Below are 113,006 nucleotides of genomic sequence, written 5' to 3'. Positions count from 1 at the left end.
CTGATGTGGTACGCCTTGCGCAGGGTCTCGTGAACGGTCCAGGTGGTCCGGTCGCCCTCGCGCAGCACACAGGCGTCGCCGGGGCCGATCTCCAGAGTGTCCCCGCCCTCGACGGCGACGGTCGCCCGGCCGGAGACCACCACGAACAGCTCGTTGGCCTCGGTGTCGGTGACGACGCCGGGCGTGATCTGCCAGATGCCGCGCACCTGCTTGCCGTCGGCGGACTCCCACAGCACCTTGCCCGTCACCTCGGGCGTGCCGGAGACGATCTGGGCGGGGTCGAGCGGCTCCGCTTCGAGCTCCGCGTCGGGGATGTGGACGGCGAAGGAGGGCTGGTCGTGTGTCGTCATGGGCGGTGACTGTAGCGGGGATCCGGAGGCCGTCCGAGACCGGGACCACATGGAGGACACGGCTCCCACCAGGGACGATGCCGGGAGCCGGCGGTGTCGACGGAATCCGTACCACCGCCCCGGGGCGGCGCCGCAAGGGCGTCGCGGCGGTCCGGGAGGGTCGCCGGGGGCGGTCCGTGACGGATTCCGCAGGGGAATCCGGAGGGGGTCCGGAGGGGGTCCGGAGGGGGTCCGGAGGGGGATCCGAAGAGAGGTCCGGAGGAATTGGCGGGAGGTCGCCAACGAGGTTTGCGGGGTTCGCGGGTGCGCCAGGAATGGGGCATGTCCACACACGTGTCCGAAGAGGTACGGGAGGCGCTCCACGAGGGCCGCCCCGTCGTCGCGCTGGAATCGACGCTGATCGCCCACGGCCTGCCGCGCCCGCGCAACCTCGGGGTGGCCCGCGAGCTGGAGGAGCTGGTGCGGGCGGGGGGCGCCGTCCCCGCCACGATCGCCGTGGTCGACGGCACGGCCAGGGTGGGTCTGGACGAGGCGGCGCTGATACGGATCGCCGAGGACCCGACGGTGCGGAAACTGGGCCACCGCGACCTGGCCCCCGCCCTGGCGACGGGCGCGACCGGCGCGACGACGGTCTCGGCGACGGCCTGGCTCGCGGACGCGGCGGGCGTCCGGGTGTTCGCGACGGGCGGCCTCGGCGGGGTGCACCGCGGATGGAGCGAGACGCAGGACGAGTCCGCCGACCTGCGGCTGCTCGCCCGGGTCGGGACCACCGTCGTCTGCGCCGGGGTCAAGTCGATCCTCGACGTGCCCGCGACGCTCCAGCGCCTGGAGACGCTGGGGGTGACGGTCGTCGGGTACGGCACGGAGCACTTCCCCGGCTTCTACCTCTCCTCCTCGGGCGAGCCCGTCGACTGGACCCTGCGGACGCCGGAGGAGGCGGCGGCGGTGATGCGCGCGCAGGACCGGCTCGGCGGCCCCCGGGCGGCGCTCGTCGTGGCCAACCCGGTGCCGGAGGCGGAGCAGTTGGACCCCGCGCTGCACGACCGGGTGCTCGCGGACGGCCTGGCGGCGGCGAAGGAGAAGGGGATCACGGGCCAGGCGGTGACGCCGTTCCTGCTCGAATACCTGACGGTGCACACGGAGGGGGCGTCCCTGGAGGCCAACCTGGCGGCGGTACGGGGGAACGTGCGGCTGGCGACGAGGATCGCGGGGGCGTACGGGGCGGGCACACCCGGTGCGGGCATACGCGGTACGGGCACACCCGGTACGGGCATACGCGGCGCGGGAGGGGCGGTCGGCGGCACGGGGATACGCGGGGGAACACACGACGGCACGGAGGCGCGCGGCACGGGCAACCGGTGAGGCGCGCCGGGCGCGCGCTGCTCGTCGTCGGGGACGTGGTCACGGACGTCGTCGCCCGGCACCGGACCCCGCTCGCGCCGGCCACGGACACGGCGGCGGAGATCCGGACCCTGCCGGGCGGCGCGGGCGCCAACGCGGCCTGCTGGGCGGCGCGTTCCGGCGGCGGGGAGGTGCGGCTGCTCGGCCGGGTGGGGACGGACGCGGCCGACTGGCACGAGCGGGCGCTGCGGGCGGCGGGCGTGCGCCCCCTGCTCGTCCGGGACGCGGAGGCGGCGACGGCCACCGTCATCGCGCTCGTGGACGCCTCGGCGGAGCGCACCTTCCTGACCGACAGCGGTGCCGCGCTGCGCCTCTCCCCCGCCGACTGGTCCCCGGGGCTGCTCGACGGAGTGGCCCGGCTGCACCTCTCGGGGTACCTGTTCTTCGCCGGTCCGAGTCGCGAAACGGCTCGGCAAGCGCTGCGGGACGCCGCGGAGGCGGGGGTTCCGGTGAGCGTGGACCCGGCCTCGGCGGGGTTCCTGGCGGCACTGGGCGCGGCCCGGTTCCTGGGAGCCGCGGAAGGCGCCGAGGTGCTGCTGCCCAACGCCGACGAGGCCCGGGTGCTCACCGGTCACGCCGAACCGGAGCGGGCGGCGGCGGAGTTGAGCCGGCGCTTCCCGCTGGTCGTGGCCACCCTCGGGGCGGCGGGCGCGCTGGTCGCCGAGGGCGGCGCGGTCACCGCGCGGGTGGCGGCGCCTCCGGCGCGGCCGGTGGACTCGACGGGCGCGGGCGACGCGTTCACCGGGGCGTTCCTGGCGGCCCGGCTCGCGGGCGCGGACCCGGTGAAGGCGGCGGAGGCGGGGTGCCGGGCGGGCGCGGAGGCGGTCACCGCCGTGGGCGGCAGACCGCCGGTGGCACCGACGGGCGGCTGAGGCGCGTTCCCGGGGCTGGGGAGCCCGGGGGCGGAGCTCGGGAGCCGGCGCGGTCTCCCGCGCCACCGGCCCCTACCGCCCGAGTCCCGTCCAGGCCGGATGGCGCGGATCGTCGGCGCGTACGACGACGTCCGCGGTTCCGGCCGGGTCGACCTCCGTCTCGTACCGGGCGAAGGCCGGAAGGGTCCAGGGCTCCTCCGTGCGCCGGGCGAGGGCGGCGGGCGAGAGCCGCAGGTGCACGGTGAGGTCGAAGGGGAACCAGTGGCCGAGCAGGAAGGGGCCGTGCAGGAGGAGGACCCCGCCGGGCGGCAGCGTGGCGTACGGGCTGCGGGTCGCGCGGTCCGTGGCCGGGTCCCACAGGTCGGGCAGCACGCGCCCGGTGCCGCCGGGCTCCAGCGGGCCGAAGACCTCCCGCCACAGGGCCCCGGTGTCGGTCCACCCGCCGTAGTACGCGTCGGGGTCCTGCTTGCCGTACTCGTACCGGAGGGAGGCGGGCCGCAGGAAACCGCCCGTGCCCGCCAGGTGGACGGGGCGCCCGCGCGCCCGCAGGGCCTCGGCCAGCGCGGCCGCGAGTTCGGCGCCGGGCGCGGCGGGCGGCCCGTCGATGCCGACCTTGAGCCATGCGCCGCCGTCGCCGGGGGCGGACGCGTCGACGTGCCCGGCGAGCGCCTCCGCCAGCCGGTCCCAGGTGATCGCCTCGTACCGCATGCCCTCACTCTGCCCGTACGCCCGGCGGACCGTCGTCACCGGGTCCGCGCAGCGGCACGCCGAGCCGGTCCGCGAGGGCCCGCGCGGTGGCGAGGGGCTCCGTCCAGACGGTCTCCTGCCATTGCGCCAGTGCGTGCGGCCACCCGGACGAGCCGGGCAGGACGGCGCCGAGCACCAGGATCCAGCCCTGCGTGTCGCCGTCCCACGCCAGTTCCAGGGCGACGGGCGGTCCGGGCAGCGCGGCGGCCTTTCCGGCGAGGGCGTCCACGTCCTGGGACGGCAGCGGTACGAGCCGGTCGGCGAGGATCTCCATGCGTGCGGCGACGAGGTCGACGCAGTCGCGCAAGCCGGGGCGGGGCGCCACCCCGGACCCCCGCATCTCCTTGACGGCCATGATCTGTCTGCGCCGGACGACGAGCGCGTCCACGCGCTCGCGTACGTCCTGCGGCAGGGCCGTCCACAGTTCGTGCGGTGTCATGGCTTGACCTTGTCACTGGCGTCACCGTTCGACCATCGGATTCATGGACACCACCACACCCACCAGGGTCGTCGTCGTCACGGGCGCGGGCACCGGCATCGGCCGGGCCACCGCGCGGGCCTTCGCGGGGCGGGGGGCGACCGTCGTCGCCGTCGGCCGCAGGGAGGGGCCGCTGCGGGAGACCGCCGGGGGCCGGCCCGGAATCCACCCGTTCGCCGCCGACGTCACGACGGAGGGCGCCCCCGAGGAGATCGTCCGGGCCGCCCTGGGCGCCCACGGCCGCCTCGACGTCCTCGTCAACAACGCCGGGATCGCCACGGGCGGCCCGCTCGGCACCCTGGACCGCTCCGTGATCACCCCGCTCCTGGAGACGAACCTCGTCGCCCCGCTCCTGCTCACCCGGGCCGCCGTCCCCGCGCTCCGGGAGTCCCGGGGCGTGGTGGTGAACGTGTCGACGACCGTCGGGCAGCGCGGCTGGCCCGCCAACTCCCTCTATCCGGCGACCAAGAGCGCCCTGGAGACCCTGACCCGCTGCTGGGCCGTGGAGCTCGCACCGGCCGGGATCCGGGTGGTGGCGGTCGCCCCCGGACCGGTCGAGACACCGATCGGCCGGCACGCGGGCCTGTCCCCGGAGCAGCGGGAGGAAGTGCGGACCTGGCAGCTCGCGCACGTTCCGCTGGGGCGGCTCGGCAGGCCCGAGGAGGTCGCGTGGGCGATCACCTCCCTCGCCGCGCCCGAGGCCTCCTTCACGACCGGCGCGGTCCTGCCCGTCGACGGGGGCGCGCTGGTCTTCTGAAGGGCGGTCCGCCGGGCCGTGGTACGACTGTGCGAGGAGGTGGCGTCCTTGCGCATCGGCGAACTGGCCCGGCGGACCGGGGTGTCGGCCCGGGCCCTGCGGCACTACGAGAAGGCGGGTCTGGTCACGTCGTCCCGGGCGGCCAACGGCTACCGGGTGTACGAGGAGGGCGCCGTCACGCGGGTCGCGAACATCCGGTACCTGCTGGACGCCGGGCTCACCCTGGACGACGTGACCGCCTTCCGCTCCTGCCTGGACGGGGACGTGTCCTCGGCCCCGCCGTCCGTCCGCGGCCTGGAGATCGCCCGCGAGCGGCTGGCCGTGCTCGACGCGCGGATCGCGGCGCAGACCGCGGCCCGCGACCGCCTGGCGAAGTCCCTGGAGGCGGAGTCCGTCAGGACGTGAGGCCGGGGGCCCCGACCGGAACCGGCCCCGTCCCCTCCAGCTCCGCGCGCCCCGACGCGACCGCCTCCGCGAGCGTCAGTCCCCCGCCCGCGAGCGCGCGGCACGTCGCCGCGTCGGTCCGCAGCCGGGCATCGGGGGCCTCCGCCGGGCCGTCCCCGTACGCGACGTCGCCGTCGGCCCCGACCCGTACGTGGAACTCCCCCTCGTCCAGGGTGACCTGGACGGTCCCGGCGCCCAGCTCCGCGAGCGGTCCGAGGAGCGGGATCGCGTACCAGTGCGCGCGCACGGCGTCGGTCGGCCGCGGCTCCCCCAGGTCGGGCGCCCCCCACACGGCGAGGGCGCGCAGGACGGGCAGCAGGTCCCGGCCGCGCGGGGTGAGTTCGTACACGGACGCCGAGGCGGGCGGGGGCAGTCGGCGGCGGGTGACGAGCTCGGCGCCCTCCATGTCCTTGAGGCGGCCGGCCAGCATGTCCGTGCTGACGCCGGGCAGGTCGGCGTGGAGGTCGGTGTAGCGGCGCGGCCCGGCGAGGAGTTCGCGGACGACGAGCAGCGTCCAGCGGTCGCCGACGAGGTCGAGGGCGCGCGCGGCGGCGCAGTGCTGGTCGTAACTGCGGCGTGACTGACGTGGCATGCGACGCAGTCTAGACATGTCGTTGGACTTTCCAAGCTCGAACTTGGTAAAACCAAGCATCGCCGAACGGCGCTGATTCCGGGAACTGGGGAGGTCGGACATGGAGTTCCGGCAGTCGAGCAAGCTGAACGAGGTCTGCTACGAGATCCGCGGCCCGGTGATCGAGCACGCCAACGCCCTGGAGGAGGCGGGCCACAGCGTCCTGCGCCTCAACACGGGCAATCCGGCCCTCTTCGGCTTCGAGGCGCCCGAGGAGATCGTCCAGGACATGATCCGGATGCTCCCCAGGGCCCACGGCTACACCGACTCGCGCGGCATCCTTTCCGCCCGCCGCGCGGTGGCCCAGCGCTACCAGGCCATGGGCCTCCCGGAGGTCGACGTCGACGACGTCTTCCTCGGCAACGGCGTGTCGGAGCTGGTCTCCATGGCCGTGCAGGCCCTCCTGGAGGACGGCGACGAGGTCCTGATCCCCGCCCCCGACTTCCCGCTCTGGACCGCCGCCACCACCCTCGCGGGCGGCAAGGCCGTGCACTACCTGTGCGACGAGTCGGCCGACTGGTACCCGGACCTCGACGACATGGCGTCGAAGATCACCGACCGGACCCGGGCCGTCGTGATCATCAACCCCAACAACCCCACCGGCGCGGTCTATCCGAAGGAGATCGTCGAGGGGATCCTCGACCTCGCCCGCCGCCACGGCCTGATGGTCCTCGCCGACGAGATCTACGACCGGATCGTCTACGACGACGCCGTCCATCACCCGGCCGCCTCCCTCGCCGACGACCTGGTGATCCTCACCTTCGGCGGCCTCTCCAAGACCTACCGGGTGGCCGGCTTCCGCTCCGGCTGGCTGGTCGTCACCGGCCCGAAGCGGCACGCCGCGAACTACCTGGAGGGCCTCACCATGCTGGCCTCCATGCGCCTGTGCCCCAACGCCCCCGCCCAGTACGCCATCCAGGCCGCGCTCGGCGGCCGCCAGTCGATCCACGAGCTGACCGCCCCGGGCGGCAGGCTGCGCGAACAGCGCGACCGCGCCTGGGAGAAGCTCAACGAGATCCCCGGCGTCTCCTGCGTGAAGCCGAAGGGCGCCCTCTACGCCTTCCCGCGCCTCGACCCGGCCGTGCACCGGATCCACGACGACGAGAAGTTCGTCCTCGACCTGCTGCTCCGGGAGAAGATCCAGGTCGTCCAGGGCACCGGCTTCAACTGGCCGCGCCCGGACCACTTCCGCATCCTCACCCTGCCGTACGCCGACGACCTCGACGCCGCGATCAGCCGCATCGGCCGCTTCCTGAGCGGATACCGGCAGTAGCGAGCGCCGACAGCAGCGGGTACGGACACGGGCGGTGACGCGGGCCCTCCCGGCTGTCATGATCGAGGGGTCCCAGAGGCCGAGGGAAACGGGAGGGCGGCCGGTCATGGACGCCGCACTGATAGCCGTGGCGGGCACCCTGCTGGGTGTCGTCTTCACGCACTGGTTCCAGGGGCGGGCCGCCGAGCGCACGGCCGCGCTCGCCCGGTCCGAGCAGCTCCGGCAGGAGCGGATCGCGACCTACAGCGCCTTCGCCGGCGCGGTCGTCGACTACCGGCACAGTCAGAACGACCGCTGGTTCCGGGCGGTCGAGGAGCCCGGTTCGGAGGAGGCGGAGGAGTCCCGCTACGCCTCCTACCGGCAGCGCACCGCCGCCCGGCAGGCCCTCTTCCGCGTCCAGTTGGTGTGCGACGACCCCGAGACCCGGCGCCTGGCGGAGAGGGCCTTCGAGGAGACCCACTGCATGCACGAGGCGGTGGGGACCGCGGACCGCGCCCGCCGCTCCGAGCGGGCGAAGGAGGCCCTCGCCCTGTTCGTCGCCGCCGCCGCGCCCGGCGTCCGCTGACGGGGGCGGGCATGGACCTCGTCGCGCCGGTCGTCGTCGAACCGCTCAAGCGCCGCCGCTGCTCGGAGTGCCACCGGGGGCCGCTGGAGCGGATGATCCTGGAGTTCAACGCGCCGGTCTGCCTGGACTGCGCCGACCTCGGGCACCTGGTCTTCCTGCCCCGGGGCGACACCGCCCTCACCCGCCGCGCCCGCGAGGCCGGCACCCTCTGGGCGGTGGTGGTACGGCACAACCGGCGCCGTACGCGGTACGAGCGCCAGGGCCTCCTCGTCGAGGAGGCGGCGCTGGCCGGGGCGGAGCGGGCCTGCCTGGCGGACGCGGAGGCGCGGGCCAGGCGGCGGGCCCGGGACGCGGAGCGGCGCGCGGTCCTCGACGCCGGGATCACCGCGGCGCTCCGGGCGGAGATCCTGCGGCTCTTCCCGGCCTGCCCGGAGGGCCGGGCCGGCGAGATCGCCGTCCACGCCTCGGCGAAGGGCAGTGGACGGGTGGGGCGCACGGCCGCGGGCCGCTCGCTGGACCGCGACGCGGTGATCGCCGCGGTACGGGCCGGCGTACGGCACGTCGACACCCCGTACGACACCCTGCTGATGCAGGGGGTGCCGCGTCACCAGGCCCGGACGAGGGTCGCGCCCGCCATCGAGGCGGTGCTCCGGGCCTGGCGCGGCGGCGAAGGGGAAGCGCGCGGCTGACGGCTCGGGCGTCAGTGCGCGCCGGTCCCGCCGCGCGGAGCGTCCCCTCAGCCCCGGTCTCCGGCGCGGCGCGCGCGGCGGTACAGCAGGGCGCCGCCGAGGAGCAGCGCGGCGCTTCCCGAGGCGGCGTAGCCGATGACGTCCGACGAGCCGGTGTGGGCCAGCGCGGCCTCGCTCTTCTCGCCCTGCGGCGCGGGGGCCGGGACGGGGGCGGGGGCGGGCGACTCGGTCTGCGCCTGCGGGACCGGGACGTTCCGCACGGGGGTCTGCGGGCGCGGCGTCGGCGTCTCGATCGGCTGGGGCGGCTTCGCGGGGCCGTTGACCGCGGTGTTGCCGAAGGACGGGTTGCCGATGCCGACCACGTTGACCGAGTTCCCGCTGACGTTCACGGGGAGGTCGACGGGCAGCTGGAGGCCGTTTCCGGAGAGGACGCCGGGCGATCCCTGGGCCTGGCCCTCGGCGGTGGAGCCGCCGCCGTTGGAGGAGCCGCCGCTCTGGGCGCCGCCTCCGTGGGAGCCGCCGGCCTGCTCCCCGCCGCGCGGAGTGCCGGGCTCGTCCTTGTGGGAGTGGGAGCGGCCGCCGCCGTCCTCGTCCGACCCGTAACCCGCGGGCTCGTCCGAGACGTTGGCGCAGCCGTTGCCGAAGGCCGGGTTGAGCAGCCCGACGACGTTGACCGTGTTGCCGCAGACGTTGACCGGGACGTGCACCGGCAGCTGAACCGTGTTGCCGGAACCGACTCCCGGCGAACCGACCGCGGCGCCCTGGGCGCCGGCGTCGGCGTGCGCGGCGCCCGCCGAGAGGGCGAGCGCCCCGCCCGTGACCAACAGTGTGGCCAGACCACTTCGGCGAATCTGCCTCATGGCTTCCTGCCTTCCGGAGGTGTGCACGGGCAGTCGCCCGTACCCGAATCAACGCGGCGGACGTGTGCGCCGGATCCGGCCATCGGAGGGTTTCACCCCAACGAGTGGGTCCTGTTCGAGTGTGGACTCACCGCCCCAGGAGACCGTCGAGGGTGTCGACCGGGTCGGAACCGGGGTCGCCGCGCGGCCACCAGTCCTCGCGGTCGGCGTCCGACTCGTAGCCGTACCAGAGGCCGTCCCGGCCGAGGCGGAGCTGGAGGGACCGGCCGGAGAGGCGGTTGCGCCAGGGGCGGAGGGCGGGGAGGCCGGCGGCGAGCAGCGCGGGTCTGGCCCGGTCGAACGGACCGGCCGGCGGGTCCCAGGCCTCTTCCAGGGCGGCGAGGCCCTCGGCGCCGCCCTGCCGCCAGGCGGCGACGGCACGGGCCAGGTCCGTGGGGGTGCGGTCGAGGGCGTGGGCCAGGTCGCGGTAGAGCGCGCGGGTGGAGGCGGTGAGCCCGGAGCCGGGGTGCGCGGCGGCGAGCCGGACCGCGTCCTGCCAGGGGGTGAGGGCGGCGACCGGGTCGAGGCCGGTGGCGAGGAGCGCGTGGGCGCGGGCAGCGGCCTCGGTGGCGAGGAGGTCGAGCGCGAGCGGGTCGGGGGCGGCGGGGTCGGGCGGGAAGACGGCCGGGCGGCCGGGCCGGTCGGGGAGCGGCAGCGGGGCGGGCAGCGGCGGGAGTCCGGCGCCGGTGGCGGCGTCGAGGGCGGTGCGGGCCGGGACGGTGGGCACCGGGGGCGGGGCGGCGGCCGTCTCGGCGGCGGACCGGGCCGCGTTGCGCCGGGTCAGCTCGGCGAGGAGCTCCTGCTCGCCGCGGCCGCGCATCAGGAAGAGGACGAACGGGTCCTCGTCGAGGAGCCGGGCGGCCTGGTAGCAGAGGGCGGCGGCGTGCTTGCAGGGGTAGCCGTCGTCCGGGCAGGAGCAGTCGGGGACGAGGTCGCCCGGCGCGGGCAGCAGCCCGGCGACCGCCTCCAGGGCGTGCGGCACGTCCTTGTCGAGGAGGGCGGCGATGTGGTCGGGGCGCGCGGTGGCCCCGTCGAGGAACTCCTCCCAGCCGTCGTCGCCGAGGGTCCGCATCCTGATCTCGGTGCGGTACGGGCGGGGCCGGCTGCCGTGGACGTAGGCGACGACCCGGCCGGGGGTGACCGTGATCGCGTCGACGTGGCCGCGTCCCGCGTAGGCCCTGCCGCGGGCGAGGCGGGCCGGGTCGAGGGCGGCGTCCTCCAGGGCCTCGACCCAGGCGTTCCCCCACCAGGTGGCGGCGAACCGTCCGTCGGGGGCCTCCCGGGGGGCGACCTGAGGGAAGGAGCGGCGGCGGTCGTCGTGGCGGGGGGCGGCTCCGCGCGCGGCCCGGACGCGGTTCACGAGGGCCTCCTCAGGGACACCAGGTCGGCGAGCTCCCGGTCGGTGAGTTCGGTGAGGGCGGCCTCGCCGGAGCCGAGGACGGCGTCGGCCAGGGCCCGCTTGGCGCGGAGCATCTCGGAGATCCGGTCCTCGACCGTGCCCTCGGCGATCAGCCGGTGGACCTGCACCGGCTGGGTCTGTCCGATGCGGTAGGCGCGGTCGGTGGCCTGCTCCTCGACCGCGGGGTTCCACCAGCGGTCGTAGTGGATCACGTGACCGGCCCGCGTGAGGTTGAGTCCGGTGCCCGCGGCCTTCAGGGAGAGCAGGAAGACGGGGACCTCGCCGTCCTGGAAGCGGTCGACCATCCGCTCCCGCTCGGCCACCGGGGTGCCGCCGTGCAGGAGTTGGGCGGGGACGCCGCGGGCGGCCAGGTGGTCGGCGAGGAGCCGGGCCATCGCCACGTACTGGGTGAAGACGAGCACGGACCCGTCCTCGGCGAGGATCGTGTCGAGGAGCTCGTCGAGGAGGGCGAGCTTCCCCGAGCGGCCGGCGAGGCGGGCGGTGCCGGGGCCGCGCGGGGCCTCCTCCCTGAGGAACTGGGCGGGGTGGTTGCAGATCTGCTTGAGGGAGGTCAGCAGCTTCATGACGAGGCCGCGCCGCGCCATGCCCTCGGACTCCTCGATCCGCGCCATGGTCTCGCGGACGGTCGCCTCGTAGAGGGAGGCCTGCTCCCGGGTGAGGGGGACGGGGTGGTCGGACTCCGTCTTGGGCGGCAGCTCGGGGACGATGCCGGGGTCGGACTTGCGGCGGCGCAGCAGGAAGGGCCGCACGAGCCGGGCGAGCCGCTCGACGGCCTCGTCGTGCTCGATCTCCTCGTGGTTCTCCACGGCCCTGGCGTGCCGGGAGCGGAAGGCCTTGAGCGGTCCGAGGAGGCCGGGGGTGGTCCAGTCGAGGAGGGCCCACAGCTCGGAGAGGTTGTTCTCCACGGGGGTGCCGGTCAGGGCGACCCTGGCGGGCGCGGGGATCTCGCGCAGCGCCCTGGCGGTCGCGGAGAACGGGTTCTTGACGTGCTGCGCCTCGTCGGCGACGACCATGCCCCACTCGTGCGCGGCCAGTCGGGCGGCGCTGGTGCGCAGGGTCCCGTAGGTGGTGAGGACGAAGCCGCCCCCGGTGCCGTCCAGGTCCCGGTCGGCGCCGTGGAAGCGCCGCACGGGCACGTCGGGGGCGAACTTCCGCACCTCCCGCTGCCAGTTGCCGAGCAGGGACGCCGGGCAGACGACGAGGGTGGGGGCGCGGCGGGCGCGGCGCAGGTGGAGGGCGATGAGGGTGACGGTCTTGCCGAGGCCCATGTCGTCGGCGAGGCAGCCGCCGAGGCCGAGCGAGGTCATCAGGTCGAGCCAGGCGAGGCCGCGGAGCTGGTAGTCGCGCAGGGTGGCGGTGAGGCCGGGCGGGGCCTGCACGTCCTCGGGTCCGGCCAGGAGCCGGTCGCGGAGGGCGGCGAGGGCTCCGACGGGGACGGCGGGGACGGTCTCGCCGTCCACCTCGGCGGTGCCGGTGAGGGCGACGCCGAGGGCGTCGACCGGTTCGAGCAGGCCGAGCTCCCGCTTGCGGGCCTTGCGGACCAGGTCGGGGTCGACGACGACCCACTGGTCGCGGAGGCGCACGACGGGCCGGTGGGCCTCGGCCAGGAGGTCCATCTCGCGCTCGGTGAGCGGATCGCCGTCGAGGGCGAGCTGCCAGTCGAAGCGCAGCAGCTCCTCGCTGTCGAAGAAGGAGGTGCCGTCGGTCGCGGAGCCCGGGGCGGCGAGCGCCGGACGGACGACGGCGGAGGCGCTGAGCGAGCGGGCCAGCTCGCGCGGCCAGTGGACGGCGACCCCGGCGTCGGCGAGCCGGGCGGCGGCGGGGCCGAGCAGCTCGTACAGCTCGTCCTCGGTGACGGCGAGGACGTCGGGCACGTCCCGCTCCAGGAGCCGGGCCAGCGGGGGCCAGACCCGGGCGGCGCGGCGCAGGGCGAGGACGGCGTCGATCCGGGCGCGGGGGCCGAAGTGCTCGCCCTCCCCCGCCCAGAGGTCCGCGGCGTCGATGACGAGGGTGGGATCGGCGAGGCTGTGGACCTGGAGGAGCGCGGCGGCCGCGTGGCGCTCGCCGCCGCTCTCTTCCTCGGGGACGCCGTCCTTCTCGTCGGAGATGCCGATGTCGAAGAGTTCGTACGGCGACAGGTCGAGGCGGAGCGAGACGCGGACCCCGGCGTCCATTCCGGCCGCCGCCTCGGCGGCCCAGGCACGCGCGCGGGGCAGGTGCTGCGGGGCGCGGGCCGCGAACGGAGCCCCGACCGCGTGGGCGGCGGCCGGGGTGCGGGGCAGGGTGTCGGCGACGGCGTCGAGGAAGGCGCGGACGAGGGCCTCGGGGTCGGGCAGCCGCAGCGGTCCGCGGCCGGGGACGGGCACGGCGTACGCCTCGGCCGGCAGGGCGGCGGCGACGGCCCGCAGATGGGCGATGTCGTCGGCGTCCAGGGGCCCGGCCCGCCAGGCGTCCAGGTCGTCGGCGGTGAGTCCCGGCAGGAGCCGCCCCCGGGCGGCCAGGTGCAGGGCGTGCAGGGCGGCGGCGGCCCAGCCGGCGGTGGCGGGGTGGGCGGCCGGGTGGTGGCGGGCCGCGACCAGGTGGGGCAGGGCGGTCTCGACGGGGAGGGTGACGGCGGGGACCTCGCGGCTCCGTGCGCCGTTGCCGTGCCGCCGGGCCACGGTCAGCTCGACGCGCTCCGCGCCGACCGCCGTCCCGGGATCCGGCAGTGCGCCGCCGTCGGGGGCCCAGAAGGCGATCCGGCCCTCGCGGGGAAGGGCGGCGGGCAGGAAGACGGCGGCACCGGTGCTCCAGGTGTGTGTCACGGCTCCGCTCTCCTCCCCCGGCCCTCCGCCGCGTGCCGGAACTCCGACGAGCTCCGACGTGCACCTCCGACCTTACGGGTGGGGACTGACAACGGGTCCGGTCGCCGGTCCGACCACCGGCCCGCGCACCGGTCCGGGCGCGGGGCCGGCCACGCGTCCGGCCACCGGCCCGGGCCCGGTCGCCGGGCGGTTCCCCCGGGCGGCCCAGCAGCGGATGACACGGGGCCCGCCGGGCGGGAGGGTGGGCCTGGACCGGGGTCGGGCCCGAGGGGCACCGCCCGCCGCCGCTCGCCGCCGTCCGTCGCCGTTGCCTCGGCCCGGCGCTCGCCCGACTTCCGCCCGACATCCGCTCGACAGAAGAGGAACCGCCATGTCCGTTCGCCGGCGTCTCACGACCGCCACCGGGGCCGTGCTGCTCACCCTCGCCGTCGCCGGCTGCTCGGGCCTCGGCCGCACCGCCGTGGGCACGATCTCGTACGAGACGGAGCGCGAGGCGGGCGTGATGGTGACGAGCCCCTCGGTGAAGGGCTGCCACCACCTGGCGCCGTCCGGCGCGACCAAGGTCGAGAACAACACCCTGGTGGACATCGTGCTGTACCCGACCCTCGACTGCCGGGGCAAGGACTCCACCTACCTGCCGTCCGACACGACGGACGAGATCGTCCCGGACACCCTCCCCTGGCGCAGCTACAGCGTCATCCACTAGGGCCTGTCCGGCTCTTCTTCGCTTTCCGTCCGGGGCGGGTCCATGCTGGAGGTGTCCGGAGAACCCCACGGAAGACGTGAACGGGAGGCGTGAGCGCCATGCGGACCGGGAGCGAGCCGGTGACCGCGCGCAGCCCCTTGCGGATGCGGTTCTGGCTGAGCGTGTGGGGACTTCTGTGGGCGGCCTTCGGCACGGTCGCGTTCGCCCTGGTGGGCCGGCCCGGCTGGGCCGCGGCCTGCGGGGTGCTGTTCCTGGTGGTCCTGGTCGACCTGCTGCTCGTGGTGCGCCGCATGCGACAGGGACCGCACTGGCAGCCGGGCCGGGACGTCCCTCCGTACGATCCCGACCGCGGCGGCGGGAAGCGCTGAACGCCCGCCCGGATGTCCGGTGCGCCCTCAGCTCCGCGAGTCGAAGCCCGCCGCCTCCAAATACTCCGGCTTGGGGTCGAGCGCGGCGGCCAGGCGGAAGTGCCGGGTGGCCCGGTCGGTCTGTCCGGAGCGCTCGAAGGTGCGGGCGAGGGCGAAGTGGGCGAACGCGTTGTCCGGCTCGCGCTCCAGGACCAGTTCGAACTCGAGCTGCGCGGGGCGCAGCTGGGCGGCGGCGAAGAAGGCCCGCGCGCGCAGCAGGCGCGCGGCCGTGTTCTCGGGGTGGGCGGCGATCACCGAGTCCAACAGCTTCACGGCGCCCCGGGGATCCCGCGCGGCCAGCAGTTGCTCCGCGGCGCGGAAGTCGATGACGTGCGTTTCCGGGTTGCTCTCGGCCACGATGGCATCCTTCCCCTCGTTCGGTGGTTGAACACCGGACCCGGTGGCCGCATTCCGTCCGGTCCCGCCGGGCAGGCCCTACGCGGAGGACGCGGCCCGTCGGACGGGTCCTAAACGGAGGACGCGGCCCGTCGGGCCAGCTCGTCCCAGACCTTCCGCACCTGCGGTTCGAGGGCGTCGAGCGGTCCGTCGTTGTCGATCACGAGGTCCGCGACGGCCAGCCTCTGCGCGCGCGTGGCCTGGGCCGCCATCCGGGCCCGGGCCTCGGACCCGTCCATGCCCCGGAGCCGTACGAGCCGGTCGAGCTGGGTCTCCGGGGACGCGTCCACGACCACGACCAGGTCGTAGAGCGGCGCGAGCCCGTTCTCGGTGAGCAGGGGGACGTCGTGGACGACGACGTCTCCGGCCCCCGCCCGGCTCTCCAGCTCCGCCGACCGGGCTCCGACCAGGGGGTGGACGATGGCGTTCAGGGTGGCCAGGCGGTCGGCGTCGGCGAACACGACGGAGCCGAGCTTCGGCCGGTCGAGCGTCCCCTCCGCGGTGAGGACGCCGTCGCCGAAGGCCTCCACGACGGCCGCGAGCCCCGGGGTGCCGGGCTCCACGACCTCGCGGGCGATCCGGTCCGCGTCGATGAGGACGGCTCCGTACGAGACGAACAGCCGTGACACTTCGCTCTTGCCGGCGCCGATCCCGCCGGTCAGGCCCACCTTCAGCATGAGCGGCAGCTTAGGGCCTGCCCCCGTGGGGCTACGCGTCGCCCTCCCGCTCCGCGAGGAAGCGCTCGAACTCGCGGCCCAGCTCGTCGGCCGACGGCAGGTCGGCGGACTCGGCGACGAGGTTGCCGCGGGTCTCGGCCCCGGCCACCGCGTCGTACTGGTGCTCAAGACCCTGCACGAGCGCCACCAGCTCCTCGTCGCCCTCGCCGATCTGGCGGTCGATCTCGGTCTGGGTGCGGCGGGCCTCCGTCCGCAGGGAGTGGGCGATGCCGGGGAGGACGAGCCCCGTGGCGGCCGTGACGGCCTCCAGGGCGGTCAGGGCCGCGTCCGGGTAGGCCGAGCGGGCCACGTAGTGCGGGACGTGGGCGGCGACGCCGAGCGTGTCGTGTCCGGCTTCGGTGAGCCGGTACTCGACGAGGGCCTCCGCGCTGCCGGGGACCTGGGCCTCGTCGAAGGGGCTGCGGTGGCCGGGCATGAGGTCGGTGCGGCTGCCGTGCGGGGTGAGCCCGACCGGGCGGGTGTGCGGCACGCCCATGGGGATGCCGTGGAAGTTGACGGAGAGGCGCACGCCGAGGCGCTCGACGATCTGCCGGACGGCGGCGGCGAACCGCTCCCACTCCACGTCCGGCTCCGGGCCGGAGAGGACGAGGAAGGGGGCGCCCGTGGCGTCCTGCACGAGGCGGACCTCGATGGACGGCGTCTCGTACGCGGTCCAGCGGTCGCGCCGGAAGGTCAGCAGCGGGCGGCGGGCGCGGTAGTCCACGAGCCGGTCGTGGTCGAAGCGGGCCACCAGCTGGTGCGGAAGGGTGTCGAGCAGGCCCTCGACGATCTGCTCACCGGTCTCACCCGCGTCGATGTAGCCGTCGAAGTGGTACAGCATGACGAGGCCGGCCGACTCCTGTGCCAGAGCCATGTCGACGACGGCCACGCCCTTCGGGTCCCATTCGTACAAATCCTGCGGATCAAGCACGATTACCGCTCCTCCTCGTGTTCCTCCTGGGAACGCGCCGGGCCGCGCCGCCATTCCCGGAGCCCGTGATCTTTCGACGGAACGGCCCGAACTCGGGCCACTGGTCCAGACCTTGACACGGTCGGGGCGGCTCCCTACCGTCTCCCGACAGCGTCGCGTTCAGCCTCTCGATCCCCGTGCACATACAGGAACTCCTCCATTCCTGCCCCGGAAGGCACCCCCATGCGCTCCCGAACGCTGCTCCTCCCCCTCCTCCCGGCACTCCTCGCCGTCCCCCTCGTGACCTCCCCGGCCGCCGCGGCGACCATCGAGGTCACGACCGCCGCCCAGCTCAAGTCGGCGCTCACCGCCGCGCGCCCCGGCGACACGATCCACCTCGCGGACGGCACGTACACCGGGAACTTCAAGGCCACCACGCCGGGCACCTCGTCCGCCCGGATCACCCTGACCGGCTCCTCGCGCGCGGTGCTGACCGCCGGCGGCGGCTACGGGCTGCACCTCAACGGCGCCTCGTACTGGACGGTGCAGGGGATCACGGTGACCGGCGGCCAGAAGGGGATCATGGCCGACTCCGCGAACGGCGTGGTGATCGACGGGGTGACCGTGCACGACCTGGACATGGAGGGCGTGCACTTCCGCAACTCCAGCAGGAACGGGGTCCTCAAGAACTCCCGGATCTACGACACGGGGAACGACGGCCGGGGCATGGGCGAGGGCGTGTACGTCGGCACCGCCAACGACCTGGGCGACAAGAGCGACGGCGCGCAGATCCTGGACAACGTCATCGGGCCGGACGTCGGCGGCGAGAGCGTCGACGTCAAGGAGGGCACGACCGGGGCGCGGATCGTCGGCAACACCTTCGACGGGCGCGGGCTGACCGGCGCCAACTACGACGACTCCTGGGTCGACGTGAAGGGCAACGACGTCCTCGTGGAGGACAACACGGGGGTGAACACGACGAACAACGGCTTCGAGACCCACAGCCAGCAGAGCGGCTGGGGCTGCGGGACGGTCTTCCGCGGCAACCGCGCGGACCTGAGGGGCGCGACCGGGCCGCAGCGGCTCGCGATCGCCGTCACCCACCAGAGCGCCTCGTGCCGGACCACGGTGTACGCCTCGAACACGGTGACCGGCGGGAACGGTCTGACGAACATCGCCGTCACGCCCTGAACCGTACGAGCGGCCGTACCCGGGGCCGTACGCGGGGGCCCGTAGGCGGAGGCCGTACGCGGAGGCCGGGAAAACGTCCGAGGCCCGCTCCCCCGGAGGGGAACGGGCCTCGGTTTCGCTAGCGGCTAGCGCTCAGCGGAGAGCCTGTTCAGCTCTGGCCGCCGGCCAGCTTCTCGCGCAGGGCGGCGAGCGCCTCGTCCGACGCCAGGGCGCCGGAGTTGTCGTCCGACTCCGAGGAGTAGGAGCCGCCCGAGATGCCCGCACCGGCGTTGCCACCGGCGGCCGGGGCGGCAGCGCCCTCGGCAGCGGCGGCCTCGTCGGCCTCGCGGGACTTGATGACCTGGGCCTGGTGCTGCTCGAAGCGGGACTGCGCCTCGGCGTACTGGGTCTCCCAGGCCTCGCGCTGGGTCTCGAAGCCCTCGAGCCAGTCGTTGGTCTCGGGGTCGAAGCCCTCGGGGTAGATGTAGTTGCCCTGGTCGTCGTAGGACGCGGCCATGCCGTACAGGGTCGGGTCGAACTCGACCGAGGCCGGGTCGGCACCGAAGGACTCGTTGGCCTGCTTCAGCGAGAGGCTGATGCGGCGGCGCTCGAGGTCGATGTCGATGACCTTGACGAAGATCTCGTCGTTGACCTGGACGACCTGCTCCGGGATCTCCACGTGGCGCTCGGCCAGCTCGGAGATGTGGACCAGACCCTCGATGCCCTCGTCCACGCGGACGAACGCACCGAACGGAACCAGCTTGGTGACCTTACCCGGGACGACCTGACCGATCTGGTGGGTCCGGGCGAACTGCTGCCACGGGTCCTCCTGGGTCGCCTTCAGCGACAGGGAGACGCGCTCGCGGTCCATGTCCACGTCGAGAACCTCGACGGTGACCTCCTGGCCGACCTCGACGACCTCGGACGGGTGGTCGATGTGCTTCCAGGACAGCTCGGAGACGTGCACGAGACCGTCGACGCCACCCAGGTCCACGAAGGCACCGAAGTTGACGATCGAGGACACGACGCCGGAGCGGACCTGACCCTTCTGGAGGGTCGTGAGGAAGGTCTGGCGGACCTCGGACTGGGTCTGCTCCAGCCAGGCGCGGCGGGACAGGACCACGTTGTTGCGGTTCTTGTCCAGCTCGATGATCTTCGCCTCGAGCTCCTTGCCCACGTAGGGCTGGAGGTCGCGGACGCGACGCATCTCGACCAGGGAGGCCGGGAGGAAGCCGCGGAGGCCGATGTCGAGGATGAGACCACCCTTGACGACCTCGATGACGGTACCGGTGACGATGCCGTCCTCTTCCTTGATCTTCTCGATGGTGCCCCAGGCGCGCTCGTACTGGGCACGCTTCTTCGAGAGGATCAGGCGGCCTTCCTTGTCCTCCTTCTGGAGGACCAGGGCCTCGATCTCGTCGCCGACCTTGACGACCTCGTTCGGGTCGACGTCGTGCTTGATCGAGAGCTCGCGGCTCGGGATGACACCTTCGGTCTTGTAACCGATGTCGAGCAGGACCTCGTCCCGGTCGACCTTCACGATGACGCCGTCGACGATGTCGCCGTCGTTGAAGTACTTGATCGTCTCGTCGATCGCGGCGAGGAAGGCTTCCTCGTTACCGATGTCGTTGACCGCAACCTGCGGGGTGGTGGCGGTGGTCTCGGTGCTGCTCGTCATGTGGGAAAGGGCTCCGGTTACGGACAGAAAGTCGTAGGTACTGCTACGCCGAGAGCCCGTATCGCACCAAGAAGCCGGACAGCCAAGGAAACCCCTGCCCGCGGACGGGAGGAGCCTCGAAAACCGAGGGGACATACACCAGGTACGAGCGCGGCCTGCTCCGTCTGAGGCACGCAGACCCGCAGCGCAACCTTTAGCATACGGAAGCGGCCGGACAGGGTCAATGCGCGAAGCGCGCACCCGGGGCAGATCGGCTCAACTCCGGCGCTACTCATGTCCATCCACGCCGTGTCGGCGTGGTCCGCCGCACGGCGGTACTGAGCGCAAACTACATCGGCGGGCGAGATGAACCAAGGGTACGGACGCGAAGACGCGGTCCAGGACGAGGCGGACGGGGCGGAGGCGACCCGGCGTGACGCGGGGGACGCGGAGAGCAGCCGGGCGAGCCGCGGATGGTGGGACCGGAACGCCGACGAGTACCAGAGCGAGCACGGCTCCTTCCTGGGCGACGACCGGTTCGTGTGGGGCCCCGAGGGGCTCGACGAGGCCGAGGCCGGGCTCCTCGGTCCGGCCGCCTCGCTGAAGGGCCTCGACGTCCTGGAGATCGGCGCGGGCGCGGCGCAGTGCTCGCGGTGGCTGGCGGCGCGGGGAGCGCGGCCGGTGGCGCTCGACCTCTCGCACCGGCAGCTCCAGCACGCGCTGCGGATCGGTGGCGAGGTACCGCTGGTGGAGGCCGACGCGGGGGCGCTGCCGTTCCGGGACGGCTCCTTCGACCTGGCCTGCTCGGCGTACGGGGCGGTGCCGTTCGTCGCCGATCCGATACGGGTCTTCCGGGAGGTGCGCCGGGTGCTGCGGCCGGGCGGGCGCTGGGTGTTCTCGGTGACGCACCCGATCCGCTGGGCCTTCCCCGACGAGCCGGGGCCCGAGGGGCTCTCGGTCGCCGCCTCCTACTTCGACCGCACGCCGTACGTCGAGCAGGACGAGGAGGGGCGGGCGGTGTACGTGGAGCACCACCGGACGCTCGGGGACCGGGTGCGGGACGTGGTGGCCGGCGGGTTCCGGCTGGTGGACCTGGTCGAGCCGGAGTGGCCGGCCTGGAACGGCCAGGAGTGGGGCGGCTGGTCCCCGCTGCGGGGGAACCTGATCCCGGGGACGGCGATCTTCGTGTGCGAGCGGATGGAGTAGAGAGAGGGAGGGGAAGAGGGGGCGGGGAAGAGGGGGCGGGGTGCGTGGCGGTCCCGTCCGACCCGCCGGTCGTACTTACCCACTTACGTACTTACAGGTGGGCCCTGTGGACAACGGGGCTCACCTTTTTGCTGCCCGTACGAGACTGAGTGCGTGATCCGAAACGAAGCGCTCGACCGTCTCCCCGTCCGCCATGCCGTTCCCGAACTGCTCGCCGCGCTCGCGGAGCGCGGCGCGGCGGTGCTGTCCGCTCCTCCCGGCACCGGCAAGACGACGCTGGTGCCGCCGGTGCTCGCGGGGCTCATGGGGGACGGGCCGGCGCGCCGGGTGCTGGTGGCCGAGCCGCGCCGGATGGCGGTGCGGGCGGCGGCCCGGCGGATGGCGTGGCTGCTCGGCGAGGAGGTCGGGGGCGCGGTCGGCTTCTCGGTGCGCGGCGAGCGGCGAGCCGGTCCGGCGACCCGGGTCGAGGTGGTGACCACGGGCATCCTGCTCCAGCGGCTCCAGCGGGACCCGGAGCTCGCGGGGGTCGACGTGGTGCTGCTCGACGAGTGCCACGAGCGGCACCTGGACGCCGACACCGCGATGGCGTTCCTGGTGGACGTGCGGGCGGCCCTGCGGCCGGAGCTGAAGCTGGTCGCGGCCTCGGCGACGAGCGACGCCGAGGCCTGGGCGCGGCTGCTGACGGCCCTCGACGGCGACGGTCCCGCGCCGATCGTGCGGAGCGAGGGGGAGGGACACGGGTACGAGGTCCGGTTCGCCCCGCCGCCCGCCGGGATCAGGCCCGCGCACGGCACCTGGGTGGATCCGGCGCTGCTGCGCCACGTGGCGGCGACGGTCCGGCTCGCCCTGGAGCGGCACGGCGGCGACGTCCTCTGCTTCCTGCCGGGCACGGGGGAGATCGCGCGGACGGCGGGGCTGCTGTCCGACCTGGACGCCGAGGTGCTCCAGCTGCACGGGCGGGCTCCGGCGGCGGTGCAGGACGCGGTGCTGCGGGGCGCCGAGCCGGGCGGGCGGCGCCGGGTGGTGCTCTCGACGGCGGTGGCGGAGTCGAGCCTGACGGTCCCGGGGGTGCGGATCGTGGTCGACTCGGGGCTCGCGCGGGAGCCGCGGACGGACCACGCCCGGGGGCTCGGGTCGCTGGCGACGGTGCCGGTGTCGACGGCCGCGGCGACCCAGCGGGCCGGGCGCTCGGGACGTGAGGCGCCCGGCGTGGTCTACCGCTGCTGGGCGGAGGCGGAGGACGGCGGCCGGGCGCGGTTCCCGTCGCCCGGGATCAGGATCGCGGACCTGGCGGACTTCGCCCTGCGGGCCGCCTGCTGGGGCGACCCGACGGCCGGGGGGCTCGCGCTGCTCGACGCGCCGCCGGCCGGGGCGATGGAGGCGGCCCGTTCGGTCCTCGGGTCGATCGGGGCCGTGGACGCGGCGGGCCGGGCCACGGAGCGCGGGGTACGGATGTCCCGGCTCGGGCTCCATCCGCGGCTGGGCCGCGCCCTGCTGGACGGTGCGCCGGAGGTCGGGGTGCGGCGGGCCGCCGAGGTGGTCGCGCTGCTCGGCGAGGAGCCGCCGCGCGACTACGGGGACGACCTGGCGGCGGCCTGGCGGACGGCCCGCCGGGGCTCGGACGGGTACGGCGCGCGGTGGAGGGCGGAGGTGCGCCGTCTGGAGCGGGCGGCCGGAGAGGCGGTGACCGGGGGCGGGGGCTCCGAGGGTGGCGGGGGCGCCTCGGCGGTCGGGGAGGGCGAGGACGCCGTGGCCGGTCTGGTGACGGCGCTCGCCTTCCCGGAGCGGGTGGCCAGGGCCCGGGAGCAGGGCGGCTTCCTGATGGTGTCGGGGAGCGGGGCGCGGCTCGCCGAGGGTTCCGGGCTGCGGTCCGCACCGTGGCTGGCCGTGGCGGTGGCGGACCGTACGGCGCGGGACGCCACGGCGCGGGTGCGGCTCGCGGCGGTGGTGGACGAGGCCGTGGCGCGGCGGGCGGCGGGGCACCTGCGGTCCACCGGCGAGGAGGTCCGTTGGGAGGACGGGGACGTGGTCGCGCGCTCGGTGGACCGGCTGGGCGCGGTCGAGCTGACGGTCCGGCCGCTGGGCACCGGGGCCGATCGCACCCTGGTGCGGGAGGCGCTGCTCGACGGTCTGCGGCGCGAGGGTCTGGGGCTGCTGCGGTGGGGCCGGGAGGCCGGGGAGCTGCGCGAGCGGCTGGCGTTCCTCCACCGGGAGGTGGGCGGGCCGTGGCCGGACGTGTCGGAGGAGGCGCTGGTCGACCGGGCCGGGGAGTGGCTGGAGCCGGAGCTGTCCCGCGCCGGGCGCCGCGCCGACCTGGGGCGGATCGACGCCGGTGAGGCCCTGCGGCGGCTGCTGCCGTGGGCATCGGGCGAGGCGGGCCGGCTGGACGAGCTGGCGCCGGAGCGGATCGAGGTGCCGAGCGGTTCGCGGATACGGGTGGAGTACGGGGGCGACCGGCCGGTGCTCGCGGTGAAGCTCCAGGAGATGTTCGGTCTGGCCGAGACGCCCCGGGTGGCGGGGGTTCCGGTGCTCGTCCACCTCCTCTCCCCCGCCGGGCGGCCGGCGGCGGTGACCGCCGACCTGGCGTCGTTCTGGCGGGACGGCTACCGCGCGGTGCGGGCGGAGCTGCGGGGGCGGTACCCGAAGCACCCGTGGCCGGAGGACCCGTCCGCGGCGGTGGCGACCCGGCACACGAGCGCGCGGCTCAGGAGGGAGCGGTGACTCCGGGGAGGCGGTGGGACGGGAGGTGGCCCGGGAACGCGAAGCGCCGCCCCCCTCGTCCGGTGCGGACGGAGGGGGCGGCGCGGGAGGCGCGGGGCGGGAGGCGCGGGGCGGCCGGGCCGGTGCCTCGGGCGAGGCGGCCGGGCCCCGGAGCCCTGATCGACCTGCGGGGGGGGGGCGGCGATCAGACCTCGGGACCGTGATCAGGCCTCAGGGCCGTGATCAGACCTCAGGGCCGTGATCAGGCCTCAGGGCGGCGATCAGCCCTTGGGCGCGGTGGAGGTGGAGGAGTCCGTCGGCGTGGAGGACGACGGGGAGGGAGAGGCGGACGGCGAGGGGGAGGTCTCGGGCGTAGCGCTCTCGGAGGGCTCCGGCTTCGGGGTGGGGGTGGTGGGAGCGGGGGTGGAGGCGGGCTCGGTGACCTTGAGCTCGACGAAGAGGGCGCCGCCGCCGGGCGTGGTCAGCTTGAGGAAGTACGTGCCCGTCTTGTCGCCCGCGAGGAGGTCGCCCGCCGCGAGGGTGAGGGTGCCGTCCGTGGCGGTCCGGAAGGTGGCGGTGCGGGAGGACGTGCTCTTGAAGGTCGGGCCCTCGGCGCTCGCCTCCTTGTCCGTCTTCGCGGTGACGATCTGCGCGGTGACGGGCACGCCGGGGGCGAGGGCCTCCTTGAGGGTGGCCTTCACCTGGACCTGCTGGTCGAAGGCGGTGCCGGTGGCGGCCGACAGGGGGGCGTCGCCGACGCGGACGAGGGCGTCCGCCTGGCGCTCCGTGACGGAGGCGGCGAATTCGGCCGCGCCCAGGGTCCGGCCCACGACGGTGGCCCGGATCTTGAACGGTCCCGTCTTCTCGCCGGCCCGCAGCGCCGGGGAGGAGGCGACGCCGGACGCGGTGGTGGTGGCGGTGACGACCGTCTTGCCCCCGGCGAAGCGGGCGTCGGTGGCCCCGACGATCTCGAAGCGGACGCTCACCTTGGCGACCGGCTTGCCCGAGGCGTCGAGCGCCGCGACCCGGGGGGTCTTCGCGAAGTCGCTGCCGGTGGTCGCGGTGAGCTGTCCGTTGGCCGCGACCGTGAGCTCCGCGACCTTCCCGGCCGGCGAAGTGGCGGGCGGCGTCGGGTCGGTGGTGGGGGGCTTGGTGGGAACGGTCGGCGGCTTGGCCGTCCCGGGCTTGGGCGGCTTCGGGTTCTGGGTGCTCGGCTCCGGCGCGGGGGACGTCGGGGAGGGGGACGTCGGCGCGGTCGGGAACGGCGTGGTGGGGCTCGGGAAGCCGCTCGGGCGGCGGTCGTCGCTGCGGTCGACCGGCAGCACGCCCGTGCCGTCCGGGACCTGGTGGGTGCCGCGCTTGTAGTACTCGAACCAGGACAGGACCGTGCTCAGGTACTCGGTCGAGCGGTTGTAGCTGAGGATCGCGCGGTCGAGGTCGGCCCTGAGCGCGAGGTTGCGGTCGTTGGCGCAGAGGTAGAGACCGGCGGCCTGGGCCGCGTCGTAGATGTTGTTCGGGTCCTTCTTCCCGTCGCCGTTGGCGTCCTGGCCCCACGTGGCCCAAGTGGACGGGATGAACTGCATCGGGCCGACGGCGCGGTCGTGGACCTTGTCGCCGTCGTAGGCGCCGCCGTCGGTGTCGGAGATGTTGGCGAAGCCGACGCCGTTGAGGGCCGGGCCGAGGATCGGGGAGATGGTCGTGCCGTTGCCGTCGACCCGGCCGCCGCGCGCCTGCCCGGACTCGACCTTGCCGATGCCGGCGAGCAGTTGCCACGGCAGGTTGCAGCCGGGGTCGGTCGAGCGGATCGACTGCTCGGCCCGCTTGTAGGCGGAGAGGACGGACGCGGGTATGCCGGCTTCGGCGGGACCGGTGATCACCGGCAGGTCGATGCTCACCGTGGGCTTGCCCGGCTTGTTCAGCGGCGGCAGCTCCGTGTAGTACGGCGAGTCGCCGGTCGCGGAGCCCTTGCCGGACGGCGGGGCGGTCTCCCCCGCGCCGACGGTGCGGTCGCCGCCGGCGTTGTCCGTGGTCGGCTGGATCGCCTCCGGTGCCTGCGATGCGGCGAGTGCGGCGACCGCCGCGGCCACCACCGCCCCGCTGGTGGCCCCCCTGCGCAGTCGGCGGCCCATGTCCGGTGCCATATGCGTCGTTCCTCCCCAATCGACTGCGGCCCCGCGCTCCCCGCGCGTGGCCTCCGGCGACCCTATGCCAACTCCGTACCGACGAGTACCGGCCCGTGACCGGGTTTCACGCTTTCGTCACCTCTTGGCCGCCGGCCGACCAAACGGGGGCGGGAACCGATCGGGGCGCCCGTCGCCTCTTGCACTGCGACCGATCATGGACCGCCGGCCGTCCCCTACGGGCCGTCGCCGTCCGAACCCCGGGAGTCCCCCTTGCCGTTCACGCTGAGCCACGCCGCTGCCGTGCTGCCCGGGCTGCGCCGGAACGGGACCGCGCGCGGGCCGCTGGTCGCGTCCGCCCTCGTCGCGGGTTCCTTCGCGCCCGACATGACCTACTTCGCCGCCACGGCGCTCCCCGACGCGATGGCCTTCGGGGACGTCACCCACTCCCCCGTCGGGGTCGTCACGGCCGACGTGCTGATCACGGCCGCGCTCGTCGGCCTGTGGCTGACCGTGCGCGAACCGCTCGTGGCGCTGCTGCCCGCCCGGTGGCGGGGCAGGGTGTACGGGCTGGTCGTGGGCCGCCGCCGGCGGGAGCGGCGGCCGGCCGCGCTCGCGGGCTGGTTCTTCCTCTCGGCGGTGCTGGGCGCCACGACCCACGTGGTGTGGGACTCCTTCACCCACATCGACCGCTGGGGCACCCGCGCGATCCCCTTCCTCGGCGAGATCGTGGCCGGCTTCCCGGTCTACCTCTACGCGCAGTACGGGAGTTCGGCGCTGGCCCTGCTGCTCCTCGGCCGGTTCACCGTCCGGGCACTGCGCGCCACCGCGCCCGGGGCGGGGCTTCCCGCCGGCGTGCCGGTCCCGGACCGGCGCGGGCGGCTCGTCGCGGCCGGGCTCATCGGCGGCTGCGTCCTCGCCGGGATCGCCCACCGGGTCCTGCGCTGGGCCGCGTACTGGGGCTGGGACCGGATCGAGACGCCCCTGGACGTCATTCCGACGGCGTGCTTCGGGGCCGGCGCCGGACTCGCCGTCGGGCTCGTGCTGTACGGGACGGGGGTCCGGCTCCTCGGAGCGTCGCCCGCTCCCGGGACGGGGGCCCCGGCTCTCCCGGACGCGGAGGGAGAGGCCCCGGCGTCCCGGCCGGAGCGCTCCCGTCCGGGACCTCGCTGACCTCCTCCGAGGGAGTGAAGTCGCGGGCCGCCGCGCTCCCGGAGAGTCTGCGGTGCACGGCCAGGGCGACCCCCTCCAGCGTGCGGATGCCGTACCGCATGGTGGGGTTGCCGTGGCTCAGCAGGGCCAGCCGGTAGTCGGTCGCGGAGGCACCGCCCGCCCCGGCGCCCGTGCCCACCCCCGTACCCGCTCCCCCGCCCTTCCCCTTGCCCTTGCCGGCGGCCGGGCGCACCACGCCGACGCTGTGGACGCGCCAGGCGTGGGTGGCGCGGGGCAGCCAGCCGTTCTTGAGGTGGACCTTGACCGTGCGGGGCGCGCCCGAGGTGACGCCCCAGGCCTGGTCGCGGACGACCTGACCCATCAGGGACAGCGCCTCGGTGCGACGGGACACCGCGGCGAGCAGGGCGAGTTGGTCGCGGGCGGTGGTGCGGGTGAGGCCCCAGTACCCGCCGTGCCCCGGGACGGTGTCCCGGGCCCCGACGTCGCGCAGCACCCTGGCGAGGCGGGCGCGGGAGAGCCCCTGCCACAGCTCGCCGGCCGCCTTGTTGTCGGAGCGGGTGATCATCGCCCTCATCCGCTGGGACTCCGGGCGGGTGGGCGCGCGGCCGAGCTCCGCCGCCCGTCCGAGGACGGCCTCCAGGATGAGGACCTTGGCGATGCTGGCGGAGTCGTACACCAGGGTGTCGTCCAGCCGGCAGCGCAGTCCCCGCGCGGGGTCGTGCAGGGCGACGGAGACCGTGCCGTCGCGGCCCTCGAGGGCCTTCGCGATGTCCTGGGACAGCCGGCCGGCGAGGGTCGGCTCGCGGGACGAGGTGCAGAGTGCGGGTGCCCGGTGCGCCTCGGCGGGCCGGACGGCGCCCGATGCCCCGAGTACGGCTCCGAGCAGGGCCCAGGCGCGAAGGCGGGCGCGGCAGCTCGTGATCATGCTGCTCAGTTTCGTGAGCCCGGCCGCCAGGACGCCCTCCGGAGTGGTCCATCCGGCGCAAATCACCCCGCCCCCGGGGCCCGCACGGCGGTCGCACGCCCGCCCCCGGTCCCGTACGGCGGCCGTACGGGACCGGGGACGGGTGCGGGTCAGTGCGCGGCGGAGTCCCAGTCGCGGCCGACGCCGACGGAGACGTCGAGCGGGGCGCGCAGGTGGGCCGCGCCGGACATCTGCTCCCGGACCAGGGCCTCGACCTGCTCGCGCTCGCCGGGGGCGAGTTCGAGCACGATCTCGTCGTGGACCTGGAGGAGCATCCGGGAGGTGAGGCCCGCCTCCGTGAGCGCCCGGTCGACGTTCAGCATGGCGACCTTCACGATGTCGGCGGCCGTGCCCTGGATCGGGGCGTTGAGCGCCATCCGCTCGGCGGCCTCGCGGCGCTGCCGGTTGTCGCTGTTGAGGTCGGGCAGGTAGCGGCGGCGGCCCAGCATCGTCTCGGTGTACCCGGTGGCGCGGGCCTCGTCGACGACCCGGCGCAGGTAGTCCCGCACCCCGCCGAAGCGCTCGAAGTAGGTCTCCATCAGGATCCGGGCCTCGGCCGGGTCGATGGTGAGCTGCTGGGCGAGGCCGAAGGCGGAGAGGCCGTAGGCCAGGCCGTACGACATGGCCTTGATCTTGCGGCGCATCTCGGCGTCGACGGCGGACCGCTCGACGCCGAAGACCTGGGAGGCGACGGTGGTGTGCAGGTCCTCGCCGGAGGTGAAGGCCTCGATGAGGCCCTCGTCCTCGGAGAGGTGGGCCATGACCCGCAGCTCGATCTGGCTGTAGTCGGCGGTCATCAGGGCCTCGAAGCCCTCGCCGACGACGAAGCCGTGCCGGATGGCCCGGCCCTCGTCGGTGCGCACCGGCACGTTCTGCAGGTTCGGGTCGGTGGAGGAGAGGCGGCCGGTGGCGGCGACGGTCTGGCTGAAGGTGGTGTGGATCCGGCCGTCGGCGGCGACGGTCTTGATCAGGCCCTCGACGGTGGAGCGGAGCCGGGCCTGCTCGCGGTGGCGGAGCATGATCACGGGCAGTTCGTGCTCGGTCTGGCCGGCCAGCCAGGCGAGCGCGTCGGCGTCGGTCGTGTACCCGGTCTTGGTCTTCTTGGTCTTCGGGAGGTTCAGCTCGCCGAAGAAGACCTCCTGGAGCTGCTTGGGCGAGCCGAGGTTGAACTCGTGGCCGACGGAGGCGTGCGCCTCCTTCACGGCCTGCTGGACGGCGCCGGCGAACTGCTGCTCCATGGCCTCCAGGTGCTCGCGGTCGGCGGCGATGCCGTGCCGCTCCAGGCGGGCGAGGAGGGCGGAGGTGGGCAGCTCGACCTCGTGGAGGAGCTCGCGGGCCCCGACCTCGCCGAGCCGCTCGTCGAAGGCCCCGCCGAGGTCCAGGACGGCGCGGGCCTGGGCCATGAGGGCCTCGGCCTCGGCGGTGTCGTCGGCGCCGAAGGCGAGCTGCCCGTCGGAGGCGGACGCGGGGGCCAGCTCGCGCCCGAGGTACTCGATCGAGAGCGCGTCCAGGGCGAAGGAGCGGCGGCCGGGCTTGACGAGGTAGGCGGCGAGGGCGGTGTCCATGGTGACGCCCGCGACGCTCCAGCCGTGCTCGGGGAAGACCCGCATGGCGCCCTTGGCGTTGTGCACGACCTTGGGGCGGTCGGGGTCGGAGATCCACGCGGCCCAGGCCCGCTCGTCGGCCTCGTCGATCCCGCTGGGGTCGAACCAGGCGGCGGCGCCCCCGGCGGCGGCGAGGGCGACCTCGGCGACGTTTCCGGTGCCGAGGGCCCAGCTGTCGACGGTGGCGACGCCGAGGGGCCCGGTGCCGTGCTCGGCGAGCCAGGGGGCGAGCTCGCCTGCGGCCAGGACGGAGGCTTCGAGCTCGACGCCCGCGGCGGGCGGCGGGGCGGCCTCCTCGGCGGAGCCCGGGTCAACGGCGAGGAGCCGCTCGCGCAGGGAGGGGTTGCGGATCTCCAGGGTGTCGAGGACGAGGGCGACGGCCGTCCGGTCGTAGGGCTCGCGGGCGAGGTCGGCCACCGTCTTCGACAGCTCGACGTCCCGGACCATCTCGGTCAGGCGCCGGTTGAGCCGCACCGACTCCAGGTGGTCGCGGAAGTTCTGCCCGGCCTTGCCCTTGACCTCGTCGGCGCGCTCGACGAGCTGGTCGAAGGAGCCGAACTGGTTGATCCACTTGGCGGCGGTCTTCTCGCCGACGCCGGGGATGCCGGGCAGGTTGTCCGACGGGTCGCCGCGCAGGGCCGCGAAGTCGGGGTACTGCGAGGGGCTCAGGCCGTACTTCTCCTGGATCTTCTCCGGGGTGAAACGGGTCAGCTCGGAGACGCCCTTGGTCGGGTAGAGCACGGTGACGTGGTCGGTGACGAGCTGGAAGGAGTCCCGGTCGCCGGTGACGATCAGCACGTCGAAGCCCTCGGCCTCGGCCTGCGTGGCGAGGGTGGCGATGACGTCGTCCGCCTCGAAGCCGTCGACGGCGAAGCGCTGCGCGCGCATCGCGTCGAGCAGCTCGCCGATCAGCTCGACCTGTCCCTTGAACTCGTCGGGGGTCTTCGAGCGGTTCGCCTTGTACTCGGGGAACTCCTCGGACCGCCAGGTCTTGCGGGACACGTCGAACGCGACCGCGAAGTGCGTGGGGGACTCGTCGCGCAGCGTGTTCGCCAGCATCGAGGCGAACCCGTAGATCGCGTTCGTCGGCTGCCCCGTCGCGGTGGTGAAGTTCTCCGCGGGCAGCGCGAAGAACGCCCGGTACGCGAGCGAGTGCCCGTCCATCAGGAGCAGGCGGGGGCGGGTGTCTGCGGTGTTCTTCGATGCTGTCTGGGCCACGGGACGATCCTGCCACGGCCCACCGACAATCCCCTCCTCACCGGCCGGGGTGCCGGGCTGTCGGTGGCGCGTGACAGGATCGGAGACGTACGCCGCAGGACGACCGCTCAAGGGAGAGCGCGATGGTCAGCAAGCCGCCGGCCGGTGACCCGGTCCAGGACGCACCGCAGGTCACGCCGCCGCAGCACGCAGCCGCCGGACTGCCCGCCGTCGGGCACACCCTGCGGATCGCCCGGGAGCAGATGGGGTCCCTGCGCACCGCGCGGACCCTCCTCAAGGTCAACCAGAAGGACGGCTTCGACTGCCCGGGCTGCGCCTGGCCCGAGGAGGACAGGCGGCACGTCGCGGAGTTCTGCGAGAACGGCGCCAAGGCCGTCGCCGAGGAGGCGACGCTGCGCCGGGTCACCCCGGAGTTCTTCGCCGCGCACCCGATCGCGGACCTGGCGGAGCGCAGCGGGTACTGGCTGGGCCAGCAGGGCCGCATCACGCAGCCGATGCTGCTGCCCGAGGGCGGCGACCGGTACGAGCCGGTGACCTGGGAGCGGGCCTTCGGGATCCTCGCGGAGGAGCTGCGGGCCCTGGACTCCCCCGACGAGGCGCTCTTCTACACCTCGGGCCGCACCAGCAACGAGGCGGCGTTCCTGCTCCAGCTCTTCGCCCGCGAGTTCGGCACCAACAACCTGCCCGACTGCTCCAACATGTGCCACGAGTCCTCGGGCTCGGCCCTGACGGAGACCATCGGCGTCGGCAAGGGCAGCGTCTCCCTGGAGGACCTGCACCGGGCGGACCTGATCGTCGTGGCCGGACAGAACCCGGGCACGAACCACCCCCGGATGCTGTCCGCCCTGGAGAAGGCGAAGGCCGCGGGCGCCCGGATCATCTCGGTGAACCCGCTGCCGGAGGCCGGCCTGGAGCGGTTCAAGAACCCGCAGACCCCCCGCGGCATGCTCCAGGGCGCCGCGCTCACCGACCTCTTCCTCCAGATCCGGATCGGCGGCGACCAGGCCCTCTTCCGCCTCCTCAACAAGCTGGTCCTGGCGACCCCGGGAGCGGTCGACGAGGAGTTCGTACGCGAACACACCCACGGCTACGAGGAGTTCGCGGCGGCCGCGGAGGAGGCCGACTGGGACGGGACCCTGGCGGCGACCGGTCTGGAGCGCTCCGAGATCGAGCGGGCCCTGGAGATGGTCCTCGCCTCGGAGCGGACGATCGTCTGCTGGGCGATGGGCCTCACCCAGCACAAGCACTCCGTGCCGACCATCCGCGAGGTGGTCAACCTGCTGCTCCTGCGCGGGAACATCGGGCGGCCGGGCGCGGGCGTCTGCCCGGTGCGCGGCCATTCGAACGTGCAGGGCGACCGGACGATGGGCATCTTCGAGCGCCCCGCGCCCGCGTTCCTCGACGCCCTGGACAAGGAGTTCGGGATCGTCTCGCCGCGCCACCACGGCTTCGACGTGGTCCGCTCGATCCAGGCGCTGCGCGACGGCGAGGCGAAGGTGTTCTTCGCGATGGGCGGCAACTTCGTGGGGGCGACGCCCGACACGGAGGTGACCGAGGCGGCGATGCGCCGGGCCCGCCTCACCGTCCACGTGTCGACGAAGCTGAACCGCTCGCACGCGGTGACGGGCACGCGCGCGCTGATCCTGCCCACCCTCGGCCGCACCGACAAGGACGTCCAGAAGGGCGGGCGGCAGTTCGTGACGGTCGAGGACTCGATGGGCCTGGTGCACTCCTCCCGGGGCAACCTGCCCCCGGCGAGCCCGCACCTGCTGTCCGAGCCGGCGATCGTGGCGCGGATGGCCCGCGCCGTCCTGGGGGACGGATCGGCCACCCCTTGGGAGGAGTTCGAGGCCGACTACGCCCGGATCAGGGACCGCGTCGCGCGCGTGGTGCCCGGCTTCGAGGACTTCAACGCGCGGCTCGCGGCCGACCCGGGCGGCTTCGCGCTGCCGCACGCCCCGCGCGACGAGCGCCGCTTCCCCACGAAGACCGGCAAGGCCAACTTCACGGCCGCGCCCGTCGAGTACCCGAGGGTGCCGGAGGGCCGGCTGCTCCTCCAGACGCTGCGCTCGCACGACCAGTACAACACCACGATCTACGGCCTGGACGACCGCTACCGGGGCATCAAGGGGGGCCGCCGGGTCGTCCTGGTGCACCCGGAGGACGCGGCGGCCCTCGGCCTGGCCGACGGGGCGTACGCGGACCTGGTGAGCGAGTGGAGGGACGGCGTCGAGCGGCGGGCGCCCGGCTTCCGGGTGGTGCACTACCCGACGGCCCGGGGGTGCGCGGCGGCCTACTACCCGGAGACGAACGTCCTGGTGCCGCTGGAGTCGACGGCGGACGTCAGCAACACCCCCGCGAGCAAGTCCGTGATCGTCCGTCTGGAACAATCCCCTTCCGCCTGAGCGAACGCTCAGTACGCTCGGGCGGAAGCGACGCGACCGGCGCGTTCGGCGCGACCCGCGCGACCGGCGGGGTCGCGCCGATCAGAGCCGTACGAAGACGAACGGAGCCGGGCCATGGGTGAGCAGCAGCACGTGAAGTTCCCGCAGGAGGTCATCGACGAGTACGCGGCGCTCGGCGTCGACCTCCCGGCCCTCTTCTCGGCGGGGCACCTCGGCAACCGGATGGGCGTGCAGATCCTGGAGGCCTCGGCCGAGCGGGTCGTCGGCACCATGCCGGTGGAGGGGAACACGCAGCCGTACGGGCTGCTGCACGGCGGGGCGTCGGCGGTGCTCGCCGAGACGCTGGGCTCCGTCGGGTCGATGCTGCACGGCGGGGTCTCCCGGATCGCGGTCGGCGTCGACCTGAACTGCACCCACCACCGCGGGGTCCGCAGCGGCCTGGTGACCGGCGTGGCGACCCCGGTGCACCGCGGGCGGTCCACCGCCACGTACGAGATCGTGATCACCGACGAGCAGGACCGGCGGGTCTGCTCGGCGCGGCTGACCTGCATGCTGCGCGAGGTCACCGCCAAGGACGCGGAGAACGTCCCGAATGCGGGGGCGGGCACGAGCGCCTGAGGCCCGCGCGGACGGGAACGGCGGAGGGGACGACACCCGGCGGGTGTCGTCCCCTCCGCCGTCCCTACCCCGCCGTCGATCACTCTCCGTGATCTTCGCGCGAGGGGGAATCCACCGAACCGGAGGCGCCGGTTCGTCCGCTGAGGTTTCTGCCACTGTCCGATATCCGGAGAGTCGCGGGAGGCGCCGGTCAGGACCAAGAATCACTCAAGCCCCTTAGCGGAACTGCGCGTTCTCACTATGTGAACACCGCGTAAAGAACACTTTTGCCCCGATTTGCCCACCCGTCGCGCACACTCTTTCCCCGTCGGCATAACAAGACAGTCACATCCTGACCTCGCCGCTCCCCGACCCTCCCCACCTGCGCTTAGAGTCACCGCCAGTCACCGCGCCGCCGGGCGCGTCCTACTGCACGGCCCTGTACCAACCCAGTACGGCCCGGCGTTCCAAAACGGCACCCCTCGCTCCGCAGCTTCACGGCACCACCTCGTCCGAGGGGGCCGCGCCAGGGAAAGGACCCTTCGTGCGAAACCGTTCGTTGCTCATACTCACCACCGCGGTCACCGCGGGAGCGCTCACCCTCACTGCCTGTGGTTCGCGCGACGACAAGGGCGGCGCCGGCAACGGCGACAGCGGCAACGTCACCGTGACCATCGGCCTCGACGCGCCGATCACCGGTGAGCTCTCCGCCCTCGGCCTCGGCATCAAGAACTCCGCCGACCTCGCGGTCAAGACGGCCAACAAGAAGCAGTACGTCAAGGGCGTCACCTTCGAGCTGGAGTCCCTCGACGACCAGGCCCAGCCCTCCGCCGGCCAGCAGAACGCCACCAAGTTCGTCGCCGACAAGACCGTCCTCGGCGTCGTCGGCCCCCTGAACTCCTCCGTCGCCGAATCCATGCAGAAGGTCTTCGACGACGCCAAACTGGCCCAGGTCTCCCCGGCCAACACCAACCCGGCCCTGAGCCAGGGCGTCAACTGGAGCACCGGCGACAAGAAGCGCGGCTACACCTCGTACTTCCGCACCGCCACCACCGACGCCATCCAGGGCCCCTTCGCCGCCCAGTACGTCGTCAACGAGGCCAAGAAGACCAAGGCCTTCATCATCGACGACAAGAAGACCTACGGCGCCGGCCTCGCGGGCACCTTCAAGACCGAGTTCGAGAAGCTCGGCGGCAAGGTCCTCGGCACCGAGCACATCAACCCGGACACCAAGGACTTCTCCGCCGTCGCCACCAAGGTCAAGAGCTCCGGCGCCGACGTCGTCTACTACGGCGGCGAGTACCCCGCGGCCGGCCCCCTGGCCAAGCAGATCAAGGAAGCCGGCGCCAAGGTCACCGTCGTCGGCGGCGACGCCCTCTACAGCCCCGAGTACGTGAAGCTCGCCGGCGCCACCGCCGCCGAGGGCGACTTCGCCACCTCCGTCGGCGCCCCCATCGAGACCCTCGCCTCCGCCAAGGAGTTCCTGGCCAACTACAAGGCCGAGAACTACAAGGAGGCCTACGAGGCCTACGGCGGCTACTCCTACGACTCCACCTGGGCCATCATCGAGGCCGTCAAGAAGGTCGTCGACGGCAACGGCGGCAAGCTCCCCGACGGCGCCCGCGCCAAGGTCGTCGAGGCCCTCCAGGGCGTCTCCTTCGAAGGCGTGACCGGCAAGGTCTCCTTCGACGAGTTCGGCGACACCACCAACAAGCAGCTGACCGTCTACAAGGTCGAGGGCGGCGCGTTCAAGCCCGTCAAGTCCGGCACCTTCGGCAGCTGACCCCACCCCACACCCAGCACCACCCTCACCGCGCGGGGCGCCGCACCAGGCTCCCCGCGCGGTGTCACATCCGTCGAAAGTCTCGGAGGACAATGCGGTGAACGAACTGCCGCAGCAGCTGGTCAACGGCCTGCTACTGGGATCCATGTACGGGCTGGTCGCCGTCGGCTACACGATGGTCTACGGCATCGTCCAGCTCATCAACTTCGCCCACGGCGAGATCTTCATGACCGGCGGCTTCGGGGCCCTCACGGTCTGGCTCATCCTGCCCGGCGGCACCACCATGTGGGTGGCACTCCCCCTCATGATCATCGGCGCCGTACTCGTCGCGACGACCATAGCCGTCGGCGCCGAACGACTCGCCTACCGCCCGCTCCGCGGCGGCCCCCGCCTCGCCCCGCTCATCACGGCCATCGGCCTCTCCCTCGCCCTCCAGCAGCTCGTCTGGTCGCTGTACCCCGAGGCCAAGTCCGCCCGCACCTTCCCGCAGATCCCCGGCGGCGCCATCGAACTCGGCCCGATCACCATCCAGACCGGCGACGTCTTCCTCCTCATCGCCGCCCCCATCTGCATGGCCTTCCTCGCCTTCTTCGTCATGCGCACCCGCACCGGCCGCGGCATGCAGGCCACCGCCCAGGACCCCGACACCGCCAAGCTCATGGGCGTCAACACCGACCGCATCATCGTCATCGCCTTCGCCCTCGGCGCCGCGATGGCCGCCGTCGGCGCCGTCGCCTACGGCCTCAAGTACGGCGTCGTCGACTACAAGATGGGCTTCCTCCTCGGACTCAAGGCCTTCACCGCCGCGGTCCTCGGCGGCATCGGCAACATCTACGGCGCCATGATCGGCGGAGTCGTCCTCGGCATCGCCGAAACCATGGCGACGGCCTACATCAGCCACATCCCCGGTATGGAGCAGCTCGGCGGCCAGTCCTGGGCCGACGTCTGGGCCTTCGTACTCCTCATCGTCGTACTCCTCGCCCGGCCCCAAGGCCTCCTCGGCGAGCGCGTCGCGGACAGGGCGTGAGCACCATGACCACCATCTCCGAGAACCCCCGGGCGGCCGCGGCCCCCGAGACCGCCGAAGCCACCGGCCTCATCGGCTTCATCCCCGCCAAAACCGCCCGCCTCCTCACCACGGCCGGCGGCGCCCTCACCATCGCGAGCTGCTTCCTCGCCTGGACCTGGACCCCCAGCTTCCCCGGCGACCTCACCTTCTACGGCTCCCCCGGCGGCCTCCAGCTCCAGGTCCTCGTCACCGGCCTCCTCACCACCCTCTTCGCCCTCTCCACCTACGGCGTCAAGGGCACCCGCTGGCTCACCCCAGCCGGCGGCGACGCGGCCCTCAGGCTCGCCGCCATCGCCAACTTCGCCATCGCCTGGTTCACCGTCGCCGCCATCAGCATCACCCTCGGCGGCCCGATCAACCTGGAACCCGGCGGCGCCGTCGTCGCCCTCGCCTCCCTGATCGCCCTCCTCGGCGCCCTCGCCCTCCCCTTCGAGCGGCCCAAGCTCCTCCCCAAGGACCCCGAGGACACCGGCTGGGACCAGTTCAAGCACCAGGCCGGCAACGGCTGGGCCACCTTCAAGGCCGCCTTCGCCACCGGCCCCGCACGACGGCTCCCCCCGCTGCACTCCTCCGTCGAGATCCTCATCATCACCGGCGTCCTCGCCGTCGCCCTCGGCATCTTCACCTACGGCGTCGGCACCGAGTACGACGAGCTGTTCCTCGGCTTCCTGATCACCACCGGCATCGGCTTCGCCGCCGTCAACAAGTCCGGCCTCATGCAGCAGGCCACCCAGCTCACCGGCAAGCACCAGAACCTCACCATCGCCGGCGCCTTCACCGCCGCCGCCCTCTTCCCCTTCACCCAGACCGACGACCAGTACGCGACCCTCGGCGTCTACATCCTGATCTTCGCCACCGTCGCCCTGGGCCTCAACATCGTCGTCGGCCTCGCCGGCCTCCTCGACCTCGGCTACGTCGCCTTCCTCGGCGTCGGCGCCTACGCGGCCGCCCTCGTCTCCGGCGCCCCGACCTCCCCCTTCGGCGTCCACTTCCCCTTCTGGGCCGCCGTCCTGGTCGGCGCAGCCGCGTCCCTGGTCTTCGGCGTCCTCATCGGCGCCCCCACCCTCCGCCTGCGCGGCGACTACCTCGCCATCGTCACCCTCGGCTTCGGCGAGATCTTCCGCATCGCGGTCAACAACACCGACGGCACCTCCGGACCCGACATCACCAACGGCTCCAACGGCATCGCGTCCATCCCGAACCTCAACATCTTCGGATTCGACTTCGGCGCCGAACACGTCATCGCCGGCTTCACCATCGGACGCTTCGCCAACTACTTCTTCCTCATGCTGCTGATCATGGTGGTCGTCGTGCTGGTCTTCCGGCGCAGCGGCGACTCCCGCATCGGCCGCGCCTGGGTCGCCATCCGCGAGGACGAGACCGCCGCACTCGCCATGGGCATCAACGGCTTCCGCGTCAAGCTCATCGCCTTCGCCCTCGGCGCCGCGCTCGCCGGCCTCGCCGGCACCGTCCAGGCCCACGTCACCTACACCGTGACCCCCGAGCAGTACCTCTTCGCCGGCCCCATCCCGCCCAACTCCGCCTTCCTGCTCGCAGCCGTCGTCCTCGGCGGCATGGGCACGATGAGCGGCCCCCTGGTCGGCGCCTCCCTGCTCTTCCTCATCCCGAACAAGCTCCAGTTCATGGGCGAGTTCCAGCTCCTCGCCTTCGGCGTCGCGCTGATCCTCCTCATGCGCTTCCGCCCCGAAGGCATGATCGCCAACCGGCGCAACCAGCTGGAGTTCCACGAGAAGGACGAGACGCCCGCCACGCTCGCCAAGGCAGGTGCCTGAACCATGACCACCACCACGAAGACCGCCGACACCACCCCCGCCCCCACCACGGGCGAGACCGTCCTCGACGCCCGCGGGGTCACCATGCGCTTCGGCGGCCTCACCGCCGTCCGCGACGTGAACCTCACCGTCAACAGCGGCGAGATCGTCGGCCTCATCGGCCCCAACGGCGCCGGCAAGACCACCTTCTTCAACTGCCTCACCGGCCTCTACGTCCCCACCGAGGGCGAAGTCCGCTACAAGGGCAAGGTCCTGCCCCCCACCTCCTACAAGGTCACCGCCGCCGGCATCGCGCGCACCTTCCAGAACATCCGCCTCTTCCACAACATGACCGTCCTGGAGAACGTCCTCGTCGGACGCCACACCCGGATGAAGCAGGGCCTCTGGTCCGCCCTCCTCCGCCTCCCCGGCTTCCGGAAGGCCGAGGCCGAGGCCTCACAGCGCGCCATGGAACTCCTGGAGTTCATCGGCCTCCAGGACAAGGCCCAGCACCTCGCCAAGAACCTCCCCTACGGCGAGCAGCGCAAGCTGGAGATCGCCCGCGCCCTCGCCAGCGACCCCGGCCTCATCCTCCTCGACGAGCCCACCGCCGGCATGAACCCGCAGGAGACCCGGGCCGCCGAAGAACTCATCTTCGCCATCCGGGACATGGGCGTCGCCGTCCTCGTCATCGAGCACGACATGCGCTTCATCTTCAACCTCTGCGACCGGGTCGCCGTACTCGTCCAGGGCCAGAAGCTCATCGAGGGCGACAGCCAGACCGTCCAGAGCGACGAGCGGGTCATCGCCGCGTACCTGGGCGAGCCCGTCGAGTCGGACGCGGCCCCGGCCACGACCCCGGCCCCCGCCGCCCCGGCCGCGGAGGACACCCCGGAGACCGACGCGACCCCGGCCGACGGAACCCCCGCCGACGAGACCCCCGAGGCACCGGCTTCCGACCACGCCTCGGAGGACACCCCGCACGACCCTGCTTCGGGCAAGGAGAACGACGCATGACCGCACTGCTCGAAGTCGAGGACCTGCGCGTCGCCTACGGAAAGATCGAGGCCGTCAAGGGCATCTCCTTCTCCGTCGACGCCGGTGAGGTCGTCACCCTCATCGGCACCAACGGCGCCGGGAAGACCACCACCCTGAGGACCCTCTCCGGCCTCCTCAAGCCCATCGGCGGCCAGATCAAGTTCGAGGGCAAGTCCCTCCGCAAGATCCCCGCCCACAAGATCGTCTCCCTCGGACTCGCCCACTCCCCCGAGGGACGGCACATCTTCCCCCGCATGTCGATCGAGGAGAACCTCCTCCTCGGCGCCTTCCTCCGCAAGGACGGCCCCGGCATCGCCAAGGACGTCCAGCGCGCCTACGACCTCTTCCCCATCCTGGGCGAACGTCGCAAGCAGGCCGCCGGCACGCTCTCCGGCGGCGAACAGCAGATGCTCGCCATGGGCCGGGCCCTCATGTCCCAGCCCAAACTGCTCATGCTCGACGAGCCCTCCATGGGCCTCTCCCCGATCATGATGCAGAAGATCATGGCCACCATCGCCGAGCTCAAGGCCCAGGGCACCACCATCCTGCTCGTCGAGCAGAACGCCCAGGCCGCGCTCGCCCTGGCCGACCACGGCCACGTCATGGAGATCGGCAAGGTCGTCCTCTCCGGCACCGGCCAGGACCTGCTCCACGACGAGTCTGTCCGCAAGGCGTACCTCGGCGAGGACTGACCCTCCCCGACCGCACGCAAGCCGAAGGCCCGCCCCCACAACGCCGTGGGGGCGGGCCTTCTCCCGTACGTACGGAGCCGGTCACTGCTCCTTGTTCTTGGCCGCCTTCTTCTCCTCGGCGTCCTCGATGACCGCCTCCGCGACCTGCTGCATCGACATGCGGCGGTCCATCGACGTCTTCTGGATCCACCGGAACGCGGCGGGCTCCGTCAGGCCGTACTGCGTCTGCAGGACCGACTTCGCCCTGTCCACCAGCTTGCGGGTCTCCAGCCGCTGGGAGAGGTCGGCGACCTCCTTCTCCAGGGCCCGCAGCTCCGCGAACCGGGAGACGGCCATCTCGATGGCCGGCACCACGTCGCTCTTGCTGAACGGCTTCACCAGGTACGCCATGGCACCGGCGTCCCGGGCCCGCTCGACCAGCTCGCGCTGCGAGAACGCGGTGAGCATGAGGACGGGGGCGATGGACTCGCCGGCGATCTTCTCGGCGGCCGAGATGCCGTCGAGGACGGGCATCTTCACGTCGAGGATGACGAGGTCCGGGCGGTGCTCGCGGGCGAGCTCGACGGCCTTGGCGCCGTCCCCGGCCTCGCCGACGACCGTGTAGCCCTCTTCTTCGAGCATCTCTTTGAGGTCGAGGCGGATCAGGGCCTCGTCCTCGGCGATGACGACACGGGTCGTCAGCGGCGGAACGTGCGGCGCCTCGGCGTCGTCGGCGGGCTGGGGCGACTCGGGGGCGGTCACGGGGGCTCCTCGTTCGATGGCCTCGTTCCGAGGCGGATACAGCTCCCCATGAGCCTACCCACCTCCTGTAAGGTAGTGATCCGCAGGGCCTATCTGGACCTGCCTTTCCAAGGCCCCAGTACTCCAACTGGTCAGAGAGGCCGCTCTCAAACAGCGGACAGTGTGGGTTCGAATCCCACCTGGGGCACTTTTCCTCTGTTTCGAAGGTTGAGCCGCGGGCACCTCCGTTCACTCACACGAGTGGACGTAGCTTCGAATTAGGCACGCCTTGGCGCGACCCTCGTAAGGCTCGCATCCATGTACGACACCGCAACACGTACGCACGCTCCTGCCCTCCCCCGCGCGCGCAGGACGTCCGTACCGTGCCCGAGATGCCGCCCGCTCCCCGGGCTGCCGGACGACACTGCCGCGTACGCCTATCTGCTCGGGCTCTACCTGGGTGACGGCTGCATCAGTGATCACCCCCGGGGTGGCCATTACCTCCGCATCGCCTGCGCAGACGCCTGGCCCAGGCTGATCGAAGCGTGCCGCTCCGCGATCCTGGCCGTACAACCCACGGGAAGCGCCTGCTTGCTGCAGAAGCAAGGGTGCGTCATGGTCACGAGCTACGGTCGGCACTGGAAGTGCCTCTTTCCCCAGCACGGACCGGGCAGAAAACACGAACGGCACATCGTCCTGGAACCCTGGCAGCAGGAGATTGTCGACGCTCGTCCCTGGGAGTTCGTTCGTGGGCTCGTGCACTCCGACGGGTGCCGGATCACCAACTGGACCACCCGCGTCGTGAACGGCGAGCGCAAGCGGTACGAGTACCCCCGGTACTTCTTCACCAACGTCTCGGACGACATCCGGCGGCTCTACACCGACACGCTCGACGCGCTCGGCGTCGAGTGGACGCGCTGCGTCCGCAACGGGAAGCCGTACAACGTCTCCGTCGCCCGCAGGGCCTCCGTCGCGCTCATGGATCTTCATGTGGGGCCCAAGGGCTGAGACGGTAGGTCTCGACCGATCCCGGTGTGACCGATTCGTCCGAACACCCCGTGGAGATCGTGCGGAGGGCGCTGGTAATTTGGGGGCGCCGCGGTCACGTGGAGTCGGGGGGAATCAGGGTCTGCGATCGCCGTAGCGGCAACCGGATCAAGCCCTCGTACATCCGTACTGTCTGCCTGCGTGCGCACCAGGGAGTATGGAGGGGAGGCCGGTCGTGACCGAGACGGGACGGGGAGGGCACGCTCAGGGTGGCGACGGGGTCCCCTCGGAGCCGGGTTCCTCGGCGGGCAGGCGTTTCCTCGGGTTGCGGTCGGCTCCCGACGAGACCATGCAGCTGCGCATACCCGAGGGCGGGATACCCGGCGGAGGGCGTGATGACGCGGCCGGCGCGTCCTCCGACGCGGGAGAACCGGAAGGGACCGGTTCGTCCGGCGGTTCCTCGGCGGCTCCCTCCGGGTCCCGGGCGTCACGTCGGGCGGGTGCCGGGCGCCGCCGGAAGGCGCCACGGAAGGCCCCCAGGTCGGCGCTCGTCGCCCGTCTCGTCGCCGTCGCCGTGGTGTGTGGTTCCTGGCTGCGTCGTGTGCGGCCGCGCTATCCCCGGCCCGGGCGGGTGGGGTGGAAGCGCTGGGTGCCTTCCTGGCGGCAGGCCGGGGGTGCGGTCCTCGCGTCGTTCGGGTTGGGTTTCCTGTCCCTGGGCTTCGCCTATGCGGTCACGGACATTCCGGAGAATCTGAACAGTTACGCCACGCAGCAGGACAACGTCTATTTCTGGGCCGACGGCACTCCCATGGCCCGTACGGGTTGGGTGCAGCGGCAGGCGGTGGAGCTGGACGACGTGCCCGAGGACGTGCGCTGGGCGGTGCTCGCGGCCGAGAACGAGAGTTTCTACAGCGATCCCGGCATTTCGCTCAAGGGTCTCAGTCGTGCGGTCTTCCGTACTCTCGGGCAGGGCAGTACCCAGGGCGGTTCGACCATCACGCAGCAGTACGTCAAGAACGTCTACCTCAGCCAGGAGCAGACCTACAGCCGTAAGCTCACCGAGGCCATGATGGCCCTCAAGCTCGACAACAAGATGAGCAAGGACGAGATCCTGGAGGGCTACCTCAACACCAGTTGGTTCGGTCGCGGCACCTATGGCATCCAGCGTGCCGCTCAGGCGTACTACGGCAAGGACGTCAGTGGGCTGAACGCCAGTGAGGCCGCTTTCCTCGCTTCCCTGCTGAAGGGGGCGGGGTTGTACGATCCGACGCTCAGTGCGAACAACCGGGCCCGTGCGGAGGAGCGGTGGCGGTGGACGCTCGACCGGATGGTGGAGATCGGCAAGCTGTCGCCGGAGGAGCGGGCCGGTTACCGGACGTTCCCGGAGCCGTTGGAGAGCAATCCGCTCTACAACACGGGTGAGCAGAGCGATTATCTGGTGGAGCTCGCCACCCAGTACGCCAAGAAGACGGCGCACATTTCCGACAAGGACTTCGACCGTGGTGGTTATCAGATCTACACGACGTTCGACAAGAAGCGCGTGGATCAGCTGACCAAGGCCGTCAACAAGGCTCGGGACGAGGCGCGCAAGAAGAATTCCGGGGCCGCGAAGCAGGTCCATTACGGTGCTGCTTCCGTGGCCGCCGACGGGCGGATCCTGGCCATTCACGGTGGTCCCGACCATCGCAAGCAGGGTTACAACGAGTCCAATGCGACCACGGTGCGGGCCGGGTCGGCGTTCCAGCCGTTCGTGTACGCGGCGGCTCTGGAGCACGGTGTGCGCAAGAGCCGGGACGGTTCTCCCGAGGCGGTGACGGGCGAGACGTTGTACTCCGGTGACGACGGGGTGCCGGTCACCACGCCGGAGGGGCCGTACTGGGACCGGAGTGGCCGCAAGGTGGCCGCGAAGAACGACGGCGGGCGGTCCTACGGGCAGATATCCCTGCACCGGGCGCTCGCCCTCTCGGTCAACACGACTTTCATGCAGCTCGGTATGGACACCGGTCTGGACAAGGTCCGTGCGACCGCGAAGGCGGCCGGGTTGCTGCCTTCCAGTCTGGGTGCCCAGGTGCCCGCGTTGTCGGCCGGGAGTTCCACGCCCAGTGCGATCCGTATGGCCAGTGGTTACGCCACTTTCGCCGCGGAGGGTCGGCACACCGAGCCGTACGCCATTCTCAAGGTCACCCGCAATGGTCATGAGGTCGCCGCGGACGTTCCGGGTGCGCGCCGGGCGGTGGACGCCGAGACCGCCGCCGCGGTGCAGTCCGCTCTGACCGATGCGTTTCGTACCGCTCATCCGGGGGCCGCGGCGGCCGCGGGTGGCGGGGTCGCCGGGAAGGCGGGCACCACCGAGGACGACACCGCCGCCTGGTACGTCGGTACCGAGAAGAAGGTGTCCACGGCGGTGGTCGTCTACCGCATCGACCTGGCCAAGAGTCTCGAACCCCTGCCGCTGGAGGGGCTGGGGGGCACGGCCGCCGACAGCGTTCCGTACGGCATCTGGGCGCAGGCCCTGGGTCACCTCGGCCGATCGTCGTCGTGACCGATGCCGTCCACTTCCCGCCTCCGAAGGATGAAGCCGCAGATGAACAAACCGTCGGGCCGTCGCCGCAAGGCTCCCGCGCGCCGCCGCTTCCCCGTCGGTACCGGCTTCTCCGTCGGTGCCGGCTTCTCCGTCGGGAGGAGGGCGCTCACGGTGGCGGCGGTTCTCGTCGTCGTCTCCGTCCTTGCCGGTTATCTGGTGCTGTCCGGTGCCGACGACACCGCTCCGGCGGGGTCCGCGGCGGGCGGTTCGTCGCAGAAGCCGTTGCCCGGGGCTTCGGGGGAGGCGGCGTGGGACGGTCGGGTGAAGGTGATCGGTGACGGTTCGACGTCCTACACCGGTCCGCAGAAGGGGCAGTTGGAGGTGCGGCCCCTGAAGCCGGGTGAGAAGCCGCCGCAGTTCGTCGTCTTCTCCTGGGACGGCGCTCTGCAGGGTGATGACGGGTTGTTCGCGCACTACCGGGAGATGGCTCGCAGGAACGACGCCCACATGACCTTCTTCCTCACCGGGATCTATCTGTTGCCCAAGGGCAAGAAGGATCTGTACGACCCGCCGCAGCACTCGCGGGGCAGTGCGGCGATCAGTTTCCCCACGGACGAGCACGTCTACACGACCCTGGAGCAGCTCGCCGGGGCGTGGAAGGACGGGAACGAGATCGGTACCCACTTCAACGGGCACTTTTGTGGTGCGAAGGGGGGTGGCGATTGGGACGTGTCGGAGTGGAAGAGCGAGATCGACCAGTTCTACGGGTTCGTGGAGGAGTGGAAGACCCATACCGGCAGGACGGATCTGGCGCCGTTGCCGTTCGACATCCGTCGTGAGGTCGTGGGTGGTCGTGCTCCTTGTCTGGAGGGTCAGGCGAATCTGCTCCGGGCGGCGAAGGGCTTCGGTTGGCGTTATGACGCGAGTTCCGCCGGTGACTTCCAGATATGGCCGAAGAAGAAGAACGGCATATGGGACTTTCCGCTGCAGATGCTCCCGTACGAGGGTGGTAAGTACCAGGGTCTGTCCATGGACTTCAACTTCCTCTACAACCAGTCCGAGGGGGAGACGGAGGGTGATCCGGCCAAGTACCCGCAGTGGCAGCAGGAGACGCTGAACACCTACATGGCGGGGTTCGACCGTGTGTACTACGGCAGTCGTGCTCCGTTGTTCATCGGCAACCACTTCGAGGAGTGGAACGGCGGGATCTACATGAAGGCCGTCGACGAGATGATCGAGAAGGTGTGCACCAAGAAGGACGTCAAGTGCGTGTCCTTCAAGGAGCTCGCGGACTGGATGGACGTCCAGAAGCCGTCCACGCTGGAGCGGTTGCGCAGTCTCGATCCGGCCCAGTCGCCGGACTGGTCCAGTGTGGTGAAGTGACCGGGGAGGCCGGGGGCGGGCGGGTCGGCGGCCGGGCCGGTACCGCACGGGGCGAGGGTGGGGCGGCTTCCCCGCGCCGATCGCCAACCTCCTTCACAACAGCTGCACAAGCCGTGTAAAAATGCGGCTTATCTCGGCCGTTCTGCGCCGGGGACAAAGGGGAAACGCCAGTGAAGTCTAGAAAACTGAAGCACACTCGACGTCGGGCGTCGATACTCACGGCGGCCGCCGCGTCGGCCGTCGCGGGCGCCGCGCTGCTGCCCAACTGGAACGCGGGCGCTTCCACGGCAGCCGAGCCCCAGGTCGACGCCAAGACCAGGGCCGCCTTCCAGAGTCTGGCCGACGCGGTCTTCACCGACCGCACCAACGCCTTGGTCGACCGGCCGCGTCACGGCCGTGGGAAGGCCCTCACCGAGGGCTTCTCCGGCAGGGTGGAGCTCTCCTCGGGCACCGGCCGCACCGAGGACGCCGCTCTGAAGCAGCTCGGCGACCGCAGGAACCGGCTGGCGCGCAGCGGTGAGAAGTACAGCGCCGGCAGCACCACGGTCACGCTGGACCGCACCAGCGTCAAGGGCCGTACCGCCGTCGTCACGGTCACCGAGAACACCACGCTGACCTATGCGAAGGTCGCCGGTGGCGAGCCGGGCACCACCGGTTTCGAGGCTCACCACGAGCTGACCTTCAAGGCGGACAAGAAGGGTGCCTGGAAGCTCACGAAGATCCGTGAGACCGGGGACAGCTCCCTCGCGGTGAACCAGCTCGCCCGGCCGATGACCGCTCCCGTGCCGGCCAAGGCCACCAGCACCACTCCGTCGGCGCCCCGCGCCGCCATCACCAAGCGTCCGCCGGCCGCCCCCAAGAACCTCACCGGCGGCGAGTACGACTACAAGGCGATGGCCGCGTACGCGGAGAAGTACTGGAGCAACTACAACCCGGCCTACCCGAACTTCAACGGGTCCGGCGCGGGTGGTGACTGCACGAACTTCGTCAGCCAGTCCCTGAAGGCCGGCGGTTGGAAGCACGTGTCCGGTTACGTGTACGACTACACGCGCTGGTTCGGGACCGCGGACATCCAGTCGCACTCCTTCGTCGGCGTCAACGAGTGGTCCTGGTTCGCGCAGAACTCCAAGCGCACGACCAGTCTCGCGAACGTCTACCAGCTGGACGTCGGCGACGTCCTCCAGGTGGACTTCGACAAGGACGGGTCCAAGGACCACACGATGATCGTCACGTCGCGCCGCAACGGCGTGCCGTACCTGACGTACCACTCCACCAACACCCTGCGCCGGTCGGTGACGAGCATCATCTCGGCCAACCCGAACGCCGCGTACTACGCCTACCGCACCTGACGGAGGCCGCACCCCGTGCCACCGCGCCCCGTGTCCGTCGAGGACGCGGGGCGCGGTGGCGTTTCGGCCTCCCTAGGGTGCCCACGGCTTCAGCATGTCCTTCATCGCGTCCGTCGTCGCGAGTTGGAGCAGGGGGCCGTAGGTGATGCGGCCGACGCCGAGGCGGCGGAAGCGGGCGAGGTCGTGCTTGACGGGGTGGGCCGTGGAGTTCACGGGGACGGTGACGGCGTCGACGACCGCCGTGAGCAGGTCGTCGTCGTCCTGGATGCGGACGGGGTAGACGCTGTCGGCGCCGGCGCGTTCCATGGCCCGGAGTCGTTCGACGGCCTCGTCGAGGACGGCGGAGGGGTCCTCGGCGTGGAGGAAGAGGTCGGTGCGTCCGTTGATCCAGAGCGGGACGCCCGCGTCGTCGGCGGCGGCGCGCAGTTCCGCGATGTAGTGCGCGTGTTCCTGCGTGTCGCGGACGCGTCCGCCGTCGGAGTGGACGGTGTCCTCGATGTTGAGGCCGGCGCCGCCGATCTCGACGAGTCCGGTGACGAGGTCGGCGGGCTTCTGTCCGTATCCGGCCTCCAGGTCGACGGAGACGGGGATGTCGACCGCCGCGACGATCGGCCGGACGGCGGCGAGCACGTCTGCGAAGGTCTGTCCTTCGTGGTCGTCGGCTCCGCGGGACTCGGCGAGGGGGTGGCTGCCGACGGTCAGCGCGGGGAAGCCGGCGTCGGCTGCCGTCCGCGCGGACCAGACGTCCCAGACGGTCGGCAGCACGAGCGGCTGGTGGTCGGCGTGGAGCTGCTTGAGGCGCTGGGCGCGCTCGACGGTGGTGCGGAGGTCCATGTCGATGACGCTACCCCCGGATCGCCGTGGGCAACGTGCTGACGGGGCGGGGTTATGTCAGCGGCTCTCCGATGTGGTGGACGCGGACCAGGTTGGTGGAGCCGGCGACGCCGGGCGGGGAGCCGGCGGTGATGACGACGATGTCGCCCTTGGCGCAGCGGCCGATGCGGAGGAGTTCCTCGTCGACCTGGGCGACCATGGCGTCGGTGGAGTCGACGTGGGGGCCGAGGAAGGTCTCGACGCCCCAGGTGAGGTTGAGCTGGGAGCGGGTGGCGGGGTCGGGGGTGAAGGCGAGGAGGGGGATCGGGGAGCGGTAGCGGGAGAGGCGTTTGACGGTGTCGCCGGACTGGGTGAAGGCGACGAGGAACTTGGCGCCGAGGAAGTCGCCCATCTCGGCGGCGGCGCGGGCGACGGCGCCGCCCTGGGTGCGGGGTTTGTTGCGTTCGGTCAGCGGGGGGAGGCCCTTGGCGAGGACGTCCTCTTCGGCGGCTTCGACGATGCGGCTCATGGTGCGGACGGTCTCGACGGGGAAGCGGCCGACGCTGGTCTCGCCGGAGAGCATGACGGCGTCGGTGCCGTCGATGACGGCGTTGGCGACGTCGGAGGCCTCGGCGCGGGTGGGCCGGGAGTTGTCGATCATGGAGTCGAGCATCTGGGTGGCGACGATGACCGGTTTGGCGTTGCGCTTGGCGAGTTTGACGGCGCGCTTCTGGACGATCGGGACCTGTTCGAGGGGCATTTCGACGCCGAGGTCGCCGCGGGCGACCATGATGCCGTCGAAGGCGGCGACGATCTCGTCGATGTTCTCGACGGCCTGGGGCTTCTCGATCTTGGCGATGACGGGGAGGCGGCGGCCCTCCTCGTCCATGATGCGGTGGACGTCGTCGATGTCGCGGGCGCTGCGGACGAAGGAGAGGGCGATGACGTCGGCGCCGGTGCGCAGGGCCCAGCGGAGGTCTTCGACGTCCTTGTCGGAGAGGGCGGGGACGGAGACGGAGACGCCGGGGAGGTTGAGGCCCTTGTGGTCGGAGACCATGCCGCCCTCGATGACGCGGGTGCGGACGCGGGGGCCGTCGACGGCGGTGACTTCGAGGGTGACGCGGCCGTCGTCGACGAGGACGCGTTCGCCGGTGGTGACGTCGTCGGCGAGGCCGGGGTAGGTGGTGCCGCAGGTGTGGCGGTCGCCTTCGACGTGTTCGACGGTGATGGTGAACTCGTCGCCGCGTTCAAGGAGTACGGGGCCTTCGCGGAAGCGGCCGAGGCGGATCTTCGGGCCTTGAAGGTCGGCGAGGACGCCGACACTGCGGCCGGTCTCGTCGGAGGCTTTGCGGACGCGCTGGTAGCGCTCCTCGTGCTCGGCGTAGGTGCCGTGGCTGAGGTTGAGGCGGGCGACGTCCATTCCGGCCTCGATCAATGCCTTGATCTGGTCGTATGTTTCGGTGGCGGGCCCAAGGGTACAAACGATTTTCGCTCGGCGCATGGGACGAGCCTAGGGCTTACCGGTCGGTAGCGAATCCGCCTGTCATGTCTACCCAACAACCTTTCCGTGAAAGGTTGTTGACAAGACTTGAATCTGTGCGGCAGGGCGCTCCGATGAGCGTTTTCCGGTACTTTTCCGGCCCGTTTCCGGCCGCTTCGCGACGCGTGCCCGTCGAACACTTTTCCACTCCGTAACCCGCCGGACCTGTTGCGGACGGGTCTCCTGGGCCAGAATCTACGCGCGTTGTGCACCTGAGCGACGCCATCGAACCGAGGAGAAGCACATGCCGTTGAACCGCCGGACGTTCCTGGAGGGCTCCGTGGCCGTCGGGGCCGGGGCCGCCCTCACCGCCGGGGCCGTCGCCCCGGCCGAGGCCCACGGACCCGGGCACGGACACCGCCCGAAGCCGGCCGTGCGGTACTCCTTCACCGTCATGGGGACGACCGACTTGCACGGGAACGTCTTCAACTGGGACTACTTCACGGACAAGGAGTTCGACGACAAGGCGCACAACGACGTCGGCCTCGCGAAGATCTCCACGCTCGTCGAGCAGGTGCGGAAGGCGAAGGGGAGGCGCAACACCCTGCTCATCGACGCCGGTGACACCATCCAGGGCACCCAGCTGTCGTACTACTACGCCAAGGTCGACCCGATCACCGCGCGGCGCGGGCCGGTGCACCCGATGGCGCAGGCGATGAACGCCATCGGCTACGACGCCGCCGCCCTCGGCAACCACGAGTTCAACTACGGCATCCCGGTGCTGCGGAAGTTCGAGGAGCAGTGCGACTTCCCGCTGCTCGGCGCCAACGCGCTCGACGCGAAGACCCTGCGGCCGGCGTTCGCCCCGTACAGCATGCACCGGCTGCGGACCCCCTGCGGCCGGGGCGTGAAGGTGGCCGTGCTCGGGCTGACCAACCCGGGGATCGCGATCTGGGACAAGGCGAACGTCAGCGGGAAGATGGTCTTCCCCGGTCTGGAGGAGCAGGCGGCGAAGTGGGTGCCGAAGCTGCGCTCGATGGGCGCGGACGTGGTGGTCGTCTCGGCGCACTCCGGTTCCAGCGGCACGTCCTCGTACGGTGACCAGCTGCCGTACGTCGAGAACGCGGCCGGGCTCGTGGCCGAGCAGGTGCCGGGCATCGACGCGATCCTCGTGGGGCACGCGCACACCGAGATCCCCGAGTACCGGGTCGCGAACAAGGAGACCGGCAAGGAGGTCGTCCTCTCCGAGCCGCTGAAGTGGGGCCAGCGCCTCACCCTCTTCGACTTCGACCTGGTGTGGGAGAAGGGCCGCTGGAGCGTCGAGAAGGCGGGCGCCCAGGTCCTGAACTCCAACACGGTGGAGGAGGACCGGACGATCGTGCGGCTGCTCTCCGACGAGCACCGGAAGGTGGTCGCGTACGTCAACCAGGTCATCGGCACCTCGACCTCGGCGATGACCACGGCCGACGCGCCGTGGAAGGACGAGCCGATCATCGACCTGATCAACGTGGTGCAGGCGGAGACGGTGAAGGCGGCGCTGGCGGGCGGCGCGTACGCGGGTCTGCCGGTGCTCTCGCAGGCCTCCTGCTTCTCCCGTACGGCCCGGATCCCGGCCGGTCAGGTCACGATCAAGGACGCGGCGGGTCTGTACCCGTTCGAGAACACGCTTGAGGCGCGGCTGCTGACGGGCGCCCAGCTCAAGGACTACCTGGAGTTCTCGGCGCGGTACTACGTGCGGACCCCGGCGGGCGCCCCGGTCGACACGGCGAAGCTGACGAACGCGGACAACACGCCGGACTACAACTACGACGCGGTGTCGGGTCTGACGTACGAGATCGACATCGCGAAGCCGGCCGGTTCGCGGATCGTGAACCTGTCGTTCGAGGGGAAGCCGCTGGACCCGGCGGCGAGGTTCGTCCTCGCGGTGAACAACTACCGGGCGAGCGGCGGCGGCGCGTTCCCGCACGTGGCGAACGCGCAGCAGCTCTGGGCGGACTCGGACGAGATCCGCAACACCATCATCCAGTGGGTGCGGGCGAAGGGGACGGTCGACCCGGGGCAGTTCGCGTCGGTGGACTGGAAGCTGACCCGGGACGGCGTGCCGGTGTTCTGATCCGTACGTCAGTGCTGGACGAGAGGCGTCAGCTTCCGGCCCTGGGCCGGGATGCCGGGCGCCTCTCGCGTTTCCAGGCCGAAGCTGGTGAAGGCGGTGCGGCGGGGCAGCGGGTAGGGCTCCTTGCCGGTGATCGCGTTGAGGATGGTGGCGCTGCGCCAGGCGGCGAGGCCGAGGTCGGGGGCGCCGACGCCGTGGGTGTGGCGTTCGGCGTTCTGGACGTGGACGGCGCCGGTGACGGAGGGGTCGAGGACGAGGCGGTACTGCTCGTCGATCCGGGGGCGGCCGGCGGAGTCGTGGCGCAGGTAGGGGTCGAGGCCGGTGAGGAGGCGGTCGAGGGGGCGTTCGCGGTAGCCGGTGGCGAGGACGACGGCGTCGGTGGTGAGGCGGGTGCGGGCGGACTGCTGGACGTGCTCCAGGTGCAGTTCGACGCGGGTGGTGGCGACGCGGCCGGCGGTGCGGACGCGGACGCCGGGGGTGAGGACGGCGTCGGGCCAGCCGCCGTGGAGGGTGCGGCGGTAGAGCTCGTCGTGGATGGCGGTGAGGGTGGCGTCGTCGATGCCCTTGTGGAGCTGCCACTGGCGGGGCACGAGGCCGTCGCGCACCTGCTCGGGGAGGGCGTGGAAGTAGCGGGTGTAGTCGGGCGTGAAGTGTTCGAGGCCGAGCTTGGAGTACTCCATGGGGGCGAAGGCCTCGGTGCGGGTGAGCCAGTGGATGCCCTCGGCTCCGGCGGGGCGGGCGCGCAGGAGGTCGAGGAAGATCTCGGCGCCGGACTGGCCGGAGCCGATGACGGTGACGTGTCCGGCGGCGAGGAGGGTCTCGCGGTGGGTGAGGTAGTCGGCGGAGTGGACGACGGGGACGCCGGGGGCGTCGGCGAGGGGCTTCAGGGGTTCGGGGACGTACGGTTCGGTGCCGACGCCGAGGACGACGTTGCGGGTGTAGGTGCGGCCGAGGGCCTCGGTCTCGCCCTCGGGGTCGAGCTGGGCGAAGTCGACCTCGAAGAGGCGCCGTTCGGGGTTCCAGCGGACGGAGTCGACCTGGTGGGCGAAGTGGAGGCCGGGGAGGCGTTCGCTGGCCCAGCGGCAGTAGGCGTCGTACTCGGCGCGGTGGATGTGGAACTTCTCGGCGAAGTAGAAGGGGAAGAGGCGCTCGCGGCTCTTGAGGTAGTTGAGGAAGGTCCAGGGGCTGGCGGGGTCGGCGAGGGTGACGAGGTCGGCGAGGAAGGGGACCTGGAGGGTGGCGCCGTCGATGAGGAGGCCGGGGTGCCAGTGGAAGGCGGGGCGCTGTTCGTAGAAGGCGGTGGAGAGGCCGCCGGGGACGCCGTGGGCGAGGGCGGCGAGGGAGAGGTTGAAGGGGCCGATGCCGATGCCGACGAGGTCGTGGGGGCGGTCGGGGGCCGGGGTGTCCCGGGGGTGCGGGGGCCGGTCGGTGTCCTGTTCGGGGGTGCTGCCGGTCATCGGTGGGCGCTGCCTTCCACGAGGGTGATGAGCTGGTCCAGGTCGCCGGGGGTGGCGTGGGGGTTGAGGAGGGTGGCCTTGAGCCAGAGGCGGCCGTCCGCGCGGGCCCGGCCGAGGACCGCCCGGCCGCCGGTGAGGAGGGTGCGGCGGATCGCGGCGACGGCGGTGTCGTCGGCGTCGTGGGGGCGGAAGAGGACGGTGGTGAGGACGGGCCGGGCGCGCAGGTCGAGGGCGGGGGCCTTCTCGATGCGGTCGGCGAGGTCCTGGGCGAGGTCCATGCAGGTGTCGACGAGGGCGCCGAGGCCGGTGCGGCCGAGGGCGCGGAGGGTGACGGCGGCCTTGAGGACGTCGGGGCGGCGGGTGGTGCGCGGGGAGCGGCCGAGGAGGTCGGGGAGACCGGCGTCGGTGTCGTCGTCGGCGTTGAGGTAGTCGGCGGTGTGGGCGAGGGGGGCGAGGTCGGTCGTGTCGCGGACGGCGAGGAGTCCGGCGGCGGCGGGCTGCCAGCCGAGCTTGTGGAGGTCGACGGTGACGGTGCGGGCGCGGTCGAGGCCGGCGAGGAGGGGGCGGTGGGTGCGGCTGAAGAGGAGGGGGCCGCCGTAGGCGGCGTCGACGTGGAGGTCGGCGCCGTGGGCGGCGCAGACGTCGGCGAGTGCGGGCAGGGGGTCGATCAGGCCTTCGTCGGTGGTGCCGGCGGTGGCGGCGACGAGGAGCGGGCCGGGGGTGTCGGTCAGGGCCGCGTGGAGGGCGGCGGGGTCGAGGACGCCTCGGGGGGTGGGGACGACGACGGGGGCGGGGAGGCCGAGGAGCCAGGCGGCGCGCCGGAAGGAGTGGTGGGCGTTGGCACCGACGACGGTGCGGAGGGGGCCTTTTCCGGTGGGGCGTTCCTGGGCGTGGCCTTCCCGGGCGTGGCGTTCTCCGGTGTGGCCTTCCCCGGCGTGGCGTTCCCCGGCGTGGCGTTCCCCGGCGTGGCGTTCCCTGGCGAGGAGGAGGGCGAGTTGGTTGGACTCGGTGCCGCCGGTGGTGACGAGGGCGTCGGGGTGGGGGGCGCCGGGGTGGATCTCGGCGGCGAGGGCGGTGGTGACCAGGGTTTCGAGGGCGGAGGCGGCGGGGGCCTGGTCCCAGGAGTCCATGGAGGGGTTGAGCGCGGAGGCGGCCAGGTCGGCGGCGGCGGCGAGTGCGAGGGGCGGGGTGTGGAGGTGGGCGGCGCAGAGCGGGTCGGCGGGGTCGGCGGCGCCGGCGGCGAGGGCGTGGACGAGGGTGCGGAGGGCTTCGTCGGGGCCGGTTCCGGTCTCGGGGAGTACGGCTCCGAGCCGTGCGGTGCGGTGGGCCACCGCCTCCGGTCCCCCGGCCGGGAGCGGTCCGCCCCGCTCCTCGGCGCCGGCGCGCAGGGCGTCGAGGACGGCGCCCAGGAGGGGCCGCAGGGCGTCGGCGCCGGGGACGCCTCCGGCGAGGGGTGGGGGTGCGGCACGCATGGACGACAGGGTGCCGGGGGGTGCGGGGGTTTGTCCGGAGAGTGCGGGGGTGTGACCCGAACGGGGGACACGGGGTGGTGTTTCGGGGACGGGTGGTGCGGGGAGCGGGGTCCCCGCACCATCCTCCGGCTCAGCCCTCCCTGACCCGCAGGGCCCGGCGCAGGTCGTCGAGCTGGTCGACGAGCTTGCGGCGGAGGGCCGGGATCATGGGGGTGTCGGCCAGGTGGCGTTCGCCGAGGGCCAGGGAGTCGGCGTCGACCGCGTGCGCAGGGAAGGCGTGGCGGCCGGCGGCCTCGGCCATGGCGGGGCCGCGCCGGTCGCCGAGGGCGACGGCCGCCTCGTAGAAGCGGGGCACGTACGCGCCGACGAACTCGGCCTGTTCGGGCTGCCAGAAGCCCTGGGCGGTGGCGGTGAAGAGGTAGTTGGAGAGGTCGTCGGAGTCGAAGAGGGCGGACCAGGCCGCCTCCTTGGCCTCGGGGGTCGGCAGGGCGGCGCGGCAGCGGGCGGCGCCCTCCTGGCCGGTGGCGCTGGGGTCGCGTTCGAGTTCGGCGGCGACGGCGGCCTCGTCGGTGGCGCCGAGGACGGCGAGCCGGGCGAGGATGCGCCAGCGCAGTTCGGGGTCGAGTTCGGGGCCGCCGTGGACGGTGCCCTCGTCGAGCCAGGAGGCGATCTTGTCGGGGGTGGTGGCGCTGTCGACGAAGGCGCGGACGGCGGTGAGGCGCAGTCCGGGCGCCTCGCCGTCCTCGGTGCGGCGCAGCAGGGCGCGGGCGATCCCGCAGATCGTGGCGAGGGCGGCGGGGCGCTCGTCGGCGGGGACGTACCGGTCGGCGATCTGGTGGCGGGCGAAGGCCAGGACGCCTTGGACGAGGGCGAGTTCGGTCTCCTCGGTGAGGTGCGCCAGGGCGACTTCGAGGTAGTCGGCGGGGGCGAGGTCGCCGTCGCGGACCCGGTCGCGCAGCGCGTTCCAGAGGACGGCGCGGGTGAGCGGGTCGGGGACGCGGGAGAGGCCGCGCAGGGCGGACTCCTCGGAGACGTCGTCGAAGCGGAGCTTGGTGTAGGTGAGGTCCTCGTCGTTGAGGACGACGAGGGCGGGGCGGGGGCCGGCGAGTTCGGCGGGGGCGTCCTGGGGGACGTCGAGTTCGCGGCGTTCGCGCGGGACGAGGTCGCCGGAGGGGTCGCGGTCGTAGACGCCGACGGAGATCCGGTGGGGGCGGCTGCCGTCGCGGTCGACCGTGAGGTTCCAGTGGAGGCCCTCGCCGTCGAGGCGGGGGGTGAGGGTGTCGACGCCGGTGGTGCGCAGCCACTGTTCGGCCCAGCCGTGGACGTCGCGGTCGGTGGCGGCGGCGAGGTTGTCGATGAAGTCGGCGAGGGTGGCGTTGCCGAACTTGTGCCGCTCGAAGTGGATGTTGATGCCGGCGAGGAAGTCCTTCTCGCCGAGCCAGGTGACGAGCTGGCGGAGGGCGGAGGCGCCCTTGGCGTAGGAGATGCCGTCGAAGTTGAGGAGGGCGGAGGCGGTGTCGGGGACGGCCTCGGGGTCGGGGGCGACGGGGTGGGTGGAGGGCCGCTGGTCGGCCTCGTATCCCCAGGCCTTGCGGGCGACGCCGAAGTCGATCCAGGTGTCGGGGAAGAGGTCGGAGCAGGCCTCGTTGACGGTCTGGTAGCCCATGTACTCGGCGAAGGACTCGTTCAGCCAGATGTCGTCCCACCAGCGCAGGGTGACGAGGTCGCCGAACCACATGTGGGCCATCTCGTGGGCGATGACCATGGCGCGGGTCTGGCGCTCGGTGACGGTGACGGCGGAGCGGAAGACGAACTCGTCGCGGAAGGTGACGAGGCCGGGGTTCTCCATGGCGCCGGCGTTGAACTCGGGGACGAAGGCCTGGTCGTACGAGTCGAAGGGGTACGGCTCGTCGAACTTCTCGTGGTAGCGGTCGTAGCAGGCCCTGGTGACGGCGAGGATCTCGTCGGCGTCGGCGTCGAGGTGGGGGGCGAGGGAGCGGCGGCAGTGGATGCCGAAGGGGAGCCCGGCGTGTTCGGTGCGGACCGAGTGCCAGGGGCCGGCTGCGACGCAGACGAAGTAGGTGGAGAGGAGGGGGGTGGGGGCGGCCTTCCAGGTGCCGTCGGCCTGGCGTTCGGTGATGCCGTTGGCGAGGACGGTCCAGTCGTCGGGGGCGGTGACGGCGACCTCGAAGACGGCCTTGAGGTCGGGCTGGTCGAAGGCGGCGAAGACGCGCTGGACGTCCTCCATGAAGAGCTGGGTGTAGACGTACGACTCGCCGTCGGTGGGGTCCGTGAAGCGGTGCATGCCCTCGCCCGTGCGGGAGTAGCGCATGGTGGTGGCGACGCGCAGCTCGTGTTCGCCCTCGGTGAGGCTCAGCGGGAGCCGGTTGCCGTCGAGGGCGGCGGGGTCGAGGGGCTCTCCGTCGAGGGTGGCGGAGTGCAGGGTGACGGGCTTGAGCTCGACGAAGGTGTCCCCGGCGGCGCGGGCGGTGAATCGGACGGTGCTGGTGGACTCGAAGGTCTCGGCGCCGGTGGTGAGGTCGATGTCCACGCGGTAGTGGTGGACGTCGAGGAGCTGGGCACGGGTCTGCGCTTCGTCGCGCGTCAGTACGGACATGGGCCCTATGCTGCCCGATGCCCGGGGCCTCCGGCAGGGGTGCGGGGAGAACCTTGCCGGGGCGTGACCTGCGGGGGCTCTCCTCCGGCGCGTTCCGTCAGCGCGTTCCGTCCGCGATCGTCTCGTGGTGGCGGATGACCTCGGCGATGATGAAGTTGAGGAGCTTCTCGGCGAAGGCCGGGTCCAGTTTCGCGCTCTCGGCGAGTTCCCGGAGGCGGGCGATCTGGCGGGCCTCGCGGGCGGGGTCGGCGGGCGGCAGCTGGTGCGCGGCCTTGAGGACGCCGACCTGCTGGGTGCACTTGAAGCGCTCGGCGAGCATGTGCACGACCGCCGCGTCGATGTTGTCGATGCTGTCGCGCAGCCGGGTCAGCTCGGTGCGTACGGCTTCGTCGGCGGCCGGGGAGGAGGCCGGGGTCTCTTCGGCGGCCGGGGTCGGTGCGGAGGCTGGGGTCGGTGCGGAGGCCGGTGCCGGGGTCGGTGCGGAGGCCGGGGTGGAGTCGCTCATGATCTGCGAGCTTAGACGGATCGCGGAAGGATCGTCGGAGGGTGTTCGGGATCCGGGACGCGGTTGCTCCAGCCGCCGGGCACGGACCGTCCCTGCTGCTCGCGGAAGCGGATGGGGGCGGTGCCGACCCGGCGGGTGAAGAGCCGGGAGAAGTAGGCGGGGTCGTCGTAGCCGACGCGGCGGGCGACGGCGGAGACGGGCAGTTCGGTGGCGGCGAGGAGTTCCTTGGCGCGGCCGAGGCGGACGGTGAGCAGGTAGTCCTTGGGGCTGCATCCGGCGGCGCGGCGGACGGCGGTGCGCAGTTCGGCGGGGGTCATGCCGTGGCGGGCGGCGTGCTCGGCGACGGAGAGCGGCTGGAAGGCGTCGCGGGCGAGGGCGGCGAGGACGGGGTCGCCGTCGGCGTTGGTGTCGGCGCGGGCGCGGCGCAGGGCGACGAGGAGTTCGTGGACGGCGGCGCCGGTCTCCACCTCCAGGAGGGGGTTGCCGGGGCGTGCGGCGCGGGCGATCCGGGCGATGGCGGCGCGGGCGGGGGCGGCGTCGGAGAGGGGGACGACGGGCCGGTCGGGTTCGATGTAGCCGAGTTCGGTGTAGGTGGCGGCGGCGGGTCCGGAGAAGTCGACGAAGGCCTCGTCCCAGCCGGTGCCGGGGTCGGCGCCGTAGTGGTGGGGGGTGCCGGGGGTGAGCCAGATCAGGGCGGGGGCGGTGACGGCGGTGCGCCGTCCGTCGGCGCCCCGGTACCAGCCGGCGCCGGCGGAGACGACGACGGCCACGTGGTGGTCGAGGGTGCGGGGGCCGACGGTGGGCAGGGTGCCGTGCTGGAGTCCGACGCCGAGGCAGACGAGGCCGAGGCGGTGGTGGACGGGGCTGGGCGTGAAGTAGCGCATCCAGGTGTGGTACATGCGGTGGTGCCCCTTCCCCAGGGCCCCGGCCGGGCGGGCCCTAACGTCCAAACTGCGACGATCTTTGTCCATGGACGGGTTCGCCGCCAGGGGGTGGGGTGGTGCCCATGAGCACGTTCGCTGTGGGTGACGAGGACTTCCTGCTCGACGGGCGGCCGGTGCGGCTGCTGTCGGGGGCGCTGCACTACTTCCGGGTGCACGAGGGGCACTGGGAGCACCGGCTGGGGATGCTGCGGGCGATGGGCCTCGACTGCGTCGAGACGTACGTCCCGTGGAACCTGTACGAGCCGGAGCCCGGCCGGTACGGGGACGTGGCGGCGCTCGGCCGGTTCCTGGACGCGGTGGGGCGGGCGGGGATGCGGGCGATCGTGCGCCCGGGGCCGTACGTCTGCGCCGAGTGGGAGAACGGCGGGCTCCCGCACTGGCTGACCGGGCCGCTCGGGCGGCGGGTGCGGACCCGGGACCCGGAGTTCCTGGCGCCGGTGGAGGCCTGGTTCCGGCGGCTGCTGCCGCAGGTGGTGGAGCGTCAGGTGGACCGGGGCGGGCCGGTGGTCCTGGTGCAGGTGGAGAACGAGTACGGGAGTTATGGCAGCGATCCGGTGTATCTGGAGTGGCTGGCGGGGCTGCTGCGGGAGTGCGGGGTGGTCGTGCCGCTGTTCACCTCGGACGGCCCGGAGGACCACATGCTGACGGGTGGTTCGGTGCCGGGGGTGCTGGCGACGGCGAACTTCGGCTCGGGGGCGCGGGAGGGCTTCGCGACGCTGCGCAGGCACCAGCCGTCGGGGCCGCTGATGTGCATGGAGTTCTGGTGCGGCTGGTTCGACCACTGGGGCACGGAGCACGCGGTGCGGGACGCGGAGGACGCGGCGGCGGCGCTGCGGGAGGTCCTGGAGTGCGGGGCCTCGGTCAACGTGTACATGGCTCACGGCGGCACGAACTTCGGCGGCTGGGCGGGGGCGAACCGGGACGGGGAGCTGCACGACGGGCCGTTGCGGCCGACGGTGACCTCGTACGACTACGACGCCCCGGTGGACGAGGCGGGGCGGCCGACGGAGAAGTTCCGGCGCTTCCGCGAGGTGCTCGCGGAGTACGCGGAGGGGCCGCTGCCGGAGGTGCCGGAGCCCCCGGTCCGGCTCGCGGCGCCGGTGCGGGGCGGTTTCGAGGGGTGGGCGTCGCTGGACGCGGTCCTGGAGGTCCTCGGCGACGAGGAGGTGGTGGCGGCGGTGCCGCCGACCTTCGAGGAGCTGGGGGTGGACCGGGGCCTGGTCCGCTACCGGGTGGCGGTGCCGGGACCCCGGCGGCCGTACCCGCTGGGGGTGACGGGGCTGCGGGACCGGGCGGTGGTGTACGTGGACGGGGCCCTCGCGGGGGTCCTGGACACGAGCGGCGGGGAGGACGTGGCGCTCGCGGAACCGGTGGCGGGTCCGGCGGTGGTGGACCTGTGGGTGGAGTCCCTGGGCCGGGTCAACTACGGGCCGCGGCTCGCGGAGCCGAAGGGGATCACCGGGGGCGTACGGCACGAGCGGCAGTACCTGCACGGGGTGCGGGCGCGGGGGCTGCGGCTCGACGCGGTCGAGGCGGCGGCGGTCGACAAGGTGCGCTTCGAGGAGGCCGGCGGTTCCGGGCCGGGGCTCCACCGGGCGGTCCTCGACGTGGCGGGCGCGGGGGACGCGGTGCTGCGGCTGCCGGGTGCGACCCGGGGCTTCGTCTGGGTGAACGGCTTCTGCCTGGGCCGCTACTGGTCGGCCGGCCCGCAGGAGGCGCTGTTCGTGCCGGGTCCGGTGCTGCGGGAGGGGGCGAACGAGGTGTGGGTGTTGGAGCTGGAGGGGGACGCGGGGACCGGGGTCGCGCTCGACGTCCTGTGACCGCACATTGAACAAGGGGAGCGGGCGGCCCGTGCACACCGGGCCGGCCCACACCGGCCCGGTGTACGGGAGGGGCGCTCCGGGGCCGAGGCCGCCCCGGAGCACCCGTTCACGGGCTGCCGCTACAGCGTGGCGGCGGCGGACTTGATGGCGGCGGCGAAGGTCGAGACCTCCGTGTAGACGCCGGGGTAGCCGGCGCGGGCGCAGCCCTCGCCCCAGCTCACGATGCCGACCTGGACCCAGGCCCCGGCGTTGTCCTTGCGGAACATCGGGCCGCCGGAGTCGCCCTGGCAGGTGTCGGTGCCGCCCTGGGAGTAGCCGGCGCAGATCTCCTCGCCGGGGACGAGGTCGCTGCCGTAGGCGGACTGGCAGGAGGCGTCGGAGACGAACGGGACGTTCGCCTTGAGCAGGTAGCGCTGCTGCGCCCCGCCCTCGCGGGCGGCGCCCCAGCCGGCCACCGTGAAGGTGCCGGTGTTGTAGGCGGTGGTCTCGGCGAGCTTCAGGTTGGGCAGGGAGGTGATGGGGCTGGCGAGCTTGATGAGGGCCCAGTCCTTGCCCTTGCCGTTGTAGCCGGGGGCCTGGAGGACCTTGGTCGACCTGACCTTGATGGCGCTGCCGCTCTGGAGGTCCACGACTCCGGCGGTGGCGGTGATGCCGGTGTTGTTGCCGGAGCCGCTCACACAGTGGGCGGCGGTGAGGACGACCTGCGGGCTGATCAGCGAGCCGCCACAGCCCATGGAGAGCCTGACCATCCAGGGGAACTCGCCCTGGGCGGCGCGGGTGCCGCCGACGACGGGGGCCGGGGCCGCGGAGGCGGTGGTGGTGGGCTGGAGGCTGACGGCGGCGAGGACGACGGCGCCGGCCGCGGCAAGCTTCTGGAGCGCGCGGACCATTCTGTTCTTCTTCACGTGTCTGCCTTCTCTCGTGGGGGGTCGGCCTCGACGACTCGTGACATGCGCTCGTCAAGGCGTGGTCCGCATTATGAACAGCGCTCAACCTCCGTCACAAGGAAGCCTTTTCGGCCAGCTGCGATGTGAGGGACCGTACAGTGGGCGAGAGGGGGGATCCCGCATGCCGCACCGTCAAGAGGCCGACCGTGTCGTCCACGGCTTCCCGCACCGGGCCGTGGTCGACGCCTCGCTGACCGCGCTCCACCGCCGCCTCTCCCCCGACGGCGTGCGCCGTTTTCCGGCCAGCGTGACCGCCGCCGACGTGGCCCTCGACGACGGCGAGGAGCTGCGCCCGGGCACCCGGCGGGTGGCCCGCGCCCTCGTCCGGCACCTGGGGCTGCCCGACGCGCGCGTGACGGTGGACTTCCGGCCGATGGAGCACGCCGGCACCGTCGAGCTCACCCCCGGGCCGGAGTACTCCGTGGAGGTGCACGAGCGGTTCCGGACCCGCCGCAGGGACATCGGCGCGGTCCTCGCCCACGAGATCACCCACGTGCTCCTGCACCGCCTCGGCCTGCGCTTCCCCGGCACCGCGGAGAACGAGGTCCTCACCGACGTGACCGCCGCCTACCTGGGCGCCGGGTGGCTGCTGCTGGACGCGTACCGCGAGGACGGCGTCGAGCGCCAGCGGCTCGGCTACCTGACCCCGGAGGAGTTCGGCTACGTCCTCGCCAAGCGGGCCGAACTGTTCGGCGAGGACCCGTCGCCGTGGTTCACCAGCCACGTGGCGTACGAGGCGTGGGTACGGGGCCGGGCGGAGGCCCGCCGGGAGCGCACGGCGCCGCCGCTCGCCGGGGCCGGTCCGATCGAGCGCCGCCGGTACGCCTGGGAGCGGCGCCGGGGCCGGGCCGGCGAGGGCGCCCCGTACGCCTTCGACGGCGGGGCGCCCGCGACCGGCGTCTCCTTCTCCTGCCCGGTCTGCCGCCGGCGCCTGCGGATCCCGGCCGGGCGGACGCTGCGGGCCCGGTGCGGGGTGTGCGGCACGGTCCTGGAGTGCGCGGCCTGAACCCCGTGCCCCGGTCCCTCCGGGAATCGATTTGCGCCATGTGCCGACGGCGGGTCAGGGTCGGTGCATGAGTACGTTGTTCGACGCGATCCGGGCCGGGGACGAGGACGGGGCCGTACGGGCCCTGCGGAGCGGGGCCGACCCCGAGGGACGGGAGGACGGGGAGACCGCCCTGTACCTGGCGGCCGTCGGCGGCGAGGCCGGAATCGTACGGGTGCTGCTCGCCGCCGGGGCGGATCCCGGCCGGGGCAGCGGCGAGGAGGACGGCGACCTGCCGCTGTGCGGGGCGGCCTGCTGCGGGCACACCGAGACGGTACGGGCGCTGCTGGCGGCGGGCGCGGAGGCGGACCAGGAGGAGGGGTACGGCTTCACGGCCCTGGCCTGGGCCCTGCGGCTCGGGTACGCCGACGTCGCGCGGCTCCTCCTGGAGCACGGCGCCGACCCCGACCGGCGCGGCACCGACGGGCTCGTCCCGCTGCTCGCCGCCGCCCGGCGCGGCTCCACCGGCTGCGTGCGGGCGCTCCTCGACCACGGGGCGGGCGGCAGGGAGGCCGCGCTGCGGGAGGCGCGGCGGTGGATCGGCGCCGACGTCGCCGCCGAGCTGCGACGCGGGCTCGTCGCGGGGAACGAGGGCGGGCAGACGTACGAGGCGGTGGTCCGCCGGGTCCGGGAGGACGGCGGGATCACGGTCGTCGTGGAGCTGCTGCGGGAGGACGGCGCGCCCGGGCGCGGCGACGACCGGCAGACCGGGCACGCGGCGATCGCCACGCTCCTGGAGGGCTCGCTCGGTCTCCGCACCCCCGTCGAGGAGCTGGCGGCGCGGGCGCTGCGCTGCGGCGACCCGGAACTCGACGACTGGACGACGGCGGTGGCCGAACTCGCGGGCCGGGCCGACGAGGAGACCTTCGTGGCGGCGGCCGGCTGGTGCGCCTACCGGGACCCGCTGCGGCGGGCGCTCGGCGCGCGGGTCCTGGGCGCCCTGCCGGGCTTCGCACAGAGTGCCGTGCCGGTCCTGCGGCGGCTCGCGGCGGAGCCGTCGAACGCCGCGGGTCCGGCGCGGGAGCCCGCCCTGTCGGTGGTGACGGCGCTCGGGGCGTGCGCGGACCCGGCGGCCGTGCCCGAACTGCTCGCGGCCGCCGGGCATCCCGACGCGGTGGTGCGCGGGGCCGTCGCCGGGGCCCTGGCCGGAATCGTCCCGGCCGGGCACGTCGAGGCCCTCGGGGTGGTGCTCGCGCTGAGCCGGGACGGCGACGCCCGGGTGCGGGACTGGGCGACGCTCGCGCTCGCCGAACTGCCCGACGACACCCCGCTCGTACGGGAGGGGCTCGCCGAGCGGCTCGACGACGCGGACCCGGAGACGGCGGCGGAGGCGGCGCGCGGGCTCGCGATCCGCCAGGACCCGCGCGCCGTCGACGCGCTCGCGGCGGTCCTCGCGGACGGCGAGGCGGACGGCGAGGCGCGCGAGACGGCGCTCGCCGCCCTCGAACACGTCCGGGACCCCCGGGTCAGGACCCGCCTGGAGTGGACGGCCCCGCGCAGGAGCTGAGGAAGGCCGCCGCTCCGGTGGTCGCGTCTAGCAGCCGTGGTCGATCAGGTCGAACGAGGCGTAGTGGTCGGCGGTGTAGTAGTCCTGCACCGCGCTCCCGGTGACGATCCGGCGGGCGCCCCGGGTCGTGGAGCCCGGGGTCTTCACCGTGTACTCGTGGTAGTACCCGGACGTGTGGGCGGGCAGGATCCCCTCCCTGTTCTGGAAGACGGCCCCGTCCTGGCTGTACGGGAAGGGGCCGCCCGCGTCGATCAGGTCCAGGGTGGTGTGGGCCTCGGGGGGCAGGTCGGAGGAGCAGATCTCCCCGACGGCCGCGACGACCGCGACGGCGGGTGCGGGGGCCGGGGCGGCGGTGGCCGGGGCGCCGAGGAGGAGGGAGGACAGGAGGGCGGTGGCGACACCGCCGGCGAGGGTGAACCGAGGGGGGATGCGCATGCCTGTGATGATGATGCGCGTAGATCCCGGCCGGGAACCCCGACGGTCTTCAATTCCCCGGATGTTGACCGGTCGTTCCCGTACGTACGGGACCTGTGAAGACGGGGGGCGTGCGGTGACGGACGCGGGCGGCGCCGTGGTCACGACACCGCCCGCGTCCGGACCCCGTAGGGGGTTACGTGTTGTCGGCCGGCCGCTGCCGGGGCCCGCGGGGGCGGCCCGTGCCCGCCGTCCGGCGCCCGCCGCGACCTCCCCCGGCGGAGGCGGAGGCGGACGCGGCGGTGCGCCCGGAGCCCGCGCCCCGGCCCGTACCGGAGCCGCGGCCCCCGCCCGTACCGGAAGCGCGGCCCCCGCCCGTACCCGTGCCGGAGGTGGCGCCGGTGTTTCCGGAGGCGGCCGGACGGCGACGGCGGCGACCGCCGCCCCCGTTCCCGGCACCGGCGCCGGAACCGGCCGGCTTGCGGGACGGGGTGGGCTGCGGGGTCTCGATGACGATCGGGACGCCCGAGGGCTCCTTGGCGCCGGTGAGCTCGGCGAGCTCCTCGTCGCTGGACTTGATCTGGGCGGTGCGGGGGCTGATGCCCGCGTTGGACATCAGCCGGCCCATGTCGCGCTTCTGGTCGGGCAGGACCAGGGTGAAGACGCTGCCGGACTCGCCGGCGCGGGCGGTGCGGCCGCCGCGGTGGAGGTAGTCCTTGTGGTCCATCGGCGGGTCGACGTTCACGACCATGTCGAGGTCGTCGACGTGGATGCCGCGGGCCGCCACGTTCGTCGCGACGAGCGTGGTGACCTGGCCGTTCTTGAACTGGTCCAGGGTGCGGTTGCGCTGCGGCTGCGAACGCCCGCCGTGCAGGCCGGAGGCCCGTACGCCGTTGGCGAGGAGCCGCTTGACCAGCCGGTCCACGGACCGCTTGGTGTCCAGGAAGAGGATCGTGCGCCCGTCGCGGGCCGCGATCCGCAGCGTGACGGCCTTCTTGTCGGTCTCGTCGGCCACGTACAGGACGTGGTGCTCCATGGTGGTGACCGCGCCGGCCGACGGGTCGACGGAGTGCACGACCGGGTCGTCGAGGAACATCTTGACCAGGCGGTCGATGTTCCGGTCGAGGGTGGCCGAGAACAGCAGGCGCTGGCCGCCCGGCTCGACCTGCTTCAGGAGCTTGGTGACCTGCGGCAGGAAGCCCATGTCGGCCATCTGGTCGGCCTCGTCGAGGACGGTGACGGCGACCTGGTCGAGCCGGCAGTCGCCGCGGTCGATGAGGTCGGCGAGGCGGCCGGGGGTGGCGATGAGGACCTCGGCGCCGCGCCGCAGCGCGGAGGACTGCCGGGTGATCGACATGCCGCCGACGACGGTGGTGATCCGCAGCCGCAGGGCGCCGGCGTACGGGGTGAGGGCGTCGGTGACCTGCTGGGCGAGCTCGCGCGTGGGCACCAGGACGAGGGCGAGGGGCGCGGTCGGCTCGGCGCGGCGGCCCGCGGTGCGGGCGAGCAGGGCGAGGCCGAAGGCGAGGGTCTTGCCGGAGCCGGTGCGGCCCCGGCCGAGCACGTCACGCCCCGCGAGCGAGTTCGGCAGGGTCGCGGCCTGGATCGGGAACGGCTCCGTGACGCCCTGCTCGCCGAGGGTCCGCAGCAGGCCCTCGGGCATGTCGAGGTCGGCGAAGGAGGCCACCGGGGGCAGCGCGGGCGTCAGCGACACCGGCGGCGTGAACTCGCTCGGCGGCGGGGGCGCGGCGGGGCGGCGGCCGCCCCGGGAGGCCTTCGGCTGGGACGTGGACTTCGCCTGCGCGGTGCGGGGGCCGCGCTTGTGGGAGCGCTCGGAGCGGGTCATTCGTGCCTTTCTGGCCGGTGCGCCGCCGAGCCCTTCTGGCCGGTGCGCGGCGCAGCGGGGGCCCGCACCTGCGCGATGCGGGCCCCGGCTGCTCTGTCCGGAACGCGTGATACGGCTCCGGTCGTCTCTCTACCGGAACAATAGTGCGCCCCGGGACCTTCCCGCCCCGCCCGCCCGATGCCCGGACGGATCCGCCCAGCCCAGCCGCCCCCGACGTGGCCCACTTCACAGGCCGGGGGCGTCCCGGCGGGGCGGGGCGTCGTCGTTGCCGCGCCGGGTGGTCCACGCGGGCCGTCCCGGGACCCAGCTGCGGAAGGCGATCTCCTCGCCGTCCACCCACGTGCGCACGACCTCGGCCGGCTCCGCCCGGAAGAGGTGGAAGGGCGGGGGCGCGCCGGCGACGGCGGCGTACCGCTCCAGGGCCCCGGGGTCGGTGACCTCGACCGCCCGTCCGGAGATCCGGACGTCCCCGCCGCCCATGCCGGTGCCGGGGCCGGGGTTGGCGAGCAGCGCGAACCGGGGGTCGCGGCGCAGGTCGAGCGCCTTGCGGGAGTTCGGCATCATGCCGAGCCACAGCTCGCCGTCGCGGAAGTCCGCCTCGATGCCGCTGAGGCGCGGCGAGCCGTCCTTCCGCAGGGTGGCGAGGACGTGGTGGGCGTGCTGCCCGAAGCGCGCGCGCACGGTCGCGGCGAGGTCGGGTTCGGCGGCCTCGAAGGCCGACCAGGTGGTTCCGTGGTCTCCCATGGTTCCAGGGAACACGCGAAACCCGACACCTGCTGTCGGGTTTCCCCGGAAATCGCCGTACCCGGGTCAGGCGGTGGCGGCCTCGCGCTCCGCCCGGCCGCGCTCGACGCAGAACTCGTTCCCCTCGGGGTCCCCCAGGGTCGCCCAGCCGGTGCCGTCCGGGTTCCGGCGGTCGTCGAGGAGGGTCGCGCCGAGGCCGATCAGCCGCTCGACCTCCTCGTCACGGGTCCGGTCCTGCGGCTGGAGGTCGAGGTGGACCCGGTTCTTCACGGCCTTCGGCTCGGGCACCTGGATGAAGAGGAGCGAGGCCCCGGGCGACTCGACGAGCGCCTCCTCGTCCCCCGGCCGGTCGTCGTCGGACAGCTCGGAGCCGAGGACCCGGGCCCAGAAGGAGGCGAGGGCGTAGGCGTCGGCGCAGTCGATGGTCACGTGGCGTACGAGAGAGGTCATGGCGCCATGATCCCCGCCGGGCGGGGGACGCGGCCAGCGCTTTCCGGTTCCCTCACCCCCGGACGATGCCCCGGGCCCGGGCGGCGGCGAGCCACACCGGGAACTCGGAGAGGAGCCGGTCGTACAGTTCGGCGTCCGGGACCCGGTCGGGGTCCTGTCCCGCGTGGAAGAACCCGGCGTTGTCGACGGGCCGCTTTCCCGGAACGTCCAGCTCGTCCAGCCTGCGCAGGAAGTCGAACTGCCGGCTGTCGGGGTCGCCGAAGCCGATGAACTGCCAGAAGAGCGGCAGCCGGGCCGCCTTGCACACGTACCGCTCGGCCGCCGGCTTGCTGGTCGGCCCGCCGTCGGTCTGGAAGACGACGAACGCGGGATCGGTCGCCCCGCTGTCCAGGTAGTGGTCGACGACCGCGTCCATGGCCAGGTGGTAGTTCGTCTTCCCCATGTGCCCGAGCCCGGCGGCGATCCGGTGGATGCGTCCCTTGTGGTCGTCGAGCCGTATCTCGGTCTCCGCGTCGACGTCGGTGGAGAAGAACACCACGGGCACCCGCCCGTCGTCGTCGAGGTGCGCGGAGAGCCCGAGCACCCGGTCGGCGAGCGCCTGTACGGCGCCGCTCCTGTAGTACGGCCGCATCGACCCGGAGTGGTCGACGACCAGGTAGACGGCGGCCCGCTGCCCGTCGATCCCGTGCCGCCGCAGCGACTCCCCCGCCGACTTGTAGAGGCTCACGAGCGCGGGCGCGGCCTCCTCGACCTTCCGCAGGCTCAGTGCCATGGGCGTTCCCCCTCGTACGTCGCACGTCGTCGTGTCCGGCGTGCGGTCGAGCGTACGGCAGGCTCTGTGTGACGTTCCGTCAGTACGGCTCCGCTCCCGGCGGGAGGTCTGGAATCATGGGCGCCCAGGAGTGCGGGGCAGGGGAGCGGGGGCACGGGTGGGCTCGACGACGGACTCGGACGGAGGGCCGGTCACCGGCGGACGGCGGGCGCTGCTCGTCGGCGTGGGCCGGACCACCTTCCTGGAGCGCGACCCCGGCCTCGCCGCGCGGTTTCCCCGGCTCGGTTTCGTCGACCGAGACGTCGAGATGGTGAGTGCCGCCCTCGTCGAGTCCGGCTACGCGGTCGAGGCGCTGCACCCCGGCCATTCCCTGCCGGAGCGGCAGGACACGAGTGTGGGATCGATCGTGAGTGCGGTGGAGGAGTTCTTCCTCTCCTGCGAGGCCGGGGACACGGCCTTCCTCTACGTCTCCGGCCACGGCATGTCCGTCGGCGAGCGCGAGTACTTGGTCACCTCGGACGCGCGGCCCCGCGCCGACGGCTCCCTGATCGCGCAGACCGTCCTCGAAACCGCGCCCGAAGTCCTGCTGGGCCGGATACCCGAGGGCGTCGAGGTCGTCGTCTGCCTGGACACCTGCCGCACCGACCAACCGTCCTCCGCCTCGGTCCCGCACGAGACGCCCCTGGTGGACTCCGCCTACCGCGACGTGGCCTGGCTGCTGGCCTGCGGGCGTGGACAGGCGGCCTACGCGGATCCGGAGAAGGGCAGTCACTTCGGCATCGCCCTCTCCGAGGCGCTGTCCCGCAACAGTCCCCCGAAGACACTCAAGGAGATCCACGCCTTCGTCCGTGGCCGGGTCGAGCGGCTCACCGCCCGGCTCGCGGAACCTCCGCCGACGGTCGAGTCCCGCTGTCCGGAAGGACTCGCCGAGCGCCTGGTCGTCTGCCGGGGCTCCCAGGAGACCCAGCGCTGGACCGAAGCCGTCACCGATTCCGCGCTCTGGAGGCACACCTCACACGGGCCGGACGTCCACGAGCGGGTCAAGGACCGGCTCGGCGATCTGGCCCGTGAGGTCGCGAAGAGCCGTCTGGGCACGGACTCGGCCCTCGCCACGCCCTGGAACGACCCCGAGTACCCGATCCGTTTCGTGGAGCGGCTCGACCACCTCGTGGAGGCCGCCGCCCTCACCGGCCGGGAGCTCCTCTCCCCCGCCGAGACGGCGGCGCTGCTCGCGGCGCCCCTGCTGCACGAGGGGGTCGTCGCCGTCGCCCTCAGCGAGCTGGCGGCGCTGCGGCCCGACCGGATCGACCGGCGCGAGGACGGCCGGGGGCGGGACGCCGTCACCTCGCACGACCGGCTGGTGTGCGACGCCGCGAGAGACGTGGCGCGGGCGCACTCGCAGGTAGGCCTCGCGGCGGAGACGTTGCGGCAGCGCCACCTCCCGGAGCGGGCAGCGGCGGCCGACCACTGGCTGCGGCACCGGTTCATCGCGGACTGGGACCGCCTGTGGGACCGCACCAGTGACTACCCGGCGGTCGACCACCTGCTCGACATGGTGGTGACGGCCGTCGCCGCCGGAGGTCCCGGCGAGCCCACTCCGCAGAACCGCGCCCTGATCGACCGCCAAGTCCGCCAGGTCCTCGCCCATGTCACGGTCGCCCCCGGCAGCAGTCCCCGCATCAACGACAGCGGTGAACTCAGCTGGAGCACGCATCCCGCCGTGCCCGGCAACACGTGGCGCGGCCCCGACCTCGCGTACCTGGTCTGGCTCGCCGCCCTTCTGGCTGCCGATCCCCGGCGCATGTCGGGCGTCCTCGTCGACCATCTGGGCGCCCACAAACGGTTGGTGCCCTCGGACGTGGTCGCAGCCCTCGCCGAATACCGCCTCCAGTCCCCCGACGCACACGCACGGACGCAGGCGGGCGGCACGTACGACCTCGCCGTCGACTTCCTCTGTCCCCATCCCGCACTGCACGCGGCCGTGGAGGAGCTGGCCGCGACCGCCGACGCGTCGGTCCGGGCGCTCCACAAGAAGTGGAAGGAGACGCGCACGGACGCGCCGTACCTGCTGCGCGGCATCCCGCGAAAGGTGACCACCGAGTTCCTGGAGCCGCTGGACCACCAGTACACCAAGCCGCTGGAGCGCTTCCGGCTCGCCGAGGACGAGATCCGCCCCCTGCTCATGGGGACCCAGCTGTACGGCGACAAGATGCTCGCCGTCCGGGAGCTCTACCAGAATGCCCTGGACGCCTGCCGGTACCGACAGCTGCGTGTTGACTACGGCCGGCGGCTCGGCAAGTGCGGGGCGGCCGGGAAAGAACCCGGGATCGAGTTCGTTCAGGGGTACGACGAGGAGGACCGTCCGTACATCGAGTGCCGCGACACGGGCACCGGCATGAGCCGCAAGAAGCTCACCTCGATGTTCGCCCGGGCCGGCAAGCGGTACGAGCAGGACCCGGACTTCGTGCAGGAACGCCGCAACTGGCGACGCGCGGGGATCGACCCGACCCCCTTCAACAGCCGCTTCGGCATCGGCGTGTTCAGCTACTTCATGCTGGCGGAGGAGGTGGTGGTCACCACCGCCACCACCGACCTGCACGGCAACCCGTCCCGTACGGAAGCACCCCTCCGGGCCACCATCCAGTCCGGCTCCGGCCTCTTGGAGATCGTAGAGACCTCCGATGCCCCGGAGCGCGGCGGCACCACCGTCCGCCTCTACCTGAGCGCGGACGGCGAGACCCCGCCCTCCCTGGTGGAGACGCTGCGGAAGCTGCTGTGGGTGAGCGACCACCGGGTGACGGCGGTGGAACTGGACCGCGAGGGCCACCGGGCCCGCTCGGCGGAGTGGACGCCGGGCGAACTCCAGGCGTCGGAGGTCTGGCCGACCGCGCCGGCTGGAGCGGGGACGGACGCCTGGCTCGTCCAGGGGAAGGGGCAGCTGCTCCTGGACGGCGTCGTCGTCGGGAACGCCCCGGAGGTCGACGGCTACGTCGTCAACTTGCGCGAGCGAGATCAGCCTGTACCCACTGTGGACCGCAACGGGCTGATCGGCTGGGACGAGAAAGGGGTGCGGAGCCGCCTCCTCGAAGGAGTGCCCGAAGCCGTCGGTGCGTTCGAAGAGGTGTCGCTGCGCTGGCTGTGGGAACTCGTCGCCAGTGAACCGGACCTGGCGGTCTCGGTGTTCGACTCGCTCGGTGACGACGCGACGGGGGTCCTGCACTCGTCCCACACCGAGCGCAGCCTGGCCTCGTCCACCTTCCCCGTGCGCGATCCGGGGTGCCTGCCCATCGACAGGAACTTCATCCAGCGAAACTACTACGGGACCGTCTTCGGCCATGAGCGACTGGGCGAAGGAGGTTTGTTCGAGCGGTGGCGAAGCTCTCTGCTGGGAGTGTTCCACGCCGTGCGCGAACCCTTCGCGCCTCCCGGATACCCTTCGCCCCTCGGCCTGGACGCGCTGCTCTTCGAGGACGGTGTCCCTGACGGTTCCTGGGCCACGCCCCTGAGGGCGGCGGCGCTCACCGGTCAGTCCCTCGCGGCAGCCGTACGGGCCCAGCGGCGCTTCGCCGTCACCGGGATACGGGTGCCCGAAGCCACTGACGTCCGAGCGCTCGGAAGCGTGTTCCCGACGGTGATCATGGCCGACCTCTATGCCGCGCATGCCGATGCGCGCCGTTCCGGTGAAGGGGAGAGGCGTCCGACACCGACGCCGTTCGCCTCGCTCCTGCCCGTGGCGGCGGCTCACGACATCACCCTGACGGAAGTCCTCACCTGCGCACGGGACCTGGCGAACAGCGTGCCCGTACCGGGCTGGGAGAACCTTCCCCGGCTTTCCGGAGGTGCCGTCTCGGCGACGGATTCCACAGAACTGGCCGCTCCCCTCAGTGTGATCACGAAAAGGGAGGCTCACTTCTGGCATGCGGGAACCGTCCATGCGGTGGACCTGCTGGTGCGTGCCCCTTCCGTCGAACAGCGCGCACAGCTCGTCGAACGGATCGGACAATTGGAGAACCTGGGGTTCTCCCTGGGAACGGACGTCTCCGACACCACGCTCGCCCACCGGGCCCTGACCGGTGACGAACGCCGCCTCCTCTCGCACGAAGTGAACGGTACGCGCCCGTGGGTCACGGGCGACCTCACCCTGCTCGACGTCTTGAGGCGGTCGAAGGAGATGGGGATCCCGATCGGCCGGGTGGTGGAACAGGTCAATGCCCTCACTGCCGCCACGGCCGTTTCGGCACCACAGGTTCCCGACACGGTCGCCGACTGGATCGTTCCCTACTGGATCGCTGGACTCTTCCAGTGGGAAACCGAGTCACAGGGCACGTTCGGTCCCTGGAGCATCGCCTCGGCGATACTTTCCACCTCCACCGACGCCGAGTTGGCTTCGCGGCTTCGAGATCTACGGCATCTGGACACGTGTGGCGCGCTCACCCCCGGCTGCCTCGCCCTCGTCGAAGCGAACATCGAGCGGGTCACCAACCCGGACCCGCTCATGAAGCGTTTCCTCGATTTGATTTATTCGAACTCACGCTATGGGTACGGTCACTGGCAACTCGACGCACAAGGACTCGGGGTGGAGCCGCTGACCTACTTCGCCGCCATAGAGAAGGTGACGATCCGCACACAGGCCAAAAGGCTGGCGGCACTCGTCCCCTCCTTCCCGTTGGAAACCGTCGCTCTCCCCGATGCCCTCGGGTCGCTGGCCCCCGGCCTGGAGGTTCTGGCGCTCTTCGAAAGCGACGGGGACTCCCTGGCCTTCCGCACCACCCTCTCCTGCGGGGACCTCCTCCAGTCCGCCGAGCACTCGGGCAGAGGACTGGGCGACGCCGTCCGCACCGCCCTCGCCTTCCGCACCGTCGGCGGCCCCACCCTCCAGGGGCCCTTCACCGGCCCCGACGCCGAGGCTCTGGAGGACTTCGACCCCGACGACTTCGATCTGATCGCCTTCGATCCCGGCCTCCTCGGACCCGGCACCCTCGGCCCCCTCGACCTCGTCCTCGTCGCCGGCCGCTTCGGCTGGACGCTGGCGAAGACCTACGAGCGGTACGCGCCCTTCCGCTGTCTCGGGCTCGACGTCACCACGCCGGAGCCCGTGGGCGACGAGCGGGACTTCGTGCCGGACTGGCGTGACGTCATCGTGCTCACCGCCCGGCTGACCGGTCGCGCGCCTGCACTCGAAGGTGCCGTCGACCCCGACCACATCGTCCTGTGCGCCGAGGAGACCGACCTCACCGAGGAGCAGGTCTTCGACCGGCTCCGGCGGTACGCCCGCCTCTTCGGTCTCGACCTTCCCGCCGCCGTCCCCGGAGGATCCCGTCCATGAGTGCCACCGTTCCCTATCGCGTCACCGACCTTCCCCTCACCACCCCCGTCACCACCTTCCTCTGGGAGGTCCGGGGCGGCCGAGTGGAGGCGACCGGGGAGTGTCCGGCCTGCCGGTGCGTGACCGTGCGCGTCTGGGAGGACGTCCAGTACGTCACCAAGGGGCCGTCGACGCCGGGAAAGTACGTGCTCGACGACGGCGCGCCGAAGTACGCGCGGTGTCTGTGCGAAACCTGGCACGTGGACCGGCCCGCCGAGGTGGAGCAGGGCTGCGGTGCGTCGTTCTGGATCGCCCTGCCGCCGCGGGGGCTGTCGCGATGAGCGAGTTCACTCCGCAGGAGTTGCGGGACGCCGACCAGCGGGTGCTGGCGATGGCGACTCCGCCGGAGCAGTTGCGGGCGGCGCTCCAGCAGGCGGAGGGGTACCGGAACTTCCTCACCACCCTCACCGGGCTACTGACCGTCGTCTTCGTGCTCAAGGGGCAGGAGAACCTGAGCAAGATGACCACCGGCCCGAGGTGGTGGGTGATCGGGCTGCTCTCCGGGGCCTTCCTGCTGCTGCTCGCCGCCTCCTGGCTGATGGTCTCCGCCGTCCACGAGCGGCCTGGGCGTACGCTGCCGTCCGGCGCGGAGTACCTGCTGCGGTACGAGCGGGACCGGGCCCGTACCGTGCGGCGGATGACCGGCTGGGCCCGCTGGATGGGCCTCGTCGGCGTCCTCGCCGTCTCCGCCGCCTCGCTGATCACGTGGATCTGGCCCGGAAAGAGCTGAACCGACAAGAGCTGAGAACGCGCCGCGGCGCCCACCCAGTCGTCCGGTCGGGGACATGTCGGGGGGCGCCGCGCTCAGTTCCGTACGTCGTTGTACGGGACGTTCAGGGGGGATCCGGTCGGATCAGACCATCAGCGAACGGTCCGTCGGGCGGATCGGGGCCGGCAGGGAGCTGGTGCCGGTCAGGTGGCGGTCCACGCCGCGGGCGGCGGAGCGGCCCTCGGCGATGGCCCAGACGATGAGCGACTGGCCGCGGCCCGCGTCGCCGGCGACGAAGACGCCGTCGACGTTGGTGGCGAAGTCCGCGTCACGGGCGATGTTGCCGCGCTCGTCGAGCTCCAGGCCGAACTGGGCGACCAGGCCGTTCTGGACGTCCGTGCCGGTGAAGCCCATGGCGAGGGTGACCAGCTGGGCGGGGATCTTCCGCTCCGTGCCCGGCTTCTGGGTCAGCTTGCCGTCGACGAACTCGACCTCGGCGAGGTGGAGGGACTGGACGTTGCCGTCCTCGTCGCCCTCGAAGTGGGTGGTGGAGACGGAGTAGACCCGCTCGCCGCCCTCCTCGTGCGCCGAGGTGACCTTGTACAGCATGGGGAAGGTCGGCCAGGGCTGGCCGGCGTTCCGCTCCTCGCCCGGGCGGGGCATGATCTCCAGCTGCGTGACCGAGGCCGCGCCCTGGCGGTGGGCGGTGCCGACACAGTCGGCGCCGGTGTCGCCGCCGCCGATGACGACGACGTGCTTGCCCTCGGCGGTGATCGGCGGGGCCACGAAGTCGCCCTCGACGACCTTGTTGGCGAGCGGCAGGTACTCCATCGCCTGGTGGATGCCGTTCAGCTCGCGGCCCGGGACGGGCAGGTCGCGGGCGGTGGTGGCGCCGGCGGCGATGACGACCGCGTCGAACCGCTTGCGCAGGTCGGTGGCGGTGATGTCGCGGCCGACCTCGACGCCGGTGCGGAACTTGGTGCCCTCCGCGCGCATCTGCTCGATGCGGCGGTTGATGTGCCGCTTCTCCATCTTGAACTCGGGGATGCCGTAGCGCAGCAGCCCGCCGATGCGGTCGGCGCGCTCGTACACGACCACGGTGTGGCCGGCCCGGGTGAGCTGCTGGGCGGCGGCGAGGCCGGCCGGGCCGGAGCCGATGACGGCGGCGGTCTTGCCGGAGAGGCGCTCGGGCACCTGCGGCTTGACGTCGCCCCCGTCCCAGGCCTTGTCGATGATGGAGACTTCGACGTTCTTGATGGTGACGGCCGGCTGGTTGATGCCGAGCACGCACGCGGACTCGCAGGGCGCCGGGCAGAGGCGGCCGGTGAACTCCGGGAAGTTGTTGGTGGCGTGCAGGCGCTCCTGCGCGGCCGACCAGTCCTCGCGGTAGGCGTAGTCGTTCCACTCGGGGATCAGGTTCCCGAGGGGGCAGCCGTTGTGACAGAACGGGATGCCGCAGTCCATGCAGCGGCCGGCCTGCTTGCTGATGATCGGCAGCAGGGAGCCGGGGACGTAGACCTCGTTCCAGTCGCGGACGCGCTCGGCGACGGGACGGGTCTCGGCGACCTCGCGGCCGGTGGTGAGGAAGCCCTTCGGATCAGCCATGGGTCGCCGCCTCCATCATCTTCTCGGTGGTCTCGGCCTCGGAGAGACCGGCGAGCTCAGCGGCGTCCTTGGCGGCGAGCACTGCCTTGTACGTGGTGGGGATGATCTTGCTGAACCGGGCCGCGGCGGCGTCCCAGTCGGCGAGGAGCTTCTCGGCGACGGTGGAGCCGGTCTCCTCGCGGTGACGGCGCACCACGTCGTGCAGCCACGCCTCGTCGGTGTCCGACAGGGCCTCGATCGCCCCCAGGTTCCCGGAGTTGACGTTGTCCCGGTCGAGGTCGATCACGTAGGCGACGCCGCCCGACATGCCGGCCGCGAAGTTGCGTCCGGTCTCGCCGAGGACGACGGCCGTGCCGCCGGTCATGTACTCGCAGCCGTGGTCGCCCACGCCCTCGGAGACGACGAGGGCGCCGGAGTTGCGGACGCAGAAGCGCTCGCCGGTGCGGCCGCGGAGGAACAGCTCGCCGCCGGTCGCGCCGTACGCGATGGTGTTGCCCGCGATGGTGGAGTACTCGGCCAGGTGGTCGGCGCCCCGGTCGGGGCGGACGATCACGCGGCCGCCGGAGAGGCCCTTGCCGACGTAGTCGTTGGCGTCGCCCTCCAGGCGGAGGGTGACGCCGCTCGGCAGGAAGGCGCCGAAGGACTGGCCGGCGGAGCCGGTGAAGGTGATGTCGACGGTGTCGGCCGGGAGGCCGGCGCCGCCGAACTTCTTGGTGACCTGGTGGCCGAGCATGGTGCCGACCGTGCGGTTGATGTTGCGGATCGCGACCTGGGCGCGGACCGGCTGGGCCTCCTCGGCGGAGGGGGCGTTCAGGGCCTCGGCGGCGAGCTGGATCAGCTCGTTGTCGAGGGCCTTCTCCAGGCCGTGGTCCTGCTCGACCAGGGCGTGGCGGACCGCGCCCTCCGGGAGGTCCGGCACGTGGAAGAGGGGCTCCAGGTCGAGGCCCTGGGCCTTCCAGTGGGTGACGGCGCGGCTGGTGTCGAGCAGCTCGGCGTGGCCGACGGCCTCTTCGAGGGTGCGGAAGCCCAGCTCGGCGAGGAGCTCCCGGACCTCCTCGGCGATGAACTCGAAGAAGTTGACGACGTACTCGGCCTTGCCGGAGAAGCGGTCGCGCAGGACCGGGTTCTGGGTGGCGATGCCGACCGGGCAGGTGTCGAGGTGGCAGACGCGCATCATGATGCAGCCGGAGACGACGAGCGGCGCGGTGGCGAAGCCGAACTCCTCGGCGCCGAGCAGCGCGGCGATGACGACGTCGCGGCCGGTCTTGAGCTGGCCGTCGGTCTGGACGACGATCCGGTCGCGCAGGCCGTTGAGCAGCAGGGTCTGCTGGGTCTCGGCGAGGCCGAGCTCCCAGGGGCCGCCCGCGTGCTTGAGGCTCGTCAGAGGAGACGCGCCCGTGCCGCCGTCGTGGCCGGAGATGAGGACGACGTCCGCGTGGGCCTTGGAGACGCCCGCGGCGACCGTGCCGACGCCGACCTCGGAGACCAGCTTCACGTGGATGCGGGCGACCGGGTTGGCGTTCTTGAGGTCGTGGATGAGCTGCGCCAGGTCCTCGATGGAGTAGATGTCGTGGTGCGGCGGCGGGGAGATCAGGCCGACGCCGGGCGTCGAGTGACGCGTCTTGGCGACCCACGGGTAGACCTTGTGGCCGGGCAGCTGGCCGCCCTCGCCGGGCTTGGCGCCCTGGGCCATCTTGATCTGGATGTCGTCGGCGTTGACCAGGTACTCGCTGGTGACGCCGAAGCGGCCGGAGGCGACCTGCTTGATGGAGGAGCGGCGCTCCGGGTCGTACAGGCGGTCCGGGTCCTCGCCGCCCTCGCCGGTGTTGGACTTGCCGCCCAGCCGGTTCATGGCGATGGCGAGGGTCTCGTGCGCCTCCTGGGAGATGGAGCCGTACGACATGGCGCCGGTGGAGAAGCGCTTGACGATCTCGGAGGCGGGCTCGACCTCGTCGAGGGGGATCGGGGTGCGGCCCTCGGCGGCGAAGCCGAAGAGGCCGCGGAGGGTCATCAGCCGCTCGGACTGCTCGTTCACCCGGTCGGTGTACTTCTTGAAGACGTCGTACCGCTTGGTGCGCGTGGCGTGCTGGAGGCGGAAGACGGTCTCCGGGTCGAACAGGTGCGGCTCGCCCTCGCGGCGCCACTGGTACTCGCCGCCGATCTCCAGGGCGCGGTGCGCCGAGGGGACGCCGGAGGCGGGGTACGCCTTGGCGTGGCGGGCGGCGACCTCCTTGGCGACGACGTCGAGGCCGACGCCGCCGATCTTGGTGGCCGTGCCGTTGAAGTACGTGGCGACGAAGGTCTCGTCGAGGCCGACGGCCTCGAAGACCTGGGCGCCGCGGTAGGAGGCGACGGTGGAGATGCCCATCTTGGACATGACCTTGAGGACGCCCTTGCCGAGGGCGTAGATCAGGTTCCGGATGGCCTGCTCGGGCTCCATGCCCTCGATGAAGGTGCCGGCGCGGACCAGGTCCTCGACGGACTCCATGGCGAGGTACGGGTTGACGGCGGCGGCGCCGTAGCCGATGAGCAGGGCGACGTGGTGGACCTCGCGGACGTCGCCGGCCTCGATGAGCAGGCCCACCTTGGTCCGCTGCTTGGTGCGGATGAGGTGGTGGTGGACGGCCGCGGTGAGCAGCAGCGAGGGGATCGGGGCGTGCTCGGCGTCGGAGTGCCGGTCGGAGAGCACGATGAGGCGGGCGCCGCCCTCGATGGCGGTGTCGGCCTCGGCGCAGATCTCCTCGATGCGGGCGGCGAGGGCCTCGCCGCCGCCGGAGACCCGGTAGAGGCCGGAGAGGGTCGCGGCCTTCATGCCGGGCATGTCGCCGTCGGCGTTGATGTGGACGAGCTTGGCCAGCTCGTCGTTGTCGATCACCGGGAAGGGCAGGGTGACGCTGCGACACGACACGGAGGTCGGCTCCAGGAGGTTGCCCTGGGGGCCGAGCGAGGAGCGCAGGGAGGTCACGAGCTCTTCGCGGATGGCGTCGAGCGGGGGGTTGGTGACCTGCGCGAAGAGCTGGGTGAAGTAGTCGAAGAGGAGCCGCGGGCGGGCGGACAGGGCCGCGATCGGGGAGTCCGTGCCCATGGAGCCGAGGGGCTCGCCGGCGGTGCGGGCCATCGGGGCGAGGATGACGCGGAGCTCTTCCTCGGTGTAGCCGAAGGTCTGCTGGCGGCGGGTGACCGAGGCGTGGGTGTGGACGACGTGCTCGCGCTCGGGGAGGTCGGAGAGCTCGATCTCGCCGGTCTCCAGCCACTCCTCGTAGGGGTTCTCGGCGGCGAGGGCGGCCTTGATCTCGTCGTCCTCGACGATGCGGTGCTCGGCGGTGTCGACGAGGAACATCCTGCCGGGCTGGAGGCGGCCCTTGCGGACGACCCTGGCGGGGTCGATGTCGAGGACGCCGACCTCGGAGGAGAGGACGACGAGGCCGTCGTCGGTGACCCAGTAGCGGCCGGGGCGCAGACCGTTGCGGTCGAGGACCGCGCCGACCTGGACGCCGTCGGTGAAGGTGACGCAGGCCGGGCCGTCCCAGGGCTCCATCATCGTGGAGTGGTACTGGTAGAAGGCGCGGCGGGCCGGGTCCATGGTCTCGTGGTTCTCCCACGCCTCCGGGACCATCATGAGGACCGCGTGCGGCAGGGAGCGGCCGCCGAGGTGGAGCAGCTCCAGGACCTCGTCGAAGGAGGCCGAGTCGGAGGCGTCCGGGGTGCAGATCGGGAAGATCCGGTCCAGCGGGCGGTCGCCGAAGACGTCGGAGGCGAGCTGGGCCTCGCGGGCCGTCATCCAGTTCCGGTTGCCCTTGACGGTGTTGATCTCACCGTTGTGGGCGACGAAGCGGTACGGGTGGGCCAGCGGCCAGCTCGGGAAGGTGTTGGTGGAGAACCGGGAGTGGACCAGGGCCACGGCGGTGGCGCAGCGGCGGTCCGACAGGTCCGGGAAGAAGGGCTCCAGCTGGCCGGTGGTCAGCATGCCCTTGTAGACGAGGGTGCGGGCGGAGAGCGACGGGAAGTACGTCGCGGCCTCGCGCTCGGCGCGCTTGCGCAGGACGAAGACCTTGCGGTCGAGCGCGATGCCGGTGGCCGCGCCGTCGGCGTCCGCGACGAAGAGCTGGCGGAAGACCGGCATGGTGGACCGGGCGGAGGCGCCGAGCAGCTCGGGGGCGACGGGGACCTCGCGCCAGCCGAGGACGCTCAGGCCCTCCTCGGCGGCGATCGTCCCGATCGTCGCGACGGTGGCGTCGATGCCGTCCTCGGGGAGGAAGGCGATGCCGACGGCGTACGCGCCGGCCTCGGGGAGCTCAAATCCGGCGACCTCGCGGAGGAAGGCGTCCGGGACCTGGAGCAGGATGCCCGCGCCGTCACCGGAGTCGGCCTCTGCGCCGGTGGCGCCGCGGTGCTCGAGGTTGCGCAGTACGGTCAGCGCCTGCTCCACCAGCGCGTGGCTGGCTACACCGGTGAGGGTGGCCACGAACCCGACACCGCAGGCGTCGTGTTCGTTACGGGGGTCGTACATCCCCTGCGGAGCGGGGCGACCGTCCATGGGCGACCAGGCGTCGGAACGCATCGGCTCTCCCGTCGTCGTCGTGGCATGTGCAGATGCCGAGGGACGACGTTGGCCCTCCGCGAAATTTCGTGCAGGTTACATGATGGCTGGCTTCTCGCGAAGCGGATAGCTCGTTCCAACATGCGGACACCGCCGACACGCAGCGGTGGTACTGGTTCACCTGTGGGGTGCGGCGACAGGCACTGTCCCGCGGGGGACGGATCGAGGGGGTCCGAAGGGACTCCGGGCCTCCGGCGAACCGTCGCTGGGTGGGCTTCGTTGCCCACTGGCGCTCATGCCTCTTTCCCGTTGGTCACGGGTTCGAAACCGCCGGGTAACCGACTATGTATGTGGCGCTCCGCATAGTGTCTCATCGCGACGGCGGATCGGGCCAGGGAGATACGTCACAGGCGATGTGCGGCTTATGTACGCGAAAGATGGGGTCGAGGGCGGCCGAAAGGGCTACAGCGCGGCACCGAAGAGCATGCCGAGCCCGTACGTGACGGCCGCCGCGGCGCCGCCGAGGGCGAGCTGGCGCAGTCCGCTGAAGAGCCAGCCGCGCGCGGTCACCCGGGCCACCAGGGCTCCGCAGGCGAAGAGGCCGAGGAGCGCGAGCAGCACGGCCGGCCAGAGGACGGTCGCCCCGAGCAGGTACGGCAGGACGGGCAGCAGCGCGCCGAGCGCGAACGAGCCGAACGACGAGACCGCGGCGACCGCGGGCGACGGCAGGTCGTCGGGGTCGATGCCGAGCTCCTCGCGGGCGTGGATCTCCAGGGCCTGCTCGGGGTCCTTCGACAACTGCATCGCGACCTCGCGGGCGAGGGCGGGCTCGACGCCCCGGGAGACGTAGAGCGCGGCGAGCTCCTCCATCTCGTCGACCGGGTGCTTGCGCAACTGGCTCCGCTCCACGTCCAGTTCGGCCTGGACGAGGTCGCGCTGCGAGGCGACGGAGGTGTACTCCCCCGCGGCCATGGAGAAGGCGCCGGCGGCGAGGCCCGCGAGGCCGGTGACGGCGACGGTCCCGGAGGAGACCGCGCCACCGGCGACGCCGGTCATCAGGGCGAGGTTGGACACCAGTCCGTCCATGGCGCCGAAGACCGCCGGGCGCAGCCAGCCGCCGTTCACGTCGCGGTGCGTGTGGTTGTCGCGGTGGGCCTCGTGCAGCGGCGCCTGGGCCTCGACGATGGACATGGTGCTCCCCTCTTCACGGCGGGCCGGGACGGGCCCGCCTCCCCCTCAACTACCCTCGAAAATACGCTCGATGTAAGGGGCGCGCCAGCAAGGCAGGCCGTACTTACTAAGGCCCGCCTGACCGGGCGCGCCGGATCCCGGCGGGGTGTCAGGCGGGTGACAGAGACGTTTCTCCGGCGAGTTCGCGGGCGGCGGTGGCACAGATCCAGGCAACGGGGCGCCACCGGTGCGCCTCCCGGAGGAAGGAGCCGCCGCACATGGTCACCACCACGGCATGCGACACGCGGGAGCGGGCGAGAGGGGCGCTCCTCGGCCTCGCCGTCGGCGACGCGCTCGGCGCGCCCGCCGAGAACATGCGGCCCTCCGAGATCCGCCGCCGCTGGGGCCGGATCGAGGGCTTCGTGACGGAGAGCCCGGCGGGCACGGACGACACCGAGTACGCCGTCTTCTCGGGGCTGCTGCTCGCCCGGCACGGCTCGGCCCTCACCGTCCGCCACGTCGAACGGGCCTGGCACCGCTGGATCGCCGACCTCGACGAGGGGCCCTTCCGGGGCGCGGGCTTCTCGGAGCGGGGCACCCTGGAGAACCTCCGGCGGGGGCTCGCGGCGCCCATCTCCGCGCAGCACCGGCACGCCTGGAGCGACGGCCTCGCGATGCGCGCGGCGCCCTTCGGGGTCTTCGCCGCCGGGCGCCCGGCGGAGGCGGCCCGGCTCGTCGCGATCGACGGCAGCGTCAGCCACGAGGGCGAGGGCATCTACGGCGGCCAGGCGGTCGCGGCGGGGGTCGCGGCGGCGATGGCGGGGGCGAGCGTGACGTCGGTGATCGCGGCGGCCCTCTCCGCCGTCCCGATGGACTCCTGGACGGCCCGCTCGCTGCGCCGCGCGGTCGTGGCGGCCCAGCGGGTCCAGCCGGACCCGCTCGTCCGCGAACGCCAGGTCCGCTCGGCGGTCGTCATCGGCGGCTACCCGTGGACGGACCTGGCGCCGGAGGCGGTGGGCCTGGCGTTCGGCGCCTTCGCGGCGGCGCGCGGGGACTTCCGCACGGCCGTCCTGACCGCCGTCAACATGGGCCGCGACGCCGACACCACCGCGGCGGTCGCGGGCGCCCTGGCGGGCGCGATGTCGGGCGCCCGGGCGATCCCGGCGGAGTGGGCCACGGCCATCACCCCGGTCACCGGCAGCTGTCTCCCCTCCATGCGCGGCTACCACGTCCTGGACATCGCGGACCTGCTGACCCCGGAGGAGGCGGCGTGAACCCGGACACGAACCGGCCGGCCCCGCCGGGGACGGGGGCGGGGGCGACGGTGGCGGGACCCGGCACGGCCGTGGGCACGGACACGGTCCCGGCCACCCCCGGCACCGCCATGAGCGCGGGCGCGGCCCCGGCCGCACCCGGCACCACCATGAGCACGGGCGCCACCCCGGCCGCCCCCGGCACCTCCGTGAACACGAGCGCCGCCCCGAGCACCCCGGCAACCGCCTCCGCCGTGGGAGCTCCCGCCCCCTTCGCGGGTACGGCTCCGGCCCCCGGCGCCACCGATCCCGGGGGCGGCACCACCCCGCCCGCACCCACCGCCATGGGCACCGGCCCGGGTGCGGGCACCGCCGCCACCACTGTGGACAGCACGGCGCCGGGCACGTACACCGCCACCACCCCGGACACGCGCACCACCACAGGCACAGGCACCGCCACCACCCCGGACGCGGACACCACCACAGGCACAGGCACCGCCACCACCCCCGTGGGCAGTCGTCCCGCTGGGCGTGGGGGTCCCTCCTCCGAGGGAGGGCGGACACAGGACCCGGTGCGGGGCACCGACCTCCTGGACGAGGCCCGCGAGGACCGGACGGCACCCCCGGTGCGGGGCGCACACAACCGCACCTCGACGCCCACCGCCCGGCCCCAACCGCCGACCGCCCAGGTCCCCGCCCGGGTCACCGTGAGCCGCGACGCGATCGAAGGCCTCCTCCTCGGGCTCGCCGCGGGCGACGCCGCCGGGTGGCCCGCCGCCCGGCACCGGGCCGCCCGGATGCCCGAGTGGACCCGCCGCCTCACCCGGGAGCTCGACACCTTCGCGGAGCAGAACGCGACGACCACCCTCCCCGTCCCCATCGCCCTCAACCAGCCCCCCGAGCCGCTCCGGCTCGGCCCCTCCGACGACGCCGAGTGGGCGGTCTTCACCGCCGAGGCGATCCTCGCCTCCGCCGCCCCCGCCCTGGCCGGCCTCCCCCCGGAGCGCCGGCTCCGCGCCGCCGTCGACCTCGCCTGGAACGCCCTCGCGGGACAGGTCGCGGCCGCCGCGGAGCGCGCCCCCGAGGTCGAGTCCGCCGTCCTGCCCCTGCGCGCCCGGATCTCCGTCCGCGCCGGACTCGGCAACCTCGCCACCGGCCTGCGTCCGCCCGCGACCGGCCACGACAACCCGCACTACTTCGACGACGCCGCCTGTGTACGGGCCGCCGTCCTGGCCCTCGTCCACCCGGGCGATCCGCGCGCCGCCGCCGAACTCGCCGAGTTCGACGCCCGGTACACCCAGGACGGCGACGGCGTCCACGGCGCCCGCGCGACGGCGGCGGCCGTCGCCGCGGCCCTCGGCGGGGCGACCGTCGAGGAGTCCGTCGGGGCGGCGCTCGCCGAACTCCCGCCCGCCACCGAGATCGGCCGCAACGCCCGGCACGCCGTGGAGCTCGCCCGGGCCGCCGACTCGGCCTTCGCGCTCGTCCCGCTCCTGGAGCACCAGATCGTGGACCACGTCTACAGCTACGGCGTCGCCGCCGCCGAGACCGTCCCGGTCGCCCTCGCGCTCGCCCTGGCCGCCCGGGGCGAGACGGCGGCCGCGGTCCCGGCCGCCGCCTGCCTCTCCCGGGTCGCGGACTCGGCCCCGGCGCTCGCGGGCGCGCTCACCGGCGCGCTCGGCGGCGGGCGTTCGATCCCGGCGAGCTGGCGCGAGGCCTGCCGGCGGCTCGCGGGCTGCGCGCTGCCCCGGCTCGCGGGGACCGACCTGGTGGAACTCGCCGGGCTGCTCGGAGCCACGGAACCGGCCGCCCCAGGTGGACAATTCCGACATGGAACCCACACTGGACGTGCCCAACCCGGCTGTACGCACACCGGGCGCGCCGAGCACGCCGACCACACAGGCCACACAGGGCCTACCCACCCTGGATGACCGGATCACCGGCAGCCTCCTCGGGGCCGCCGTCGGCGACGCGCTCGGCGGCCCCGTCGAGGGCTACACCCCCGAGCAGATCCTGGAACGACACGGCGGCCGCGTCACCGGGATCGTCGGCCCCTGGAACGGCGACGCCTGGCGCACCGCCCGCCCCATCGCCCCGTACCACAAGGGCGACGGGCACGTCACCGACGACACCCTGATGACCCACACCCTGATCCGGGTGTACGAGAAGGTCCGCGGCCACCTCGACGCGTACGCGGTCGCGGACCACCTCGTCCCCGAGCTCATGAACTCCCCCGTCTGGATCCCGGAGCTGGAGGCCGAGGCGCTGCCGCTCCAGCGCATCTTCCTCGCCGAGAAGTGGATCGTGACCCGGCTCCACTACGGCCACGTGGACCCGCGCGAGGCCGGCAGCGGCAACATCGTCAACTGCGGCGCCGCGATGTACATGGCGCCGGTCGGGCTCGTCAACGCCGCCAACCCGCCGGCCGCCTACGCCGAGGCCCTCGACCTGGCGGGCGCGCACCAGTCCTCGTACGGGCGGGAGGCCGCCGGCGTGTTCGCGGCAGCGGTGGCGGCGGCCTGCGTACCGGGCGCGACGCCGGTCTCGGTGGTGGACGCGGCCCTGGCCCTGGCGAAGGACGGCACGGAGGCGGCGATCGAGGCGGTGGCCGAAGCGGCCGCCCGCCACACGGACTTCGAGACCGCCCTCGCTCCGCTGCGCAGGGCGGTGGCCCCCTTCGACACGGTCGGCCCCGACTACCGCGCGCCGTCCCTCGGCGCCCGGCGGCCCTCCCGGCTCCACGCGATCGAGGAGCTGCCGATCGCCCTGGGGATGCTGCTCGTCGGCGGGGGCGACTTCCGGCGCACGGTCCTGGGCGCGGTCAACTACGGCCGGGACTGCGACTCGATCGCCACGATGGCGGGCGCGATCGTGGGCGCGCTGCACGGCGAGGCGGCCGTGCCCGCCGACTGGGCGAAACGGGTGGCGGAGGCGAGCCGCCTCGACCTGCACGCCCCGGCACGGGCCCTGGCCGGGGTCGCCCGCGAGGTCTTCGCGCGGGACGCGGAGGCGCGCCGGGCGCACGAGTCGGCGTTCGCGGCGCTGACGAGCGCGGACCGGTGAACCTCCGTGTGACCTGGGTGCAGCCGGAGGACCTGGTGGGCCACGAGCTGCGGCAGGCGGCGGAGGACGGCCGCGACGCCCGCGCCCCGGCGGCCCGCTGGGCGGCGGCGGGCGGCCCGCCCGCCCCGGCCGCGGCCGGCGCCTCCGCGACCCCCCGCCCGGACCTCCGCCCCCTGGCGGAGGAACTCCTGGACACCCTGGCCGCCCTTCCGAGCCCCCTCGCGGAACACGAACCGACCGCCCTCCCGGACATCCTGGCCCTGACCACCGCTCCCCCCGGCCCTCCTCACGGCGAAGCCGGAACCGAGGAGGGCGGGCGGTCCCGGACCCCGCTGCCGGGCTCCCCGCACGGAGGCCGCGCGACCCCGCCCCCGCATCCGGTGCCGGACGCCTCCCCGCACCCGCGCGAAGCGCCGGGCACGGCCCCCGTGCCCAGCGGACTCCCCGGATCCGGCGGACTCCCCGGGCCCGGCGGACCCCCCGGGCCCGGCGGACCCCCCGGGCCCGGAGACGCCCCCGCCTCACCGGGCGCGGGGAACCGGCCCGCCGACGACCCCGCCCTCCTCCCCCGCCTGCACGCCGCCTGGCTCGGCCGGGCCGTCGGGTGCCTGCTCGGCAAACCCGTCGAGAAGCTCCCCCTCCCCGCCATCCGCGCCCTGGCCCGCGCCACCGGCAACTGGCCGCTCACCACCTGGTTCACCGCCCGGGGCGTGCCTGCCGACCTGCTCGCCGCCCACCCCTGGAACCGGCGCTCCGCCCCCACCTCCCTCGCCGAGAACATCGACGGCATGCCCGAGGACGACGACCTCAACTACCCCCTCCTGAATCTCCTCCTGCTCCAGCGGTACGGCCGCGGCTTCACCACCGCCGACGTCGCCCGCCTCTGGCTCGACGAACTCCCCGCCGGCCGCACCTTCACGGCCGAGCGCGTCGCCTACCGCAACCTCCTCGACGGGATCGAACCCCCGCTGACCGCCGTCCGCCGCAACCCCTTCCGCGAATGGATCGGCGCCCAGATCCGGGCCGACGTCCACGGCTGGACCCACCCGGGCGACCCGGTCGCCGCCGCCGCGCAGGCACACCGGGACGCGGTGCTCACCCACACCGCCAACGGCGTGTACGGCGCCATGTTCACGGCCGCCACCGTCGCCGCCGCCGCGTCCGGCACCGCCGACGTCCACCGGGCGCTCGCCGCCGGACTCGCCGTGGTCCCGCCGCGCTCCCGCCTGGCGCGGGCGGTCCGCCGGGGCATCGCGCACGCCCGCGCCCACCCCGACTTCGACGCCGTCGTGGACCGGCTGCACGCCGAACTCGGCGGGTACCACTGGGTGCACGCCGTCCCCAACGCCGCCCTGCTCGCCGCCGCCCTCACCCACGCCGACGGCGACTTCTCCCGCTCGGTCTGCGCGGCGGTCTCGGGCGGCTGGGACACCGACTCCAACGGCGCCACCGCCGGTTCGGTCGCCGGGCTGCTCGCCGGCCGCCCCGACCGGCTGCCCGAGCGCTGGACCTCCCCCCTGAAGAACCGCCTCGCGACCTCGGTCCCGTCCTTCGACGGCACCGGTTTCGACACCCTGGCCGAACTGACACACCTGGAGGCAGTACGCCCATGACCAGCATCGTCGTGCTCGGCAGCACGAACATGGACCTCGTCGCCTACGTGCCGAGGGCCCCGGCCCTCGGCGAGACCGTCACCGGCCGCTCCTTCCGCACGATCCCCGGCGGCAAGGGCGCCAACCAGGCCGTCGCCGCCGCCCGCGCCGGCGCCGAGGTCGCGATGATCGGCGCGGTCGGCACGGACGGCTTCGGCGCGCAGCTCCGGGCCACCCTGGAGCACTGCGCCGTGGACACCGACCTCCTGCGCACCGTCGAGGGGGCCTCGGGCACCGCCCACATCGTCGTGGACGACGAGGGCGGCAACGCGATCGTCGTCGTCCCCGGCGCCAACGGCACCGTCACCTCCCTCACCCACGGCGACGAGGCCCTCATCGGCACCGCCGACTCCCTGCTCCTCCAGCTCGAACTCCCCCTCCCCGTCGTCGTCGAGGGCGCCACGGCCGCCCGCCGGCGCGGCGTCCGCACCGTCCTCACCCCCTCCCCCGCACAGCCCCTTCCCCCCGAACTCCTGGCCGTCACCGACCTGTTGGTGCCGAACGAGCACGAGGCCGCCGCACTCACCGGCCGCACGGACCCGCGCGCCGCCGCCGAGGCCCTGCTGCGGGACGTCCCCGAGGTGGTGATCACCCTGGGCGCGGCCGGCAGCCTGTACGCGGCGCGCGGCGCCGACCCGGTCACCGTGCCCGCCCGCCGGGTCCGGGCCGTGGACACCACCGGCGCGGGCGACACCTTCGTCGGCGCCCTCGCGGTCGCCCTCGGCGAGGGCCGTCCCGCCCCGGAGGCGCTCGCCTGGGCGCAGACTGCCGCCGCGCTCTCCGTCCGGCGCGAGGGCGCGTCGACCTCGATGCCGTACCGCGTCGACATCGAGGCGGCCTTCCGCTCCCCCGACTCCCTGGAGGCCGATCCCGTATGACGACTCTCCCCACCCCGAAGGCCGCGCCGAAAGACGCGCCGGAGAACGCACCGGCCGCCGCGCCGGACGCCGACGGCTCCACCCTCGCCGCCCCTCCCCTCCGGGGGCTGCGGGTCCTGGACCTCGCGACCCTCTTCGCCGGGCCGCTCGCCGCCATGATGCTGGGCGACTTCGGCGCCGACGTCGTCAAGGTCGAGCACCCCCGCAAGCCCGACCCGTCCCGCGGCCACGGCCCCGCCAAGGACGGGATCGGCCTGTGGTGGAAGGTCCTGGGCCGCAACAAGCGGACGATCACCCTCGACCTGTCCACGCCGGGCGGCCGCGACACCCTCCTCGCGCTCGCCGCCGACGCCGACGTGATCGTGGAGAACTTCCGCCCCGGCACCCTGGAGCGCTGGGGCCTGGGCTGGGAGGAGCTCTCCGCCGCCAACCCGCGTCTGGTCCTCGCCCGCGTCACCGGCTTCGGCCAGTTCGGCCCGTACTCCCACCGCCCCGGATTCGGCACCCTCGCCGAGGCGATGAGCGGCTTCGCGGCCATCACCGGCGAGCCCGACGGCCCCCCGACCCTGCCCCCCTTCGGCCTGGCCGACTCGATCGCCGCCCTGGCCACCGCGTACGCCGTGATGACCGCGCTCACCGCCAGGACGACGACCGGCCGCGGCCAGGTCGTCGACATGGCCATCATCGAACCGATGCTCTCCGTCATCGGACCCCACCCCCTCTGGTACGACCAGCTCGGATACGTCCAGCCCCGCACCGGCAACCGCTCCCGCAACAACGCCCCGCGCAACACCTACCGGACCGCCGACGGCTCCTGGGTCGCCGTCTCCACCTCCGCGCAGTCGATCGCGGAGCGGGTCCTGAACCTCGTCGGCCGCCCGGAGCTGATCGACGAGCCGTGGTTCGCCGACGGCGCGGGCCGGGCCGCGCACGCGGACGTCCTGGACGAGGCGGTCGGCTCGTGGATCGCCCGCCACACCCGCGACGAGGCCATGGCGGCCTTCGACAAGGCGGAGGCGGCCATCGCCCCCGTCTACGACGTCCGGGACGTCCTCGACGACCCGCAGTACCAGGCGCTCGGCACCGTCACCGAGGTGGCGGACCCCGAGCTGGGGCCGATCAGGATGCAGAACGTCCTCTTCCGGCTCTCCGAGACGCCCGGCGCCATCCGCTGGTCCGGCCGCCCGCACGGCGCCGACACCGCCGCCGTCCTCGCCGAGCTGGGCCTCAGCCCCGCCGAGATCGGCGCCCTCCGCGAGCAGGGGGCGGTATGAGCGGCACCCACGGCGTCCGGAACCTCGGCCGGGTCAGCGGCCCCCGCGAGCGGACCGGCGCGCCCGTCGCGAGCGGCACCGCCGGGCCGCACACCCCGCTCACCTGGCTGTACGCGCCCGGCGACCGGCCCGAGGTCGTCCGCAAGGCCCTGGTCTCCGGCGCCGACGTCGTGATCGTCGACCTGGAGGACGCGGTCGCCCCGCACCGCAAGGCGTACGCCCTGGAGGCGACGGCCGATCTGCTCGCGGACGTCCACCCCGTCCCGGTCCACGTCCGCGTCCACACCCCGCTCGACATCCCCGTCCTGACCCCCCTCCCCGGCCTCTGCGGTCTCCGTGTACCCAAGGTGACACACGCCACTGACATCCACCGGCTCGCCGGCCTCGCCCCGGGCCTCCCCCTCTACCCGCTCCTGGAGAGCGCCCTCGCCGTGGAGAACGCCTACGCCATCGCCTCCGCCCACCCGGCCGTGCGCGGGATCGGGCTCGGCGAGGCCGACCTCCGCTCCGACCTGGGGGTGCGGGAGGACGGCGGGCTCGACTGGTCGCGCGGCCGGCTGGTGGTCGCGGCCCGCGCGGCCGCCCTGCCGCCCCCGGCCCAGTCGGTCCACCCCCACGTCCGCGACCTGGAGGGGCTGGCCGCCGACTGCGCCCGGGGCCGGGCGATGGGCTTCCTGGGCCGGGCGGCCATCCATCCCCGCCAGCTCCCGGTCATCGAGCGCGCCTACCTCCCCACCCCGGAGGAGGTCGACGAGGCCCGGGAGATCGTCGCCGCGACCGGGCAGGGCGCGCTGGCCCTCCCGGACGGCCGGTTCGTCGACGCGGCGGTGGTGGAGGGCGCCCGCCGGACCCTCGCCCTCGCCGCGCGGGCCGGGTGACCCGTACGCCCGTACGCGGAAGGGCCGCCGGAACCTTTCGGCTCCGGCGGCCCTTCCGACCGCTGCGAGGGGCGCGGGGTCAGCTCTTCCCGGCGCCGTGCTCCATGTCCTTGCCGAGGTCGACGGCGCCGTCGGAGGAGGCGTCCGGCTCCGCGTCCGCCTTCACGCCCCCGTCGGCGTCCCCGTCGGACTCCCCGTCCTTCTCCGCCTTCTCGGCGGGCCCGGCGGACCCGGCGGACCCTTCCGGCTTCTTCTCCGCCTTCGGCTCCACGATCTCCTCGCGTCCCGGCCGGACCCGCGACGAGACCACGATGTAGACCACCGCGAGGAGGAAGACGACGATGGCCGTCCACACGTTCAGGCGCAGGCCGAGCACGTGGTGCGCCTCGTCGACGCGCATGTACTCGATCCAGCCGCGGCCCGCGCAGTACGCGGCGACGTAGAGCGCGAAGGCGCGCCCGTGGCCGAGCCTGAAGCGGCGGTCGGCCCAGACGACCAGGAGGGCGACGCCGACGCACCAGAGCGACTCGTACAGGAAGGTCGGGTGGTAGGTCCCGGCCTCGCGGTTCGCGCTCTCGGTGATCTTCAGGGCCCAGGGCAGGTCGGTCGGCCGGCCGTACAGCTCCTGGTTGAACCAGTTGCCCCAGCGGCCGATGGCCTGGGCGAGGGCGATGCCGGGCGCGATGGCGTCGGCGTACGCGGGGAGCGGGATGCCCCGGCGGCGGCAGCCGATCCAGGCGCCCACCGCGCCGAGCGCGATGGCGCCCCAGATGCCGAGGCCGCCCTCCCAGATCTTGAAGGCGTCGACCCAGTTCTCACCCTCGCTGAAGTACAGCTGGTAGTCGGTGATCACGTGGTAGAGGCGTCCGCCGACGAGGCCGAAGGGCACCGCCCAGACGGCGATGTCGGCCACGGTGCCGGCGGTGCCGCCCCGGGCGATCCAGCGCTTGTTGCCGTACCAGACGGCGACGAAGACACCGATGATGATGCAGAAGGCATAGCCGCGCAGCGGGATCGGTCCGAGGTGGATCACGCCGGTCGACGGGCTGGGAATGTAGGCAAGGTCCATGGCAGGTCCGACGCTACCCTGCCGGGCGGGCACGACGGCAGCCCGCCCGGCAACGTCTGGGTAACTAACCCCGGTGGACGGGGGCCCACCGGGGGCGGCTCAGCCGGCCGACGGGGAGGCCGTGCCGGGCTTCTTGCCCTTGTCGGCCTCGGCGACCCACTTCTTCAGGTTCTCCGGGGAGAGCTGTTCGTTCCCCTTGGTCGGGAAGATCGACTCTCCGTTGAGGAGGACGGTCGGGGTGCCGCGGAAGCCGCCCTTCTGGAAGGCCTCGTTGGACTTCACGACCCAGCTGTCGTGCGTGCCGTCCTCCACGCAGCTGCGGAACGCCGGCGTGTCGAGGCCGGGCACCTTCGCCGCCAGCTCGATCAGCCGCGCGTTCTTGCCGAAGGCGTCGTCGGTCTCCTGCGGCTGGTTGACGTAGAGCGTGTCGTGGTACGCGGTGAACTTCCCGGCGTCCTGGGCGCACGCGGCGGCGTTCGCCGCGCGCAGCGAGCCGCTGCCGCCCATGTTCCCGTCGATGAGGGTGGCGAGGTGGTACTCGGTCCTGAGCTGCCCGGAGGCCTCCAGCTGGTGGATGGAGTCCCGCATGACGTTCTCGAACTGGGCGCACGCCGGGCAGCGGAAGTCCTCCCAGATCTGGAGGGTCGCGGGGGCGTCCGGCCGGCCGGTGGGGATGGCGGGCTTGTCGCCGTCGACGGAGGTCGACGGGGCGACCACCGGACCTGCCTTGTCGGACCCGCCGTCCTTGTCGGCGTTCGCGGCGATCACGCCGACGACCGCGGCCAGGGCGAGGACGCCGACCACCGCCGACGACACGATCAGGACGCGCCGCTGCCGCTCACGGGACTTGTCGCGCTCGCGCTGCTGCTGAAGGCGCTCGCGCGCGCTCCGGTTACCGTCACCACTGCTGTTCTGGCTCACGCCCCGGTCAACGAACCGGGGAGGCGCGGGCGCGCCTCCCCGGTCCCAGATCCACCCGGACGGGTTACGAATCCCGGCGGACGCCCTCGGCGAGTTCGGCCGCCAGTTCCCTTACGGCGGCGAGTCCGGCGGCCTCGTCCCCCTCGGCGTCGAGGATCCGCTTCACGAAGGCGGAGCCGACGATGACGCCGTCGGCGAAGGCGGCGACCTCCTTGGCCTGGACGGCGTCGGAGACCCCGAGCCCGACGCAGACCGGGAGGGTGCGGCCGGGCTCGACGGCGGCGCGGGTGCGGCGGACCAGGTCGGCCGCCTGCTCGCCGACCGACGCGCGGGTGCCGGTGACGCCCATGAGGGAGGCGGCGTAGACGAAGCCGGATCCGGCGGCCGTGATGGTGGCGAGGCGCGCGTCCCTGCTGCTGGGCGCGACGACGAAGACGGTCGCGAGACCGTGCTTGTCGGCGTGCTCGCGCCAGAGCGCGGACTCCTGGACCGGCAGGTCGGGCAGGATGCAGCCCGCGCCGCCGGCCGCGGCGAGCTCCTCGGTGAAGCGCTCGACGCCGTAGCGGTCGATCGGGTTCCAGTACGTCATGACGAGGACCGGCTTCCCGGTGGCCTCGTGGGCCTCGCGGACCGTGCGCATGACGTCGGCGATCCGGACGCCACCGCGCAGGGCGATGTCGTCGGCGGTCTGGATGACCGGGCCGTCGAGGACGGGGTCGCTGTGCGGGAGGCCGACCTCGACGACGTCGGCGCCGCCGTCGAAGACGGCCTTGATCGCCGCGATGCCGCCGTCGACGGTCGGGAAGCCGGCCGGCAGGTAGGCGATGAGCGCGGCCCGGTCCTCGGCCTTCGCCGCGGCGAGGGTGTCGCTCAACAGCTGGATGTTGCCGCTCACTTGGCGTCCCCCTCGATCTCGGCGGTGTCGTCGGCACCGGCGTCCGCGGCGACCTCGGCGTCGGTGTCGTACAGGCCGAAGTAGCGGGCGGCGGTGTCCATGTCCTTGTCGCCGCGCCCGGAGAGGTTGACCACGAGGAGGCCCTCGGGGCCCAGCTCCCTGCCGACCTCGACGGCCCCGGCGAGGGCGTGCGCCGACTCGATGGCCGGGATGATGCCCTCGGTGCGGGAGAGCAGGCGCAGGGCCTGCATGGCGGCGTCGTCGGTGACGGCCCGGTACTCGCCGCGGCCGCTGTCCTTCAGATAGGCGTGCTCGGGGCCGATGCCGGGGTAGTCGAGGCCGGCCGAGATCGAGTACGGCTCGGTGATCTGGCCCTCGTCGTCCTGGAGGACGTAGCTGCGCGAGCCGTGCAGGATGCCGGGCTCGCCGGCGGTGAGGGTGGCCGCGTGCTCGCCGGTCTCGACGCCGTGGCCGGCCGGCTCGCAGCCGATCAGGCGCACGCCGGCGTCCGGGACGAAGGCGTGGAAGAGGCCGATGGCGTTGGAGCCGCCGCCGACGCAGGCGATCGCCGCGTCGGGGAGGCGTCCGGCGCGCTCCAGGATCTGGCGGCGGGCCTCGACGCCGATGACGCGGTGGAAGTCGCGGACCATGGCGGGGAAGGGGTGCGGGCCGGCGACGGTGCCGAAGAGGTAGTGCGTGCGGTCGACGTTGGCGACCCAGTCGCGGAAGGCCTCGTTGATGGCGTCCTTGAGGGTGCGGCTGCCGGACTTCACGGCGACGACCTCGGCGCCGAGCATCCGCATCCGGGCGACGTTCAGCGCCTGGCGCCGGGTGTCGACCTCGCCCATGTAGATGGTGCAGTCGAGGCCGAAGAGGGCGCAGGCGGTGGCGGTGGCGACGCCGTGCTGCCCGGCGCCGGTCTCCGCGATGACCCGGGTCTTGCCCATGCGCTTGGTCAGGAGGGCCTGGCCGAGCACGTTGTTGATCTTGTGCGAGCCGGTGTGGTTGAGGTCCTCGCGCTTGAGGAAGATCCGGGCGCCGCCGGCGTGCTCGGCGAACCGGGGCACTTCGGTGAGGGCGCTCGGGCGGCCCGTGTAGTGGACCATCAGGTCGTTGAGCTCGCGGGCGAACTCGGGGTCGCCCTTCGCCTTGTCGTACTCGACGGCGACCTCGTCCACGGCGGCGACGAGGGCCTCCGGGATGAACTTGCCGCCGTAGGCGCCGAAGTAGCCCTCGGCGGTGGGGACCTGACCGTCCGGGTCGGGAATGAAGAACTCGGTGGACATGCGGTTGCTCCTCGCGGGGCGGGTGCCCCGGGGTTACGTGTGGGTGATGGTCACGGTATGCGCGCGGTCCACTCGCGTACGCCAACGCGGTCGCCGGCGCGGGGCGCCGTTACGGGCTACCGCCCGCGAGGACGGCGCCCGGGCGTCCGCCCTGACGTTGCCCTCGCCGGTGGCGCGGTCACGGGTGCCGTCGCCGGTGCGGATGCCGTCGCCGTTGCCGGGACGGTGCCCGGGCGATGCCCGCAGCCTGGCCGTGGGCCTCCGCCCCCTCCGTTGTGGGCAGTCGTTCCGCTGGGGCGTGGGGGTCCCCCCTCTGGGGGAGGGTGGGCACAACGGGACGGCGCCCTTTGCCGGGCCCAGGCTCCCGCACCTTGACCCGCACCCCGTGTGCGCCGGGCCGGTGGTGCGGGCGGGTACAGGTGCGGAGGCGCCCGCGATGGGCGCCGTCCCGTGTGCCCACCCTCCCCCAGAGGGGGGACCCCCACGCCCCTGCGGGACGACTGCCCACACGGGGGTGGCGGAGGCGCCCGCACGGGCGAGGTGGCCGGAGAGCCGGAGGTGCTAGGCGTTGGTGTCCCGCGCGAGGCGCGGGCGCCATCGCATGCCGTTGACCTGGCCGGGCTCGTCGCCGATCACGTACCGCACCCGGCGGCCGAGGACCCGCCGGGCGGGTGCGCGGCAGCCGCGCGGGCGGCAGCCCCGGGCCAGGGGGGCGTGCGCGGGGACGGGGGCCGCGGCGGTACGGAGCCGGCCGCGGCGCCCGGGTGCCGACGGCACGGCGACGTTCCCCCGGGCGGCGGGGCCCGGAGGTGTCGGCGCGTCGCGGCGGGGACTCATGGTCCGGTCAGCTCCGCCCGTGGCGGAGGGCCGGGTGGGCACCGGCGGCGACCAGGTCGGCGACGGCGCCCTTCGGGTCGCGGCCGGTCACCAGGGACTCGCCCACGAGGACCGCGTCGGCGCCCGCGTTGGCGTACGCGATGAGGTCGTGCGGGCCGCGGACGCCGGACTCGGCGACCTTGACGACGTGCGCCGGGATCTCGGGGGCGACGCGCTCGAAGGTGGAGCGGTCGACCTTGAGGGTCTTGAGGTTGCGGGCGTTGACGCCGATGATCCGGGCGCCCGCGTCGACGGCGCGCTCGACCTCCTCCTCGTCGTGCACCTCGACCAGCGGGGTGAGCCCGATGGACTCGGCCCGCTCGATGAGGGAGACGAGGGCCTCCTGCTCCAGGGCGGCGACGATGAGGAGCGCGAGGTCCGCTCCGTACGCCCGCGCCTCCCAGAGCTGGTACGCGGTGACGATGAAGTCCTTGCGCAGGACCGGGATGTCGACCTTGGCGCGGACGGCCTCCAGGTCCGCGAGGGAGCCGCCGAAGCGGCGCTCCTCGGTGAGGACGGAGATGACGGCCGCGCCGCCCGCCTCGTAGTCCGCGGCGAGTCCGGCCGGGTCGGCGATCGCGGCGAGCGCGCCCTTGGACGGGCTGGAGCGCTTGACCTCGCAGATCACCTTGACGCCGTCGCCGCGCAGTGCGGCGACGCCGTCCTTGGCCTGCGGCGCCTTGGCGGCGCGCTCCTTGAGCTCGTCGAGGGTGACCCGCGCCTGCCGCTCTGCGAGGTCGGCGCGCACGCCTTCGATGATCTCGTCGAGCACACTCACGCGAGGGGCCCCCTTCCGGGACGGTGATGATGAACCAGGTTCAGCCACATCGATCCTATCCGCAGGACGGCCCGGGAATCGCATCGGCCGGAGCGGCGTCCCACCTGCTGGGACGTCCCGCCGGGGTTCCGGCGGGTCCTCACGGGGCCAGCGCGGAGCCGAAGGGAAGGTTCCTGACCAGGGTGAAGAGGGCGAGGACGGCCCCGATCCCCCACCACCAGTTCGGGGGGACCGAGAGGCGCGTCGGTACGCCCCGGTAGGCGCGAACCAGCCACAGGACGGCCACGACGGCGAACACGCCGTAGCCGACGACGGCGAGGGCGTTGGAGCCGAGGGCGGCCGGGAGGTCGCCGTGGGCGAAGGCGTGGGCGCTGCGGAGCCCGCCGCAGCCGGGGCAGTACACGCCGGTGAAGCGGAGCAGGGGGCAGACCGGGTAGTGCCCCGGTTCGTTGGGGTCGACGGTCCCGACGTACGCGAACGCCGCGACGACCCCGGCGACGGCCCCCACGGGCGCGAGCAGACGCCGGACGCGCGAGCGGGGCGGGGAGGGGGGCACGGGGGGCACGAAGGGCCCGTGCCAGACGGCACCGGGCGGCGCGGGCACGCCGTCCGGGCGCGGGCCCGGGGCCTCCGGCGGCGCTCCCGGGCCCGGGGCCTCCCTCGTCGGGGCCGGGACATTCGTGGCCGCGGGTTCCGCCGACCGGGTGCGGTGGGCGGTGTCGGTCGCGGGTTCGGGCGTCGGGTGTGGGTCCACGCGGTGATTCTCGCCCCTCGCGCGCGAAGGCGCAGCCCGGTCCCTCACGCGCGAGGGCGCGGTCCGGCGTCGCCGGGCCGCGCCCTCGGGTGCGTGGGGTCGCGTCAGGAATGGGCCCGCGCGGTGGTGGTCGCGGCCTCGCGGGCGGCGGCCACGTCGGCCGACTCCTTCGGCATGCCGAGGCCCGCCACCTTCATCGCTCCGCCGACGACGCCGCCGAGGAGGACGACGGCGATGCCCGCCCAGAAACCGGGCACGTTGGCGGCCACCATGAAGACTCCGGCGATGCAGAAGCCGATGAAGGAGATGATGACACCGGTCCAGGCGGCCGGGGTGTGTCCGTGGGCGCTGCCCGCCATGAGTTGCTCCTCGTTGCTGTTGCTCGGTGGTGAGGTCACGCGTGCGCGGACGCTCGGCGCTCATTGTCCCGCACGCGGGCGCGCGAGGATGAATCGGGGGTACCGGGACGATCACGCGTCGCGGTCGGCGCCCCGGCCCGGTCAGCCCCGGGTGGGGTCCTCGCCGCGGTCCAGGGCCTTCCACAGGTCCTCGGGCCGGTCGGGGTCGGCCGTGGGGGCCTTGCGGGCGGCGCGGGGGGCGCCGGTGCGCTCGTAGCGGCCGCCCATGGCCGGCCAGTTCTTGCCGAAGCGGAGCGCGAAGAGGCCGGCGAGCAGGATGAGGGCGGCGCCCGCGGCGGTCACGTACGGCCAGGCGGTGTGGGTGAGGCCGGCGACGGCGGCGGCCGTGTCGCCGCTGATCCGGGCGGCCTCGGCGTCCAGGGCGCTCCGGTCGGAGGCGCCGAGGACCGCGGCGAGCGCGGCGCCCGCGCCGCTCAGCGCGAGGAGCGCGGCGACGAGGGTGCGGCCGGTGCGGCGCACGGCGAAGACGGCGAAGAGCGCGGCGAGGCCGACGATCGCGAGGGCGGTCGGCACGCCGGTGACGGTGCCGCCGTCGGCCTCGACGGGGACGCTGCCGCCGCCGACGGCCGCGGTGCCCTCCGCCCAGATCTGCCCGGCGGAGAGCAGGACGACGGTGGCGCCGAGGGCGCCGAGGAGGAGGGCCGCGGCCAGGCTGCGACGGCCACCGGAGGGGGCGGCCGCTCGGGCGGCCCGGGGCTGGGGTACGGGTACGGCACTCACGTACCCCACTATCCCCTACGGGCTCAGGAGGCGTTCATCCGGTTGGCGGTGTGGACGGCCCGGAGCACGGCCGCGGCCTTGTTGCGGCACTCGTCGTCCTCGGCGACCGGGTCGGAGTCGGCGACGACACCCGCCCCGGCCTGCACGTACGCGGTGCCGTCGCGGAGCAGGGCGGTGCGGATGGCGATGGCGGTGTCCGCGTCGCCGGCGAAATCGAGATAACCGACACATCCGCCGTACAGGCCGCGCCGGGAGGGTTCGAGCTCCTCGATGATCTGCATGGCGCGCGGCTTGGGGGCGCCGGAGAGGGTTCCGGCGGGGAAGCAGGCGGTGAGGACGTCGAAGGCGGTGCGGCCCTCGGCGACCCGGCCGGTCACGGTGGAGACGATGTGCATGACGTGGGAGTAGCGCTCGATCGACATGAAGTCGACGACCTCCACGGAGCCGGGCGCGCAGACCCGGCCGAGGTCGTTGCGGCCGAGGTCGACGAGCATGAGGTGCTCGGCGCGCTCCTTGGGGTCGGCGAGCAGCTCCTCGGCGAGGTCGTGGTCCTCCTGCGGGGTGGCGCCCCGGTGCCGGGTGCCGGCGATGGGGTGGAGGAGCGCCCGCCCGTCCTCGACCTTGACGAGGGCCTCGGGGCTGGATCCGACGACGTCGAAGCCGTTCTCGAAGCGGAAGAGGTACATGTACGGGGAGGGGTTGGTGGCCCGCAGGACCCGGTAGACGTCGAGCGCGGAGGCGGTGCAGGGGGTCTCGAACCGCTGCGAGGGCACGACCTGGAAGGCCTCGCCGGCCCGGATGCGCTCCTTCACGTCCTCGACGGCCTCCTGGTAGGCCGGGCCGCCCCAGAGGGCCGAGTACGCGGGGAGCTCGGAGGCGGGCAGGGCGGTGGGGGCGGTGGCGACCGGGCGGGCCAGGTCGGCCTCCATGGCGTCGAGGCGGGCCACGGCGTGCGCGTACGCCTCGTCGACGCCGGTCTCCAGGTCGTTGTGGTTGATCGCGTTGGCGATCAGGAGGACCGAGCCGTCCCAGTGGTCGAGGACCGCGAGGTCGCTGGTGAGGAGCATGGTGAGCTCGGGGAGCTCCAGGTCGTCGCGGCCGTGCTCGCCGATCTTCTCCAGGCGGCGGACGATGTCGTAGCCGAGGTAGCCGACCATGCCGCCGGTGAAGGGGGGCATGCCGGACGCGAGGTCGCGGGGGGTGTGGAGGGTCTCGACGGTGGCGCGCAGGGCGGCGAGGGGGTCGCCGTCGGCGGGGACGCCGACGGGCGGGGTGCCGAGCCAGTGGGCCTCGCCGTCCTTCACCGTCAGCGTGGCGTCGCTGCGGACCCCGATGAAGGAGTAGCGGGACCAGCTGCGGCCGTTCTCCGCGGATTCGAGGAGGAAGGTGCCGGGGCGTTCGGCGGCGAGCTTGCGGTAGAGCCCGACCGGGGTGTCGCCGTCCGCGAGGAGCCTGCGGCTGACGGGGATGACGCGGCGGTCGGCCGCCAGCTTGCGGAAGGTCTCGAGATCCATGGCACCGGACCTTACTGGGATACGGGGAGCACGTCGGCGTCGAAGCAGGTGCGGGCGCCGGTGTGGCAGGCGGCCCCGACCTGGTCGACCTTGACGAGGAGGGTGTCGGCGTCGCAGTCGAGGGCGACGGACTTGACGTGCTGGACGTGGCCGGAGGTGTCGCCCTTGACCCAGTACTCGCCCCGGCTGCGGGACCAGTAGGTGCAGCGGCCGGTGGTGAGGGTGCGGTGCAGGGCCTCGTCGTCCATCCAGCCGAGCATCAGCACCTCGCCGGTGTCGTACTGCTGGGCGATGGCGGGGACGAGCCCGTCCGGGCTGCGCTTGAGCCGGGCGGAGAGGGCCGGGTCGAGATTGCTGCTCATGGCGCCATTGTGCCGCGCCCGGGGGCGGTGTCCGGCGGGCGTCCACTGGGCGGACCGCCGGCGTCCGCCGTACGCTGGCGGACATGTCGACCCATGCCAAACGTGAACGGCTTCTGCTGGCTGATCTGTTGGAAGCTGCCGGTCCGGACGCGCCGACGCTCTGCGAGGGGTGGCGGGCCCGGGACCTGGCGGCCCATGTGGTGGTGCGGGAGCGGCGCCCGGACGCGGCGGCCGGTTCGCTCGTACCGGCGCTGAAGGACCGGCAGGACCGGGTGCAGGCGGAGTTCGCCGACCGGCCGTACGACGAGCTGATCCGGCTCATCCGGACGGGGCCGCCGAGGTTCTCGCCGTTCACGATCAAGCAGGTGGACGAGGGGGCGAACGTCGTCGAGTTCTACGTGCACGCGGAGGACGTGCGGCGGGCCCAGCCCCACTGGTCGGCCCGTGAGCTGGACCCGGTCTTCGCGGACGTCCTCTGGTCCCGCCTGGAGCGCACGGCCCGGCTGCTCGGCCGCAAGGTCCCGGTGGGTCTGGTGCTGCGCCGCCCGGACGGGCAGACGGTGGTCGCCCGCAAGGGCACCCCGGTGGTGACGGCCTCCGGGGAGCCGGGCGAGCTGACGATGTACCTGTACGGGCGGCAGGACGCGGCGAAGGTGGCGCTGGACGGCGAGCCGCAGGCGATCGAGCGGCTGCGGGAGACGAAGCGGCTGGGGATCTGAGCCGGGTTCTCGGACGGCCCTGCGCTACCTCGGCAGTTCGGCGCGGCGCAGGGCCGGGACCGTGAGGGCGAAGGCGCCGGAGAGGGCGCAGACGGCGGCGCCGGCGACGAAGACCGGGCCGGTGCCCCACAGGCCGGCCGCCGCGCCGGTGAGGGGCATGCCGAGCGGGGCGAGGCCGAGGCTGCCCAGGCTGGAGACGGCGCTCACCCGGCCGAGGTAGGCGGGCTCGCACTCGGTCTGGACGAGGGCGTGGCACAGCGCTCCGGAGACTCCGGCGAGCAGTCCGACGGCGACGGCCACGGCCACGGCGGCGGGCAGCCGGGGCACGAAGGCGAGGACGGCGACGGCCGAGGCTCCGAGGAGCATGGTCCAGCCGAGGGTGGCGCCCGCCCGGGGCAGCCGGCCGCGGACGGCGAGGAGCAGGGAGGCCGCGCCGGCGCCGGCGCCGAAGCCCGCGAGGAGCCAGCCGATGCCGGGGGCGCCCCAGCCCCGCTGTTCCGCGAGGAGGGCGAGGCCGACGTTGAGGGGCCCGACGAAGCCGAGGTCGGCGAGGAGGATGGTGATCATCAGCGGGCCGAGGACCCGGTGGCGGCGGAGGTGGCGCAGGCCGTCGGCGAGGTCGCGCAGGACGGGGCTCCCGGCCTTCTCCCCCTTCTCGCCGGTGGGCAGCGGGCGGAGCCGGAGGGCGCTGAGCAGGGGCAGCGAGAGGGCGAAGAGCGCTCCGGCGGCCCCGAAGGCGCTCGCGGGGCCGCCGGTGGCGACGGCGAGGCCGCCGAGCGGGGCGCCGAGGACGGAGCCCATGCGATGGGCCAGGCCGCGCAGGCCCTGGACGCGGGCGAGCTGGTCGTGGGCGGCGATCCGCGGCGGGAGGGCGCCGACGGCGGGCAGGAAGACGGCGTCGACGGCGCCGAAGACGAGCGCGGCGGCGGCGAGCAGCCAGAGGCCGGGCGAGGTGGCGAGGAGCACGGCGGCGAGGCCGAGGGTCACCAGGCAGCGGACCGTGTCGGAGACGAGGACGACCCGGCGCGGGCCGAGCCGGTCCGCGATCACCCCGCCGAAGAGCAGGAGCAGGGCGCGGGGCACGGCGGAGACGGCCATGACGAGACCGGCCTGGGCGGGGCTGCCGCTGCTGACGGCGGCCCAGGAGAGGGCGAGGTAGTAGACGCTGTCGCCGACGGTGGAGGCGGTGTAGGCACCGAGCCAGCGCAGGACCTGGGGGTCGCGGTGGGCGGGCCGCGGCGGGGCGGCGGCGAGGACGGCGGCGCTCATGCGCGGTAGGGGAAGGCGTGGATGTGGACGGCCACGTTCTCGCGTCCCTCGGTGTCGCCGGCCTCTTCGGCGGCGCGGGCCCGCTGGTCGTACTTCTCGACGACGGCGTCCAGTTCGGCGGCGAGTGCGGCGAGTTCGGGGGCGGTGAGGCGGGGCAGCCACTCGGAGCTGGTGGAGGCGGCGCGCCACTCGGCGGACCAGGTGTGCCGCTCGTCGAGGAAGCGGGCCTGCATCTCGCCGCGCTGCGCCTCGACCGTACGGCTGAAGGCGGCGTTCGCGGCGACGAGTTCGGGGGCGTCGCGCATGTCCTCGTCGTGGATGCTGAAGCCGTGGGAGCTGGGCTGCCACCAGCGTTCGCGGCCGTCCGTGGAGCGGGCCTCGGCCTCCTCGATGAGGCCGTGGTCGGCGAGCTTGCGCAGGTGGTAGCTGACGAGGGAGACGGCTTCGTCGACCTGCTCGGCGAGCTGGGACGCGGTGGCGGTGCGGGCCGTGAAGAGGGCGCGGTAGAGGCGCATCCGCAGCGGGTGCGAGACGGCCTTGAGGGTGCCGAGGTCGGTGATCCGGCGGTTCTCCGGTGAGGTCATGACCATGACCCTAGATACGAAGGAAAAGTTGCGCAACAAAAATTGCGAAAGAAATGTTGTGCGCTTGGGCATGAAGAAGGGCCCCCGAAGGGGCCCTTCCGGGAAACGGAACCGGGTCTCAGCGGACCGGGTGGCCCGCCTCCCGCAGCGTCTCCTTGACCTGGCCGATCCGCAGGTCTCCGAAGTGGAAGACGGAGGCCGCGAGCACCGCGTCCGCGCCCGCCGCGACGGCCGGCGGGAAGTCCGCGAGCCTGCCCGCGCCGCCGGAGGCGATCACCGGCACGGTCACGTGCTTGCGCACGGCCGCGATCATCTCGGTGTCGTAGCCGTCCTTCGTGCCGTCCGCGTCCATCGAGTTGAGCAGGATCTCGCCCGCGCCGAGCTCGGCGGCGCGGTGCGCCCACTCGACGGCGTCGATGCCGGTGCCCTTGCGGCCGCCGTGCGTGGTGACCTCGAAGGAACCGGTTTCCGTGCGGCGCGCGTCCACGGACAGGACGAGCACCTGGCGGCCGAAGCGCTCCGCGATCTCCCGGATCAGCTCGGGGCGCGCGATGGCCGCGGTGTTGACGCCGACCTTGTCGGCGCCGGCCCGCAGCAGCCGGTCGACGTCCTCGGCCGACCGCACGCCGCCGCCGACCGTGAGCGGGATGAAGACCTGCTCGGCGGTGCGGCGCACCACGTCGTAGGTGGTCTCCCGGTTGCCGGAGGAGGCGGTGATGTCGAGGAAGGTCAGCTCGTCGGCGCCCTCGGCGTCGTACAGCTTCGCCATCTCGACGGGGTCGCCCGCGTCCCGCAGGTTCTGGAAGTTGACGCCCTTGACGACCCGGCCGTTGTCCACGTCCAGGCAGGGGATCACGCGTACGGCGAGGGTCATGCGTCCTCACTCCGGTAGGCCTCGACCTCGACCTCGACGACCAGGCGGGGGTCGACGAAACCGGAGACGATGAGCATGGAGGCGGCGGGACGGACGGCGTCGAACAGCTCCTTGTGGGCGCGGCCGACCTCCTCCACGTCCCGGGCGTGGGTGAGGTACATCCGGGTCCGGACGACGTGCTCGGCGCCCAGGCCCAGCTGCTCCAGCGCGCCGAAGGCCACGTGGAAGGAGTTGACCGCCTGGTCGTACGGGCCGCCGTCCGCGATCTGGCCGTCGACCACCGACGTGCAGCCGGAGACCAGGACCGTGCCGTTCGGCAGCTCGACCGCGCGGGAGTAGCCGAACTGCTCCTCCCAGGGCGCTCCGGTGACGACCCTGCGGACGCCGGAGGTCACGACGCCACCGCCGCGAGCGCCTCTTCGAGGGTGAAGGCCTTGGCGTACAGGGCCTTGCCGACGATCGCGCCCTCGACGCCCAGCGGGACCAGGCCGGACAGGGCCCGCAGGTCGTCCAGGGAGGAGACGCCGCCGGAGGCGACGACGGGCTTGTCGGTGGCCGCGCAGACGTTCTTCAGGAGCTCCAGGTTGGGGCCCTGGAGGGTGCCGTCCTTGGCGATGTCGGTGACGACGTAGCGGGCGCAGCCCTCGGAGTCGAGGCGGGCCAGCGTCTCGTACAGGTCGCCGCCGTCGCGGGTCCAGCCCCGGCCGCGCAGGGTCGTGCCGCGCACGTCGAGGCCGACGGCGATCCTGTCGCCGTACTCGGCGATGACCTTGGCGACCCACTCGGGGGTCTCCAGGGCGGCGGTGCCGAGGTTGACGCGGGTGCAGCCGGTGGCGAGGGCGGCGGCGAGCGAGGCGTCGTCGCGGATGCCGCCGGAGAGCTCGACCTTGATGTCCATCGCCCTGGCGACCTCGGCGATCAGCTCGCGGTTGTCGCCAGTGCCGAAGGCCGCGTCCAGGTCGACCAGGTGCAGCCACTCGGCGCCGGAGTTCTGCCAGGCGAGGGCCGCTTCGAGCGGGGAGCCGTAGGAGGTCTCGGTGCCGGACTCGCCGTGGACGAGGCGGACGGCCTGGCCGTCGCGGACGTCGACGGCGGGGAGGAGTTCAAGCGTGCTGCTCACAGGGTTCCGATCCAGTTGGTGAGGAGCTGGGCTCCGGCGTCGCCGGACTTCTCGGGGTGGAACTGGGTGGCCCACAGGGCGCCGTTCTCGACGGCCGCGACGAAGGGCTCGCCGTGGGTGGCCCAGCTGACCTTGGGGGCGCGGAGGTGCGGGTTGCCGATCTCCATGCTCCACTCGCGCACCCCGTAGGAGTGCACGAAGTAGTAGCGGGCGTCGGCGTCGAGCCCGGCGAACAGCTCGCTGTCCGCGGGGGCGTCGACGGTGTTCCAGCCCATGTGGGGGACGACGGGGGCGTTCAGCGGCTCGACCGTGCCGGGCCACTCGTCGAGGCCCTCGGTCTCCACGCCGTGCTCGATGCCCTGGGCGAAGAGGATCTGCATGCCGACGCAGATGCCCATGACGGGCCGGCCGCCGGCCAGGCGGCGGCCGACGATCCAGTCGCCGCGGGCCTGCTTGAGCCCCTGCATGCAGGCGGAGAAGGCGCCGACGCCGGGGACGAGGAGTCCGTCGGCGTTCATGGCGCGCTCGTAGTCGCGGGTGATCTCGACGTCGGCGCCGACCCGGGCGAGGGCGCGCTCGGCGGAGCGCACGTTGCCGAAGCCGTAGTCGAAGACGACGACCTTCTTGGGGCTCCCCTTCACGGGGCCTGCGGGTGCGCTCATGACCACACGTCCAGACGGAGCACGCCGGCGGCGAGGCACATCGCGGCGCCGATCGAGAGCAGCACGATGACGCCCTTGGGCATCTGCTGCTTGGCGAAGGAGTAGATGCCGCCGAGCAGGAACAGCCCGACGACGATCAGGATGGTGGACAGGCCGTTCACGACTAGAGCGCGCCCTTCGTGGAGGGGAGGATGCCGGCGGCGCGCGGGTCGCGCTCGGAGGCGTAGCGCAGGGCGCGGGCGAGGGCCTTGAACTGGCACTCCACGATGTGGTGGGCGTTGCGCCCGTACGGGACGTGGATGTGCAGCGCGATCTGGGCCTGGGCGACGAAGGACTCGAAGATGTGCCGGGTCATGGTCGTGTCGTACGCGCCGATCATCGGCGCCATGTTCTCGGGCTCGGTGTGCACGAGGTACGGGCGGCCGGAGAGGTCGACGGTGACCTGGGCGAGCGACTCGTCGAGGGGGACGGTGCAGTTGCCGAAGCGGTAGATGCCGACCTTGTCGCCGAGGGCCTGCTTGAAGGCGGCGCCGAGGGCGAGGGCGCTGTCCTCGATGGTGTGGTGCGAGTCGATGTGCAGGTCGCCCTCGGTCTTGACCGTGAGGTCGAAGAGCCCGTGGCGGCCGAGCTGGTCGAGCATGTGGTCGTAGAAGCCGACCCCGGTCGACACGTCGACCTTCCCGGTGCCGTCGAGGTCGATCTCGACGACGACGGAGGTCTCCTTGGTGGTGCGCTCAACGCGGCCTACGCGGCTCATCGTTCCTGCTCCTTCATCAATTCACGGACCGCGTCGAGGAACGCGTCGTTCTCTTCGGGGGTGCCGGCGGTGACGCGCAGCCATCCCGGTACGCCGTTGTCCCGGACCAGGACGCCCCGGTCGAGGATGCCCTGCCAGGCGGCGTGGGTGTCGGGGAACTTCCCGAACTGCACGAAGTTGGCGTCGGACTCGGTGACCTCGTAGCCGATCGCCCGCAGCTCGGCGACGAGCCGGTCGCGCTCGGCCTTGAGCTGCTCGACGTACCCGAGGAGGGTGTCGGTGTGCTCCAGGGCGGCGAGCGCGGTGGCCTGGGTGACGGCGGAGAGGTGGTACGGCAGCCGGACGAGCTGCACGGCGTCGACCACGGCGGGGTGGGCGGCGAGGTAGCCGAGGCGGAGTCCGGCGGCGCCGAAGGCCTTGGACATGGTCCGCGAGACCACCAGGTTCGGGCGGCCCTCGATGAGGGGCAGCAGCGAGTCGCGGTGGCTGAACTCGACGTACGCCTCGTCCACGACGACCATCGACGGCTTGGCCGCCTGGGCCGCCTCGTACAGGGCGAGGACGGTGTCGGCCTCGACGGCGGTGCCGGTGGGGTTGTTGGGCGAGGTGACGAAGACGACGTCCGGGCGGTGCTCGGCGATGGCCTTCCGGGCGGCCTCCACGTCGATGGTGAAGTCGTCGTTCCGGGGGCCGGAGATCCAGCCGGTGCCGGTGCCGCGGGCGATCAGGGCGTGCATCGAGTACGAGGGCTCGAAGCCGATCGCGGTGCGGCCGGGGCCGCCGAAGGTCTGGAGGAGCTGCTGGAGGACCTCGTTGGAGCCGTTGGCCGCCCAGACGTTCTCGACGGCGACCGGGTGTCCGCCGGTGCGGGTGAGGTAGCGGGCGAGCTCGGTGCGCAGCTCGACCGCGTCCCGGTCGGGGTAGCGGTTGAGGCCGCGGGCGGCCTCGGCGACCCGCTCCGCGATCCGGGCCACGAGGGGCTCGGGCAGCGGGTAGGGGTTCTCGTTGGTGTTGAGCTGGACGGGGACGTCGAGCTGGGGCGCGCCGTAGGGGGACTTGCCGCGCAGCTCGTCCCGGACGGGCAGGTCGTCGATTCCGGTCACCGCTGCGGCACCTTCCACTCGAAGCGGGCCTTGATCGCCGCGCCGTGGGCCGGGAGGTCCTCGGCCTCGGCGAGGGTCACCACGTGGTGGGCGACGTCCGCGAGGGCGTCGCGGGTGTAGTCCACGATGTGCACCCCGCGCAGGAAGGACTGCACGGAGAGGCCCGAGGAGTGGCAGGCGCAGCCGCCGGTGGGCAGGACGTGGTTGGAGCCGGCGCAGTAGTCGCCGAGCGAGACGGGGGCCCAGGGGCCGACGAAGATCGCGCCGGCGTTGCGGACGCGGTCCGCGACGGCGGCGGCGTCGGCGGTCTGGATCTCCAGGTGCTCGGCGCCGTAGGCGTCGACGACCTTGAGGCCGTCGGCGAGGTCGCGGACGAGGACGATCGCGGACTGGCGGCCGGCCAGGGCCGGGACGATCCGGTCGTCGACGTGCTTGGAGGCGGCGACCTGGGTCTTCAGCTCGGCCTCGGTGGCCTCGGCCAGCTCCTCGGAGTCGGTGACGAGGACGGAGGCGGCCATCGGGTCGTGCTCGGCCTGGCTGATGAGGTCGGCGGCGACGTGCACGGGGTCGGCGGTGGAGTCCGCGAGGATCGCGATCTCGGTGGGTCCGGCCTCGGCGTCGATGCCGATGCGGCCCTTGAGGAGGCGCTTGGCGGCGGCCACGTAGATGTTGCCGGGTCCGGTGACCAGGTTGACGGGGGCGCAGCCGGGCTCGTCCCCGCGGGCTTCGGTGCCGTACGCGAACATGGCGATGGCCTGGGCGCCGCCGGCGGCGTAGACCTCGTCCACGCCGAGCAGGGCGCAGGCGGCCAGGATCGTCGGGTGCGGGAGGCCGCCGAACTCCTTCTGCGGGGGCGAGGCGACGGCCACGCCCTCGACGCCGGCCTCCTGGGCCGGGACGACGTTCATCACGACGGAGGACGGGTAGACCGAGCGGCCGCCCGGCACGTACAGGCCGACTCGCTCGACGGGGATCCACTTCTCGGTGACGGTCCCGCCGGGCACGACCTGGGTGGTGTGGGTGGTGCGGCGCTGCTCGCGGTGGACGAGCCGGGCGCGCCGGACGGACTCCTCCAGGGCGGCGCGGACGGCCGGGTCGAGCTCGTCGAGGGCGCGGGTGAGCTCCTCGGCCGGCACCCGCAGGCCCGGGACGCGGACGCCGTCGAATTTCTCCCCGTAGTCGATCACCGCGGCCGCGCCATGATGCCGTACGTCCTCGCAGATCGGCCGCACCTTCTCCAGGGCGGCTTCCACGTCGAACTCGGCACGGGGCAGCAGGTCACGCAGGGCGGAACCCTCGGGGAGGGCCTCGCCGCGCAGATCGATTCGAGAGATCACGGGTCAATTCTCTCAGACGCCCCACGGCGCCGGACGCCCGTATCACTGGCTGATACACACCACACTGGCGTCTTGTCGCCACTCCTGACCGTTAGCGTTCAGCCCGTCACACAGCGGGAAGAACGGCTGTACGAATCCACGAATCCCGGAGAGCGGAATCGTGGATGCGGATCGTGGAAAGCGAGGGGGCGGCAGTGACCGAGCCGCACGAGGACGGGATTCCGGACGGCCTCACGGGTCCGGAGCGGGCCCTGTGGCGGGCGTTCCGGGTGGGCAGGACGTGCGATCTGACGGAGGGGGTCGCGGAGCGGGACGACCCGTTCGGGGCGCGGGAGTGGGGGGAGGAGCGGAGCGTCCGCGCCGAGGTGGTGGCGCTGCTGCTGCTCTCCGGGCCGGGGGCCCGGTCCGGGCGGGTGGCCGCGCTGAAGCTGCGCGGGGCCAGGATCACCGGCGTCCTGGACCTGGCGGGCGGGACGATAGGGCCGTACGTGGAGCTCCAGGGGTGCCGGTTCGACGGCGAGGTGGTGGTGCCCGAGGCCCGGTTCGGCACCCTGCGGATGGTCGAGTGCGCGCTGCCGCGCCTGGAGGCGGCCCGGCTGCACACGGAGGGGGACCTGCACCTGCCGCGCTGCCGGGTGCGGTGGGGCATCCGCCTGACGGACGCCCAGATCGGCACGGACCTGCTGATCAACCAGATCCAGGTGTGGCCGGACCGGCGGGGACGGGCGATCGCGGCGGACGGGATGGTGGTGGCGCAGGACCTCCAGGCCGAGCTGATCGAGACGTACGGCGAGCTGAGCCTGCGCGGGGCCCAGGTCGGGGTCTCGCTCAGCCTGCGGGGCAGCGTGCTGCGCGGGGCCCAGGGCCGCCGCGCGCTCAACGCGCCGCAGCTGACGGTGGAGCGCTCGCTCTATCTGAACGCGGCCTGGGTGTACGAGGGGGCGGGGACGGCAGGGACGGCGGGAATGGGGGACGGGTCCACGGCCACCCCGCCGTACGGGCTGACGCCCGCCCGGGGCACCCTGCGCAAGCCGGTCGAGTTCCACGGCGGGGTGCGCCTTGACGACGGGCGGTTCGGCGACGCGGTGGACCTGAAGCACGCCCGGTTCCTGCTCGACGGCGCGCGCCGGGAGGAGGTGTCGCTGCGGCGGATCGTCACCCCGGAGCTGCGGTTCAACGGCGAGCGCCCGGAGGAGGGCCGGGTGGTGCTCAACGGCGCCAGGATCGTCACCCTGATCGACCTGTGGAGCAGCTGGCCGGGGCCCGGGGGCCTCGCGATGGGCGGCTTCGTCTACGAGAACCTCGTGCCGTACGAGCGCTTCCCGCTGGCCCTGCGCCTGGAGTGGGTGGCGGCGGCGACCCCGGAGTACGCCCCCGAGCCGTACGAGCGCCTCGCGGCGGTGCTGCGCAACAGCGGCGAGGACGCGGACGCGCGCGAGGTGCTGCTCGCCAAGCAGCGGCGCCGGCGGGAGACGCTGCCGGTCGCCGGGAAGCTCTGGGGGTATCTCCAGGACTGGACGGTGGCGTACGGCTACCGGCCGGGCCGGGCGGCGCTGTGGATGGCGGTGCTGTGGGCGGCGGGCACGGTGGCCTTCTCCCATTACCGGCCGGTCCCGCTGAAGGCGGACGAGGCGCCCGAGTGGAACGGCCCGCTGTACGCCCTGGACCTGCTGCTGCCGGTGATCAACCTCGGTCAGGACGGCTACTGGCGCCTCGAAGGCGTGTGGCAGTGGGCGGCGGCGGTGCTCGTCCTGCTGGGCTGGATCCTCGCGACGACGGTGGCGGCGGGGGCGACCCGCCTGCTGAGCAGGGGGTGAGGGGGCGGGGAGGGTTTTTCGCGCGGGAAGGCGGAGGCGGGCGCGGCAGGCGTGTGGAAGCTGTCACGGCGGGGTGAGGGAGCTGTCACGACCTGCCGGGACGGCTGCGGCGGCGGGGGGTGCCGGGGGACAATACGTCATGCCATGTCCTTGTTTCGCGCCCTGGTAGGCGCCGCCCGCTCGGCCCGGCACGCCCCGCGGCTCGCCGCCGGGCTCGTGCCGGACGACGACGTACTGCTCGACGCCCCGGACGAGCGGCTCGCCCCCGCCCTGGTCGCCGCCGCCCTCGGCGACCCCGAGCCCGCGGCGAAGCTGCTCGCCACCGCCCGGGACGCCGCCGAGTGGGAGGACCGCGACCGGTACGTCGCCCGGCTCGCCGCCTTCGCCCAGCACCGGGACGACTGGCTGCTCCAGTGGCTCTCCACCGCGCCCGAGGACTCGGACGCCCTCCTCGTCACGACGCAGCTCGCCGTCCGCAGGGCGTGGGGGTCCCCGGCGCGGGTCGAACTCCTGCGCGACATCGAGCCGCTGGTCCGGGGGGTCGCCGAGACGGCCCCGCACGACCCGGTGCCGTGGCGGCTCGCCCTGGACCACGCGCGCGGGGCGCAGGCGGGGCCCGCCGTCTTCGAGGCGCTCTGGGAGCAGGCCGTGCGCCGCTCCCCGCACCACTACGGCTGCCACGTCGCGGCGCTGAAGTACCTGTCCGCCCAGGGGCCCGGCTCGCGCCGCGCCGCCTTCGACTTCGCCGAGCGGGCGGCCGACGACGCCGCCCCGGACTCGCTCGTGCGGGCGCTGCCGGTCCACGCCGCCCACGAGGCGCTGCGGGTCTCGCCGGGGCAGGACGGGTCCGAGCCGCCGGCCGTGCTCGACCGGGCGGCGGACCGGGCCCTGGTCCTGTCGGCGGCGTTCCCGGCGGGCGACCCGTGGCCGGCCGGGGTCCGCAACCTGCTCGCGCACGTGCTGATGGAGCGGGGGCGGTGGACGGAGGCGCTGGAGGAGTTCGGCCGGATCGGTCCCTGCGCGACCTCGTTCCCCTGGGGGTCCGCGCGGGACGCCGCGCCGGAGGACCCTCCCCCGGGCTCTCGGCCCCGCCCGAACAGGGGGGATCCCCTCCTGCGGTTCCTGACCGCGCGGGACCGGACGCGGTTCGAGGTGGCCCGCCGGACGCCCCTGTGGACGCCCGGACGTGGACGGGCCGGACGGGGCGGGCCCGTCGGCCATTAGGCTGGCGGCTGTGACCGCTCGCCTGCCCCTCTTCCCGCTCAACACGGTGCTGTTCCCGGGCCTCGTGCTGCCTCTGAACGTCTTCGAGGAGCGTTATCGCGCCATGATGCGCGAGCTGCTCACGATCGACGAGTCGGAGCCGCGCCGCTTCGCCGTCGTCGCGATCCGCGACGGCCGCGAGGTCGCGCCGACCGCGCCCGGGATGCCGGATCCGACGGCGCTGCCCGAGAAGGGTCCGGCGGCGGGTTTCGGCCCCGACCCGATCCAGTCCTTCCACCGGGTGGGCTGCGTCGCCGACGCGGCGAGCATCCGGGAGCGCGCCGACGGCAGCTTCGAGGTGATGAGCACCGGCACGACCCGGGTGAAGCTGCTCTCGGTCGACGCGGGCGGCCCGTTCCTGACGGCCGAGGTCGAGGAGATCCCTGAGGAGCCGGGCGAGGACGCGGGCACGCTCGCCGAGGGAGTGCTGCGGGCCTTCCGGAGCTACCAGAAGCGGCTGGCGGGGGCCCGGGAGCGCTCGCTGACCACGAGCGAGCTGCCGGACGACCCGTCGGTGGTGTCGTACCTGGTCGCGGCGGCGGCGGTGCTCGACACGCCGTCGAAGCAGCGGCTGCTCCAGGCCCCGGACACGGCGACGCGGCTGCGCGAGGAGCTGTCCCTGCTGCGCAGGGAGACGGCGGTCCTGCGGCACCTGCCGTCGCTGCCGGTGGTGGACCTGACGCAGGCCCCGACGTACCCGAACTGAGCCGGGCCGGGTCCGGTTCCGGGCCGGTTCCGGGCCGGTTCCGGGCCGGGAAGAAGCGGGCCGGAAAGAACCGAGGAGGAGCGCGTGGCGAAGAAGCAGAAGAAGAACGGCGGGGGCACTCCGGCGACGGTGGCCCTGACGGAGGCCGGCACGTCCTTCACGGTGCACGCGTACGAGCACGACCCGGCCTCCCCCTCGTACGGCGAGGAGGCGGCGCAGGCCCTGGGCGTCTCCCCCGACCGGGTGTTCAAGACGCTGGTGGCGGACGTCGACGGCGAGCTGACGGTCGCGGTGGTCCCGGTGGCGGGCCAGCTGGACCTGAAGGCGCTGGCCTCGGCGGTCGGCGGCAAGCGCGCGACGATGGCCGACCCGGCGGCGGCCGAGCGCACCACGGGCTACGTGCGGGGCGGCATCTCCCCGCTGGGGCAGCGCAAGCGGCTCCGTACCGTCCTCGACGCCTCGGCCTCGGACCACGCGACCGTCTGCGTCTCGGCGGGGCGGCGCGGCCTGGAGGTCGAGCTCTCCCCCGCCGACCTCGCCGCGCTCACCTCGGCGGTGGTGGCCCCGATCGGCCGCGCCTGACGGACCCGGCGCGTCAGAGCGCCTCCGGGTGCTCCCAGGGATCGGGGTCGCGCGGGCCGAAGGCGGCCGTCAGGGACAGGTGCGCGATCATCGCCGCGAGCGGCCAGGCGAGGAGCGCGGCGGCGCCCAGGTTCAGTTCCAGCGGGGCCTCGAAGGCGACGCGGGGGCCAACCGCCTTCGCGTGGGCGACCACGTCCGAGGTCGGGCCGAAGTGGGTGCCGAGGCCCCAGGCGAGCAGCGAGCCCAGGACGCCGCCGGCGGCCAGGCCGAGGACCAGCGGGATCCCGCCCCGCCGGCGCAGCAGGAAGACGACGACTCCGGCGACCGCGCCGAAGGCCAGGGCGAGGAGGACGAACGTGCCGTCCGCGCCGATCGCCGACTCCCCCTCGGAGTTCTGGAGGTAGACGCCCTTGCCGTCGGAGACGAGCAGGACGCGGGGGGCCAGGTTCAGCCACAGCACTCCGAGCAGCGCTCCCGCGACCGCCGAGACGACGGTCACCAGGACGCCCTGGATGACCTCGGCCGCCGTGATCGGGTCCCCGTCCGGACCGGACGTCGGCGGGGGCGGCGGGGGCCAGGCGGGGTCGTGCGGCTGCGGCTGGTGAGGCGGAGTCAGAGGTGCGGTCACCCCGCCATCGTGCCAGGTGTGCCGGTGGCCCGCCTCAGCGGACGGCGGCCCTGCGGTAC

Annotated in this window: 95 protein-coding genes, 1 tRNA gene and 2 pseudogenes (2 of these 98 running past the window's edge); 44 read left to right on the top strand and 54 right to left on the bottom strand. The window is 73.3% G+C overall.

Going from position 1 to position 113,006, the window contains the following annotated elements; translation table 11 throughout:
* Positions 1–350, bottom strand: the 5' portion of a protein-coding gene (locus ACIP5O_RS16845) for a cupin domain-containing protein (RefSeq protein WP_125656381.1). 7 nt of this gene lie to the left of the window's left edge; the window shows 350 of its 357 coding nt (coding positions 1–350); its start codon is at positions 348–350; its stop codon lies beyond the left edge, outside the window.
* A 321-nt stretch (positions 351–671) separates the two neighbouring features.
* Between ACIP5O_RS16845 and ACIP5O_RS16840 the strand changes: the two genes are divergently transcribed.
* The gene (locus tag ACIP5O_RS16840) at positions 672–1,712 is read left to right on the top strand and encodes a pseudouridine-5'-phosphate glycosidase (protein WP_401293846.1); all 1,041 of its coding nucleotides are present in this window, start codon (positions 672–674) and stop codon (positions 1,710–1,712) included.
* Positions 1,709–2,623 (top strand): carbohydrate kinase family protein, encoded by a 915-nt coding sequence (locus ACIP5O_RS16835; RefSeq protein ID WP_401293843.1) that lies wholly within the window; start codon positions 1,709–1,711, stop codon positions 2,621–2,623. Before ACIP5O_RS16840 ends, ACIP5O_RS16835 begins: the two co-directional genes overlap by 4 nt.
* A 72-nt stretch (positions 2,624–2,695) precedes the next feature.
* Here ACIP5O_RS16835 and ACIP5O_RS16830 read toward each other — a convergent pair whose 3' ends face one another.
* Entirely contained in the window at positions 2,696–3,331 is a 636-nt protein-coding gene (locus ACIP5O_RS16830; RefSeq protein WP_401293841.1) for a uridine kinase, read from the bottom strand.
* A gap of 4 nt (positions 3,332–3,335) precedes the next feature.
* Positions 3,336–3,809, bottom strand: a complete 474-nt coding sequence (locus tag ACIP5O_RS16825; RefSeq protein WP_401293839.1) for a hypothetical protein — start codon at positions 3,807–3,809, stop codon at positions 3,336–3,338.
* A 43-nt stretch (positions 3,810–3,852) separates the two neighbouring features.
* Here ACIP5O_RS16825 and ACIP5O_RS16820 point away from each other — a divergent pair, with 43 nt between their 5' ends.
* Together ACIP5O_RS16820 and ACIP5O_RS16815 are read left to right on the top strand one after the other, a co-directional pair.
* Positions 3,853–4,605 (top strand): SDR family NAD(P)-dependent oxidoreductase, encoded by a 753-nt coding sequence (locus ACIP5O_RS16820; RefSeq protein ID WP_401293836.1) that lies wholly within the window; start codon positions 3,853–3,855, stop codon positions 4,603–4,605.
* Positions 4,606–4,653: 48 nt separating this feature from the next.
* The gene (locus ACIP5O_RS16815) at positions 4,654–5,010 is read left to right on the top strand and encodes a MerR family transcriptional regulator (RefSeq protein ID WP_401293834.1); all 357 of its coding nucleotides are present in this window, start codon (positions 4,654–4,656) and stop codon (positions 5,008–5,010) included.
* Here ACIP5O_RS16815 and ACIP5O_RS16810 read toward each other — a convergent pair.
* Positions 5,000–5,641 (bottom strand): winged helix-turn-helix transcriptional regulator, encoded by a 642-nt coding sequence (locus ACIP5O_RS16810; RefSeq protein WP_401293831.1) that lies wholly within the window; start codon positions 5,639–5,641, stop codon positions 5,000–5,002. The genes ACIP5O_RS16815 and ACIP5O_RS16810 overlap by 11 nt on opposite strands.
* 100 nt (positions 5,642–5,741) lie before the next feature.
* Between ACIP5O_RS16810 and ACIP5O_RS16805 the strand changes: the two genes are divergently transcribed.
* From ACIP5O_RS16805 to ACIP5O_RS16795, 3 genes are all read left to right on the top strand, one after another.
* The gene (locus ACIP5O_RS16805; RefSeq protein WP_401293828.1) at positions 5,742–6,953 is read left to right on the top strand and encodes a pyridoxal phosphate-dependent aminotransferase; all 1,212 of its coding nucleotides are present in this window, start codon (positions 5,742–5,744) and stop codon (positions 6,951–6,953) included.
* A 106-nt stretch (positions 6,954–7,059) separates the two neighbouring features.
* Positions 7,060–7,518, top strand: a complete 459-nt coding sequence (locus tag ACIP5O_RS16800) for a hypothetical protein (RefSeq protein WP_365540864.1) — start codon at positions 7,060–7,062, stop codon at positions 7,516–7,518.
* Positions 7,519–7,529: 11 nt separating this feature from the next.
* Positions 7,530–8,207 carry a DUF2293 domain-containing protein gene (locus ACIP5O_RS16795; RefSeq protein ID WP_401293824.1) on the top strand — a complete coding sequence of 226 codons (678 nt, stop codon included), beginning with the start codon at positions 7,530–7,532 and terminating at the stop codon, positions 8,205–8,207.
* A gap of 47 nt (positions 8,208–8,254) precedes the next feature.
* On the opposite strand, the gene ACIP5O_RS16790 is transcribed toward ACIP5O_RS16795, so the two are convergent.
* The 3 genes from ACIP5O_RS16790 to ACIP5O_RS16780 all read right to left on the bottom strand — a co-directional run bounded on the left by ACIP5O_RS16790 (position 8,255) and on the right by ACIP5O_RS16780 (position 13,330).
* Positions 8,255–9,067, bottom strand: coding sequence for a chaplin (locus ACIP5O_RS16790; RefSeq protein ID WP_401293821.1), 813 nt, complete (start codon positions 9,065–9,067; stop codon positions 8,255–8,257).
* A gap of 127 nt (positions 9,068–9,194) precedes the next feature.
* Entirely contained in the window at positions 9,195–10,466 is a 1,272-nt protein-coding gene (locus ACIP5O_RS16785) for an SWIM zinc finger family protein (protein ID WP_401293818.1), read from the bottom strand.
* The gene (locus ACIP5O_RS16780) at positions 10,463–13,330 is read right to left on the bottom strand and encodes a DEAD/DEAH box helicase (RefSeq protein ID WP_401293816.1); all 2,868 of its coding nucleotides are present in this window, start codon (positions 13,328–13,330) and stop codon (positions 10,463–10,465) included. The genes ACIP5O_RS16785 and ACIP5O_RS16780 overlap by 4 nt, the downstream gene beginning before the upstream one ends.
* A 370-nt stretch (positions 13,331–13,700) precedes the next feature.
* Between ACIP5O_RS16780 and ACIP5O_RS16775 the strand changes: the two genes are divergently transcribed.
* On the top strand, positions 13,701–14,036 hold the full coding sequence (locus ACIP5O_RS16775) for a hypothetical protein (protein WP_401293813.1): 336 nt from the start codon (positions 13,701–13,703) through the stop codon (positions 14,034–14,036).
* Between the two features lie 98 nt (positions 14,037–14,134).
* The gene (locus ACIP5O_RS16770) at positions 14,135–14,404 is read left to right on the top strand and encodes a DUF6343 family protein (RefSeq protein WP_401294172.1); all 270 of its coding nucleotides are present in this window, start codon (positions 14,135–14,137) and stop codon (positions 14,402–14,404) included.
* Positions 14,405–14,431: 27 nt separating this feature from the next.
* Here ACIP5O_RS16770 and ACIP5O_RS16765 read toward each other — a convergent pair whose 3' ends face one another.
* The 3 genes from ACIP5O_RS16765 to ACIP5O_RS16755 all read right to left on the bottom strand — a co-directional run bounded on the left by ACIP5O_RS16765 (position 14,432) and on the right by ACIP5O_RS16755 (position 16,486).
* Positions 14,432–14,800 carry a tetratricopeptide repeat protein gene (locus ACIP5O_RS16765; protein ID WP_356546309.1) on the bottom strand — a complete coding sequence of 123 codons (369 nt, stop codon included), beginning with the start codon at positions 14,798–14,800 and terminating at the stop codon, positions 14,432–14,434.
* Positions 14,801–14,910: 110 nt separating this feature from the next.
* A complete protein-coding gene (coaE, locus tag ACIP5O_RS16760; protein WP_401293810.1) occupies positions 14,911–15,516 on the bottom strand; it encodes a dephospho-CoA kinase in 606 nt (201 codons plus the stop codon).
* 31 nt (positions 15,517–15,547) lie between these two features.
* Positions 15,548–16,486 (bottom strand): PAC2 family protein, encoded by a 939-nt coding sequence (locus tag ACIP5O_RS16755; RefSeq protein ID WP_401293808.1) that lies wholly within the window; start codon positions 16,484–16,486, stop codon positions 15,548–15,550.
* 222 nt (positions 16,487–16,708) lie between these two features.
* On the opposite strand from ACIP5O_RS16755, the gene ACIP5O_RS16750 reads away from it, so the two are divergent.
* Positions 16,709–17,656: a right-handed parallel beta-helix repeat-containing protein gene (locus ACIP5O_RS16750; RefSeq protein ID WP_401293805.1), complete on the top strand. Its 948-nt coding sequence runs from the start codon at positions 16,709–16,711 to the stop codon at positions 17,654–17,656.
* A 148-nt stretch (positions 17,657–17,804) separates the two neighbouring features.
* On the opposite strand, the gene rpsA is transcribed toward ACIP5O_RS16750, so the two are convergent.
* The gene (rpsA, locus tag ACIP5O_RS16745) at positions 17,805–19,313 is read right to left on the bottom strand and encodes a 30S ribosomal protein S1 (RefSeq protein ID WP_053648865.1); all 1,509 of its coding nucleotides are present in this window, start codon (positions 19,311–19,313) and stop codon (positions 17,805–17,807) included.
* Between the two features lie 345 nt (positions 19,314–19,658).
* Here rpsA and ACIP5O_RS16740 point away from each other — a divergent pair, with 345 nt between their 5' ends.
* Both ACIP5O_RS16740 and hrpB read left to right on the top strand, forming a co-directional pair.
* The gene (locus ACIP5O_RS16740) at positions 19,659–20,498 is read left to right on the top strand and encodes a class I SAM-dependent methyltransferase (RefSeq protein WP_401293802.1); all 840 of its coding nucleotides are present in this window, start codon (positions 19,659–19,661) and stop codon (positions 20,496–20,498) included.
* A gap of 153 nt (positions 20,499–20,651) precedes the next feature.
* The gene (hrpB, locus tag ACIP5O_RS16735; RefSeq protein ID WP_401293799.1) at positions 20,652–23,219 is read left to right on the top strand and encodes an ATP-dependent helicase HrpB; all 2,568 of its coding nucleotides are present in this window, start codon (positions 20,652–20,654) and stop codon (positions 23,217–23,219) included.
* A 260-nt stretch (positions 23,220–23,479) separates the two neighbouring features.
* Here the strand turns inward: hrpB and ACIP5O_RS16730 are convergent, their stop codons facing one another.
* Positions 23,480–25,339 (bottom strand): lytic transglycosylase domain-containing protein, encoded by a 1,860-nt coding sequence (locus ACIP5O_RS16730; RefSeq protein ID WP_401293797.1) that lies wholly within the window; start codon positions 25,337–25,339, stop codon positions 23,480–23,482.
* Positions 25,340–25,591: 252 nt separating this feature from the next.
* Here ACIP5O_RS16730 and ACIP5O_RS16725 point away from each other — a divergent pair, with 252 nt between their 5' ends.
* The gene (locus tag ACIP5O_RS16725) at positions 25,592–26,491 is read left to right on the top strand and encodes a DUF4184 family protein (protein ID WP_401293794.1); all 900 of its coding nucleotides are present in this window, start codon (positions 25,592–25,594) and stop codon (positions 26,489–26,491) included.
* Positions 26,492–26,717: 226 nt separating this feature from the next.
* Here the strand turns inward: ACIP5O_RS16725 and ACIP5O_RS16720 are convergent.
* Positions 26,718–27,056, bottom strand: a pseudogene (locus ACIP5O_RS16720) (serine hydrolase); the annotation flags it as partial.
* Between the two features lie 509 nt (positions 27,057–27,565).
* Positions 27,566–30,277, bottom strand: a complete 2,712-nt coding sequence (gene polA / locus ACIP5O_RS16715; protein WP_401293792.1) for a DNA polymerase I — start codon at positions 30,275–30,277, stop codon at positions 27,566–27,568.
* Positions 30,278–30,399: 122 nt separating this feature from the next.
* Between polA and ACIP5O_RS16710 the strand changes: the two genes are divergently transcribed.
* The 7 genes from ACIP5O_RS16710 to ACIP5O_RS16680 all read left to right on the top strand — a co-directional run bounded on the left by ACIP5O_RS16710 (position 30,400) and on the right by ACIP5O_RS16680 (position 39,633).
* Positions 30,400–32,682: an FdhF/YdeP family oxidoreductase gene (locus tag ACIP5O_RS16710; RefSeq protein WP_401293789.1), complete on the top strand. Its 2,283-nt coding sequence runs from the start codon at positions 30,400–30,402 to the stop codon at positions 32,680–32,682.
* 114 nt (positions 32,683–32,796) lie between these two features.
* Positions 32,797–33,300 carry a PaaI family thioesterase gene (locus tag ACIP5O_RS16705; RefSeq protein ID WP_401293786.1) on the top strand — a complete coding sequence of 168 codons (504 nt, stop codon included), beginning with the start codon at positions 32,797–32,799 and terminating at the stop codon, positions 33,298–33,300.
* Between the two features lie 523 nt (positions 33,301–33,823).
* Positions 33,824–35,062, top strand: coding sequence for an ABC transporter substrate-binding protein (locus tag ACIP5O_RS16700; protein ID WP_401293784.1), 1,239 nt, complete (start codon positions 33,824–33,826; stop codon positions 35,060–35,062).
* Positions 35,063–35,159: 97 nt separating this feature from the next.
* On the top strand, positions 35,160–36,089 hold the full coding sequence (locus ACIP5O_RS16695; protein WP_356543438.1) for a branched-chain amino acid ABC transporter permease: 930 nt from the start codon (positions 35,160–35,162) through the stop codon (positions 36,087–36,089).
* Positions 36,090–36,094: 5 nt separating this feature from the next.
* Positions 36,095–37,924, top strand: a complete 1,830-nt coding sequence (locus tag ACIP5O_RS16690; RefSeq protein WP_401294170.1) for a branched-chain amino acid ABC transporter permease — start codon at positions 36,095–36,097, stop codon at positions 37,922–37,924.
* A gap of 3 nt (positions 37,925–37,927) precedes the next feature.
* Positions 37,928–38,920 carry an ABC transporter ATP-binding protein gene (locus ACIP5O_RS16685; protein ID WP_401293781.1) on the top strand — a complete coding sequence of 331 codons (993 nt, stop codon included), beginning with the start codon at positions 37,928–37,930 and terminating at the stop codon, positions 38,918–38,920.
* Positions 38,917–39,633 carry an ABC transporter ATP-binding protein gene (locus ACIP5O_RS16680; RefSeq protein WP_125668508.1) on the top strand — a complete coding sequence of 239 codons (717 nt, stop codon included), beginning with the start codon at positions 38,917–38,919 and terminating at the stop codon, positions 39,631–39,633. Before ACIP5O_RS16685 ends, ACIP5O_RS16680 begins: the two co-directional genes overlap by 4 nt.
* A gap of 81 nt (positions 39,634–39,714) precedes the next feature.
* Here the strand turns inward: ACIP5O_RS16680 and ACIP5O_RS16675 are convergent, their stop codons facing one another.
* Entirely contained in the window at positions 39,715–40,374 is a 660-nt protein-coding gene (locus tag ACIP5O_RS16675) for an ANTAR domain-containing response regulator (protein ID WP_062756575.1), read from the bottom strand.
* Between the two features lie 112 nt (positions 40,375–40,486).
* Here ACIP5O_RS16675 and ACIP5O_RS16670 point away from each other — a divergent pair.
* The 5 genes from ACIP5O_RS16670 to ACIP5O_RS16650 all read left to right on the top strand — a co-directional run bounded on the left by ACIP5O_RS16670 (position 40,487) and on the right by ACIP5O_RS16650 (position 46,596).
* A tRNA-Leu gene (locus ACIP5O_RS16670) sits at positions 40,487–40,561 on the top strand.
* A 110-nt stretch (positions 40,562–40,671) separates the two neighbouring features.
* A complete protein-coding gene (locus ACIP5O_RS16665) occupies positions 40,672–41,361 on the top strand; it encodes a transcriptional regulator (RefSeq protein ID WP_401293778.1) in 690 nt (229 codons plus the stop codon).
* 328 nt (positions 41,362–41,689) lie between these two features.
* Entirely contained in the window at positions 41,690–43,882 is a 2,193-nt protein-coding gene (locus ACIP5O_RS16660) for a transglycosylase domain-containing protein (protein ID WP_401293776.1), read from the top strand.
* Positions 43,883–43,924: 42 nt separating this feature from the next.
* Positions 43,925–45,247: a hypothetical protein gene (locus tag ACIP5O_RS16655; protein WP_401293773.1), complete on the top strand. Its 1,323-nt coding sequence runs from the start codon at positions 43,925–43,927 to the stop codon at positions 45,245–45,247.
* A gap of 170 nt (positions 45,248–45,417) precedes the next feature.
* Positions 45,418–46,596: an amidase domain-containing protein gene (locus ACIP5O_RS16650; RefSeq protein WP_401293771.1), complete on the top strand. Its 1,179-nt coding sequence runs from the start codon at positions 45,418–45,420 to the stop codon at positions 46,594–46,596.
* 72 nt (positions 46,597–46,668) lie between these two features.
* Here ACIP5O_RS16650 and ACIP5O_RS16645 read toward each other — a convergent pair whose 3' ends face one another.
* Positions 46,669–47,430 (bottom strand): isocitrate lyase/phosphoenolpyruvate mutase family protein, encoded by a 762-nt coding sequence (locus tag ACIP5O_RS16645; RefSeq protein WP_401293768.1) that lies wholly within the window; start codon positions 47,428–47,430, stop codon positions 46,669–46,671.
* 52 nt (positions 47,431–47,482) lie between these two features.
* A complete protein-coding gene (gene pyk / locus ACIP5O_RS16640) occupies positions 47,483–48,910 on the bottom strand; it encodes a pyruvate kinase (protein WP_401293766.1) in 1,428 nt (475 codons plus the stop codon).
* Between the two features lie 283 nt (positions 48,911–49,193).
* Between pyk and ACIP5O_RS16635 the strand changes: the two genes are divergently transcribed.
* On the top strand, positions 49,194–51,002 hold the full coding sequence (locus ACIP5O_RS16635) for a bifunctional metallophosphatase/5'-nucleotidase (protein WP_401293764.1): 1,809 nt from the start codon (positions 49,194–49,196) through the stop codon (positions 51,000–51,002).
* A gap of 8 nt (positions 51,003–51,010) precedes the next feature.
* Here the strand turns inward: ACIP5O_RS16635 and ACIP5O_RS16630 are convergent, their stop codons facing one another.
* The 5 genes from ACIP5O_RS16630 to ACIP5O_RS16610 form a co-directional block, all read right to left on the bottom strand.
* The gene (locus ACIP5O_RS16630) at positions 51,011–52,459 is read right to left on the bottom strand and encodes a lysine N(6)-hydroxylase/L-ornithine N(5)-oxygenase family protein (protein ID WP_401293761.1); all 1,449 of its coding nucleotides are present in this window, start codon (positions 52,457–52,459) and stop codon (positions 51,011–51,013) included.
* Positions 52,456–53,931 (bottom strand): pyridoxal phosphate-dependent decarboxylase family protein, encoded by a 1,476-nt coding sequence (locus ACIP5O_RS16625; protein WP_401293758.1) that lies wholly within the window; start codon positions 53,929–53,931, stop codon positions 52,456–52,458. Before ACIP5O_RS16625 ends, ACIP5O_RS16630 begins: the two co-directional genes overlap by 4 nt.
* Before the next feature lie 130 nt (positions 53,932–54,061).
* Entirely contained in the window at positions 54,062–56,548 is a 2,487-nt protein-coding gene (gene pepN / locus ACIP5O_RS16620; protein WP_401293755.1) for an aminopeptidase N, read from the bottom strand.
* 97 nt (positions 56,549–56,645) lie between these two features.
* Positions 56,646–57,053 carry a chorismate mutase gene (locus ACIP5O_RS16615; protein WP_401293752.1) on the bottom strand — a complete coding sequence of 136 codons (408 nt, stop codon included), beginning with the start codon at positions 57,051–57,053 and terminating at the stop codon, positions 56,646–56,648.
* 11 nt (positions 57,054–57,064) lie between these two features.
* The gene (locus tag ACIP5O_RS16610; protein WP_401293749.1) at positions 57,065–57,952 is read right to left on the bottom strand and encodes an AraC family transcriptional regulator; all 888 of its coding nucleotides are present in this window, start codon (positions 57,950–57,952) and stop codon (positions 57,065–57,067) included.
* A gap of 107 nt (positions 57,953–58,059) precedes the next feature.
* On the opposite strand from ACIP5O_RS16610, the gene ACIP5O_RS16605 reads away from it, so the two are divergent.
* A complete protein-coding gene (locus ACIP5O_RS16605; RefSeq protein WP_401293746.1) occupies positions 58,060–59,817 on the top strand; it encodes a beta-galactosidase family protein in 1,758 nt (585 codons plus the stop codon).
* Between the two features lie 122 nt (positions 59,818–59,939).
* Here ACIP5O_RS16605 and ACIP5O_RS16600 read toward each other — a convergent pair whose 3' ends face one another.
* Positions 59,940–60,710 carry a trypsin-like serine protease gene (locus tag ACIP5O_RS16600; protein WP_125668195.1) on the bottom strand — a complete coding sequence of 257 codons (771 nt, stop codon included), beginning with the start codon at positions 60,708–60,710 and terminating at the stop codon, positions 59,940–59,942.
* A gap of 178 nt (positions 60,711–60,888) precedes the next feature.
* On the opposite strand from ACIP5O_RS16600, the gene ACIP5O_RS16595 reads away from it, so the two are divergent.
* Entirely contained in the window at positions 60,889–61,773 is an 885-nt protein-coding gene (locus ACIP5O_RS16595; protein ID WP_401293744.1) for a hypothetical protein, read from the top strand.
* Positions 61,774–61,840: 67 nt separating this feature from the next.
* Positions 61,841–63,319: an ankyrin repeat domain-containing protein gene (locus tag ACIP5O_RS16590; RefSeq protein ID WP_401293742.1), complete on the top strand. Its 1,479-nt coding sequence runs from the start codon at positions 61,841–61,843 to the stop codon at positions 63,317–63,319.
* A gap of 27 nt (positions 63,320–63,346) precedes the next feature.
* On the opposite strand, the gene ACIP5O_RS16585 is transcribed toward ACIP5O_RS16590, so the two are convergent.
* The 5 genes and pseudogenes from ACIP5O_RS16585 to ACIP5O_RS16565 all read right to left on the bottom strand — a co-directional run bounded on the left by ACIP5O_RS16585 (position 63,347) and on the right by ACIP5O_RS16565 (position 67,545).
* Positions 63,347–63,754, bottom strand: a complete 408-nt coding sequence (locus ACIP5O_RS16585) for a ribonuclease domain-containing protein (RefSeq protein ID WP_401293739.1) — start codon at positions 63,752–63,754, stop codon at positions 63,347–63,349.
* A gap of 175 nt (positions 63,755–63,929) precedes the next feature.
* A complete protein-coding gene (locus ACIP5O_RS16580; protein WP_401293737.1) occupies positions 63,930–65,579 on the bottom strand; it encodes a DEAD/DEAH box helicase in 1,650 nt (549 codons plus the stop codon).
* Positions 65,580–65,804: 225 nt separating this feature from the next.
* Entirely contained in the window at positions 65,805–66,323 is a 519-nt protein-coding gene (locus ACIP5O_RS16575) for a pyridoxamine 5'-phosphate oxidase family protein (protein WP_401293735.1), read from the bottom strand.
* 72 nt (positions 66,324–66,395) lie between these two features.
* A pseudogene (locus ACIP5O_RS16570) lies at positions 66,396–66,773 on the bottom strand (VOC family protein); the annotation flags it as partial.
* A 52-nt stretch (positions 66,774–66,825) separates the two neighbouring features.
* Positions 66,826–67,545: a vWA domain-containing protein gene (locus tag ACIP5O_RS16565; RefSeq protein ID WP_401293733.1), complete on the bottom strand. Its 720-nt coding sequence runs from the start codon at positions 67,543–67,545 to the stop codon at positions 66,826–66,828.
* A gap of 157 nt (positions 67,546–67,702) precedes the next feature.
* Here ACIP5O_RS16565 and ACIP5O_RS16560 point away from each other — a divergent pair, with 157 nt between their 5' ends.
* Genes ACIP5O_RS16560 through ACIP5O_RS16550 form a run of 3 tightly spaced genes read left to right on the top strand, consistent with a single transcriptional unit; the run spans position 67,703 to position 73,640 of the window.
* Positions 67,703–72,871 (top strand): caspase family protein, encoded by a 5,169-nt coding sequence (locus tag ACIP5O_RS16560; RefSeq protein ID WP_401293730.1) that lies wholly within the window; start codon positions 67,703–67,705, stop codon positions 72,869–72,871.
* Positions 72,868–73,191: a hypothetical protein gene (locus tag ACIP5O_RS16555; RefSeq protein WP_401293727.1), complete on the top strand. Its 324-nt coding sequence runs from the start codon at positions 72,868–72,870 to the stop codon at positions 73,189–73,191. The genes ACIP5O_RS16560 and ACIP5O_RS16555 overlap by 4 nt, the downstream gene beginning before the upstream one ends.
* Positions 73,188–73,640 carry a hypothetical protein gene (locus ACIP5O_RS16550; protein WP_401293724.1) on the top strand — a complete coding sequence of 151 codons (453 nt, stop codon included), beginning with the start codon at positions 73,188–73,190 and terminating at the stop codon, positions 73,638–73,640. The genes ACIP5O_RS16555 and ACIP5O_RS16550 overlap by 4 nt, the downstream gene beginning before the upstream one ends.
* 123 nt (positions 73,641–73,763) lie before the next feature.
* On the opposite strand, the gene ACIP5O_RS16545 is transcribed toward ACIP5O_RS16550, so the two are convergent.
* The 3 genes from ACIP5O_RS16545 to ACIP5O_RS16535 all read right to left on the bottom strand — a co-directional run bounded on the left by ACIP5O_RS16545 (position 73,764) and on the right by ACIP5O_RS16535 (position 80,955).
* Positions 73,764–75,224 carry a glutamate synthase subunit beta gene (locus ACIP5O_RS16545; RefSeq protein WP_401293721.1) on the bottom strand — a complete coding sequence of 487 codons (1,461 nt, stop codon included), beginning with the start codon at positions 75,222–75,224 and terminating at the stop codon, positions 73,764–73,766.
* Positions 75,217–79,785, bottom strand: coding sequence for a glutamate synthase large subunit (gltB, locus tag ACIP5O_RS16540; protein ID WP_401293718.1), 4,569 nt, complete (start codon positions 79,783–79,785; stop codon positions 75,217–75,219). Before gltB ends, ACIP5O_RS16545 begins: the two co-directional genes overlap by 8 nt.
* Before the next feature lie 441 nt (positions 79,786–80,226).
* Positions 80,227–80,955, bottom strand: coding sequence for a VIT1/CCC1 transporter family protein (locus ACIP5O_RS16535; protein WP_401293715.1), 729 nt, complete (start codon positions 80,953–80,955; stop codon positions 80,227–80,229).
* 257 nt (positions 80,956–81,212) lie between these two features.
* Between ACIP5O_RS16535 and ACIP5O_RS16530 the strand changes: the two genes are divergently transcribed.
* From ACIP5O_RS16530 to ACIP5O_RS16500, 7 genes are all read left to right on the top strand, one after another.
* Positions 81,213–82,208, top strand: a complete 996-nt coding sequence (locus ACIP5O_RS16530) for an ADP-ribosylglycohydrolase family protein (RefSeq protein ID WP_401293712.1) — start codon at positions 81,213–81,215, stop codon at positions 82,206–82,208.
* Positions 82,209–82,894: 686 nt separating this feature from the next.
* Complete coding sequence (locus ACIP5O_RS16525) at positions 82,895–84,118, top strand: ADP-ribosylglycohydrolase family protein (protein WP_401294165.1); 1,224 nt, start codon at positions 82,895–82,897, stop codon at positions 84,116–84,118.
* Complete coding sequence (locus ACIP5O_RS16520) at positions 84,018–85,250, top strand: ADP-ribosylglycohydrolase family protein (protein WP_401293709.1); 1,233 nt, start codon at positions 84,018–84,020, stop codon at positions 85,248–85,250. The genes ACIP5O_RS16525 and ACIP5O_RS16520 overlap by 101 nt, the downstream gene beginning before the upstream one ends.
* A complete protein-coding gene (locus ACIP5O_RS16515; RefSeq protein WP_401293706.1) occupies positions 85,247–86,863 on the top strand; it encodes an ADP-ribosylglycohydrolase family protein in 1,617 nt (538 codons plus the stop codon). Before ACIP5O_RS16520 ends, ACIP5O_RS16515 begins: the two co-directional genes overlap by 4 nt.
* Positions 86,860–87,780 carry a ribokinase gene (gene rbsK, locus ACIP5O_RS16510; RefSeq protein ID WP_401293703.1) on the top strand — a complete coding sequence of 307 codons (921 nt, stop codon included), beginning with the start codon at positions 86,860–86,862 and terminating at the stop codon, positions 87,778–87,780. Before ACIP5O_RS16515 ends, rbsK begins: the two co-directional genes overlap by 4 nt.
* Positions 87,777–89,054: a CaiB/BaiF CoA transferase family protein gene (locus ACIP5O_RS16505; protein ID WP_401293700.1), complete on the top strand. Its 1,278-nt coding sequence runs from the start codon at positions 87,777–87,779 to the stop codon at positions 89,052–89,054. The genes rbsK and ACIP5O_RS16505 overlap by 4 nt, the downstream gene beginning before the upstream one ends.
* Complete coding sequence (locus ACIP5O_RS16500; RefSeq protein WP_401293698.1) at positions 89,051–89,932, top strand: HpcH/HpaI aldolase/citrate lyase family protein; 882 nt, start codon at positions 89,051–89,053, stop codon at positions 89,930–89,932. The genes ACIP5O_RS16505 and ACIP5O_RS16500 overlap by 4 nt, the downstream gene beginning before the upstream one ends.
* Before the next feature lie 79 nt (positions 89,933–90,011).
* Here ACIP5O_RS16500 and lgt read toward each other — a convergent pair whose 3' ends face one another.
* From lgt to hisI, 11 genes are all read right to left on the bottom strand, one after another.
* A complete protein-coding gene (gene lgt / locus ACIP5O_RS16495; protein ID WP_401293695.1) occupies positions 90,012–91,001 on the bottom strand; it encodes a prolipoprotein diacylglyceryl transferase in 990 nt (329 codons plus the stop codon).
* Positions 91,002–91,100: 99 nt separating this feature from the next.
* A complete protein-coding gene (locus ACIP5O_RS16490; RefSeq protein ID WP_401293692.1) occupies positions 91,101–91,922 on the bottom strand; it encodes a DsbA family protein in 822 nt (273 codons plus the stop codon).
* Between the two features lie 64 nt (positions 91,923–91,986).
* Entirely contained in the window at positions 91,987–92,817 is an 831-nt protein-coding gene (gene trpA, locus ACIP5O_RS16485; RefSeq protein WP_401293689.1) for a tryptophan synthase subunit alpha, read from the bottom strand.
* On the bottom strand, positions 92,814–94,103 hold the full coding sequence (gene trpB / locus ACIP5O_RS16480) for a tryptophan synthase subunit beta (RefSeq protein WP_401293686.1): 1,290 nt from the start codon (positions 94,101–94,103) through the stop codon (positions 92,814–92,816). Before trpB ends, trpA begins: the two co-directional genes overlap by 4 nt.
* 561 nt (positions 94,104–94,664) lie before the next feature.
* A complete protein-coding gene (trpM, locus tag ACIP5O_RS16475; protein WP_401293683.1) occupies positions 94,665–94,940 on the bottom strand; it encodes a tryptophan biosynthesis modulator TrpM in 276 nt (91 codons plus the stop codon).
* Positions 94,941–94,947: 7 nt separating this feature from the next.
* On the bottom strand, positions 94,948–95,757 hold the full coding sequence (gene trpC / locus ACIP5O_RS16470) for an indole-3-glycerol phosphate synthase TrpC (protein WP_401293680.1): 810 nt from the start codon (positions 95,755–95,757) through the stop codon (positions 94,948–94,950).
* Between the two features lie 139 nt (positions 95,758–95,896).
* Positions 95,897–96,511, bottom strand: a complete 615-nt coding sequence (locus ACIP5O_RS16465) for a DUF2752 domain-containing protein (RefSeq protein ID WP_401293677.1) — start codon at positions 96,509–96,511, stop codon at positions 95,897–95,899.
* Between the two features lie 104 nt (positions 96,512–96,615).
* Positions 96,616–96,870, bottom strand: coding sequence for an HGxxPAAW family protein (locus ACIP5O_RS16460; protein ID WP_356543504.1), 255 nt, complete (start codon positions 96,868–96,870; stop codon positions 96,616–96,618).
* Between the two features lie 141 nt (positions 96,871–97,011).
* Complete coding sequence (locus tag ACIP5O_RS16455) at positions 97,012–97,659, bottom strand: TIGR02234 family membrane protein (protein WP_401293674.1); 648 nt, start codon at positions 97,657–97,659, stop codon at positions 97,012–97,014.
* Between the two features lie 14 nt (positions 97,660–97,673).
* A complete protein-coding gene (locus ACIP5O_RS16450) occupies positions 97,674–99,164 on the bottom strand; it encodes an anthranilate synthase component I (protein WP_356543508.1) in 1,491 nt (496 codons plus the stop codon).
* An 11-nt stretch (positions 99,165–99,175) separates the two neighbouring features.
* The gene (gene hisI, locus ACIP5O_RS16445; protein ID WP_356543510.1) at positions 99,176–99,526 is read right to left on the bottom strand and encodes a phosphoribosyl-AMP cyclohydrolase; all 351 of its coding nucleotides are present in this window, start codon (positions 99,524–99,526) and stop codon (positions 99,176–99,178) included.
* An 83-nt stretch (positions 99,527–99,609) separates the two neighbouring features.
* Between hisI and ACIP5O_RS16440 the strand changes: the two genes are divergently transcribed.
* A complete protein-coding gene (locus ACIP5O_RS16440; protein ID WP_401293670.1) occupies positions 99,610–100,245 on the top strand; it encodes a TIGR03085 family metal-binding protein in 636 nt (211 codons plus the stop codon).
* A gap of 24 nt (positions 100,246–100,269) precedes the next feature.
* On the opposite strand, the gene ACIP5O_RS16435 is transcribed toward ACIP5O_RS16440, so the two are convergent.
* The 10 genes from ACIP5O_RS16435 to hisD all read right to left on the bottom strand — a co-directional run bounded on the left by ACIP5O_RS16435 (position 100,270) and on the right by hisD (position 107,951).
* The gene (locus ACIP5O_RS16435; protein ID WP_401293667.1) at positions 100,270–101,514 is read right to left on the bottom strand and encodes an MFS transporter; all 1,245 of its coding nucleotides are present in this window, start codon (positions 101,512–101,514) and stop codon (positions 100,270–100,272) included.
* On the bottom strand, positions 101,511–102,098 hold the full coding sequence (locus tag ACIP5O_RS16430) for an ArsR/SmtB family transcription factor (protein WP_401293664.1): 588 nt from the start codon (positions 102,096–102,098) through the stop codon (positions 101,511–101,513). Before ACIP5O_RS16430 ends, ACIP5O_RS16435 begins: the two co-directional genes overlap by 4 nt.
* Positions 102,099–102,216: 118 nt before the next feature.
* Positions 102,217–102,972, bottom strand: a complete 756-nt coding sequence (gene hisF, locus ACIP5O_RS16425) for an imidazole glycerol phosphate synthase subunit HisF (RefSeq protein ID WP_356543515.1) — start codon at positions 102,970–102,972, stop codon at positions 102,217–102,219.
* On the bottom strand, positions 102,969–103,367 hold the full coding sequence (locus ACIP5O_RS16420; protein ID WP_401293662.1) for a RidA family protein: 399 nt from the start codon (positions 103,365–103,367) through the stop codon (positions 102,969–102,971). Before ACIP5O_RS16420 ends, hisF begins: the two co-directional genes overlap by 4 nt.
* Positions 103,364–104,092, bottom strand: a complete 729-nt coding sequence (priA, locus tag ACIP5O_RS16415; protein WP_401293659.1) for a bifunctional 1-(5-phosphoribosyl)-5-((5-phosphoribosylamino)methylideneamino)imidazole-4-carboxamide isomerase/phosphoribosylanthranilate isomerase PriA — start codon at positions 104,090–104,092, stop codon at positions 103,364–103,366. The genes ACIP5O_RS16420 and priA overlap by 4 nt, the downstream gene beginning before the upstream one ends.
* Complete coding sequence (gene hisH, locus ACIP5O_RS16410; RefSeq protein ID WP_401293657.1) at positions 104,089–104,754, bottom strand: imidazole glycerol phosphate synthase subunit HisH; 666 nt, start codon at positions 104,752–104,754, stop codon at positions 104,089–104,091. The genes priA and hisH overlap by 4 nt, the downstream gene beginning before the upstream one ends.
* Entirely contained in the window at positions 104,751–104,915 is a 165-nt protein-coding gene (locus ACIP5O_RS16405) for a hypothetical protein (protein ID WP_030205444.1), read from the bottom strand. Before ACIP5O_RS16405 ends, hisH begins: the two co-directional genes overlap by 4 nt.
* Before the next feature lie 2 nt (positions 104,916–104,917).
* Entirely contained in the window at positions 104,918–105,511 is a 594-nt protein-coding gene (gene hisB / locus ACIP5O_RS16400; RefSeq protein ID WP_125666706.1) for an imidazoleglycerol-phosphate dehydratase HisB, read from the bottom strand.
* A complete protein-coding gene (locus tag ACIP5O_RS16395; RefSeq protein WP_401293654.1) occupies positions 105,508–106,614 on the bottom strand; it encodes a histidinol-phosphate transaminase in 1,107 nt (368 codons plus the stop codon). The genes hisB and ACIP5O_RS16395 overlap by 4 nt, the downstream gene beginning before the upstream one ends.
* The gene (gene hisD, locus ACIP5O_RS16390; protein ID WP_401293651.1) at positions 106,611–107,951 is read right to left on the bottom strand and encodes a histidinol dehydrogenase; all 1,341 of its coding nucleotides are present in this window, start codon (positions 107,949–107,951) and stop codon (positions 106,611–106,613) included. Before hisD ends, ACIP5O_RS16395 begins: the two co-directional genes overlap by 4 nt.
* Positions 107,952–108,145: 194 nt before the next feature.
* On the opposite strand from hisD, the gene ACIP5O_RS16385 reads away from it, so the two are divergent.
* The 4 genes from ACIP5O_RS16385 to ybaK all read left to right on the top strand — a co-directional run bounded on the left by ACIP5O_RS16385 (position 108,146) and on the right by ybaK (position 112,319).
* Positions 108,146–109,768 (top strand): oxidoreductase, encoded by a 1,623-nt coding sequence (locus tag ACIP5O_RS16385; protein WP_401293648.1) that lies wholly within the window; start codon positions 108,146–108,148, stop codon positions 109,766–109,768.
* 144 nt (positions 109,769–109,912) lie between these two features.
* The gene (locus tag ACIP5O_RS16380; protein ID WP_401293646.1) at positions 109,913–110,992 is read left to right on the top strand and encodes a hypothetical protein; all 1,080 of its coding nucleotides are present in this window, start codon (positions 109,913–109,915) and stop codon (positions 110,990–110,992) included.
* 10 nt (positions 110,993–111,002) lie between these two features.
* Positions 111,003–111,737 carry an LON peptidase substrate-binding domain-containing protein gene (locus tag ACIP5O_RS16375; protein WP_356543531.1) on the top strand — a complete coding sequence of 245 codons (735 nt, stop codon included), beginning with the start codon at positions 111,003–111,005 and terminating at the stop codon, positions 111,735–111,737.
* A gap of 84 nt (positions 111,738–111,821) precedes the next feature.
* The gene (ybaK, locus tag ACIP5O_RS16370) at positions 111,822–112,319 is read left to right on the top strand and encodes a Cys-tRNA(Pro) deacylase (protein WP_356543533.1); all 498 of its coding nucleotides are present in this window, start codon (positions 111,822–111,824) and stop codon (positions 112,317–112,319) included.
* A 13-nt stretch (positions 112,320–112,332) separates the two neighbouring features.
* Here the strand turns inward: ybaK and ACIP5O_RS16365 are convergent, their stop codons facing one another.
* Both ACIP5O_RS16365 and ACIP5O_RS16360 read right to left on the bottom strand, forming a co-directional pair.
* Positions 112,333–112,947, bottom strand: a complete 615-nt coding sequence (locus tag ACIP5O_RS16365) for a DUF2567 domain-containing protein (protein WP_401293641.1) — start codon at positions 112,945–112,947, stop codon at positions 112,333–112,335.
* A gap of 34 nt (positions 112,948–112,981) precedes the next feature.
* A protein-coding gene (locus ACIP5O_RS16360; RefSeq protein ID WP_401293638.1) for an ABC transporter permease crosses the window boundary here: on the bottom strand, positions 112,982–113,006 show its end. It continues 803 nt past the right edge of the window; the window shows 25 of its 828 coding nt (coding positions 804–828); its start codon lies beyond the right edge, outside the window; it ends in the stop codon at positions 112,982–112,984.

This window comes from Streptomyces sp. NPDC088915 (genome assembly GCF_044749825.1).
GTDB lineage: Bacteria > Actinomycetota > Actinomycetes > Streptomycetales > Streptomycetaceae > Streptomyces.
The sequence above is the reverse complement of the archived record's forward strand: the minus strand, read 5'-3'. Positions and strand labels throughout refer to the sequence as shown.

What these genes read in the sequence shown, in the direction of transcription:
- ACIP5O_RS16610 (WP_401293749.1), bottom strand. Translation starts at nt 57,952, where the DNA reads ATGTACCACACCTGGATGCGCTACTTCACGCCCAGCCCCGTCCACCAC.
- pepN (WP_401293755.1), bottom strand. Translation starts at nt 56,548, where the DNA reads ATGTCCGTACTGACGCGCGACGAAGCGCAGACCCGTGCCCAGCTCCTC.
- ACIP5O_RS16585 (WP_401293739.1), bottom strand. Translation starts at nt 63,754, where the DNA reads ATGCGCATCCCCCCTCGGTTCACCCTCGCCGGCGGTGTCGCCACCGCC.
- ACIP5O_RS16770 (WP_401294172.1), top strand. Translation starts at nt 14,135, where the DNA reads ATGCGGACCGGGAGCGAGCCGGTGACCGCGCGCAGCCCCTTGCGGATG.
- ACIP5O_RS16750 (WP_401293805.1), top strand. Translation starts at nt 16,709, where the DNA reads ATGCGCTCCCGAACGCTGCTCCTCCCCCTCCTCCCGGCACTCCTCGCC.
- ACIP5O_RS16580 (WP_401293737.1), bottom strand. Translation starts at nt 65,579, where the DNA reads ATGACCCGCTCCGAGCGCTCCCACAAGCGCGGCCCCCGCACCGCGCAG.
- ACIP5O_RS16690 (WP_401294170.1), top strand. Translation starts at nt 36,095, where the DNA reads ATGACCACCATCTCCGAGAACCCCCGGGCGGCCGCGGCCCCCGAGACC.
- ACIP5O_RS16615 (WP_401293752.1), bottom strand. Translation starts at nt 57,053, where the DNA reads ATGAGCGACTCCACCCCGGCCTCCGCACCGACCCCGGCACCGGCCTCC.
- hisH (WP_401293657.1), bottom strand. Translation starts at nt 104,754, where the DNA reads ATGAGCGCACCCGCAGGCCCCGTGAAGGGGAGCCCCAAGAAGGTCGTC.
- ACIP5O_RS16655 (WP_401293773.1), top strand. Translation starts at nt 43,925, where the DNA reads ATGAACAAACCGTCGGGCCGTCGCCGCAAGGCTCCCGCGCGCCGCCGC.
- ACIP5O_RS16505 (WP_401293700.1), top strand. Translation starts at nt 87,777, where the DNA reads ATGACGACTCTCCCCACCCCGAAGGCCGCGCCGAAAGACGCGCCGGAG.
- pyk (WP_401293766.1), bottom strand. Translation starts at nt 48,910, where the DNA reads ATGCGCCGAGCGAAAATCGTTTGTACCCTTGGGCCCGCCACCGAAACA.
- rbsK (WP_401293703.1), top strand. Translation starts at nt 86,860, where the DNA reads ATGACCAGCATCGTCGTGCTCGGCAGCACGAACATGGACCTCGTCGCC.
- ACIP5O_RS16665 (WP_401293778.1), top strand. Translation starts at nt 40,672, where the DNA reads ATGTACGACACCGCAACACGTACGCACGCTCCTGCCCTCCCCCGCGCG.
- ACIP5O_RS16430 (WP_401293664.1), bottom strand. Translation starts at nt 102,098, where the DNA reads ATGACCTCACCGGAGAACCGCCGGATCACCGACCTCGGCACCCTCAAG.
- ACIP5O_RS16645 (WP_401293768.1), bottom strand. Translation starts at nt 47,430, where the DNA reads ATGGACCTCCGCACCACCGTCGAGCGCGCCCAGCGCCTCAAGCAGCTC.
- ACIP5O_RS16790 (WP_401293821.1), bottom strand. Translation starts at nt 9,067, where the DNA reads ATGAGGCAGATTCGCCGAAGTGGTCTGGCCACACTGTTGGTCACGGGC.
- trpB (WP_401293686.1), bottom strand. Translation starts at nt 94,103, where the DNA reads ATGTCCACCGAGTTCTTCATTCCCGACCCGGACGGTCAGGTCCCCACC.
- coaE (WP_401293810.1), bottom strand. Translation starts at nt 15,516, where the DNA reads ATGCTGAAGGTGGGCCTGACCGGCGGGATCGGCGCCGGCAAGAGCGAA.
- ACIP5O_RS16840 (WP_401293846.1), top strand. Translation starts at nt 672, where the DNA reads ATGTCCACACACGTGTCCGAAGAGGTACGGGAGGCGCTCCACGAGGGC.
- ACIP5O_RS16635 (WP_401293764.1), top strand. Translation starts at nt 49,194, where the DNA reads ATGCCGTTGAACCGCCGGACGTTCCTGGAGGGCTCCGTGGCCGTCGGG.
- ACIP5O_RS16595 (WP_401293744.1), top strand. Translation starts at nt 60,889, where the DNA reads ATGCCGCACCGTCAAGAGGCCGACCGTGTCGTCCACGGCTTCCCGCAC.
- ACIP5O_RS16535 (WP_401293715.1), bottom strand. Translation starts at nt 80,955, where the DNA reads ATGTCCATCGTCGAGGCCCAGGCGCCGCTGCACGAGGCCCACCGCGAC.
- ACIP5O_RS16795 (WP_401293824.1), top strand. Translation starts at nt 7,530, where the DNA reads ATGGACCTCGTCGCGCCGGTCGTCGTCGAACCGCTCAAGCGCCGCCGC.
- ACIP5O_RS16810 (WP_401293831.1), bottom strand. Translation starts at nt 5,641, where the DNA reads ATGCCACGTCAGTCACGCCGCAGTTACGACCAGCACTGCGCCGCCGCG.
- ACIP5O_RS16680 (WP_125668508.1), top strand. Translation starts at nt 38,917, where the DNA reads ATGACCGCACTGCTCGAAGTCGAGGACCTGCGCGTCGCCTACGGAAAG.
- ACIP5O_RS16575 (WP_401293735.1), bottom strand. Translation starts at nt 66,323, where the DNA reads ATGGGAGACCACGGAACCACCTGGTCGGCCTTCGAGGCCGCCGAACCC.
- ACIP5O_RS16440 (WP_401293670.1), top strand. Translation starts at nt 99,610, where the DNA reads ATGTCGACCCATGCCAAACGTGAACGGCTTCTGCTGGCTGATCTGTTG.
- ACIP5O_RS16660 (WP_401293776.1), top strand. Translation starts at nt 41,690, where the DNA reads ATGCAGCTGCGCATACCCGAGGGCGGGATACCCGGCGGAGGGCGTGAT.
- ACIP5O_RS16730 (WP_401293797.1), bottom strand. Translation starts at nt 25,339, where the DNA reads ATGGCACCGGACATGGGCCGCCGACTGCGCAGGGGGGCCACCAGCGGG.
- ACIP5O_RS16520 (WP_401293709.1), top strand. Translation starts at nt 84,018, where the DNA reads ATGGAACCCACACTGGACGTGCCCAACCCGGCTGTACGCACACCGGGC.
- ACIP5O_RS16830 (WP_401293841.1), bottom strand. Translation starts at nt 3,331, where the DNA reads ATGCGGTACGAGGCGATCACCTGGGACCGGCTGGCGGAGGCGCTCGCC.
- ACIP5O_RS16705 (WP_401293786.1), top strand. Translation starts at nt 32,797, where the DNA reads ATGGGTGAGCAGCAGCACGTGAAGTTCCCGCAGGAGGTCATCGACGAG.
- ACIP5O_RS16590 (WP_401293742.1), top strand. Translation starts at nt 61,841, where the DNA reads ATGAGTACGTTGTTCGACGCGATCCGGGCCGGGGACGAGGACGGGGCC.
- lgt (WP_401293695.1), bottom strand. Translation starts at nt 91,001, where the DNA reads ATGGACCTTGCCTACATTCCCAGCCCGTCGACCGGCGTGATCCACCTC.
- rpsA (WP_053648865.1), bottom strand. Translation starts at nt 19,313, where the DNA reads ATGACGAGCAGCACCGAGACCACCGCCACCACCCCGCAGGTTGCGGTC.
- ACIP5O_RS16555 (WP_401293727.1), top strand. Translation starts at nt 72,868, where the DNA reads ATGAGTGCCACCGTTCCCTATCGCGTCACCGACCTTCCCCTCACCACC.
- ACIP5O_RS16820 (WP_401293836.1), top strand. Translation starts at nt 3,853, where the DNA reads ATGGACACCACCACACCCACCAGGGTCGTCGTCGTCACGGGCGCGGGC.
- ACIP5O_RS16740 (WP_401293802.1), top strand. Translation starts at nt 19,659, where the DNA reads ATGAACCAAGGGTACGGACGCGAAGACGCGGTCCAGGACGAGGCGGAC.
- ACIP5O_RS16805 (WP_401293828.1), top strand. Translation starts at nt 5,742, where the DNA reads ATGGAGTTCCGGCAGTCGAGCAAGCTGAACGAGGTCTGCTACGAGATC.
- ACIP5O_RS16450 (WP_356543508.1), bottom strand. Translation starts at nt 99,164, where the DNA reads ATGGATCTCGAGACCTTCCGCAAGCTGGCGGCCGACCGCCGCGTCATC.
- ACIP5O_RS16605 (WP_401293746.1), top strand. Translation starts at nt 58,060, where the DNA reads ATGAGCACGTTCGCTGTGGGTGACGAGGACTTCCTGCTCGACGGGCGG.
- gltB (WP_401293718.1), bottom strand. Translation starts at nt 79,785, where the DNA reads ATGCGTTCCGACGCCTGGTCGCCCATGGACGGTCGCCCCGCTCCGCAG.
- ACIP5O_RS16625 (WP_401293758.1), bottom strand. Translation starts at nt 53,931, where the DNA reads ATGCGTGCCGCACCCCCACCCCTCGCCGGAGGCGTCCCCGGCGCCGAC.
- ACIP5O_RS16630 (WP_401293761.1), bottom strand. Translation starts at nt 52,459, where the DNA reads ATGACCGGCAGCACCCCCGAACAGGACACCGACCGGCCCCCGCACCCC.
- ACIP5O_RS16565 (WP_401293733.1), bottom strand. Translation starts at nt 67,545, where the DNA reads ATGGCACTGAGCCTGCGGAAGGTCGAGGAGGCCGCGCCCGCGCTCGTG.
- ACIP5O_RS16550 (WP_401293724.1), top strand. Translation starts at nt 73,188, where the DNA reads ATGAGCGAGTTCACTCCGCAGGAGTTGCGGGACGCCGACCAGCGGGTG.
- ACIP5O_RS16545 (WP_401293721.1), bottom strand. Translation starts at nt 75,224, where the DNA reads ATGGCTGATCCGAAGGGCTTCCTCACCACCGGCCGCGAGGTCGCCGAG.
- ACIP5O_RS16380 (WP_401293646.1), top strand. Translation starts at nt 109,913, where the DNA reads ATGTCCTTGTTTCGCGCCCTGGTAGGCGCCGCCCGCTCGGCCCGGCAC.
- hisI (WP_356543510.1), bottom strand. Translation starts at nt 99,526, where the DNA reads ATGAGCAGCAATCTCGACCCGGCCCTCTCCGCCCGGCTCAAGCGCAGC.
- hisF (WP_356543515.1), bottom strand. Translation starts at nt 102,972, where the DNA reads ATGACCCTCGCCGTACGCGTGATCCCCTGCCTGGACGTGGACAACGGC.
- ACIP5O_RS16435 (WP_401293667.1), bottom strand. Translation starts at nt 101,514, where the DNA reads ATGAGCGCCGCCGTCCTCGCCGCCGCCCCGCCGCGGCCCGCCCACCGC.
- ACIP5O_RS16600 (WP_125668195.1), bottom strand. Translation starts at nt 60,710, where the DNA reads ATGGTCCGCGCGCTCCAGAAGCTTGCCGCGGCCGGCGCCGTCGTCCTC.
- ACIP5O_RS16800 (WP_365540864.1), top strand. Translation starts at nt 7,060, where the DNA reads ATGGACGCCGCACTGATAGCCGTGGCGGGCACCCTGCTGGGTGTCGTC.
- ACIP5O_RS16685 (WP_401293781.1), top strand. Translation starts at nt 37,928, where the DNA reads ATGACCACCACCACGAAGACCGCCGACACCACCCCCGCCCCCACCACG.
- hisB (WP_125666706.1), bottom strand. Translation starts at nt 105,511, where the DNA reads ATGAGCCGCGTAGGCCGCGTTGAGCGCACCACCAAGGAGACCTCCGTC.
- ACIP5O_RS16775 (WP_401293813.1), top strand. Translation starts at nt 13,701, where the DNA reads ATGTCCGTTCGCCGGCGTCTCACGACCGCCACCGGGGCCGTGCTGCTC.
- trpM (WP_401293683.1), bottom strand. Translation starts at nt 94,940, where the DNA reads ATGAGTCCCCGCCGCGACGCGCCGACACCTCCGGGCCCCGCCGCCCGG.
- ACIP5O_RS16825 (WP_401293839.1), bottom strand. Translation starts at nt 3,809, where the DNA reads ATGACACCGCACGAACTGTGGACGGCCCTGCCGCAGGACGTACGCGAG.
- ACIP5O_RS16500 (WP_401293698.1), top strand. Translation starts at nt 89,051, where the DNA reads ATGAGCGGCACCCACGGCGTCCGGAACCTCGGCCGGGTCAGCGGCCCC.
- ACIP5O_RS16460 (WP_356543504.1), bottom strand. Translation starts at nt 96,870, where the DNA reads ATGGCGGGCAGCGCCCACGGACACACCCCGGCCGCCTGGACCGGTGTC.
- ACIP5O_RS16710 (WP_401293789.1), top strand. Translation starts at nt 30,400, where the DNA reads ATGGTCAGCAAGCCGCCGGCCGGTGACCCGGTCCAGGACGCACCGCAG.
- ACIP5O_RS16530 (WP_401293712.1), top strand. Translation starts at nt 81,213, where the DNA reads ATGGTCACCACCACGGCATGCGACACGCGGGAGCGGGCGAGAGGGGCG.